We start from the raw sequence: 115,343 nt of genomic DNA, 5'->3' as shown, positions 1-115,343 counted from the left end.
CAGATCTTCTCCGGTTAATGCCAGATAGGCCTGACCACCGCCAAATACCCGGGGGAACAGTTCCTGAAGACCAGCATTGACCTTGTCGAAGGTCATTCTGAACCGCTGCCGGGTCTCCTTGTCAATCTTACGAATGGCATTCTCCAGCGTATTCAGGGCAGACTCCAGATCATCGTTCTGGGCATCCAGATACTGTTTGCGCTCGGACTGGCTTTCGTACTCTTCAATAGCTGCCAGGTTAATCGCTCCCAAACGGTCAATTCGTGCAGCGATCCGTTCCAGTTCCTGCTCCCACTGCTGCTCAGAAGCCTCATCCGGAAGGTTCTCAAGTACGGTTGCCAGGTCAAAATGATCTTCTTTCAGCTGCTCGGCCAGTGTCGTTCGACGAACCTGCATCCCCTGCCAGTCCATCCTCAGCTTTTCCAATTGTTCCCGGATTTTCTGTGCCTGCTGCTCAGCACTATGGCGAACCTTCTCTCCCGCCCGGATTCGCTGCTCCACTTCTTCCAGCGCCATCCGGGCCTGCTGCATCGCCTCTTCTTCTGCAAGGCGTCTGGCCAGCATTTCTTCCAGCTGTTCCCGCAGATCCCCCTCAGGCGAGTTGGATTCAGACATGGACTCCCTGAGAAACTCACGTCGCTCCCGGAGCTTGGTAGCCTGCTGACTTAAACGCTCAATGGCAGCCTGCAAAGAGCCTATCTGGGTATTAATGGATTGCTGCCGAAGAGCCAGCTGATGAGCCCGTTCTTTATCAAAACGGGCCTGATGACGCACCTCTTCAAGACGGGCCTGAAGTTTCTCACGCTGTTCCTGCATTGCTTCACGACGACCAATGTCTTCTTCCATATGGTCGAGTGCTTCCTGCAGGCGCATCCGGGATTCACTAATCACCTCCTGTTCCAGTCCATACTGCTCCCTGACTTCCTGAAGCTCCTGATCAAGGCGTTGACGGCGCTCAGAGAACTGTTCCAGCCTGACCTTTCGGGCACCAAGATCAGCCCGAACCTCACCCTGACTCCGGTTAAGATCGGAAAGTTGCCTTTGCAGTTGCTCCCTCCGGGACTCGTGCTGCTCCAACTGTGACCTTGCGCCTTCAAGCTGCTCTTTCAATAGCAGACTGCTTTCTTCAAGCGTTGCCAGCTTTTCACCCAGTGCATCCATCTCTTTCTGGCGTTCCAGAACCCCGGCATTATTATCACCCCCCCGGCTCACCCGCAGCCAACCGGAAGAGAGCCAGATGCCATCCGCCGTAATGATCGATTCACCTGACTGGAGTTTAGTGCGAAGGGAGAGTGCAGTATCCAGTGCATCAGCCGCATAGATGCCGGCCAATAGGGGCAGAGCTTCCTGACCACTGACCACTTTCTCTGCCAGCAGTGGCAGCTCACTCAACGAGGGAGAGTGGCGATGGTTGGTTCCTGCCTCCAACAGTACCAGTGATCCCTGTTCCAGGGTGCCCAGCGCGTCAGCCACCGGATCAAGACTGTCCAGACAGACTGCCTGCAAGCTGTCGCCCAGCACGGTTTCAACAGAACGTTCCCAGCCGGCGTCCACCTGAAGCTTGTCCATTAGACGGGAGCAGCTATTGAGCTGATGCTGCTCAAGCCACTCAATCGTTCCCGTATCCTGGTGCAGTGATGCCTGATGCAACGCTTCCAGCGATGCGTGTCGACCACGCACCATACTGAGCTCATCCCGGTTATTTTCCAGTTCAGCCGTCAAGTTCTGCACCTGATCACGCTGCTGCTCAACCGCTTCAATACATTCTTCAATGCGTAGCTCAACAGTTTCTGCCGTCAACTCAAGCTCAGTCAGTTTTTCCGACAGGAGAGTCATCTCCTCCTGATCTTCAGTCCCCCCAAGAGCCGCTGACTCTTCTTTCAGACGCTCTTTCCGTTCCTGCAAACGTCCCATCACCTGCTCTGCATGATGAATACGGGACTGCTCAACTTCAGCGGTCCGCTTTGGCTCATGGGAACGCTGATTAAAATGATCCCACTCCTGCTGCCATCGCTGCATAGCCTCTTCGGCCCGGGTCAGGGTATCACCAGAGTCCGCTTCCTGATCCTGCAACATGGCCAGCTCCGGCTCCAGCTCTATCAACTCTTCCTGAAAAGCCTCCAGTTGCTGCTGATCATCCGCCAGCTGTTCACGAGCTTCTTCCCAGTTGTTTTCAACCTGTTCAAGGTCACGACTCAACTCTCTGGAACGCTCTTCCCGATGCTGCAAGGTCTGTTCAATACGGGTGACTTCGTTGCCCGTGCCATAGTAGCTGGATTGAGCCTGATGGAATTGATCACTCAACTCCATCTGCTGGACACGATCATCTTCCATCGCGGCATCCACAGAACGTTGCTGACTGATGGCTGCCTCCAGCTGCACCTCAAACTCACGGATAGCCTGCTCCTGGGACTGTGCTCCGGCATTGATAGCCTGCCATTTCAGGGCCTGCAGCTGGGCTTTTTTCAGCCGCTCCTCAGCTTTGTAATCTTTGTACTTTTCCGCCGCCTGAGCCTGTCGTTGCAGATGGCCAAGCTGTCGCCCCAGCTCTTCCCGCAGGTCTGTAAGCCGCTCAAGGTTTTCATTGGTTCGGCGGATACGGTTTTCCGTCTCACGACGGCGTTCCTTATAACGGGAGATACCGGCAGCTTCTTCAATAAAGACCCGAAGCTCTTCCGGTTTCGACTCAATCAGGTTGGAGATAATGCCCTGGCTGATAATGGCATAACTTCTGGGTCCAAGACCGGTGCCCAGAAAGATATCCATAATGTCTTTACGGCGACACTTACTGCCGTTCAGAAAATAAATGTTCTTGGCGTCCGAGTTAACAGTACGTTTAACGGAGATTTCACGGTAAGCAGCAAACTCCCCGGTGACCCGCCCTTCGTTATTATCAAAGATCAGCTCGACCGAAGCCTGATTGGCAGGCTTACGACTGTTGGACCCTTTGAAAATAACGTCTGTCATGGACTCGCCACGCAGGTGCTTGGCGGACGATTCCCCCATTACCCAGCGAACCGCATCAATAATATTTGACTTGCCACAACCATTGGGACCAACAACGCCACACATATTGGAAGGAAAGTGGACCGTTGTGGGGTCCACAAACGATTTGAATCCGGCCAGTTTGATGGATTTTAAACGCATCGTTTCCTTTAGCTCTTCACTGTCGGGCCCCAGCTCTGTATAAGACACAAGAGCCTGAATACTGACCAATAATTCACGCTATGGGGCTTTATGCGCCGGTAAAACCACCATTCATAGCATGTCGCTTTGGGCTCCGGTTCCTTGTCATAGCGAATCGTTTATTTGGGAAAGTGGATAAGCAGCCCGAAAAAAACCGACTTCATCGGGTTAGCTACTGATCTCTTCCAATCCAGATCTTACACATTACCACAGTCAATAGAAAAGTCGCCTTTTCCGAAATGAAAAAGACGACTTCTTCTATTAAGGGGAACTTTTCGGCTGTTCCCAGTTCTCAAGATCAATCGCGGACTGGTTAGCCTGCCGGCGTGAAGATGAGCCTGACAGGTTCAGATGCCGTGGTTTTCACCCCTTTTGCCTGAACCTGATAATCCGGGGACATCACATTGCCCGTGAGGCTGATCCGTGCCGTGATATCAAGACTGTCGATTGATGACAACAGCTGTCCACCCATGATCATGGCACTGTTGTCATCCAGCACGATTTCCCTTGGCAGATCACCAACGTTCAAGGGAACCGCAACCACCGGGGGCTGCTTGACATCACCGGCCGGACGGGCAAAGACCACCACGCGTGCATCATCAGGCAGCTCATCCATCCCGGGGGCCAGATCAATCATGACCCGAAGGGCAACCACGGCATCTCCAAGCATTGAACGAGCCTGATTAATGCCTGAACTTAGCGACTGCCGGGCTGCCGGATCTACTTCATGGGTCAGCGCCCGCTGCCAGGCAGCAACAGCTTCCCGGTAGAAACCATTGGCAAAAGCATCAATCCCTTGCAATCCCAAAGCCGTGGTGTTCTGACTATCTTTCTGCAGCGTCTGCTGATAAAGCTCTCGAACTTCAGGTGTTACCACATTATTGCTGCTCAAAAACAACACCTGGGCCAGCTCTGCAGTTACCTGGGGATGCCCGTTACTGATACCGGCGAGGTGGCGATAGGTGTTAACCGCTTCATCCAGCTTGCCCGCTCTCAGGTAATGACTGCCCAGCATGAACAGAGCCTGATTGTTCTCCGGCCGCTTTGCCACCCAGTCTTTAAGGACGGTTTCCACCTGCTCGCTGTTGAGCTGGCCATTCTTCATGGCGTTGACGACAGCAATCTCAGTGGTTGCACCCAACTTGAAATAAAGCAGTACAGCGAACACAGGCACAACCAATGCAATCAGCAGTGCAAACCCCGGCTTTTTCAGCACCGAGTATGCGCCTGCATGCTGTTCATCCCCTAACTCATCAGCCAGTTTTTTTTTCAGCTCCAGTGTCAGCTTTTCCGCTTCTTCTATTGAAACCAAGCCCTCTTGAAGCTGCCAGTCCAGATCTGCCAGCTGATCTCGGAAGCTGGCGACGTTTACTGACTCCTCAGACTCACTCTCATCCGGTACCGACACCGATGGCTTTAGCAATGGCCAGACAGAAATCAGCACAGCAATGGCAATCAGCAATGTGGCTACGAACCAGAACTCCATCATTACGCCTTACCATCCGTTATTTTATTTTCCGGTGACCGCTGGCTCAAAGAGTCCGCCAGAAATCTACTCAGCTTTTGATCCAACACATCGCCCTCGTCTGCATTCTGCCCATCGGGCGCAGCTTGTGCCGATTCTGCAGCGGCCGCTTTATGCTTGCGAACCACAACAACAAGCACGATCATTCCTGCCAACAGCAGCAACAAAGGCCCAAGCCAAAGCACGAGGTTCACTCCGGCAATACGGGGTTTGTAAAGTACAAAGTCACCGTAGCGGGCGAGCATAAAGTCAACAACGATCTGGTTATCGGCACCTTCATTTAACAGCCGGTGCACTTCTCGCCGAAGATCCTGAGCAATGGGCGCATTGGAGTCAGCGATCGACTGGTTTTGACACTTCGGACAGCGCAGCTCATTGGTCAATTCGAAAAAACGCTGCTCCTGTTCAGGCGTCGAAAATTCATAGGAGTCGATGACACCAAAAGCCGTACCCATAAACAAAACGGTCAACAGCATGATGATCAGCCGGGAGGTTAGGCGCTTCATTATTTGACCTCTCCTTCATGATTCGTTATCTGCTCCTTGAGTGCCTTTTCCTGCAAATGCCTGAACCTGGGCTCAAGGTCATTTTTCCATACATTGGCATCAACAATACCGACATGCTTATAGCGAATAACGCCTTGATGGTCGATTAAATAGGTTTCCGGAGCACCATAAACGCCCAGATCGATGCCCAGTGAACCACTCTTATCATTAATACTGAAGCGATAGGGGTCATGCAGCGTCTTCAGCCAGTTTCTGGCTTCAGGCTGATCATCCTTGTAGTTCACACCATAAATAGGTATCCCTTTATTAGCCAGACCAACGAGATATGGGTGCTCGACACGACAGGCTGGGCACCAGGTAGCCCAGACATTGATCAAGGCAACTTCACCCAGCAGGTTCTCTCCGGTTACCTTTCTGTCAGGGTTCTTGACCGTTGGCAGTTCAAACGTTGGTAGAGGCTGATCCAGCAGGGCAGACGGCAGCTCTCCGGGATTATCACGGAACAGTGCCACATAAAACATCAGGCAAAGCCCGAGAAAGAGTGCCAGCGGCAAAAACAGTTGCAAACGTCGCTTCATGCGCTGGCCACTCCCTCATTTCCAATCGGCCCCAATGCGCTCACTTTCTGACGAACTTTCATCCTGTATCGCCGGTCTGAGATCGCCACAACGCCTCCAAGCGCCATCAATATGGAGCCCAGCCAAATCCAGCGGACAAAGGGCTTGATATGAATACGTAATGCCCAACTGCCGTCATCACCCAATGGCTCACCCAACGCCACGTAAATATCCCGGGTTAATCCAGGGTCAATAGAAGCCTCAGTCATAGGCATTTGTTGGGCGGTATAAACACGCTTCTCAGGATGTAACACCGCTATCTGACGATCATGTTCATATACAGTCACAAACCCATAATGGGAGGTGTAGTTAGGGCCAGACTGCAATCTGACGCCATCAAAGCGGAACTGATATTCACCAAGGGTCACCCGATCACCGGGAGCCATTCGCAAATCACGCTGGCTGCTATAGCCACTGGTGATGGCAATACCAACGATGGTGACGGCCAGCCCCAGATGCGCCAGATGCATCCCGTAATAGGCAGGCTTCAAACGCTTTAATGCATGCACTAGCCCGTTTTTTGTCCGGCCGTTTCGGGTTTTGTTGAGAATATCCCGGACCATAGTCAATACGATCCACAACACCAGGGCCATGGCCAAGGCTTCGCTGATCAAGAAACTTGCACCGTAGAACAGGCTGAACCCTATACCCCCAATAATGGATACCAGCAAAATCCAGCGCGTCTGACCAATTAACCATTGAACGGAACCACTCTTCCAATTGAGCAGTACACCAAAACCCAAGGCAAAAGCCAGCAACAGGGCCATCGGGACAAACACAAAATTGAAGTAAGGAGGGCCCACTGAAATCATGCCCATATCAAGGGATTCCAGCAGCAGCGGAAATAAGGTTCCAAGAAGCACCGTCGCCGCACTGCTGGTCAGCAAAATATTGTTCACCAGCAGCAGCGTTTCCCTGGAGGCCATGGCAAAACTGATACGACTGCGCACCTCAGGCGCCCTGAGGGCAAACAGCGTCAAGGATGCACCAACAACAATCATCAGATATAAGAGGATAAAGACCCCTCTTTCCGGATCATTGGCAAACGCGTGGACCGACGTGAGCACTCCGGAGCGAACCAGGAATGTACCCAGCAGACTCAACGAGAAGGTAAAGATAGCCAGTAGCAACGTCCAACTCTTGAACAAACCACGTTTTTCTGTCGCTGCCAGCGAGTGCATCAATGCCGTTCCCACCAGCCAGGGCAGCAGAGAAGCATTTTCCACCGGATCCCAGAACCACCAGCCACCCCAGCCAAGCTCGTAGTACGCCCACCAGCTACCCAGTGCAATCCCCAGGGTCAGAAAAACCCAGGCCACTGTTGTCCAGGGTCTGGCCCATCGGGCCCAGGCAGTGTCAAGCTGACCACCCAGTAGTGCGGCAATGGCAAAGGCAAAAGCAACGGCAAAGCCAACGTATCCCATATAAAGCATGGGAGGGTGAACGATCAGGCCAAAATCCTGAAGCAGCGGGTTCAGGTCGGCGCCATCTTCCGGTGGAAACGGCAGAATTCGGTTAAACGGGTTTGACGTCAGCAAAGTAAACAACAAAAAGCCAACGGTTATCATGCCCATGACAGAGAGCACTCTGGCGGATAACTCAGGCGGTAGTCGGTAGCTTTTCAATGCGACCATCGCAATCCAACCAACAAGGATCAGCACCCACATCAGAAGCGATCCTTCATGCCCTCCCCAGGTGGCACTGACTTTATACGGCACAGGCAGCAGGCTGTTTGAATGCCTGGCCACGTAATCCACAGAGAAGTCGTCAGTAATAAAAGCCCAGACCAGGCATAAGAAAGAAAAGCTTACAAAGGCAAACACCCCCCAGGACAGAGAACGGGCCTGATTCATCAGCCGGATATTACCGGTGTAACTGCCCACCAGCGGGAAAATACTGAGCAGAACGCTCAAACACAGTGCAATAATCAGAGCCAGCAGGCCCGCTTCAGCTACCATCTTGCAGACTCCTCAGCTCAGTTTGAGCTGTGGTTTGCACAGCCGACTTGTCACCGGATCTTGGGTGCGCTTCATCAATGGCTTTCTGCACTTCCGGCGGCATGTAGTTTTCATCGTGCTTGGCCAACACTTCCGACGCGTCAAAAACACCGTCATTGCCAAGAGTTCCAAGGGCAACAACACCCGAGCCTTCAACAAAAAGGTCAGGCAGAATACCTTCATAACGGACAGTCACTTCGCCAGCACCATCACTTATACGAAAGCTGACTTTCAGGCTTTCGGTATCACGCTCAACTGAACCCGGAACCACCAGACCACCACCGCGCATCTGCTGCCCCACCGGGGCTTCACCAGCAGCCATCTGAGCGGGAGAAAAGTAGTGATTAATGTTCTCACGAAGCGCAAACAACATCAGAGTTACAGCCAACCCAACCCCTGCCAGCAGCAGTAATACGAGTATTAATCTCTGTTTGCGAACTGCATTCATTGGGCACTCCTCTCTCCAGATCTGACTGACTCAGGGCCTTCTTCCTGTTGCTCAGCGCAATGTTTTGGTTGTGTGCGTCCAGAACTGGTAAAACATTGTTCTGCGTCAGCACCACTGTCTGCGATGACCTTGAAGTCGTTCACCACCTTTTTTCTTTCAACCACGCGTTCCTGCCGTCTCACTTGTGCGGCTATCTGAGCGAGAATCTGCCGCCTTGCCACAAATGGCGCAATCAGATTGTAAGCAATCACTACCACAGCGATGGCATAGGCACTCCAGACGAAGAGACCATGCCCATCCATGACCAGAAAACCGCTCCAACTGTCAAAATACATAGACATCATGTCACCAGCTCTTTTACCCAGCGGGTTTTTCTTTCACGGCTGAGAATTTCTATACGCAAACGAAGTACCATGACCAACGCAAAAAACAGGTAAAATCCCAGAATGGCTAACAATAAGGGCCATAGCATTTCAGGGGCCATGGATGGCTTTTCAGTCAGCTTCAGTGTGACTCCCTGATGGAGGGTGTTCCACCACACCACAGAAAACTTAATGATCGGGATATTCACAGCGCCGACCAGGCTAAGAATGGCACAGGCTTTAGCAGCTGCTTCTGTTGTATGGACAGCACCGCGCAGAGCAATAATGCCGATATACAGGAAGAGCAGAATTAACATGGAAGTCAAACGTGCATCCCATACCCACCAGGTTCCCCAGGTTGGCTGCCCCCAGATTGCTCCAGTGGCCAGAGAAAGTACGCAGAAAGAAGCCCCAATGGGTGCCATGACCTTTAATGCCATATCGGCGAGCTTGATTTTCCAGATCAGGATCACCGCTGCCGCTGTTGCCATCATCATATAAACGGCCTGAGCAAGAAACGAGGCAGGTACATGAATAAAGATGATTCGGTAACTATTACCCTGCAGATAATCCGGAGGAGTAAACGCCAGCCCCCAGACAAGAGCAACCAATATCAGCACCAGGGATGACACCTGAAGCCAGGGCAGCCAATTCCCGCTGATATCATAAAACCATTTGGGAGAACCCAACTTATGAAAAAACGTCCAGTTCATAATCTTGTTCTACCTTCCAATTGGGAACCTGAAGTCGCCACCAATGCGATCTGGTTTTGCAGGGATTCTTTGTAGGCAGAGATTGCTGGAAATCTCGAAATCTTTCAAGAGATTACCTGAATAATGACAATTCGCCTTACCCAAACCCTGAAAAAATTCATTACTCATTAATTACCCTTAATGCCCCGGCAATCGCCAGCGGAGCCAGACATACCCCAAGTATCAGAAAAACAGACAACCAGAGAATATGCCCTGTATACGGCATATTTTGCACGGCGGCATTAACGGCCCCCGTGGCAAAAATCAGTACCGGTATGTAAAGCGGAAGGGAAAGCAGTGTCAGCAACACGCCACCACGTTTTACTCTTACCGTTAAAGCTGCACCGATAGCACCCGCCAGACTGAGTACCGGTGTACCCAGTAAAAGGGTAATCATCAGAGCAGAAAAAGCGTCTGATGGCAGGTGTAACATGATGGCCAGCAGCGGCGCCATGAGTGTCAAACAAAAACCACTGGTCAACCAGTGACTGAATACCTTTGCCAATACCAGCAAGGGAAGCGGATGTGGCGACATTAACAATTGGTCTAAAGCCCCATCATCCTGATCACTTTTGAACAATGAGTCCAGCGATAGCAAAACAGCTAATAAAGCTCCAATCCAGATAACTCCGGCGGCCAGTTCAGATAACACTGCCCGACCTGGCGTAATACCAAGGGGAAATAAAGTGGCCACCATCAAAAAGAACGCCATGGGGTTAATGGCCTGACCCGGAGTACGAAAAGTGAGCGTCAGATCCCTGCGAATCAGAGCAAGGCAGGCTGAAAAACCATGCATGGATTGCTTATCAACGCTCGACATTCAACATCCCCGGATCATCAGCAAGCTTTTCGTCTGCATCGCCTTGTTCTGCAAAGTGCTCCAAATTCAACTTGCGCAGTTTCTTCCGCCGATCATTCAATGGTTGATGACTGGTAACTAACACCATCCCTGCCTGATGGAGGTGCTCATCAAAGAGGCTCTCCAGCCAGGAGACGCCTTCAATATCAATCGCAGTAAATGGCTCGTCAAGAATCCAAAGCCGTGACTTACTGGCAATCAGGCCAGCAAAAGCCACCCGCCTTAACTGTCCGGCAGAGAGATTACTACAGGGAATATCTTCATAATCAGCAAGCTGCACTCGCTCAAGAGCAGAGAGTAACCCCTCTCGATTGACCATGGTATTGGCCAGTTTGGCTCGCCAGATAAGGTTTTCAAGGGGCGTCAGATCAAGTTTCAGCCCTGGCGTATGGCCAAGAAAAAAACAGTTATGACGAAAATCAGCGTAAACTTTCGATAAAAGCTGGCCATTCCAGAAAACATCTCCGCTCAGGCTGGATGAAAAGCCAGCAATAATACGCAGCAGCGATGTTTTGCCTGCACCATTTCGCCCCTCAATCTGAAGTATTTCTCCACTACCAAGCTGAAAAGAAACGTTACTGAACAACAGCCTGTCGTCCCGCTCACAGCTTAACTGAACCACATTCAGCAAAGTGAACTCCTGAATCTTCTAACAATCACCAAAAGCGTGTATCGCAGAGACCCGAATTCACAAAGCAGCATGGTCATCGGCCGTAATCAGCCATGAGCAATAAAAAGCCCTGTTTTCTCTGATGTCCCTAAATAGCATCGACCGGTGATTATATCAGGAAATTTTGCTGACTGCGGGGATAAATGTGGTTCTTCGAACGGATTAAATAATGCTTGTTAAAGTATCAGGGCATACCAATCTTCACTCCCTCAGAGAAAGTGAAGGTATATGGCTTTTAGAAAACCAATACGGCAGGAAAGTCTTCAGGGGAGAAGCAATAGTTTTTAGTGCTCCAAAACACCTGTTGTATAGGACTCTTCGGCCACTGAATCAGACTTTAGTGTTACCGGATAATCAAGCGCCAACCAAGAATAATAGCCATCACGTAAGAAAAACACGCGTTCATAACCCCATAATGCCGCCAGATAGCTGCCGATAGCCCCTCTCATATGGTAAGTACTGTTACCATAAATCACGATAGGGGTCTCTTTTTTCAGCACCCCGGGAACCAGCAACTGACGAAACCCACTTCTCAGGTCAAGGCTATGCGACCCATCCACATGTCCATACTGCCATTGCAAATAAGGACGCACATCGATAAAAAGTGCACCTATATCATGAAGGCGCTTTGCCTGATGGGTATTAATGGTGATAACACCATTTATTTCCTCTGGTGCTTCTTCCTGAGCTGGAAGAATAAATGAAAGTGCTGACAGCAAGATAGCAGCCGTGATAGAAGTCCATTTCATATAATGCAGGTCCGTTATTAAACAACTTTATAAAAGAAGTATATGGAGCTAAGACCTACCTACTTGGAACAATAAGAAACTAAAAATAAAATGTTCAAAGTAATAAAGCATATAACCAGCATATATTTCTGAAACTGATCAACACAACTGAACTTTGTCAAAGTTTTAAAAAAACCTGATTACCACCGACCCTACGTCGTGAGCCAGCTGCTATAATAAACGTCGATAGTCATGTGTTTTGGAGGTAAAACTGATGTGTAAAAACACCATTCAGTTCCAAAAAGGCCTTGGCATTATGCAATTTCTGGCTAATTACGGCAGTGAAGAGCAGTGTGAGAACGCGCTGTCCTCTTGGCGCTGGCCAGATGGCTTCCAATGCCCGAAGTGTGGCTCCCGCAGTTTCTGCAAGCTTCACCGGAAAGCTGAATTCCAGTGCAATTGCTGCCGTTGCCAAACCTCGCTTACCAGTAACACTATCTTTGACTCAACAAAGCTGCCTCTAGCTACCTGGTTTCTGGGTATCTATCTCGTCACCCAGAATAAAGCGGGGATTTCTTGCCTGACGCTTCATCGACAACTTGGCATTTCCTACAATGCCGCATTGCGCATGAAACACAAACTCATGCAGGTCATGATGGAAAGAGATAACAGCTGGCAGTTGAGTGTTTTGTTCAGATTGATGACGCCTATTGGGGCGGAGAGCGCCACGGAGGCCGCCGGGGCAGAGGCTCAGAGAACAAAGCCCCCTTCGTGGCCGCAGTTCAGACAGATGCTGATAACCACCCTATCTAGTTCTCGTCCAAAAACACAACCAATTGAAAACTGTAGATTTTATCCTGAAAAATTAAGTGGAGCCCTACTGCTATCTGGCGACTAAACTTCCCAAGAGCAAGAAACATAAGGGATTGCCAAAAACAGAGGACTCCAAATGCGCAAAAAACGCAACCCGCAGTGTAGTATGGAACTCCATTACGTACCTCATGAAATCTGCTCCCAGCTTTCCGGTATCTCGCAATGGCTTGACGCCCATCCACAGTTCAATGACTGGATTTATGAGGACTTAAGTTCTGGTGATAAACAGAACACTGGGCGGAACGGACTATCAGCAGAATCCGTTCTTCGTGCGGCACTCCTGAAACAGTATTTGAATTGTGATTATGACTACTTGTCGTTTGTTTTGATGGACTCCATGCTCTTTCGAGACTTTTGTCGCCTCGAACCAAACCAGCGCCCCAGTCGCTCCAGTTTGCATGGGCTCATCAGCCTTCTTACTGCATCTACATGGGAACGGATTAATAACTGTCAGCTAATGACCGCTAAAGATCAGGGTATTGAAAAAGGGCGCACTGTGGCTATTGACAGCACAGTCACCGAATCGGATATCAAACCTCCTTGCGACAGTGATCTTTTAGCCAGTTCCGTTAAAGAAATTTGTCGGCTGCTGGAACGGGGACAAACACTGACAGCGACACCGCTTTATGAATATACCCATCACAACCGAGCCGTAAAAGATGCGGCCAGAAAATGCATCTACGCTGGCAAAGAAGAGCGGCATCAGCATTATAAAAAACTGCTGCAGTTGACCCGAAAATCCCGGAAGGTACTTATCGAAGCTACTGTCACGCTAGCAAACGCCCGTCAGCAGGGGCAGTGTCTCCTGGCTGATGATGCCGACAAGTGGCAGGCCGATGTGGATCACCTGTTACCCCTGGTGGATGCAATAGTCTCCCAGACAGAGCGCAGGGTCTTTAAGGGTGAAAAGGTGCCAGCCCAGGAAAAAGTGGTTAGCCTGTATGAACCCCATACGGATATCATCGTAAAAGACAGGCGGCAAGTACAGTATGGCCATAAACTGAACCTGGTTCAGGGAAAAAGTCGATTGATCCTGGACCTGGTTATTGAGGAAGGTAACCCAGCGGATTCGGACCAATTCATTCCGATGATGGAAAGACAAAAAGAAATTTATGGTCGTGTACCTCGCCAGACAAGCGGTGACGGCGGATACGCGTGTCGCGCTAATTTGGAAAAAGCCAAGGCCATGGGAATCAGCGATGTAGCTTTTAATAAGAAGCGCGGACTTGAAGTCGAAGAGATGACTAAAAGTCAGTATGTGTATAAAACGCTCTTTCGCTTCCGGGCAGGTATTGAAGCGGGAATTTCGTGGCTAAAGAGATGTTTTGGGCTATCACGTTGCCACTGCAAGGGTTCTGAGCGTTTTGATTCTCATTGCTGGTTATCGGTGGTCTGTTACAACCTGGTGATTCTGGCCAGACACCCGGCACCATCCTGATAGCCACCTCCACGCTACATGAAAGTACCTTTCCAGCATGGTGGGAGGATGTTTTCTGCCTGCTTTTCGCGTTTTTCTCCAATATCCGTCCCAGATTAGAGAAAAAAAGGGAAGAGTTTTTGCGGCTCTCTGGAATTTCAGGAAATATCAAAACGCACGTACAATCTAATTATGATTGCCTGATGCGTTTTTGGACGAGAACTATCTACATGAAGTTCAATGCCGTTGATAACTTCCGGCGAAAAACCATTCAGGAGTGGGCAGAACATGCCCTGAAAAAGGGTGTCCGGGCCGTCAGCGATGGCTTGTCCTGTTTCCGGGGTGTAACTATTCAGCACTGAGCAAAGGCATATTACAGTAATTCCGAACAGCTCTATGAAGTGATTGATATATGTCCATTCCCTGTTTTCTGGCAGACGACAAATAGCTGCGAATCCGTGCAAACATAGAACCACCGTCTGCACTCCTGAAGCAGCCTGAGATTTTCTGCTTTAACTTGGCCATTCGAACATCCCGCTCACTGCCATTGTTATCGAAGGGAATGGTAAAATCTGACATGAAGCGCAGTGTCTCAGCCTTGAACTCAGTGAGTCGTTTGAAGAGATTGTAAGCTTTAGTATTCTTGACTTTCTTGCGCTTAAGCTCCTCTCGTTGCTTCTCCATATAGACGACTTCTTTCATTAGAGCCCGCTGAAGCAACCGGTCATAATCTTCTCGATTCGTTCACAGACAACACTTGGCATCTGTAGCATACCTATGGTCTTAAAGCCCTTGCAGTAATGCCAGGAAAGCCTCAGTAGCTTCATCAATCGCAACGCCAGTTGATTGCTGTCCCTATCAACAACACCCAAAAGCTCCCTCAGGTGATGGGCATTGCAAAGTACGTGAGTTGCCGCATATGCAAAATAGGATTTCCAATGATCATGAACCAGAACGCCTGCAAATGTTAGCAGTATGCCCATCGTGTCCATGGCCTCACGACCTCGCTTTTCAGACAAGTAGTAGAGCGTCCATTGTTCATCCCGCATAACGTGTAGCCAGTGCAAAGAGCCCTCGGCCCGCATACTCGTTTCATCGGCTCCGGCAACAGACGATTCCCGCAAGGCGTCACGAATAACCTCTTCATAGAAGCCAATTTTTCATAGGTTCTGGCCACAAAATTGGCGACAGTGCCTGCACTTACACTCATTTTATAGAGAGTATTAAAATACTCTGACACGCGCTTAAAAGGCAGGAAATGGTATTGGTTAAGATAGACGGCCATAGCCTGTGTGGCTGAGCCATATTGTGCGGCAGCGGTAACCCTTCCGGGAATTCAGCCTGATTCCGACAACCACAAGTGCAGATTTTTACTTCAGCTCTATGGGCCGTTACTTCAAATTCACCCGGTCTCCCTGGTTCAAACACCTGTCGTTCAATATATTTGACCGGCTCACTATCAAGAAGAGACGCCTGACATTTATTGCATTCTTTAACCGGAAGGTACTCAATATAGTCAGGGATATCGACCTGTTTAAGACAAGTGCCCTGATGCCCTTTCTTTCCACCGGCTTTATTACCAGAAGACTGTCTCAGACTTTTAGGATTGGGTTTTTCATCCGATGGATCGGTATCTTTATCTGCGGAAAGGTCGTCAGAATGATCTGGAGAATTACTGTTTTTACAAGGTTTTTGATAACCATCAGACGATGGCGGCTTGCTGCTGTTTTGACTGTTCTTGCCAACCTTTTCTTCCAATTCTCGACATCGCTCTTCCAGACAGGCAACTCTCATCCGCAGCTCTGCATTCTCTTTCAAGAGAATCTCAGCCGACATAGTTGCGGGTAGTTCTGGAATCATGCTGGCGAATATTGTGGAAAAATGGTGCTTAAGAGGATGGTATAAAAATCAGAAAATTCCAGATTTATGTGGGGGTGCTGAACAGTTACTCCGGGGTATTGAAGATGCCGGATGCCAGCACACAGCCATCATTACCGGTGGTGGGCATGCATCCATGGAGAATGAGTTGTTCACCTGGGTAAATACCATGCTGGGAAACGTGAAAACAGCGATTACCGGTACTTACCATAAGCTCGACCCCAAGCATCTGGGCCGTTATCTATCAGAGTTCAACTATCGGTTTAACCGGCGTTTTGATATGCCTTCAATGATCTCAAGGCTAGGTCGGGCTGCAGTCAATACAGCACCGATGCCGGATCGACTTCTCAAACTGCCAGACGTCCAGTGGAAACCGGGTTAGCCATCAACCGATAATTGAAAGTCAGTTGACGTATTAATATCATTATTTCGAATGATGATGTGGGTCTTTGCTTGTTCGGAGCGGTTATGAAACCGAATTTAGTTGATAATCTGGAGAACAAGCCGTCATGATGCCTGCTCCACCGGTAATACTGGAGAGGTTCTATTATTTCTTTACCGGGTTATAGACATAAAGAATGAAAAGCTGCACGTATATTCTTAAATTATCTTTCCCTGTGTCATGACGTACGATCAGTGGTAATCAGGTAAAAAAAAGAGCAGCTCCTCGATGCTTGACAATAATTCATCAATGCCCGTTTAAATGAAATGGCTGAGACGTTAACTCAGCCAACTTTGCAACCGTGATCTTAAACGCAATGCAGCCTGAGAGTGAATCTGGCTTACTCTTGATTCACTAACTCCTAACACTTTACCAATCTCTTTCAAATTCATCTCTTCATCGTAATAAAGCATCAGAACCAGTTTTTCTCTTTCAGGCAACTTGTCGATGGCTTCGATCAGCGCTGTTTTAAATTTTTCCTCCTGAATATCTGCAGATGGTCCTCTGTCGCCAGACCGAGCCTGCATTCTTGATTCTTCACTGTCAAAAAGCTCTTCATAACTGAAAAGACGACACCCTCTCAAGTCACTGAGAATGGTGTAATATTCATCTATTTTCACATCAAGTTCTTTTGCCACCTCAACATCCCGGGCATCTCTTCCCAATTTTGCTTCCACAACCTGAACCGCTTCAGTAATACGGCGACTGTTTCTATAGACCGATCTGGGCCCCCAGTCTCCTTTGCGAATTTCATCCAGCATTGCGCCACGAATTCGAATACCGGCAAACGTTTCGAAACTGGCACCCTTTGATGCATCATATTTTGAGGCAGCTTCAAGCAATCCAATCATCCCTGATTGAACCAGATCATCAATTTGAACACTGGCGGGCATTCTTGCTGCAAGATGGTTAGCAATTCTTTTTACCAATGAGCGATGTTTCACCACCATTTCTTCCATGCTCAATGTCTTTTTCTGCGCCGTCTTCGTTTGCGACGTCTTCGTTTGCGCCGTCTTCGTTTGTACTGTCTTCGTTTGTACTGTCTTCGTCTGCACGTCCTGTGCTGTCTCTGTCATGACTAGATCCTCTCCTTGATCCTGCCGGGCAAAAAGAATTCTATACGACCTTTTGGCTCAGGCACCGGTAATTTTGATAACTTATGTCCAATCCTGTGAAACGCTCTCGCCGCTCGACTGTCATCACTTACAGACAATACTGCCGACTGCTTTAATACTGATTCACTGACAGTCTTATCATATGGAATGGCACCCAGATAACGTAAAACTATCTGTTTGTCGTCTTTAAGATACTGCTGCAGCTTCTCAAACTGCTTAGCTCCGCCTCTTCTGCCACTGACCAGATTAACAACTATATAAAACTGATGGACATTGAAAACCCGATACAAAAGTTCTATCTGCCGAACAGCATCCACTACAGATAAATCTTCCTGGCTGATGACAACTAATACTTCTGTAGCTGCCTGAATAAGAGTTACATTATCCGGAGCTAACCCCGGGGCTGTATCAATAATCAAAGTATCCAGATCCGATGCAAGATCATCCATACCCTGTATCAGCTCTACTGCCTGAACAATTTGAATATTATCTTTCCATTCTTCTTGAGCTGCTGGCGTAAATACCTTTACACCCAAGGGGCCATCCAGCAGCCCCTCTTGCTGAGGATTAATTATCTCATTAACAACCGTATCATCCCCGATAGAAGAAAAATTTTTACTTGACGACAAATGACCCTTAAAACCATTTTTATTCATGCCAAGGGTGAACTCAACATCTGGTACAGAAAGATTACCGTCCATTAAAACGACACGCTGCCCGAGCTTTGTAAGAGCCAGAGCCAGGTTTACTGAAACCACGGTTTTACCTACACCTCCTTTACATCCTGAAACCGCAATTACTCTTTTTTTTGCTTGCGCCATCGTTCTCACTTTAATTTTTCAATTGCTCAAGAATTTTGTACAGAAAAACGACAAAATATATGTATCAATGAACGTACCAACTTTTACTTAAAAATAAAAACAACTGGCAAATCTCAAAAAGGAAAAATAAAAAAATATAACCTTATGTTTTTACGCGATTTTTTTAAAAATAAATCACTCAAAGCCTGCTATTTTTTTGACATAGAATAATTTTCGGTCGATTTAAAAATATCTTGAACACTTTTTTGAACCATCCAAAGAGATAGTTATTTGACAGTGTCACTTTATAGTGACACAAAAATGGCGTCATTTAATGAAAAACAAGGAAGGTAAATGATTAAGACCAAGATTATATTGTCATACTGATAGTGTATTTATTGGACAAAAATTCAGAAACTCAGCCTGCAACTGTTCAAAGACAAACCATATAAACAGACGAATATAGAACGGAAGCCAAGCGACAATATTGATATATTATTCTATTCGTCAGTTTTATTGGTTAATTGTAACTATTCAGCACTGAGCAAAGGCATATTACAGTAATTCCGAACAGCTCTATGAAGTGATTGATATATGTCCATTCCCTGTTTTCTGGCAGACGACAAATAGCTGCGAATCCGTGCAAACATAGAACCACCGTCTGCACTCCTGAAGCAGCCTGAGATTTTCTGCTTTAACTTGGCCATTCGAACATCCCGCTCACTGCCATTGTTATCGAAGGGAATGGTAAAATCTGACATGAAGCGCAGTGTCTCAGCCTTGAACTCAGTGAGTCGTTTGAAGAGATTGTAAGCTTTAGTATTCTTGACTTTCTTGCGCTTAAGCTCCTCTCGTTGCTTCTCCATATAGACGACTTCTTTCATTAGAGCCCGCTGAAGCAACCGGTCATAAATCTTCTCGATTCGTTCACAGACAACACTTGGCATCTGTAGCATACCTATGGTCTTAAAGCCCTTGCAGTAATGCCAGGAAAGCCTCAGTAGCTTCATCAATCGCAACGCCAGTTGATTGCTGTCCCTATCAACAACACCCAAAAGCTCCCTCAGGTGATGGGCATTGCAAAGTACGTGAGTTGCCGCATATGCAAAATAGGATTTCCAATGATCATGAACCAGAACGCCTGCAAATGTTAGCAGTATGCCCATCGTGTCCATGGCCTCACGACCTCGCTTTTCAGAATCGGGTAAGGGCCGGTCTTTCTCCAGCCCTCCCCACAGCACCCGGCATGCGGGTCCGCACCGGGCGGTTCAACGATGATGGTGAAACCTGATCCATAAGTCTTTCAATGAAACAAGCCCAATTTTCGCGAGGTAACTGTTATTCAGTGCCTGTTGTACCGCATAGGTTTTACTCAGACGGTAATACCCTTTGCTGCTGGCTGCGATCTTGGCGGCGTTAATTTTATCAACGCCTAACCTGACCAGATTCTTAAAACGGGTTTTCGGCTTGCGCCATTGCTTCAGAAAGCAGCAACGGATTCGCCGACGTATCCATTGATCCAGCAGGGGAATTGGTCGGTGATATTCCGATAACCGGAAATACCCCATCCAACCCCGGATATATTGTGCCAATTTGCGTAACCGATGTTGCATTGAGACACCCCAGCGACGACTGGTCAACTTGAGTATCCGGTATTTGAATCGGTCCAGACACTTCTGGGCCCAGCGAACTTTCTTCCCTGTGAAGGTGAAACTCAGGAATTCGCTTTCTGTTGCTTTCACAACTTTACTTTTCCGGGAGTTAATCTTCAGTTTCAATTTGCGTTCAATGAATTGGGTAATGCTGTGCATCACCCGATCCCCTGCACGCTGACTTTTGACGAGAATCACAAAATCATCACAGTATCTTGCAAAGCAATGACCCCGATATTCAAGCTCCTTGTCGAGTTCGTCGAGGACCACATTAGACAGCAAGGGTGATAAAGGCCCACCCTGTGGCATGCCAACCCTGGTCGGGTAGACATTGCCCTCAATCATGACACCGGAGCGCAGGTAGCTACCAATCAGTTTCAGAAGGCGTTTGTCGCGGACCTTACGGGAGACCCTCGACATCAAAACGTCGTGATTAACCGTATCAAAGAATTTACTCAGATCAACGTCAACAGCGTAATGAAGCCCCCGGTTGATCAACTGCTTAACCTGACGGACTCCGTCGTGTGCTGACCGTCCCGGTCGGTAGCCGAAGCTGTTTGGAGAGAAACCCGGATCAAAGACAGGGGTCAGCACCTGCACAATGGCCTGCTGTATGACCCTATCCATCACGGTAGGGATTCCCAGCAAACGCTCACCGCCGTCCGGCTTTTCTATAACATGTCGGCGCACGGGTGATGGCTGGTAGGTTCCGTCCAATAAGGCTTGACGCACTGAAGGCCAATGCTGTTTGGCAAAGTCTGGATAAGCTTCAATAGTGACTCCATCAATACCCGGAGCACCCTTGTTGCTTTTGACCTGTTTCCATGCACTTGCCAGATTAGCCGGTTCAAGTACGCAATTTAGTAGATCATGGTTCAAAGCTGGTTAAAGATTCTGTCGCCAAGTACGGTGAGTCGCCGGACGGCTGCATCGCCTTGAGGGAATCAGTCTCCTCTTTGTCGTCGATGTTCGGCCCTTCGCTAACGACTTCCCATCCGTTAATGGCTTCTGTCGTACAGCTACTATGGCCTCTGCTGACTTCTGTCCAATCACCACGCGGAGTTACCTCTGCTGGCGCTATTGGTTGCCATCGGGTTTGCTCGAACAGGATGATGAGACCTGTTCGCCGAGCCTGTTGTAACCAGTGGCTGAGAACTGGGAATTACCAATCGCATGTTGAACAGATCTCCCCGGATAAGGACATGAACTTTCAGTGCACAACCGCCGCATTTACCGTGTCTCACGAACCATAGGGCTTTGTGATCCTTGGCTCACTCGCCCAGAGACTCAGCCTTATATGCGATTTCTGTACGTCGGCTCGCACCTTTGCACTCAGACTGCCTCCGCACAGCCCCTCGCGGGACTGCACTTGCCTTAAGCTAGTGGTTGTCATCAGCAGGCGTCTTTACCGCCAGTCAGATGTAGGTTCTCCCACAGGGGACTTTCACCCCATCAGTTCATGCCCATGCCGGGCGTACCAAGTAGTAGAGCGTCCATTGTTCATCCCGCATAACGTGTAGCCAGTGCAAAGAGCCCTCGGCCCGCATACCCGTTTCATCGGCTCCGGCAACAGACGATTCCCGCAAGGCGTCACGAATAACCTCTTCAGTAGAAGCCAGATTTTCATAGGTTCTGGCCACAAAATTGGCGACAGTGCCTGCACTTACACTCATTTTATAGAGAGTATTAAAATACTCTGACACGCGCTTAAAAGGCAGGAAATGGTATTGGTTAAGATAGACGGCCATAGCCTGTGTGGCTGAGCCATATTGTGCGGCAGCGGTAACACCTTCCGGGAATTCAGCCTGATTCCGACAACCACAAGTGCAGATTTTTACTTCAGCTCTATGGGCCGTTACTTCAAATTCACCCGGTCTCCCTGGTTCAAACACCTGTCGTTCAATATATTTGACCGGCTCACTATCAAGAAGAGACGCCTGACATTTATTGCATTCTTTAACCGGAAGGTACTCAATATAGTCAGGGATATCGACCTGTTTAAGACAAGTGCCCTGATGCCCTTTCTTTCCACCGGCTTTATTACCAGAAGACTGTCTCAGACTTTTAGGATTGGGTTTTTCATCCGATGGATCGGTACCTTTATCTGCGGAAAGGTCGTCAGAATGATCTGGAGAATTACTGTTTTTACAAGGTTTTTGATAACCATCAGACGATGGCGGCTTGCTGCTGTTTTGACTGTTCTTGCCAACCTTTTCTTCCAATTCTCGACATCGCTCTTCCAGACAGGCAACTCTCATCCGCAGCTCTGCATTCTCTTTCAAGAGAATCTCAGCCGACATAGTTGCGGGTAGTTCTGGAATCATGCTGGCGAATATTGTGGAAAAATGGTGCTTAAGAGGATGGTATAAAAATCAGAAAATTCCAGATTTATGTGGGGGTGCTGAACAGTTACGGTTAATTTTATAGATGCCATCAAGGCACAAAGACAGGATCACACAACAACAAATCAATAAAAATTGAGGCTCTTTTCCAATTCCAGACTGCTATGTAACCAGCAAGTTGACTAAGGGCTGAAGAAGACTTTTGCCTCTTCGGCCAATATTATGCAAAAACTCAAAAAAGCCAAGGTAAAGGGGTAAAGCCTCTTGGGATATTCCCCTGTGAGGCCTTAGCCACGAGCGTAGAAGTGACCAAAACCCCTCCATAGTATTAACATGCACCTCGTAAATACCGTCTTTGTCATCATCACGAGCATACTCACCTTTGCCGTGACAGACCGTTTTATGTCTGAAGCCCCAGCTTTCAAGGTCATCATAGATGTTGTATTCATCGGTATACGTTCGACAGCATGTTGATAATGACCTGACCTCCCCTTTGAATCATTCCCAATACCGGCGGTTTGTCTTTTTCAAGAGTCCCACGGCCCGGAGCGCCTTTAAGCCTTCTTTTTCTCGGTGGACGATCCAGATTTTTTTAATGCTTCAGGGTGTCCCTTGTGACCAGCTACAATGTAGACCTCGTCGAATTCAACTTCGCCATCAAGAATCACTTCTGGCTTTCGGTCAACAACACCATTTCGTAAGACTGTGGTCATATGGTGTGCATCACTGACACACAGATCAAGTTCCTGAGCTATCTGGCTGTTGGAGACGTTCAGCCCCATTAAATAGAGACAGGCAATCCAGACTTTGAGTGGTCGGTGGTGTCCTGCGAAAACCGTATTTGTCAGGTCATCGAAGTAGCGCTTACAGGACTTACAGTAATAGTGCTGGCACTCTACCTGCACATTGTCGTGTCCATTCTTTTTGACATTCTCAGAATCACAGTGCGGACAGAGAACAGTGCCATCTGGCCAGCGGTTCTCACGGATCATCTCAAAGCAGGTGTCATTACTGATGAGATCTGAGATTCGGCCTATATTCATGGTCAATGCCCCCCTGTGTCAGCATAGTTGTCGCCTCTCCTGAAATTAGAAATCTCAACAGGGGGCGGTCTATGAGTAATCAATGGCCCGCTATTCAGAAGAGTTCAAAGAGTCCATCATTCAGAAGATGATGCCACCCAATAATGTGCCAGTTTCGCAGTTGGTACGTGAGACTGGTATCTCTGATGTGACCCTGTACACTTGGCGAAAGAAAGCAGTATCTAAAGGAGTGCCTGTGCCGGGCGACGGAAAGAATCCAGATCAATGGACAACTGAAAACAAGTTAGCCGTAATCATTGAAACGGCTGCGTTAAATGAAGCAGAAATGGCTGAATACTGTCGTAAAAAAGGTCTGTTTGCTGAACAAATTCAGCAGTGGAAGGCTGCCTTTATTAACAGTGTTTCTGTCCAGCCTGAAAGTCAGTCAAAACAGCGTAAGGCGCTGTCTGACGAACACAAAAAAGATAAGAAAACCATCAAAAAGCTTGAGCGTGAACTCAATCGCAAGGACAAGGCGTTAGCAGAAACTGCTGCCTTGCTGGTACTCACAAAAAAGGCCCAAGAGATCTGGGGGGCGCCAGAGGACGATTAGTCTCTCTCCCGGATCGACAAAATGCTGTTAGCCTGATTAAACAGGCAGTTAAAGATGGGGCTCGTCAGTCAAAAGCCTGCAAAGCCCTTGGTCTTACAGAAAGAACTGTACAACGCTGGATGCAGGGTGATGACGTGCGCGCAGATAATCGCAAAAATGCTGACAGGCCAGAACCGGTTAACAAGTTTTCTGAAGCTGAGCGACAGGCGATTGTTGACGTCTGTAACAGCGAGCGGTTCAAAAGCCTTCCGCCCAGCCAGATTGTGCCCACATTGTTAGATGAAGGTCTCTATATGGGGTCTGAAAGGACATTTTACCGGGTGTTGGAGGAAACAGGGCAACAGCATCATCGGGGCAGTGCTGCCAAGCCAAACAGGTATAAGCCAACGTCCTGGTGTGCTACCGGACCCAACCAGGTCTGGTCCTGGGATATTACCTAGTTCTCGTCCAAAAACACAACCAATTGAAAACTGTAGATTTTATCCTGAAAAATTAAGTGGAGCCCTACTGCTATCTGGCGACTAAACTTCCCAAGAGCAAGAAACATAAGGGATTGCCAAAAACAGAGGACTCCAAATGCGCAAAAAACGCAACCCGCAGTGTAGTATGGAACTCCATTACGTACCTCATGAAATCTGCTCCCAGCTTTCCGGTATCTCGCAATGGCTTGACGCCCATCCACAGTTCAATGACTGGATTTATGAGGACTTAAGTTCTGGTGATAAACAGAACACTGGGCGGAACGGACTATCAGCAGAATCCGTTCTTCGTGCGGCACTCCTGAAACAGTATTTGAATTGTGATTATGACTACTTGTCGTTTGTTTTGATGGACTCCATGCTCTTTCGAGACTTTTGTCGCCTCGAACCAAACCAGCGCCCCAGTCGCTCCAGTTTGCATGGGCTCATCAGCCTTCTTACTGCATCTACATGGGAACGGATTAATAACTGTCAGCTAATGACCGCTACTCGACTTTAGAGTTTTAAGAGCACAATAGTTCCGGCGCATAATCTGCTAAAAGCAACCATCCCCAATGACGAAATTCGAGATGGTTGCCATGCTCACTTCAGATCATCAAGTAATCCTCAGGGAGCTCGCTTCATATACAACCTTTCTTGCTGGAGCGCTATCATCAACTGCAGTACCAACGTTCTGCGAACTGCTGTTCGGTTGCATGCTTTCAGCCGACGGCTTTGTTACACAGGCGTTGTTAACAATTGATTTTCATTGTGTGTGGAGCAGCTACCACCACTGGCTATCTCAGGGCAAGTGGCAATGGAAGAACTTGGCACGCCACTTGATCCGTCTGGTCTGCTCCAAAGCTCCTGAGAATCAACCTGTGGTCCTGGGGCTTGATGACTGGGTAATCGAACGGTTTTCCGACAAAGCCCCTGCTTGTCGTACACATCATCAACACAGCAAGAAACGCAATCGGCCGACGTACATCTGGGGGCAGTGTTGGGTTTCCCTGGCCATCATATTTGAGCGGGCTGCAGATGAAGTATTTACCGCCATACCGGTGATCTCATTTCCGACACCAGCTTCAGGTAACACCAGCAAACTGAAAATTGCCGTGGCCATGCTCAGGGTGGTACGCAATGAAGTGAAGGATCGAGTGCTACGCCTGCTAACCGATTGCTGGTATATGAACTGGACACTGATAAAGCCAGCTCTGGAAATGAACATAGAAGTTGTTGGTCAGATACCTTCAAATCGGGCCCTCTATGCTTTGCCGCCAGCACCCACCGTAAAGAAGCGAGGGCGCCCAAAAAAGTACGGCATCAAGATGACGACAGAACAGGTTAAGAAACTGCCGGAAGAAAAAGCAACAGTATGGATGTACGGCAAATTTCGCAAAATACGTTATCGTACCCTGATCTGTCGCGCCAGATTCCTTAAAGGTCGTGAAGTACGCGTCGTCTGGAGTCGCTTTGAAAATGACAAAGGTCTGACCGAAAGCAGAATATTCATCTCGACCAATCCGGAACTTGAGGGACTGGAGGTGCTTCGTGCCTATTCCCGGAGATGGCCGGTAGAGCCAATGTTTCACCAACTCAAACATGCTTTTGGCTGTTGCCATTTATGGCAGCAGAAATTGCGAACACTGCTTCGATGGATGCATTTGAAAATGGCAGGCTATGCATTATTGCAGTTATTAACCGTTTGTAAAAATCAGGCATGTCTGAATATTTCTCGGATACCCTGGAGAAGCCCGGATACAACCACTGCAGGCATGATGAAAATTGCTCTTTCAGGAATTATTCCGAGGTTCTCTATTCGCAAGGGCTGGAACAGATATAAGCAAAAATATGAGTTCAATTTTCGCGATCTGATCGACCAGTTAATACCGGATAATTCAGAAGCAGCATAACTAAAGGCTTTTAGGCAAAAAACGGAAGTAATAACGAACTTGGAAAAACAGTTCACTGATTTCGGCTTGCTTCACTATAAAAAGCTGACCGAATTATCGTTTTATACAGACTCTAAAGTCGAGGACCGCTAAAGATCAGGGTATTGAAAAAGGGCGCACTGTGGCTATTGACAGCACAGTCACCGAATCGGATATCAAACCTCCTTGCGACAGTGATCTTTTAGCCAGTTCCGTTAAAGAAATTTGTCGGCTGCTGGAACGGGGACAAACACTGACAGCGACACCGCTTTATGAATATACCCATCACAACCGAGCCGTAAAAGATGCGGCCAGAAAATGCATCTACGCTGGCAAAGAAGAGCGGCATCAGCATTATAAAAAACTGCTGCAGTTGACCCGAAAATCCCGGAAGGTACTTATCGAAGCTACTGTCACGCTAGCAAACGCCCGTCAGCAGGGGCAGTGTCTCCTGGCTGATGATGCCGACAAGTGGCAGGCAGATGTGGATCACCTGTTACCCCTGGTGGATGCAATAGTCTCCCAGACAGAGCGCAGGGTCTTTAAGGGTGAAAAGGTGCCAGCCCAGGAAAAAGTGGTTAGCCTGTATGAACCCCATACGGATATCATCGTAAAAGACAGGCGGCAAGTACAGTATGGCCATAAACTGAACCTGGTTCAGGGAAAAAGTCGATTGATCCTGGACCTGGTTATTGAGGAAGGTAACCCAGCGGATTCGGACCAATTCATTCCGATGATGGAAAGACAAAAAGAAATTTATGGTCGTGTACCTCGCCAGACAAGCGGTGACGGCGGATACGCGTGTCGCGCTAATTTGGAAAAAGCCAAGGCCATGGGAATCAGCGATGTAGCTTTTAATAAGAAGCGCGGACTTGAAGTCGAAGAGATGACTAAAAGTCAGTATGTGTATAAAACGCTCTTTCGCTTCCGGGCAGGTATTGAAGCGGGAATTTCGTGGCTAAAGAGATGTTTTGGGCTATCACGTTGCCACTGCAAGGGTTCTGAGCGTTTTGATTCTCATTGCTGGTTATCGGTGGTCTGTTACAACCTGGTGATTCTGGCCAGACACCCGGCACCATCCTGATAGCCACCTCCACGCTACATGAAAGTACCTTTCCAGCATGGTGGGAGGATGTTTTCTGCCTGCTTTTCGCGTTTTTCTCCAATATCCGTCCCAGATTAGAGAAAAAAAGGGAAGAGTTTTTGCGGCTCTCTGGAATTTCAGGAAATATAAAAACGAACGTACAATCTAATTATGATTGCCTGATGCGTTTTTGGACGAGAACTACCTATCTGCGCTCTCCGATACGGGGGCAGTTTTATTACCTGTACCTGGTAATAGACATCTTTAGTCGTATGATTGTTACATGGGAAATTCATGAAACCGAATCAGCTGAGCATGCATCAGAAATGATCACTAAAGCCTGTATCAAACAGGGAATTGCAGCCTTGGAGTGGCCACTGGTTCTGCACTCAGATAATGGTAGTCCCATGAAGGGTGGCACTATGCTGTCAACACTGCAGCGTCTTGGGGTCGTGAGCTCATTCAGTCGTCCCCGGGTCAGTGATGATAACCCCTTTTCCGAGGCCATATTCAGAACCCTGAAATACCGCCCTGGTTATCCGCGCACGCCATTTGCTGATCTTGAAGCAGCACGTAGCTGGGTGCATGGTTTTGCCCAATGGTACAACGAAGAGCACAAGCACAGTGGGCTGAAATTTCTGACACCCGGGCAAAGGCATCGTGGTGAAACCAAGGTGCTTATGGCTAACCGCAGAAAGGTTTATGAACAAGCCAAAGAACGTCACCCAGAGCGCTGGGGAAAGAGGTCAACAAGGAACTGGGATCTGGCTGATGAAGTCTGGTTGAATCCCGACAGACCTGCTGATGATCAACTAAGCAAAGCCGCTTAAGTTGAGGCGACAACTATGTTGACAAACACCGATGCTGGCGATGGCTAATTATATCCACCAAGGATAGTTCAGCAGTTCGGAATTCGAAAAGAGCCTCCGATGATTGCGACGCTTCATCTCCTGATCAAAGGCATCAAGATACACATTACTGATCAGAGGACTGATAACCCCACCCTGTGGGCTGCCTACTTCTGTGGCATCCAGTTGGTCACCAATAATCACACCGCTTTTCAGGAACATCCTGATCAGGTTCAGAATGCTCCCGTCGGCCACTTTCTGTCGGAAGGCTTTGATGATGATCTCATGGTCGAGCCGGTCAAAACACTTCGACAGATCCATATCCACTACCCAGTGCCTGCCATACTCCCGTATGAACATCGTCGCCTTGGTAACGGCTTGCTGGCCACTTCTCTTTGGCCGGTATCCATAGCTGGATGGATGAAAGTCCGGATCAAAGATCGGGGTCAGGATATCCAGTAGAGCCTGCTGGACTATCCGGTCTCTCACTGCGGGAATCCCCAGAAGACGCATTCCGCCGTCTTCCTTCTCAATCTCCACTCGTTTCACCGGCAGAGGCTGATAGCGTTTTTCCCTCGGTTCAAGTAACAGCTGCTTGAGATTACCACCCAGATTCAGGGCAAAGTCGCTCAGACTTTGCCGGTCAATGCCAGCCGCGCCATTCGCTCTCTTCACCTTTTTAAACCCGTTGTACAGTGCCTCCATTGAGAGCAGGCGACCATACAGGCTGCAGTAAACTCTCACAACTTACCGTCCCGCGTCGTACAGATGACGTATTCCTTTCTCTGTGGTCAGGTTATTCCCAGACTTTCACCGCCGTTCTAGGAGGCTGTCCGAGAATAGCCTGATTAAGTATAATCAGGCATCTTCTGCCCACTTTGTTGTTGCCGAAACGGATGTCATCAATCAAATTCAAAGATAACCCTGCTGATTTTGACCAGCACCTGATGTTCCCATCGAACATCTTCGACCTGCTGCCACCAGATCATGATTGCTTCGTTTTTGAAGATATCTTCAAGCATATCGACACCTCTGAAGTGGAAAAGCAGTATCACCATCTTGGCCAGAATGCCTACCACCCACGACTGATTATATCGATCCTGATCTATGCCTATAGCCATGGTGTGTTCAGCTCCAGGGAGATTGAACGGCGCTGCAATCAGGACTTGGCTTTCATGTATATCGCCAAACAGCACTGCCCAAATTTCCGGGTGCTCAGTGACTTTCGTAAAAACCAGGCCACCTTTTTTAAAAGCAGTTTCAAACAGAGCGTGCTGCTCGCCCGGGAACTACAGATGGCCTCGCTGGGCCACATCGCTCTTGATGGTTCCAAATTCAAAGCCGACTCATCAAAGCATAAGGCCATGAGCTACGCACGACTTAAGGCCAAAGAAGCTGAATTAATGGCTGAAGTTGAGGCCCTGATTAAAAAAGCCGAAACCAGTGACAGTGAAGAGGACGATGCTTATCAGCAGGAGACTGGCTACAGCATTCCTGAAGACTTGCAATTCAAGCAGGAACGGTTAGAGAAAATCCAGGAGGCCAAAAAAGCGCTTGAAGAACGGGAACAGGCCCTGAATCCCGATAAGCCGATAGACGACAAAAAGCAAATCAGCTTTGCTGATCATGATGCCAGGATCATGGGTAAAAAAGGCAGTGGCTATCAGTACAGTTATAACGCCCAGATCAGCGTCGACAGCGATAATGGTATCATTGTTGGCCAGCACATCAGCCAGCATGCCAATGACAAGCAGGAAGTAAAGCCTGCACTTGAAGCCATTGCAGAAGCAACAGATAACGCGTCCATTGGCAAAATGAGTGAGGATAATGGCTATTACTCAGGGCCCAACCTGCAAGCGTTTGATGATGCGAACATTGACGCTTACATGGCTACGGATCGACAGGAGAAGCCTGCAACAGAGGGACTGGAAGACTCTGACAGAAAGTTTGTCAAAGCGGATTTTATTTACCATGAAGCAGACGACAGCTTTACCTGCCCTGCCGGTGAGAAGCTGATTTATAACACGGCTAGCAAAGCAAAACACAAAAGCTACCGCGTCAGTAAAGATATCTGCCGGGATTGCCCGTTACGTAAAAGGTGCAGTGGTGACAACAAAGACCCGGGGAAAGTGATTCGCACAGACCGCCACGAGCCATACGCCAGGCGATGAACCGCAAAATGGAAACCAAAGAGGCCAAAGCGGTTTATGAGCGTCGCAAGGTGATTGCGGAACCGCCTTTTGGCCAAATCAAGAACTCAGGATTCAGAGGGTTCAGTGTCCGGGGTAAGGAAAAAGTGGCTGGAGAATTTTCACTGGTCTGCAGTGCTTATAATTTCAAAAAAATTGTCAAATCGGTTTCAACGGGATCAATCCGTCTTGAAGAAGCAAAAAGGCTTAAAATGGCAGCATAAAGGCAAGCAAAAGGGTAAAAAACGCAATTTTTACCCCAAAACAGGCTAAATTTAGGTCAATATTTGATCAGCCAAGAAAATGCTGAAGCTTTCGTTTTTTCAATAGCTAGTTCTCGGACAGCCTCCTAGCTCAAGGCAATCTACCGGCTACCTGTCTGGTACTCCTTTATACAGTTCTGTCAGACAGCATGGTCGTTCCCGACCCCACCGGCTGAAGATACCCTGCTTCGTCAAGCAGCTTGTGCATCCACAAAGTCATTCCTGCGCTCTGGACGTTCTTAAAGAATGCTTCACCCCTTCGCAACATCTGCCACTTTTGACGACACATGCCCCACAGATACCAGACTGTGGTCACTCCGGTTTTGTGCTCCAGACGGTTACCCGCTTTCACAGGCCGGAGTTTCAACACTACTACGGGCTCATCTGCCACCTCACACCACTGCTATCCTTGAGTTTCCTCTTGTGATAGCAGCCCCTGATGGTTCAGGGATTGATGCCAGGCTTCCCCAGTTACTGAACGGATCCCTGCCAGAAATTCCACCCTCTAACACTTGTCGGGACTGACTGAGTATTGGGCGTCGCGCTATTTCGCACGCTTGCCGCTCCCGACCTGCCGAATCAGGTTCGCTTACGCTGTGTACCTCTGACTTCCTATGGCTTCCTTCAGACGGGGTCGCCCAGACCCTGCCGTTGGCCAGCAACGCCCTTGCCATTTGGATTACCTTCCCCTCAGTCGGGGTGGTTCAGGCTTCTTTCAGCCTGACGGGTTTGTCCGCTTCGCTGGGCAAACAAAAGATGGCTGCAAGAAACTTGCAGCCATCTTTTTACACCACCATAAATCCAAAAATCAGATCTTCACAGAATCCTCATATCTCTGAAGACCATACTTTCGCATTTTTTCCACCAACGTCGTGCGCCTTATCTGCAACTTATCTGCTGCCCTGGCAACAACACTGTTACAGTCACTGAGTGCCTGCTGAATCAAACTCTTTTCCAGTCGAGTCATGTACTCCTTAAGGTTCAGCCCCCCTACAGGCAATACCGCAAGGTCTTCAGAAGTGGCGGTACCTGCTGGCTGAATGCTATCCGGAAACAAATCAGCAACACCATCATCCTCCTGAGTGATCAAATCGAGGTGGCAGAAACTTTCTGGCAGATCCTGAACACCAATAACCCCATAGGGATACATAATCGCAAGACGCTCGAGAAGATTTGCCATTTCCCGGACATTTCCCGGCCAGTCATGCCGGCAAAGAGACAATATTGCTGCTGAGCTGAGTCGAATTGACCCCCTACCCTGCTTCTCCATATTATGGGTTAGCTCATTAATCATCAACGGGATATCTTCAGGCCGCTCTTTAAGAGAAGGCATCTCAATGGGGAATACATTTAAACGGTAATAAAGATCTTCCCTGAAGCTTCCCTCAGTGATCATAACTTCAAGATTCTTGTGTGTTGCGGCAATAATTCGAACATCCACCTCAATAGGTTCTGTTCCACCGACCCGTTCGAAGGTTCTTTCCTGCAACACCCTGAGCAACTTAACTTGCATGTGCAGAGGCATATCGCCTATTTCGTCAAGAAACAGTGTACCTCCCTGCGCAAGCTCAAACCGCCCCTTTCGACTGGCCACAGCCCCGGTGAAAGCCCCCTTTTCATGACCAAAGAGCTCGCTTTCTAAAAGATCTGTAGGGATAGCACCGCAATTTACCGGAACAAAGGGTGCGCTTCTGCGATAGGAGTGCTCATGAAGATTACGGGCAACCACCTCTTTGCCCGTGCCAGACTCACCAGTAATCAAAACATTGACATCCCGGTCCGCAACCTGAGCCATGGCTGCCCGCACTTTACGGATACGTTCACTTTTACCAACCAGTCCACGGAACAGATGTACCTGCTGGTTATAGCCAATCTGATGAGCCTGACGCCACTGCTCACGATACACCTGTCCGTAATGAAGACCAGATAAAAGCTGAGGCTTACTACACGGCCAGTCAATCCGAGCAATAATCTGTCTTGCAAGCGCTACCGGCAGATTATCTGGCAGTGATTCAGAAATACGAATAATAGGCACACCACCACACCAGCCCTGAACTCTGGAGAGCATTCCCTGCAGGGAACTTTCTGCCTGTAAAAAATCACCTAGAAATAAACCACTGAAGGTTTCCGGAGGAAAAGCACTAACGGTATCTTCCCAATAGGCTGCACCGATAGCTACTGGGTGATAGCCCATGAACTGCAAAATTGTGCTTAAGTCATGGCGACGCTGCTCTGCGTCTTCAATAATGAGTACCTGCTCAGCTGTTTCCATATGACGACGATCCCTGTCATCTGGTTAATTTTTACAGCTTAGATAAAATTTTCTGAAATTAAATTTCATTTTCTTATTTCAGTAAAGAACCAAAAGATGGATTAGTCAAATTTTTGTTTATTTTTTATTTCAATTAGTAGTATATGGAAGCTAAAAAAGCACTAAATAGCATAAAAGTTGAGCGGTTTTTTTTTAACGGAACGTTATCTCTGTGATCAATCAAATACGGCTTTAATCAGCTGGTGCAACTTTCTTGGAAAACACCCTTGGAAAACACCGTTGCTGAACGCCACACAGTGCAAACACTTTTCCAATATCGAGGTTCTCTTCGAGAGCATCCGCCATGCGGTTAATACCCTCTTCCCGCAACAGGTGATAATCAATTCTTGATGACTCCTGTAAGCCTGCCCACTTCAAAATGGCAGTAATGGCGTCAGGCTGTTCAAACACACCATGAAGATAGGTTCCAAATATCTGACCATCGTCAGACATTACCCCATCAACTTTCTGATCCAGCTGGATTAGCGATTTTTCCAAGGCTTCTCCTGTAGTCACCCCGGCATGAATCTCATAACCAGTAACAGGAACCGGCTCTTGACCAGGCAACTGCATGGTTCCACTAACTCGAGTGAGTGTCTTCTGACGAATCATGGTGGTTTCCAGATCCAGAAGACCCAACGCATCTGAGCTTCCGGCAGCACCTTCAATACCATCAGGATCATGCACCGCTTTGCCCAGCATCTGGTAACCACCGCAGATTCCCATCAATTTGCCACCATAGCGCAGGTGTCTGAGAATATCCTGATCCCAGCCACTTTCTTTGAGAAACGCAAGATCGGTCCGGGTGTTTTTAGTGCCTGGAATAATGACCAGATCACAGTCCGGAATAGACTGACCTTTTCCGACAAAGTGAATATCCACTTCAGGATGAAGACGCAAAGAGTCAAAGTCTGTGTGATTACTGGTGCGGGTCAGAATCGGCACTGCTACTTTCAATACTCTTTTCTGCTCTTCATGTTGCTGAACGATATACTGATGAGAAATAACAGCATCTTCTGCCTCAAGGTGCAAGCCATGAAGATAAGGCAAAACGCCCAGCACCGGCTTACCGGTCTTATCTTCCAGCCAGTGAAGGCCAGGCTCAAGCAGTTTTACGTCACCTCGAAAGCGGTTAATCACAAAACCTTTTACCCGCTCCTGCTCTGACTCCGAGAGCAGTGCCAGCGTACCGTAGAGATGAGCAAAGACTCCTCCCTTATCGATATCTGCAATAATAATCACCGGGCAGTCCGCTGCTTCAGCAAACCCCATATTGGCAACGTCACCTTCCCGCAAGTTAATTTCTGCCGGGCTGCCAGCACCTTCCACCAGTATGATTTGATAGTGGTTTTGCAGCCGATGCCAGGAACGCATAATGGCAGCCATTACTTTTGGTTTGTAGGCATGATACTCAGCCGCATTCATTTCACCCACCGCTTTGCCGTTCACTATCACCTGGGCACCGATATCACTGTTCGGTTTCAGCAGTACGGGATTCATGTCCGTATGAGGTTCAAGTCCTGCAGCAGCGGCCTGGAGCGCCTGAGCCCGACCGATCTCGCCACCATCCTCGGTAACCGCACTGTTCAGTGCCATATTCTGGGGTTTGAAAGGTGCTACCGAGATACCATAACGTCTGAACACCCGGCAAAGTCCTGCGACCAGAGCACTTTTACCAGCGTCACTGGTCGTACCCTGTACCATCAGCGTATGTGTTGAGTTGCTGCCCATCACGGGAATTCCAGTCTGTTACAAATTAATGAACGGATTATAAGGGTAGAAAAATTCAAGGGTACAAACTCACAAGGTTCGATGATAGAGAGCAGAGAGAAATTAACAGGCTGGGTGTTATTATTACGAACCGCTGATTATCTGGGGAGATGATCAGCGGTTTTTGCCATTTGGACGCCTCTTTAATTGAGCTGATAATAATCACCAGGAAGTTCTGCTACTGAGATATTCGATGATGTGTCATGCCCGTCTCGTAATTTACCTACTAAACTAGGTGCAAATAAGTGAATTCCGTTGGGTAGAGGGTCAACTTTATCTGAAAATTTTTCCCTGGACGGTCTATTATTACGCTTCCCTAAATCATCACCCTCTATCTGCAAGGATTAACCTTGGACGCAACCATCACTCTGGATCTTGTACTTTTCCTTTTTGCTGTGGCCTCGGTGGCTGGATTTGTTGATTCCATTGCTGGTGGAGGGGGGTTGATATCAATGCCCGCACTTCTGGCTGCGGGGCTTTCGCCGGTTCAGGCGCTGGCAACCAATAAGCTTCAGGGGGCTGCTGGTACGCTGTCCGCCAGTGCTTATTTTATCTCCAAAGGTGCGGTTAATCTCCGTGAAATCCGCCTGGCAATCGTGATGACCTTTATTGGCAGTATGATGGGGACACTCCTGGTGCAGAGAATTGATGCCGGAGTATTGGATCAGGTCATTCCATTCCTGTTGATAGGTATTGTTGTTTACTTTCTGCTTTCTCCACGACTGAGCAGTGATCAGTCACCGCAGTTGATCTCTCTGTCGGTGTTTTCGTTTACCGTGGCGGTGCTGATTGGTTTTTATGATGGTTTCTTTGGACCCGGTACCGGTTCGTTTTTTACCATGGCGTTTGCCGGCTTACTGGGTTATTCCATCACCAGTGCTACCGCTCATACCAAAGTTCTGAATTGCACCAGCAATTTGGCAGCCCTGCTATTTTTCATTATTGGTGGCCATGTGGTCTGGGCAGTCGGTCTGGTCATGATCCTGGGCCAGGTGATTGGTGCCAGGCTGGGCTCGCATGTAGTACTTAACCGTGGTGAGGCATTGATTCGGCCCATGATTGTTTGCGTGTCTTTGGTGATGACGGCCAAACTGCTTTGGGAAGATTATGGACATTTGCTCCAATAATAGGCATCTTGTTTAAAACCATTGTCGCTTTTTACCTCTTAAGGTTATCCGCTAAGGGGTAGCCTTTCAGGTAATACCTGTTGTGTTTCCAGAACTCGATATATTCCGGTCAATTCGTCAGAATAATACGCTAAAGGCTTTGTATTGATTCATAGCCGGAGCTGTGGCGAAATCCATTAGCAAAGTATCTCTAACCAGATCACCCGGACAGTCAGGGAATTCAGCAGGCGTAATTTCGGAACTATTGTTCATGGAAACAACCTGGTATAGCTGGCTGTTTGGTGCTGCCTATTTAAGTGCCATTATTGCGTTTGCGGTAGTGGTGATCATGACCCGAAGATCGGTGGGGGTGTCACTGGCCTGGCTGGTGCTGCTGTTTGCCCTGCCGGTAGCGGGGTTCGTCCTGTATCTTTTATTTGGATCTCCCCGCCTTGGTACCCGCCGTTTAAAGCGCATGCATGCACTTTATCCGGATTATGCTCAGTGGTATCAACACTTATCACGGATTATCTCAGGCGGTGAGCCATCCCACTGTCCGGTGACCAGTCATCATGGTATTTTCTCATTGGTAGAAAAAAGCATGAGTATCCCCTTACTGCCAGGTAACCATCTGCAACTCTTCTCGGATTTTGAGAACATCATCGAATCGCTGCTGCGTGATATAGAAAATGCCCAACAAAGCGTTGTGATTGAGTTCTACATATGGGAGCCCGTCGGTCGGGCCGCAGAGGTGGCAGATGCAGTTATCCGTGCGTCGAGGCGGGGGGTTGATTGCCTGGTTGTGCTGGATAATGTTGGCAGCCGGGGTTTTTTGAATGGTTTGTGGGCTCGTCGTTTTCGCCTTGAAGGGATCAGTGTTACTGCATCCATGTCAGCTGGCCCTTTGCGAATGCTGGTGGAGCGCATTGATATTCGTAACCATCGGAAGATTCTGGTGGTTGATGATCAAGTGGCCTGGACCGGCAGCTTTAACCTGGTCGATCCTTCCCTGTTTAAGCAGGAAGCTCAGGTCGGGCAGTGGGTAGATGCCATGGTCAGGATTGATGGTGTTGCAGCTCATGTACTCGGAGCCATTGTGCAATGGGATATAGCACTGGAAACCGGGCAGGGACACCCATCGTTCAATAGACAGTATGAATACCCTTCGGCTGAGCACAATGGCAGGGACGGCGCATTTGTGCATGTTCTGCCGTCCGGGCCTGATGTAGACCGGGAAATGCTGCAGCAGGTCCTGCTGACGGCTATTTATGAAAGTCGTCAAGAACTCCTGATCAGTACACCGTATTTTGTACCCGATGAGTCTTTGCTGACAGCATTGAAGTCGGCAGCAATGCGTGGTGTTGATGTCCAATTGCTGGTTCCTGAGAAAAATGACTCGAAAATGGTTCATCATGCCAGTCGCTCCTATTATCAGGAGTTGCTGCAAGCTGGTGTCACTATTCAGCAGTTCAGAGGGGGGTTACTGCATACCAAGTGTGTTCTGGTCGACCGTGAAACCGCTCTATTTGGTACTGTTAACCTGGATATGCGCAGCGTCTGGCTGAATTATGAAGTGACGTTGATTGTTTATGATGATGGCTTTGGTCAGCAGATATTCCATGTGCTCCAGTCATATATAAATCAGGCCGTTGAGGTGGATATCAATCGTTGGTCAAAAAGACCTTTCCGACGAAAATTACTGGAAAATACCCTGCAGTTGCTAAGCCCACTGCTTTAATCGGATAGAATCACTGGTCTGGTCGGTAGTGATTGCTGTTGATGTTGGCCAACTTATGCAGTAAGTGCCCTTTATTATCGTTTTATTCCCAATAATTCCTGTCTTATTACCATTTTTAGGTGAAAACACTAATACGGTGAAGGACTCATCTGTGAAATAAAGGTTACCCTCAGGAGGCATTGGTTGTGCCTCTATACGCTCACTTCTAACAATATTCTTTCTGGTTACAGGCTCAACCAACGCTGTATGGTCAGCTGGTAACCTCTCGGAAAGAATCGGTACAGGATACAGGTTTTGCCGAAGACGTTAAAAGCCACAGACATCATGGCCACAGGCCTGATGACATTTGCTCTCTTTCTGGGAGCAGGAAATATTATCTTTCCTCCATTTCTGGGGCACATGGCTGGCACTGAGCTGATGGTCGCAATGCTGGGATTCCTTCTGACCGGTGTTGGTCTGCCGCTGCTGGGTGTGATCGCCTGCGCCCGTGCCGGTGGTGGACTGGAAAAGCTGACGGATATTTTTCCGCCAAAAATTGCCTTAACTTTCGCGGTTGTTCTCTTTCTTGCCATTGGCCCCCTGTTTGCTTCACCAAGAACCGCTGTCGTCTCTTATGAACTGGGTTTGCTGCCATTTATCGGTGAGTCCGGTACTGTTTCGCTGGCACTGTTTTCTTTGTTATTTTTTGCTGTTGCGCTTTATCTTGCACTGTTTCCGGGTCGGCTGGTTGAAACAGTTGGCAAGCTGATTACGCCATTGCTGGTGGTGGTTCTGACGATTATTGCGGTTGGTGCTTTTCTTTACCCACAGGGAGAAGCAGGGGCTGCCACTGAGTCCATGATCAGTCAGGGGTTCTTTAATGGTTTCCGTGAAGGTTACCAGACGATGGACACCCTGGGTGCCTTGGTATTTGGCGTGGTCATTATCAATGCTATTCAAAATAAAGGGGTAACAGACACACAGCAGGTTGCGCGCTATACATTTATTGCTGGTCTGATCGCTTCTGTTGGTCTCTCACTGGTGTATCTGGTGCTGGGTTACATTGGTTCCACCAGCCATCAGCTGGTGGCTGCACCACAAAATGGTGCTGAAATTATCAGCCTGTTTGTGAACGCGGTATTCGGTTCCTGGGGCAAGGTAGTACTGGCTATCACCGTTATTCTGGCTTGTTTGACCACAGCGATTGGTTTGCTCAGTGCCTGCGGTGAATATTTCTCCCGTGTATTTCCTGCGCTGGGTTATCGCAACTGGGTGATTCTTTGTGCCCTGGCCAGCGCGCTGATTGCCAATGTTGGATTGAATACGCTACTGAAGGTTACTATTCCAGCGTTGCTGATTATCTATCCGGTAGCCATCGCATTGATTATTGTGACACTGCTGAAGTCGTGGTTGGCGAAACCAGAGCGAGTAATGACGTTTGTTCTTATTCCGGTAGGCCTGATCAGTCTTATAGAAGGACTGCATGCGGCTGGCCTGTCTTTTGTTGAGCCGGCTAATACGTTGCTTGCGTATTTGCCTTTGCAGAAAGAAGGTCTGGTCTGGCTGTTACCGGGTATGCTCTGTCTCTTGATCACAAATAGCTACCTTGTTCTATCATTTCTCACTGATAAAACAGGTCATGCTTCCACTTTCTCCTAAACCATGGTCAGAACTAACTTTTGGATGTGCTGATTTGGGCGATACTCGACGTACAAAACGACTTGTCAAAGTTGCTGCCGAGCTTTCAGCTCATACCGGTAATTCTTTGTCATCTTCATGCGAAGGTTATACCGCACTGGTAACTGGAGCTTACCGGCTGATTGAGAATGAGGCCGTAAAGCCTGAAGCAATAGCTGAGGCAGGCTTTCAGGCAACTGCCAAAATAGCGAGACAGTCTCGCCTACTTCTGGCTCTCGAAGATACAACAACCCTGGGTTATAAACATGCTGTCAGATCCGAGCTTGGTGATCTTGGAGGTCCTGAAGGCTCTAAAACCAGAGGATTCCACGTCCACTCTGTCTTCTTGGTTGATGCGGATACAGAGCGAAGCATTGGGCTTATTGATCAAGAACGATGGGTTAGAGAGGACGTTCAGCGGGGGAAAAAGAACCAACGTCGTCAGCTACCTTACGAGGGAAAGGAAAGCTTTAAGTGGCAAAGAGCCTCTGAAAACACAGAACAAAGGATGGGGGGTAAAATGCCTGACATCATCAGTGTTTGCGACCGGGAGGCGGATATATACGAATATATGCACTACAAACTGGATAACCGACAGCGGTTTGTTGTAAGAGCTACACAAAACAGAATCCTGGTGGATGGCGAACTCTTATTATTTGATTCCTTAGCTCAGACTGAAGTGTTGGGGAAATATACGATAGTGGTTCCTCAAAAAGGAGGTAGAAAGAAGCGAAAGGCAACGCTGCAGGTCAAAAGAAAGAAGATGACAATACAGGCGCCGCAAAGGCCAGGCGGCAGGCCGGAACCGGTAACTATGAATATTGTGTCGGCTGAAGAGATTGGCAATGACTCCGAAGACCGTTTGCACTGGGTACTATTGACAACTGAAGATATTGAAACATTCGAAGACTGTCGCTCTATCATTCGATTTTACGAGCTCCGATGGCGAATAGAAGAGTTCCACAAGGCTTGGAAATCGGGAGCAGGAGTAGAAAGGCTTCGTCTGCAATCTCCGGATAACATTGAACGACTTGCGGTCATATTAATGTTTGTCGCTGTCAGACTAATGCAAATCCGTGAAGCATTAATGTTACCGAATGACAGGCAGCACAAAGACAGAAAGCTTTGGAGTGAAAAAACACTCGCGAATGAGGTGGTCAGTGATGATGAATGGCAGGTTCTCTGGCTAACCTATGAAAAAAAAGCGTTGCCCGATAAGCCGCCAACAGTCACTTGGCTGCTTCAAACGATTGCTCGGCTTGGTGGTTGGGGTGATTCAAAGCATACAGGGCAGCCCGGCTGGTTAGTGGTATGGGAAGGCTGGGCGAAATTGCAGGATCGGGTAAAAACCTGGCAGATAGCCCGGCAGTTCAGCGCTGGAGAGATGTGATCAAGAGTCAGGGTATGCTGGGGGGTGTTTTCGGTATGATGACATCAGTTCGTTCCTCAGAATCAACCACGCCTGTTCAGGGATAAAAGGCTAACACAACTTATCAGCTCGACTTTAGAGTTTTAAGAGCACAATAGTTCCGGCGCATAATCTGCTAAAAGCAACCATCCCCAATGACGAAATTCGAGATGGTTGCCATGCTCACTTCAGATCATCAAGTAATCCTCAGGGAGCTCGCTTCATATACAACCTTTCTTGCTGGAGCGCTATCATCAACTGCAGTACCAACGTTCTGCGAACTGCTGTTCGGTTGCATGCTTTCAGCCGACGGCTTTGTTACACAGGCGTTGTTAACAATTGATTTTCATTGTGTGTGGAGCAGCTACCACCACTGGCTATCTCAGGGCAAGTGGCAATGGAAGAACTTGGCACGCCACTTGATCCGTCTGGTCTGCTCCAAAGCTCCTGAGAATCAACCTGTGGTCCTGGGGCTTGATGACTGGGTAATCGAACGGTTTTCCGACAAAGCCCCTGCTTGTCGTACACATCATCAACACAGCAAGAAACGCAATCGGCCGACGTACATCTGGGGGCAGTGTTGGGTTTCCCTGGCCATCATATTTGAGCGGGCTGCAGATGAAGTATTTACCGCCATACCGGTGATCTCATTTCCGACACCAGCTTCAGGTAACACCAGCAAACTGAAAATTGCCGTGGCCATGCTCAGGGTGGTACGCAATGAAGTGAAGGATCGAGTGCTACGCCTGCTAACCGATTGCTGGTATATGAACTGGACACTGATAAAGCCAGCTCTGGAAATGAACATAGAAGTTGTTGGTCAGATACCTTCAAATCGGGCCCTCTATGCTTTGCCGCCAGCACCCACCGTAAAGAAGCGAGGGCGCCCAAAAAAGTACGGCATCAAGATGACGACAGAACAGGTTAAGAAACTGCCGGAAGAAAAAGCAACAGTATGGATGTACGGCAAATTTCGCAAAATACGTTATCGTACCCTGATCTGTCGCGCCAGATTCCTTAAAGGTCGTGAAGTACGCGTCGTCTGGAGTCGCTTTGAAAATGACAAAGGTCTGACCGAAAGCAGAATATTCATCTCGACCAATCCGGAACTTGAGGGACTGGAGGTGCTTCGTGCCTATTCCCGGAGATGGCCGGTAGAGCCAATGTTTCACCAACTCAAACATGCTTTTGGCTGTTGCCATTTATGGCAGCAGAAATTGCGAACACTGCTTCGATGGATGCATTTGAAAATGGCAGGCTATGCATTATTGCAGTTATTCTTAAGGTAGACATTAAGCCCCACCCACCGCACAAAGGCCTAATCTTGTACGCCCTGAACAACCATCCCGTGCAGGGTGTTCTCGTTTCGCATTATTTCCCCAGAAGTCCAGTAGCTTTTTAATGCATGAGACCAATGACTTTCCTGCATTCATCAACGATGAAATCACATTACCAAACAGGTGAGTCCCACTTTTCATCACCTTGTGCGTCGAGATTTCCTCAATGCTCCCACTTTCACAGAGGTTCGCCTGTGCAGCATGGGCAAGGTACCTTTTCAACGTCACAACCACAAAGGACATCAGAATCAGGCTAAACACCAGTGTCGCTGATTTGGTGTTAAAACGATGCCACCCTGAATAGGATTTGATCTCTTTGAAAATCAGCTCTATCTGCCACCGTAGACGATAGGCCTGGAGCACATCACTCAAGGTGAACTCCACCCGGTTCAGGTTGGTCACAACGAAAACCCACTTCTGTTTTTTGTCATTCCAGCGGACAACCAAGCGGAATGGCCAGGCTTTGAATCCCGGCCATTCTACATCCAGGTCGAGGCACTGGTCTTTGGGGAAGCCAGACAGTACATCCTTCAGTTTTTGTCCTTTGTAGCGATTGAGATTCTTGCCATCCTCCCGTACCGCGCTGAGTATCGTCGGGTTGATACTCTGAGGTGCCTTGCAGATAAAAGAACCCTCCCTGTCATCAATAGCGGCAAAGAGTTCCAGCTCAAAATAACCGGCATCCATTAGCATCAGGATATAGGCCATGGATGTTGGCAGTGGTGGCAGACAGTCTCTTTCTGAACGGGTATCTTCAGTCAGCTGCACCCGCACCAGGTTGTTGGTGAGAAGATCCATTGTCGTATGAAGCTCGACGGCAGCAGGACTGACCGTTGAGAACCTGCCGGGAAATGCTTCTTTCAGGGCATCATAGACAGCTTGTGACGAACCGTCCTGAATCAGAATGTGCTCAAACTCTGAAAATGGACTGTCTTCATCAAACGCCATGACTTTGCGGGAAAATATTTCCAGACACTGCACCCATAGCCACAGGATAAGAGTAGGCAGCGCGTCCTTTTTAGCTTGATTTGCCCAAGAACGATAAGAGACATTCAGCCCCGTCAACTCGTTAAATTTACGGTGTAGATCCGCCTGGGTATCGCAGTTTCCATCACCAGCGAGGGCATCGATCAGTGAGAGGATAAAATCCAAAGGACGGATATCTCGCTGTCGTATAGTAAAACCAAGCTGTTCCGCCATACTTAGGAGTTCTGACCGGTCGAAACAGGTCAACAGTTTTTTTCAACTAATCTACTATTTGCAGTACTCATCTTGTTCAGCCATTGATAATGGTTTCGAAGCTTTATTGTGGCTGTTCAAGGTGGGTTCTGCCGCCGGAAACGAACCTTTTTTGAGCTTAATGTCTACCCTAAGTGCAGTTATTAACCGTTTGTAAAAATCAGGCATGTCTGAATATTTCTCGGATACCCTGGAGAAGCCCGGATACAACCACTGCAGGCATGATGAAAATTGCTCTTTCAGGAATTATTCCGAGGTTCTCTATTCGCAAGGGCTGGAACAGATATAAGCAAAAATATGAGTTCAATTTTCGCGATCTGATCGACCAGTTAATACCGGATAATTCAGAAGCAGCATAACTAAAGGCTTTTAGGCAAAAAACGGAAGTAATAACGAACTTGGAAAAACAGTTCACTGATTTCGGCTTGCTTCACTATAAAAAGCTGACCGAATTATCGTTTTATACAGACTCTAAAGTCGAGAACTTATCAGGCTACCCGGGAAAAACACCGGGCAGCCTTTGCTATTTTAATGCCTGGCTCCGCCAGCAAGGGCTTTAAGATACGGTTTACCGTGGTGATGCTGCGTGATGGTTTCAGCCAGTGTTTTCCCATCCGGATTCCGGGCGTTCAGGTCCAGGCCAGCTTCCAGAAAAAATGGAATAAAACGGGCAAAATCGTCTGCTCGCAGGTAGCGGTAGGCTCTTAACAATATGTGATAGTCTCGACTGCCGCCAGCTGCCGACTGCAGTGTCAGCAAGGCTTTCAAACGCTCATCACTTAACTTCTCTCCAATGACTTTCTGCTTATCTTTCTTCATGGCTGATTCACGCTTATGAGGTAAGTTTGCCTGGCGACATCGACAAGCAGATTGATATTTTACTGAGTTGGAAAGAAATATATATAACCTGAATAGGATATTTTGAGATTAGGTTAATCGTAAAAAGAATAAGAGAAAATAGAAGAGCCACTTACATTTTGTGCATCGTTTTTTGGTAAAACCAGGTTCTTCAGACAAAAACACATACAACTCATCCCCTCGTATTCATTTTTTTACAGCTAACAAGGAATTCTTGACAGTTATTGCATTCCTGGTAATTGCCAGTCGATTCTTTACCTGATGCCGGCTTATGCTTTTCCGATTTAACTTGCTGAAATATTTTCCGGTTTGAATTATGGCTACAACCGGCTTTTTATTCAGATACAGCTACTATTAATTGAGTGATCAAAGGAATGTTTGAGGACAGGTTATGGAAGGTACATCTGGTGCTGGTTCAGTTAGTTTACAACAACAACAATTGATTCAAGACCTTACTGATAAGGGGAATAAGTGTAAGATTACATTTGGAGTTAATGGTGAGGTTTCTATAGAAGTAATGAAAGATGTGCAGCCGACACCGGGCCTAAAGTTATCAGGCCAGCCGTCGGATGCATCGGTACCCAGAAAAATCCCTCTAAAACAGAGAAAAGCTGAGATAGCTGCCGAAAAGGACACGGTAACTGTAAGGGAATTTATATTCAACAAACTGAAGTCTGCCAAAAACCACATTCAAACTGCATTCACGAAGAAGTTTCCTAAGGCTGCTGAACGGAACAGCAGTTTTAAAGAGTCAATTAGTAAGACGTTCAGTGATTTCAAAAAAGCTATCAAACATGAAAACTGGGAAATAATTCCGGAAGATTCATTAAAGAATGGATCTGAACAGCTGATACTTGAAGCTCAAGTACATAACGACTCCATCAATCAACTTGAGAGTCTTGAAGGTCAACAGACTGAAAAGCAAACAGAACTGGATACACTGAACCGGGTCTACAAGAATACCCGTAAGGTGTGTGAAGACCCTGAGGGAGTGATCCATAGCAAAAAGAGAATTACTGTCCCAATTCCAATTGAAGGTGCTGATCCTGTTATTATTGAATCATCAGACCCACTGGTTCGAAGAGATCAGGTTAATGAAGTCATGTCGCAGGTTAGAGAGTCAGGATTTGTCGATAGAATCAAACAACTTGATTCAGAAATAAAATTTGCGAAGTCTGAGCAAAAGCAGTTGAAATCATCAATTAAGGAGAGTGGCAATAAAATTCTCGAACTTTTCAAGGCAGAACAACATACATTGGATCAGGCCAAGGATAGAAATACCAATCTATCCAAATTACAAGATAAATTGAGTGATGAGCGTATAAAAGAGGATACTGAGGCTGAACAGTTGCAAGATGAAATCCTAGGCCTAAAAAATGAGAAGCAACAAACAAAGCAATACATTACTGAAGAAAAGAAAAGTCTGTCAAAATTAAATAAAGATCTCAACTCACTCAGCAAGCTTAAAATAAATAATCCTGATATCATAAAAGTATGTGATAGCATGAAGGCGTCAATTCAGGAAAAAGAAGAGTTGATTGAACATGGCAACGCCAGGCTGAAAGCAATTCCAAATGAGATAAAGAAGAAAAAAGCAGCGCTTGACGATAAGATGAAAGCTATTGACAGTTTGCAACAAGGCAAAAAATTGAAAGAACAGGAAAAAGCTGACAAGCGAGAAATTAATGATGAACAAAATAAGCTAAAACAGCAATTAGGTAAAAATCTTCGGAAAAAATAATCTTTTTTATCCTATCTCATAAAAAAAGCTTCCTCTGGAAGCTTTTTTTATGGGTGATGAGCATCATTTATGGTGTATTAATGACCTTTCAGTGCATAAATGCCATTGGCATTACGCCAGTAACCCTGATAGTCCAAACCATAGCCAAAAATATAGCGATCTTCGATGTCGAGGCCGGTGAAGTCTGCTTCCAGACCCGGGCGGGCTTTACGATCATGCTTTTTATCCACCAGAACAGCAGTCAGAACGCTGGCTGCACCTTCTTCCTTACAGAATTCAGCAATAGCATCCAGGGTATGACCTTCATCAAGAATATCGTCGATGATCAGGACGGTGCGACCTTTGATGATCTGGGTTGGGCGAACTTTCCACTCCAGGCGGCCACCGGTTAACTGGTCCCGGTAACGGGTTGCATGCACGTAGGAAGCTTCCAGAGGGAACTGCATATGAGTCAGCAGCTTACCGGTAATCACCAGACCACCATTCATTACGCAGAATACCAGCGGGTTGCTGTCCGCCAATTTGTTAGTGATGTTGCGTCCCATGGTGGCGATGGCGTCTTCAATCTGCTGCTCGTTATAGAGGCAGTCGGCTTCATCCATCACTTGCCGGATATGGTCGAGATCAACAGACATTGTTGTGTAAACCCTGATCGAATGATTAAGCGGGAAAAAATACCGCTGTTGTCTGCAATGGGCAAGTGAAAACTGCCCGATCATTATGGTTGTAAAAACCTATGGGCAGCTCATGCATATTCTGGTAACTCTTGAACACTCATTCTGGTAACACTTGAACACCCATTCTGGTAACACTTGAACACCTATTCTGGTTTCTTTTGAACACTTTTTGATGATTTCCAGAATCACCGTTCAAGCTTCCAGAAACGCTGTTCAACAGACCATAAACCGGTCTAATACAGCTAACAAATATCTTCTTATGCATTGATTTTCCATAACTTTGGCCGTTCTTATCTGTACCAAGAGAGGGAACCGGCCATGACAGAAAACAGGATTACCATGCGTAAGCTACTAGGAGGCTGTCCGAGAATAGCCTGATTAAGTATAATCAGGCATCTTCTGCCCACTTTATTGTTGCCGAAACGGATGTCATCAATCAAATTCAAAGATAACCCTGCTGATTTTGACCAGCACCTGATGTTCCCATCGAACATCTTCGACCTGCTGCCACCAGATCATGATTGCTTCGTTTTTGAAGATATCTTCAAGCATATCGACACCTCTGAAGTGGAAAAGCAGTATCACCATCTTGGCCAGAATGCCTACCACCCACGACTGATTATATCGATCCTGATCTATGCCTATAGCCATGGTGTGTTCAGCTCCAGGGAGATTGAACGGCGCTGCAATCAGGACTTGGCTTTCATGTATATCGCCAAACAGCACTGCCCAAATTTCCGGGTGCTCAGTGACTTTCGTAAAAACCAGGCCACCTTTTTTAAAAGCAGTTTCAAACAGAGCGTGCTGCTCGCCCGGGAACTACAGATGGCCTCGCTGGGCCACATCGCTCTTGATGGTTCCAAATTCAAAGCCGACTCATCAAAGCATAAGGCCATGAGCTACGCACGACTTAAGGCCAAAGAAGCTGAATTAATGGCTGAAGTTGAGGCCCTGATTAAAAAAGCCGAAACCAGTGACAGTGAAGAGGACGATGCTTATCAGCAGGAGACTGGCTACAGCATTCCTGAAGACTTGCAATTCAAGCAGGAACGGTTAGAGAAAATCCAGGAGGCCAAAAAAGCGCTTGAAGAACGGGAACAGGCCCTGAATCCCGATAAGCCGATAGACGACAAAAAGCAAATCAGCTTTGCTGATCATGATGCCAGGATCATGGGTAAAAAAGGCAGTGGCTATCAGTACAGTTATAACGCCCAGATCAGCGTCGACAGCGATAATGGTATCATTGTTGGCCAGCACATCAGCCAGCATGCCAATGACAAGCAGGAAGTAAAGCCTGCACTTGAAGCCATTGCAGAAGCAACAGATAACGCGTCCATTGGCAAAATGAGTGAGGATAATGGCTATTACTCAGGGCCCAACCTGCAAGCGTTTGATGATGCGAACATTGACGCTTACATGGCTACGGATCGACAGGAGAAGCCTGCAACAGAGGGACTGGAAGACTCTGACAGAAAGTTTGTCAAAGCGGATTTTATTTACCATGAAGCAGACGACAGCTTTACCTGCCCTGCCGGTGAGAAGCTGATTTATAACACGGCTAGCAAAGCAAAACACAAAAGCTACCGCGTCAGTAAAGATATCTGCCGGGATTGCCCGTTACGTAAAAGGTGCAGTGGTGACGACAACAAAGACCCGGGGAAAGTGATTCGCACAGACCGCCACGAAGCCATACGCCAGGCGATGAACCGCAAAATGGAAACCAAAGAGGCCAAAGCGGTTTATGAGCGTCGCAAGGTGATTGCGGAACCGCCTTTTGGCCAAATCAAGAACTCAGGATTCAGAGGGTTCAGTGTCCGGGGTAAGGAAAAAGTGGCTGGAGAATTTTCACTGGTCTGCAGTGCTTATAATTTCAAAAAAATTGTCAAATTGGTTTCAACGGGATCAATCCGTCTTGAAGAAGCAAAAAGGCTTAAAATGGCAGCATAAAGGCAAGCAAAAGGGTAAAAAACGCAATTTTTACCCAAAACAGGCTAAATTTAGGTCAATATTTGATCAGCCAAGAAAATGCTGAAGCTTTCGTTTTTTCAATAGCTAGTTCTCGGACAGCCTCCTAGAAATACTCCGGATGCGGTTTGGCAGCCAACTCAGCTTCCGACAAATTTCCCGCAGTGTACGGGTCAGTGTGGGGACGGTATCCAACTACGTTAAGGCCTTTCAGGAATCGGAATTAAGCTGGCCCCTGGCAGAGGATATATCTGAGCCTGAGCTTATTCAGGCGCTGTTTCCCGATGCCTCGATAGCCAATCGAAAAGGGTTGATTGATCCTGACTGGGCTGAGGTGCATCAGGAACTGAAGCGCAAGGAAGTGACCAAACAACGACTCTGGGAAGAATACTGTCAGGCCCACCCCCTCAATGCCTACAGCTATGCCCAGTACTGTCACCGTTACAATCAGTGGCGTGGTTGTCAAAAGCGATCTATGCGACAGCTGCACAATGCAGGTGAAAAGTTATTTGTTGATTATGCCGGGCCAACCATGCCAATCATCAACCCGGACACCGGCGAAATTGCCCACAATGCCCAGATATTTGTGGCAGTGCTGGGAGCGTCCAACTATACCTACGCTGAAGCGACTCTGTCACAAAAAACAGAGGACTGGCTGGGGTCTCATGAACGGGCCTTTGAGTTCTTTGGTGGGGTGCCAGAAATTGTTGTGCCAGACAACCCAAAGTGCGCAGTTATCAAAGCCTGTCGGTACGAGCCGGATCTCAACCCATCATACCAGCACCTGGCTTGTCACTACCAGGTGGCAGTCATTCCGGCACGCCCCTACAAACCCAAAGACAAGGCCAAAGCAGAAGTCGGTGTACAGGTAGTGGAGCGGTGGATACTGGCCAGGCTTCGTCATGAAATGTTCTTTACCCTGGCAGAGCTGAACCTGCGGATACGTGAGCTGTTAATCGAACTGAACCTGAAGCCCTTTAAGCAGTTGCCAGGAACGCGACGTAGTGCGTTTGAACAACTGGATGAACCAGCCCTCAAGCCACTGCCGAAGCAATCTTTTGTGTTCGCTGAGTTTATCAAGGCCCGGGTGAATGTGGATTATCATATTATCTGCAAGGGGCACGCCTACTCGGTTCCCCATCAGCTTGCCAGGCAGGAAGTAGAAGTACAGGCGACTGAGCACTGCGTCACGATCTACGCTAACGGTAAAGTGGTGGCCAGCCACGCTCGCAAGCACACACGTGGATTTACGACGTTAGCAGTTCATATGCCGGAACGACATCGTCACCATCAGGATTGGACGCCTGAGCGTTTACTTAACTGGGCTAACGACATTGGTCAGGAAGTCTATTGTTTTATTCAATCACTGCTGGATAGCAAGGAGCATCCTGAACAAGCCTATCGAGCTTCATTGGGGCTGCTAAACCTGCAGCGGGAATATGGAACTGAACGACTCAACAACGCCTGCGCCCATGCCAGGAACATCGGGGGTTATCGGTTAAAAAATGTCCGATCAATCCTCCAGTCAGGCAAAGACCTGATGCCATTGGAGCCACAGTTAAAACAAACGACAGGTCCCTTGCATGATGATCACGAAAATATTCGTGGCGCTATTTGCTATCAATAACCGGAGGCGAACATGATCAATGAAACACTGGCTCGCCTTAGGTCACTGCGACTGACCGGAATGGCAGATGCCCTCAATCAACAGCTGGACCAGCCGGGCACCTACAGTAGCCTTAGCTTTGAAGAACGACTGTCGTTGCTTACTGAGCAGGAAGAAACAGAGCGAAACAATAAACGTCTGGCTCGGCTGCTCAGAAGCGCCCGGTTTAAACTGGCTGCCCGGATACACGACATTGACTATGAACACCCCAGAGGTCTCAAACAGAACCAGATGGCCAGCCTGTCTGGAGGAGGCTGGCTTGACCGGTACAGGAACCTGTTGATCACCGGACCTTGTGGTTCCGGTAAGAGCTACCTGGCCTGCGCCCTTGGGCACATGGCTTGTCTGAAAGGCTACAGTGTCCGGTACTATCGGATGTCCAGGCTACTGGATGAACTGATCCTTGCCCACGGTGATGGCAGCTACAGCAGGCAGTTGAAACAACTGGCAAAAGTAGACTTGCTGATTCTGGACGACTGGGGCCTGGAACCACTGACGCAGCAACAAAGGAACGATCTGCTGGAAGTCATGGATGACAGGCACGAGCAAGGTTCCACGTTGGTTACCAGTCAATTGCCCACCCGGAAGTGGCATGCCAGCATTGGTGATGAAACTCTGGCCGACGCCATTCTTGACCGGCTTATGCACAATGCCCACCGGATTGAACTCAAAGGCGAATCCATGCGCAAAAAGCTTGGAAAATTGGACGCAGTTGAACACCTGGTCTAAAAATCACACTGGGCAATGTGTAAGGAGTTCAGGGTGTTCAAATGAAACAGAATAGGTGTTCAAGTTAACCAGAATACGCAGCTCAAACATCCTGTGGGAAAATAAGAAGGTTTAGGTGTTGGGAGCTTTTGAATGGTCCTTTTCTCAATGAGTGCTTCTCCAGTGCCATAGCCCGAATAATCGTTTTATTTCAACCATTCACTTTTTCATTAATTGTCCACCTTTCTCCAACCAGACAGTTGAGGTCATGCATGAGCATACAGGAAATCAAGCATCCGCTGGTACAACACAAGCTGGGACTGATGCGTTCCCACGATATCAGTACCAAGGGATTCCGGACCCTGGCCAGTGAGGTTGGCAGCCTGCTGACGTATGAAGCGACCAAAGATCTGGAGCTGGAAGATACCGTGATTGACGGCTGGAATGGCCAGGTGACCGTTCAGCAGATCAAGGGCAAGAAAATTACTATTGTACCCATTCTGCGTGCAGGCATTGGTATGATGAATGGGGTTCTGGATATGATCCCGAATGCCAAGGTCAGTGTGGTAGGCCTCTACCGTGATGAAGAAACACTGGAGCCAGTACCCTACTTTGAAAAGCTGGTCAGTAATATTGATGAGCGTATTGCCCTGATTCTGGATCCAATGCTGGCCACTGGCGGCTCCATGCTGGCGACTATCGATATGTTGAAGAAGGCGGGTTGTAAAGAAATCCGCTGCCTGGTTCTGGTGGCGGCACCGGAAGGGATTGATAAGATCCAGTCAGCGCATCCTGACGTGAAAATTTTTACGGCGTCTATTGATCAAAGACTTAATGAAAACGGTTATATCATCCCGGGCCTGGGTGATGCCGGTGACAAGATTTTTGGTACAAAATAGGTAACTATTCAGCACTGAGCAAAGGCATATTACAGTAATTCCGAACAGCTCTATGAAGTGATTGATATATGTCCATTCCCTGTTTTCTGGCAGACGACAAATAGCTGCGAATCCGTGCAAACATAGAACCACCGTCTGCACTCCTGAAGCAGCCTGAGATTTTCTGCTTTAACTTGGCCATTCGAACATCCCGCTCACTGCCATTGTTATCGAAGGGAATGGTAAAATCTGACATGAAGCGCAGTGTCTCAGCCTTGAACTCAGTGAGTCGTTTGAAGAGATTGTAAGCTTTAGTATTCTTGACTTTCTTGCGCTTAAGCTCCTCTCGTTGCTTCTCCATATAGACGACTTCTTTCATTAGAGCCCGCTGAAGCAACCGGTCATAAATCTTCTCGATTCGTTCACAGACAACACTTGGCATCTGTAGCATACCTATGGTCTTAAAGCCCTTGCAGTAATGCCAGGAAAGCCTCAGTAGCTTCATCAATCGCAACGCCAGTTGATTGCTGTCCCTATCAACAACACCCAAAAGCTCCCTCAGGTGATGGGCATTGCAAAGTACGTGAGTTGCCGCATATGCAAAATAGGATTTCCAATGATCATGAACCAGAACGCCTGCAAATGTTAGCAGTATGCCCATCGTGTCCATGGCCTCACGACCTCGCTTTTCAGACAAGTAGTAGAGCGTCCATTGTTCATCCCGCATAACGTGTAGCCAGTGCAAAGAGCCCTCGGCCCGCATACCCGTTTCATCGGCTCCGGCAACAGACGATTCCCGCAAGGCGTCACGAATAACCTCTTCAGTAGAAGCCAGATTTTCATAGGTTCTGGCCACAAAATTGGCGACAGTGCCTGCACTTACACTCATTTTATAGAGAGTATTAAAATACTCTGACACGCGCTTAAAAGGCAGGAAATGGTATTGGTTAAGATAGACGGCCATAGCCTGTGTGGCTGAGCCATATTGTGCGGCAGCGGTAACACCTTCCGGGAATTCAGCCTGATTCCGACAACCACAAGTGCAGATTTTTACTTCAGCTCTATGGGCCGTTACTTCAAATTCACCCGGTCTCCCTGGTTCAAACACCTGTCGTTCAATATATTTGACCGGCTCACTATCAAGAAGAGACGCCTGACATTTATTGCATTCTTTAACCGGAAGGTACTCAATATAGTCAGGGATATCGACCTGTTTAAGACAAGTGCCCTGATGCCCTTTCTTTCCACCGGCTTTATTACCAGAAGACTGTCTCAGACTTTTAGGATTGGGTTTTTCATCCGATGGATCGGTACCTTTATCTGCGGAAAGGTCGTCAGAATGATCTGGAGAATTACTGTTTTTACAAGGTTTTTGATAACCATCAGACGATGGCGGCTTGCTGCTGTTTTGACTGTTCTTGCCAACCTTTTCTTCCAATTCTCGACATCGCTCTTCCAGACAGGCAACTCTCATCCGCAGCTCTGCATTCTCTTTCAAGAGAATCTCAGCCGACATAGTTGCGGGTAGTTCTGGAATCATGCTGGCGAATATTGTGGAAAAATGGTGCTTAAGAGGACGGTATAAAAATCAGAAAATTCCAGATTTATGTGCTGTCTCTTGATCACAAATAGCTAGTTCTCGTCCAAAAACGCATCAGGCAATCATAATTAGATTGTACGTTCGTTTTGATATTTCCTGAAATTCCAGAGAGCCGCAAAAACTCTTCCCTTTTTTTCTCTAATCTGGGACGGATATTGGAGAAAAACGCGAAAAGCAGGCAGAAAACATCCTCCCACCATGCTGGAAAGGTACTTTCATGTAGCGTGGAGGTGGCTATCAGGATGGTGCCGGGTGTCTGGCCAGAATCACCAGGTTGTAACAGACCACCGATAACCAGCAATGAGAATCAAAACGCTCAGAACCCTTGCAGTGGCAACGTGATAGCCCAAAACATCTCTTTAGCCACGAAATTCCCGCTTCAATACCTGCCCGGAAGCGAAAGAGCGTTTTATACACATACTGACTTTTAGTCATCTCTTCGACTTCAAGTCCGCGCTTCTTATTAAAAGCTACATCGCTGATTCCCATGGCCTTGGCTTTTTCCAAATTAGCGCGACACGCGTATCCGCCGTCACCGCTTGTCTGGCGAGGTACACGACCATAAATTTCTTTTTGTCTTTCCATCATCGGAATGAATTGGTCCGAATCCGCTGGGTTACCTTCCTCAATAACCAGGTCCAGGATCAATCGACTTTTTCCCTGAACCAGGTTCAGTTTATGGCCATACTGTACTTGCCGCCTGTCTTTTACGATGATATCCGTATGGGGTTCATACAGGCTAACCACTTTTTCCTGGGCTGGCACCTTTTCACCCTTAAAGACCCTGCGCTCTGTCTGGGAGACTATTGCATCCACCAGGGGTAACAGGTGATCCACATCGGCCTGCCACTTGTCGGCATCATCAGCCAGGAGACACTGCCCCTGCTGACGGGCGTTTGCTAGCGTGACAGTAGCTTCGATAAGTACCTTCCGGGATTTTCGGGTCAACTGCAGCAGTTTTTTATAATGCTGATGCCGCTCTTCTTTGCCAGCGTAGATGCATTTTCTGGCCGCATCTTTTACGGCTCGGTTGTGATGGGTATATTCATAAAGCGGTGTCGCTGTCAGTGTTTGTCCCCGTTCCAGCAGCCGACAAATTTCTTTAACGGAACTGGCTAAAAGATCACTGTCGCAAGGAGGTTTGATATCCGATTCGGTGACTGTGCTGTCAATAGCCACAGTGCGCCCTTTTTCAATACCCTGATCTTTAGCGGTCATTAGCTGACAGTTATTAATCCGTTCCCATGTAGATGCAGTAAGAAGGCTGATGAGCCCATGCAAACTGGAGCGACTGGGGCGCTGGTTTGGTTCGAGGCGACAAAAGTCTCGAAAGAGCATGGAGTCCATCAAAACAAACGACAAGTAGTCATAATCACAATTCAAATACTGTTTCAGGAGTGCCGCACGAAGAACGGATTCTGCTGATAGTCCGTTCCGCCCAGTGTTCTGTTTATCACCAGAACTTAAGTCCTCATAAATCCAGTCATTGAACTGTGGATGGGCGTCAAGCCATTGCGAGATACCGGAAAGCTGGGAGCAGATTTCATGAGGTACGTAATGGAGTTCCATACTACACTGCGGGTTGCGTTTTTTGCGCATTTGGAGTCCTCTGTTTTTGGCAATCCCTTATGTTTCTTGCTCTTGGGAAGTTTAGTCGCCAGATAGCAGTAGGGCTCCACTTAATTTTTCAGGATAAAATCTACAGTTTTCAATTGGTTGTGTTTTTGGACGAGAACTAGCTACCTTGTTCTATCATTTCTCACTGATAAAACAGGTCATGCTTCCACTTTCTCCTAAACCATGGTCAGAACTAACTTTTGGATGTGCTGATTTGGGCGATACTCGACGTACAAAACGACTTGTCAAAGTTGCTGCCGAGCTTTCAGCTCATACCGGTAATTCTTTGTCATCTTCATGCGAAGGTTATACCGCACTGGTAACTGGAGCTTACCGGCTGATTGAGAATGAGGCCGTAAAGCCTGAAGCAATAGCTGAGGCAGGCTTTCAGGCAACTGCCAAAATAGCGAGACAGTCTCGCCTACTTCTGGCTCTCGAAGATACAACAACCCTGGGTTATAAACATGCTGTCAGATCCGAGCTTGGTGATCTTGGAGGTCCTGAAGGCTCTAAAACCAGAGGATTCCACGTCCACTCTGTCTTCTTGGTTGATGCGGATACAGAGCGAAGCATTGGGCTTATTGATCAAGAACGATGGGTTAGAGAGGACGTTCAGCGGGGGAAAAAGAACCAACGTCGTCAGCTACCTTACGAGGGAAAGGAAAGCTTTAAGTGGCAAAGAGCCTCTGAAAACACAGAACAAAGGATGGGGGGTAAAATGCCTGACATCATCAGTGTTTGCGACCGGGAGGCGGATATATACGAATATATGCACTACAAACTGGATAACCGACAGCGGTTTGTTGTAAGAGCTACACAAAACAGAATCCTGGTGGATGGCGAACTCTTATTATTTGATTCCTTAGCTCAGACTGAAGTGTTGGGGAAATATACGATAGTGGTTCCTCAAAAAGGAGGTAGAAAGAAGCGAAAGGCAACGCTGCAGGTCAAAAGAAAGAAGATGACAATACAGGCGCCGCAAAGGCCAGGCGGCAGGCCGGAACCGGTAACTATGAATATTGTGTCGGCTGAAGAGATTGGCAATGACTCCGAAGACCGTTTGCACTGGGTACTATTGACAACTGAAGATATTGAAACATTCGAAGACTGTCGCTCTATCATTCGATTTTACGAGCTCCGATGGCGAATAGAAGAGTTCCATAAGGCTTGGAAATCGGGAGCAGGAGTAGAAAGGCTTCGTCTGCAATCTCCGGATAACATTGAACGACTTGCGGTCATATTAATGTTTGTCGCTGTCAGACTAATGCAAATCCGTGAAGCATTAATGTTACCGAATGACAGGCAGCACAAAGACAGAAAGCTTTGGAGTGAAAAAACACTCGCGAATGAGGTGGTCAGTGATGATGAATGGCAGGTTCTCTGGCTAACCTATGAAAAAAAAGCGTTGCCCGATAAGCCGCCAACAGTCACTTGGCTGCTTCAAACGATTGCTCGGCTTGGTGGTTGGGGTGATTCAAAGCATACAGGGCAGCCCGGCTGGTTAGTGGTATGGGAAGGCTGGGCGAAATTGCAGGATCGGGTAAAAACCTGGCAGATAGCCCGGCAGTTCAGCGCTGGAGAGATGTGATCAAGAGTCAGATTTATGTGGGGGTGCTGAACAGTTACCAAAATAGATAAGAAATAAGGATATCCAAAATGAATCATTCTGCACAGCCGGGGGAAACCCTCCATTCAGAGCTGTCACTCTGGCGGCAGGCACTGATGGGAGGGCAGATGCTGTTTGTTGCCTTTGGTGCTCTGGTACTGGTGCCGTTACTGACCGGGTTGGACGCCAATGTGGCGTTCTTTACGGCTGGTATTGGTACCCTGATTTTCCAGCTGATCACTCGTCGGCAAGTACCGGTCTTCCTGGCATCTTCTTTTGCTTTCATTGCGCCGATTACGTTCAGTATTCAATCCTGGGGATTGGCTGCCACCATGGGCGGTATCATGGCAGCCGGTGTGCTGTATGCCGCATTGAGTGTGCTGGTCAGGTTACGCGGATCAGGCATACTTTACCGACTGTTTCCACCGGTCGTGGTTGGGCCGGTGATTATGGTTATCGGCCTTGGTCTTGCTCCTGCTGCAGTTGGGATGGCAACATCACCGATTGAAGGGCTACTCTCCGCAGATCAAGCTCTGTTTCTTGCGGCTATCTCGCTGCTAGCAACCCTGTTGGTGGCGACCATGGCTGGCGGGATTCTTCGACTGATTCCAATTATCTGTGGTATTGGAACCGGGTATATTGCAGCGGTGATCATGGATGTTGTGAACTTTCAGCCTTTACTTGACCGCCCCTGGTTTGCTATTCCGAACTTTACCACTCCGGAGTTCAATTGGAATGCGGTGCTTTATATGATTCCGGTAGCGATTGCACCTGCTATTGAGCACATTGGTGATATGCTGGCGATCAGCTCAGTGACCGGGAAGAAGTATCTGGATAAACCAGGGCTGAAAAATACCCTGTTAGGTGATGGCCTGGCAACGACGGCCGCCGGCCTGTTTGGTGGGCCACCTAATACCACCTACTCAGAAGTCACTGGTGCGGTGATGCTGACCAAAGCCTACAACCCCGTTATTATGACCTGGGCTGCAGTTATTGCTATTGGCGTAGCCTTTATCGGTAAAATTGGTGGGTTCCTGTCAACCATTCCGGTGCCGGTGATGGGCGGTATTATGATGCTGCTATTCGGCTCCATTGCCGTCGTTGGCCTTAATACGCTTATTAAGGCAAGGGTTGACCTGGGCCAACCCCGAAATCTGGTGATTGTATCTCTCGTACTGGTATTTGGTATCGGCAATATGGGAATCTCACTGGGTGAATTTTCACTGAAGGGCGTCAGTCTTTGTGCGCTGACAGCAGTCATTCTGAATTTACTGCTACCTCATCGCCCCGGGGAAGATCGATACCAGTCTTCTGAAGTTGGTAAAGAAAAAGTCGTATAGGACGTACACCCGAATAAAAGCTGAAAAAGCAGGCGGTATTAGTTTTTAATACCGCTTTTTTTATGGATCAGGCTGATGCTGACTGTTTCTGCTGATTCTGTTCATGTGTATTCATCTGGATAAAATACGTAATCCCACTTAACTCCATTAATGAAGCAACATCGTTGGGTACGTTATAGAGCGATAGGTAGAAATGCCCTGCCAGTTGTACCTGACAATGGAGGAGTAGTTTCAATCCATCACTACTAATGCTGTTAAGCTGCGAGCAATCCAGCACAATATGGCTAGTGTCGATTCTTGTTGCGTTCTCTAAAGCATTCTCCAGTAAATGGATGGTACTGCAATTAATATCGCCATCCAAAATCATTAGCGTGTAGTTTTGATAGCTTTCGAGATTAATGGTTAATTCCATACTCCTTCTCCCGACTTGATCCCTTAATGAAAAGAAATATTAAGGGCTGGGGCTGTGTTTGTGCATAACACTCTGGTTACAGGGTCTGACAATATTCCGGAGCCATAGTTCATTCCCAATATTTTTGGATGACAGATTTTTTAACCAGTTGAAATATAGTTAATTTTTTTGTTTTTTGTTGCCAGTACTGACGGTGTTGTTATTGGTAATAAAGCTAAGTTCCAATAACTTTATCAGTATCGTATTCCATGTAATGAAAGGATGTCATTATGTTAAGAAGAATCCGAACCAGCGCCCAGATTATGATTACCGTGGTCAGCTTTCTGGGATGCTACCAGTCAGGGAATGCATCAGAGTCTGTTTTGGCTGCCCAATATCGCTGCATGAGCCATCGCTATGAAACCCGAAAAAAAGATCAGGTTATCCTCAGTTAACAGAGGCGTATCCTTAAATTGCAGAAACCGGCTTCGCATATCTTTCAGATCAATAACAGTGGTAAAAGATAGCAGGTGCTTATAACTGGCTATTTGCCCATCATAAGGGTTTAAGTAATATTGCCCGTTAATAATATCGATTAGCAGGCAGGATAAAAGCTCCATGACACGATTTTTTACCAGTGATAACACTTCCGGGGTTTGTCCCGAAGTCATGAACGCGTTGATAGAAGCAAATGCTGGTCACATGGGAGCCTATGGCAATGATGCCCTGACCGGGGAGGCCATAAACATGGTTAAGCAGGCTTTGGGCAGGCCTGCTGACATATTCTTCGTATACAACGGTACGGCCGCCAACACTCTGGCCTGCAAAGCAGCTCTGCGCAGTATTGATAGTATTATCTGTCCAGATACAGCCCATATTGTGAGCAATGAAAGCGGGGCTCCGGTTAATGCCACCGGTAGTCGGATGATTACCGTTGAGTCCTCTCATGGAAAAATCACACCTGAACAGATTCGCAAAGCCTGCCAGAATGAAAGCTGGTGGGGAATGCATGCAACCCGCCCAAGACTGGTCAGTATATCCCAGTCAACCGAATGGGGAACGGTTTACTCTCTGGATGAGCTGGGGGAAATTAAAGCGGCCTGTATTGAACTGGGTATGTTGCTGCATGTGGATGGTTGCCGTATCTACAATGCCGCAGTGGCACTTGATTGCTCTCTGGCTGAAATATGTGAACACATAGACATTCTGTCACTTGGAGGTACTAAAAACGGATGTAACTGTTCAGCACCCCCACATAAATCTGGAATTTTCTGATTTTTATACCATCCTCTTAAGCACCATTTTTCCACAATATTCGCCAGCATGATTCCAGAACTACCCGCAACTATGTCGGCTGAGATTCTCTTGAAAGAGAATGCAGAGCTGCGGATGAGAGTTGCCTGTCTGGAAGAGCGATGTCGAGAATTGGAAGAAAAGGTTGGCAAGAACAGTCAAAACAGCAGCAAGCCGCCATCGTCTGATGGTTATCAAAAACCTTGTAAAAACAGTAATTCTCCAGATCATTCTGACGACCTTTCCGCAGATAAAGGTACCGATCCATCGGATGAAAAACCCAATCCTAAAAGTCTGAGACAGTCTTCTGGTAATAAAGCCGGTGGAAAGAAAGGGCATCAGGGCACTTGTCTTAAACAGGTCGATATCCCTGACTATATTGAGTACCTTCCGGTTAAAGAATGCAATAAATGTCAGGCGTCTCTTCTTGATAGTGAGCCGGTCAAATATATTGAACGACAGGTGTTTGAACCAGGGAGACCGGGTGAATTTGAAGTAACGGCCCATAGAGCTGAAGTAAAAATCTGCACTTGTGGTTGTCGGAATCAGGCTGAATTCCCGGAAGGTGTTACCGCTGCCGCACAATATGGCTCAGCCACACAGGCTATGGCCGTCTATCTTAACCAATACCATTTCCTGCCTTTTAAGCGCGTGTCAGAGTATTTTAATACTCTCTATAAAATGAGTGTAAGTGCAGGCACTGTCGCCAATTTTGTGGCCAGAACCTATGAAAATCTGGCTTCTACTGAAGAGGTTATTCGTGACGCCTTGCGGGAATCGTCTGTTGCCGGAGCCGATGAAACGGGTATGCGGGCCGAGGGCTCTTTGCACTGGCTACACGTTATGCGGGATGAACAATGGACGCTCTACTACTTGTCTGAAAAGCGAGGTCGTGAGGCCATGGACACGATGGGCATACTGCTAACATTTGCAGGCGTTCTGGTTCATGATCATTGGAAATCCTATTTTGCATATGCGGCAACTCACGTACTTTGCAATGCCCATCACCTGAGGGAGCTTTTGGGTGTTGTTGATAGGGACAGCAATCAACTGGCGTTGCGATTGATGAAGCTACTGAGGCTTTCCTGGCATTACTGCAAGGGCTTTAAGACCATAGGTATGCTACAGATGCCAAGTGTTGTCTGTGAACGAATCGAGAAGATTTATGACCGGTTGCTTCAGCGGGCTCTAATGAAAGAAGTCGTCTATATGGAGAAGCAACGAGAGGAGCTTAAGCGCAAGAAAGTCAAGAATACTAAAGCTTACAATCTCTTCAAACGACTCACTGAGTTCAAGGCTGAGACACTGCGCTTCATGTCAGATTTTACCATTCCCTTCGATAACAATGGCAGTGAGCGGGATGTTCGAATGGCCAAGTTAAAGCAGAAAATCTCAGGCTGCTTCAGGAGTGCAGACGGTGGTTCTATGTTTGCACGGATTCGCAGCTATTTGTCGTCTGCCAGAAAACAGGGAATGGACATATATCAATCACTTCATAGAGCTGTTCGGAATTACTGTAATATGCCTTTGCTCAGTGCTGAATAGTTACTGTTCATTTAGTGTTCACTACAAAGTACAGACGCAAGCTGTTTGATGGGTACATGATTCAACAATTACGTGATGCGTTCGAGAGTGCCTGCGTGAAATTGGAGTGTGATTTGCTGGAAATGGATGGAGAGAAAGACCATGTCCATTTACTGATTGCCTACCCACCGAAACTGGCTGTCAGTGTCATGGTAAACAACCTGAAATCAACATCATCAAGGCAATTGCGAATATTGAATACCCACCTTACGACTCAAAGTAAATCAGGCCGGTTATGGTCAAGGGCGTACTTTGCTTGCAGTGCAGGAGGGGCGACTATCGAAACTCTCAAAGAGTACGTGAATAGTCAGAGTACGCCTGATTGATAGTGCAAACCTGCTGGCGGAAGGCTCTACGCCTGCGCGGCCCGGCCTTCCCATCTTATATCCCCGCCCGATTGGGCGAGGGTTTACGACGATTTTGCTAATGTCTAAACAAATTCTGATCATTATGGCCATGGCAGCGGAAGCCCGTCCGGTCATTGACCAGCTCGGACTGCGGGAACTGCCCGCCAATCCGCAATTGAAAAATCACTTCCCCCGCTTTCAGGGTGCGTTTGCCGGTAAGGACATCGTTATCTCTCTGAATGGCAAATCCAGTGAGTATGGTGTCGACAGAATAGGCACCGAGTTTGCCGCGCTGAATACCCAGTCTGCCATTCTTGAGTATGCTCCGGAGCTGATCATTAACGCGGGAACCTGTGGTGCTTTTTCAGCCGATGCGGACATTGCTGATATCATCACTTCCGACCAGCCGGTGGTTTATCATGATCACCGGGTGCCCCTGGAGGGCTTTGACCGTTTTGCCATGGGCGCTTATCCAACCGCCTATTGCCCCGAATACTTTCAGGGTATTGAGCATAAGCTTGGGGTGGTCACCACAGGCAACTCCCTCGACATGCCGGATATCGACAGGCAGTGGATTATGCAAAACCAGGGAATGGCCAAAGAGATGGAGTGTGCCGCCGTTGCTGCAACCGCTCATCTTTACGGTATCGACTTCCTGCCGATCAAATCCGTTACCGATCATATTGATATCGAACTGGGTAATGTCGAACAGTTCCTGAACAACCTGAGCAAGGCCAGCCAAAAGCTGAGCGAAACCTTGATCAGGGTATTAACCAATATCAAGTAAAATCCGATTATGCTCCTACACCAAGACAAACGTATTTGATTTCAAGATAGTCTTCGATGCCATATTTTGAGCCTTCCCGCCCGATGCCGGACTCTTTGATGCCGCCAAATGGTGCTACCTCGGTGGAAAGGATACCTTCATTAACAGCGACCATGCCATACTCCAATGCTTCGCTGACCCGCCAGACTCGTGACAGGTCACGGGAATAAAAATAGGCAGCCAACCCAAACGGCGTATTATTTGCCCGATGGATGACGTCCGCTTCTGACTTGAACCGGAACACCGTAGTAACCGGTCCGAACAGTTCCTGGTGAGCCACATCCATGCTTTCATCAACACTTGTCAATATGGTGGGTTCAAAATACAGGTCTCCGACATCGGATCGGGACCCGCCCATATGCACGGTAGCCCCCTGTTCTTTTGCCAGGTTAACGACGTACGCAATTTTTTCTATTGCGCGGCTATTTATCATAGGGCCTATGTCTGTCTCTTTATCAAGGCCATTACCCACCTTAAGTGCCGCAACAGCTGCAGTATACTTCTCCAGGAACTCATCGTAGACACCATCCTGTACGTAAAGGCGGTTTGTACATACACAGGTCTGGCCAGCATTCCTGTATTTTGAGATCAACGCCCCTTGCACTGCCTTGTCGATGTCTGCGTCGTCAAAGACGATAAATGGTGCATTTCCGCCCAACTCCATGGAAACTTTTTTTACCGTATCGGCACTCTGACGTATAAGATGCTTACCAACCGGCGTTGACCCCGTAAAGGAAACCTTTCGAACCAAAGGGTGCGTGGTTAGCACCGGACCAGTCTCTGCAGCGGACGACGACGTAATTACATTAATCACACCCGCAGGAATCCCGGCCTGCTGCGCAAGCCTGGCCATCGCAAACGCACATAATGGGGTGTCTTCAGCCGGCTTGATAACAATAGTACAGCCAGCTGCCAGTGCCGGTGCTGCTTTTCGGGCAATCATGGCAATGGGAAAATTCCATGGTGTTATGGCACTGACCACCCCCACCGGTTGCTTCATCGTTAAATAGCGGGCAGTTGCCATCGTAGAGGGGATGATATCACCATAGGTTCTCTTGCCTTCTTCGGCGAACCATTCGATAAAGGATGCGCCATACAATACTTCACCGTATGCCTCCTTATAGGGCTTTCCCTGCTCAAGGGTTAACAGTTGAGCAAGATCCTCCGCATACGAAGTCATGAGCTGGAACCATTTATTCAAAAGCCCTGCCCGCTCTTTGGCTGTGGTTCTTTTCCATGAATTAAAGGCCTCACTGGCCGCTTCAACAGCCTGTTCAGCATCTGCTGCCCCCATATCCGGTACTTCTGCAATCTGTTGTCCGGTAGCGGGATTGGTTACCCAATAGGTGCGGCCACTTTGTGCACTAACCCACTGACCGTTAATCAATGCCTCGTTACTCTCAAAGAGAAATGGGTTCATCAGCCTGCCTCATTTTTTTTGAATCGGTTTATTCTCATTCTTTGATCTGGATGCTATCAAAGTGATCAACTGCCGATATATATTATCCGGCAAAAGTCATGGACCAGTGAGCCATCCTTAAGAACAGCCTGGGCACGAATACCTGCAGGATAAGGTTCAAGATCATCAATTGTGATTTTGTCGCAGTACTTATTAACCCGTTTCAAGTAACCGGACTTCCGCCAGGATTCCCAGGTTTCTTTCAGCCCGGTGCCCAGGTGTTTCAGAGTAACTTTCCAGAAACCAGGGAAAGTCACCATGTCCCTGACGTCTTTCAGGTCAACATTAAAACGGCCATAGCCCTCCCGCTTCCAGCCCTGAACCGCATTAGGGCCTACTGTGACCGAGCCATCAATCATTCGGGTCAGATGAACCCCCAGAAAAGGTAAATCCGGATCCGGTATCGGATAAATAAGGTGATTGATGACCTCGTTGTGCCGCTTCGACAAACGATAATATTCACCACGATATGGGATAATTTGGAAGTCTGTGGGTATATCAAGCATTTTTGTCATGCGATCAGCCAGAAGACCGGAGCAGGTAATCAGGTATTTACTCTCATAACAGACCCGCTCACCATTATGGCAACATTCGGCAGTGATCGTCTGGCTGGTTTCGGCCAACCCGGTTACGGTGGTATTCAGCTGAATCTCCCCTCCCAGATCAGTAAACTCTTTTGCCATCGTAACTGTTCAGCACCCCCACATAAATCTGGAATTTTCTGATTTTTATACCATCCTCTTAAGCACCATTTTTCCACAATATTCGCCAGCATGATTCCAGAACTACCCGCAACTATGTCGGCTGAGATTCTCTTGAAAGAGAATGCAGAGCTGCGGATGAGAGTTGCCTGTCTGGAAGAGCGATGTCGAGAATTGGAAGAAAAGGTTGGCAAGAACAGTCAAAACAGCAGCAAGCCGCCATCGTCTGATGGTTATCAAAAACCTTGTAAAAACAGTAATTCTCCAGATCATTCTGACGACCTTTCCGCAGATAAAGGTACCGATCCATCGGATGAAAAACCCAATCCTAAAAGTCTGAGACAGTCTTCTGGTAATAAAGCCGGTGGAAAGAAAGGGCATCAGGGCACTTGTCTTAAACAGGTCGATATCCCTGACTATATTGAGTACCTTCCGGTTAAAGAATGCAATAAATGTCAGGCGTCTCTTCTTGATAGTGAGCCGGTCAAATATATTGAACGACAGGTGTTTGAACCAGGGAGACCGGGTGAATTTGAAGTAACGGCCCATAGAGCTGAAGTAAAAATCTGCACTTGTGGTTGTCGGAATCAGGCTGAATTCCCGGAAGGTGTTACCGCTGCCGCACAATATGGCTCAGCCACACAGGCTATGGCCGTCTATCTTAACCAATACCATTTCCTGCCTTTTAAGCGCGTGTCAGAGTATTTTAATACTCTCTATAAAATGAGTGTAAGTGCAGGCACTGTCGCCAATTTTGTGGCCAGAACCTATGAAAATCTGGCTTCTACTGAAGAGGTTATTCGTGACGCCTTGCGGGAATCGTCTGTTGCCGGAGCCGATGAAACGGGTATGCGGGCCGAGGGCTCTTTGCACTGGCTACACGTTATGCGGGATGAACAATGGACGCTCTACTACTTGTCTGAAAAGCGAGGTCGTGAGGCCATGGACACGATGGGCATACTGCTAACATTTGCAGGCGTTCTGGTTCATGATCATTGGAAATCCTATTTTGCATATGCGGCAACTCACGTACTTTGCAATGCCCATCACCTGAGGGAGCTTTTGGGTGTTGTTGATAGGGACAGCAATCAACTGGCGTTGCGATTGATGAAGCTACTGAGGCTTTCCTGGCATTACTGCAAGGGCTTTAAGACCATAGGTATGCTACAGATGCCAAGTGTTGTCTGTGAACGAATCGAGAAGATTTATGACCGGTTGCTTCAGCGGGCTCTAATGAAAGAAGTCGTCTATATGGAGAAGCAACGAGAGGAGCTTAAGCGCAAGAAAGTCAAGAATACTAAAGCTTACAATCTCTTCAAACGACTCACTGAGTTCAAGGCTGAGACACTGCGCTTCATGTCAGATTTTACCATTCCCTTCGATAACAATGGCAGTGAGCGGGATGTTCGAATGGCCAAGTTAAAGCAGAAAATCTCAGGCTGCTTCAGGAGTGCAGACGGTGGTTCTATGTTTGCACGGATTCGCAGCTATTTGTCGTCTGCCAGAAAACAGGGAATGGACATATATCAATCACTTCATAGAGCTGTTCGGAATTACTGTAATATGCCTTTGCTCAGTGCTGAATAGTTACTTGCCATCTTTTCGGTGACCAGCCGGTAATCAACAATACTTGTGCAAAAACGGGCTTTTAGACTACCTGGCTGGTAATAAACCCCTGCATGGATAACACCACTGTTGTGGCCCGTTTGGTGTTGAGCCAGCCCGGATTCTTTTTCGATCAAGAGAATACGCTTCCCGGGGTGGCGCTGTTGCATTTGCCATGCAGTTGAAACACCGACGATACCACTGCCGATAACAATATAGTCGAACAGGGTATTGCTCATAATGGCTCCAAAAATAACAGTCGACTGTCACAACTTTTTATACTGAATTTTCTATACTGAATTCTGGTAAAAGCCAACGAAAGACACCCGCAGTCCAATAAGGGATGCGGGTGATAAGTGTTAACCGGATTTGAGTTTAACCCGGGCACTTAACGGGAAAAATGACCACGCTGACGCAGCAACTCCCGCTTCAGCCCCGGATGTGCGACAAACTTGTCCCGCCCATGCAGCCAGCAGTGGTTTTGCACCACCAGCATAGAGCCAACATTCACACGAATATTGCTGCAGTTAGTATCTGCCTCAAGGGATTTTCCCATTTCATACAGGTATAAACCCTGTTCCATGTTTCGAGGCTGGGCAAATTGATCAATAAACAGCATATGCGGTTTACCATCGGCGTCTTGCTCAAAGAAGATCGGGTGATCAACGGTATAACCTATATTTTTACTGGGTGGAGATGACCAGCGAATATTCTCCCGAGCCAATGAGTGATTATAGAATTTACCTAAATCCTGCCAGTCATCAATGTGGAGCAGTAGCGAGTCGCCGCCTTCCATGTTTTTCTCGTCCATCTTCATCATCAGAACGAAATCAGTGCGCTCATTGACGTAGGTTCCGTCGTTATGTAATTCCATACGACGATGGGCCTGACGCAGGTAACTGTCACTGTCGTCTTCATTGCGGACAGTAAATCGCGCATAATACTTGCCGTACATCGCATCAAAGTTCGGCAGGCCAATAAGATGAGAGATCGCCGTAGAAAGCTTTACAAACTCATCACGCTGCTCTTCTGTGTCCGTGAATAATGCTTGAACCGAGGCTTCTGGCTCCAGAAGAAATGCGCCTGTTTTTCGATCATTCACCGTATTACGCAGGAAACTGCCGAGCTGAAATTGGCAGGCACGATCCAGTTCATTGGCCAGGGCAAAGCGATTAAATGGCTTATACTCCAACGCCTGTACTGACCACTCCTGGCTGGCAGCCTGAAAACGTTCCAACGCAGACTTATCCAGTGTAACCACCTGGACTCTGACATTCCGGGGGTGGTTGTGAACGGAGAATCCTTCAAACCGGGTTATGGTGTCTGGGTTTATCATTGTTCAATTCCCAGCCTTAGTGGCTTAATTTCAGTTTTTTTGTTGTGAATTGCCGTTATGAGAAGACTATAAAGCAGGCCTCCGGGCTCTAAAAATATATTGATAATATACTTTCCATATATTTTATTGATACAGATCAAATAACCCTGAAGAACATTAACGGCCATGGATATTAAACGACTTCGTTACTTTTCTGTTCTTGCTGAAACCGCTAACTACACCAAAGCGGCAGAAAAGCTGGGGATTGCACAATCGGCACTCAGTCTCTGCTGAAAATGCTGCAGGATAATAGTCTGGATATTGCCTTGATCCGGACCGACAACGATCCCGACCAGGTCAGATATTCCACGCTTTTAACGGAAGAGATAGTTGCTCTACTTCCTGAAGATCACCATCTTGCTCAACACCAGTCAGTTTCGCTGGAGATGTTTTGCCAACAGCCGCTGGTCCTGTTTCGTGAAGGCTATTTCCTGCGGGATGTCATCAGTCAGTATGAAAAAAAACACAAACTGAAGATTAACCTGCAGTTTGAAACCAACCTGATCGAACTGCTAAAAAAGATGGTGGTTAAAGAAGTGGGAATCAGTACCTGCCTGCCCTGTGCCCTCGATGGCAGTGAATCACTGATAACACGATCCTTCTTACCGCCAATCACACTGTCTCTTGGTATCGGATGGAAATCCAACCACTACCTTTCCACTGCATCCCGTGCCTTCATTGACTTTATGCAGCAGGAGATTGGCAAGGTTTGATCAGCATAAAACTGCACATTGAAACCGGCAAGCTTTTTGCCACAGAATACCTGGGAATTGAACCAGATATGATGGCCATGGCAAAAGGTATTGCCGGAGGATTCCCGATTGCGGCGCTGGTGGGTAAGGCAGACATTATGGATGCAGCACCTGTCGGCGGTCTTGGTGGCACTTATGCAGGTTCACCTTTAGGCTGTGTTGCCGCACTGGAAGTGTTGAAACTGATTGATGAACAGGATCTCTGCAAAAAGGCTCTTGATATCGGAGAAGTAATGACCGGGCACCTGCAGCGTCTGCAGAGCATTTATCCGGTGATTGCCGATATTCGAACCCTGGGTGCTATGGTGGCAATAGAACTGGTAGACGATACCGGTTCGCCCATGCCTGAGCTAACCCGTGCACTGGTCGCCAGGGCTAAAGAAAAAGGGTTGATATTGCTCTCCTGTGGTGTTCTTGGAAACGTTATTCGTTTTCTCCCGGCGCTTACCATTGAGCATGATTTACTTGAAGAAGGCTTAAAAGTACTGGAGCAATGCTTTAAAGACTGTGTAAAACAGTAGCTTCCATTAAACCCATCTGTTCCTTGTCGAATCAGATGGGTTTACTGCGAGAAACAGCGCTTATCTCATTTAAATCAGCGCATCCTGAACCCTTTTTTTTCCAGAAACGCTTTCATATGAGGTCTGGATTCTTTACCCAGCAAGGCTGACATCTCCCGGGACCAGGTCCGGTCCAGTTTACCTCCGGTCCGCCGCTGGTAATAAGCTCTCATGGTTTCATCGTATTGGGCTATCAGTACCTTATTCACCGGCTGGTAATGTTCTTCCATCAGTACAGCTTCCAGCGGCAGTCTGGGTTTACACTCCGGGTCCTGATCCGGGTATCCAAGGCAGAGGCCAAAAACGGGGTAGACATGTTCCGGCAACGCCAGCAAATCACTGACCTGCTGCGGGTCATTGCGCAGGCCTCCGATATAACAAATACCCAGCCCTTCAGACTCAGCAGCAACCACCACGTTCTGGGCAAACAGCGCAACATCAACCGTTGCAATAATGAAATGCTCGGTCATCCCGTCTGCCATGGTGTTGCCAGACTGTTCACAGCACCAGCCAGACCGGTTCAGGTCGGCACAGAACACCAGAAACTCAGCCGCATCCTCCACATAGGTCTGCCCACCCGCCAGCTCTGCCATGGCTTTGCGGGTTTCAGGGTTTCTGACCCGAATAACACTGACACCCTGCAGATTACTGGAAGTGGCAGCACTTTGGCCTGCAGTAATCACGTCTCTCAGCAAGCGCTCTTCGATCGGTTGTTCAGTAAATTTGCGAATAGAACGGTGTAGCTTGAGCTGTTCAGTTATGGTCCGGGTCATGGCTGTAATCCAGAGATTATAGGTGTCACTTGCTGGTGCAGGAGAAGGTGACTTTTCTTTGAGTCATTCATCATGTTATCAAAAACTGTGTGCAGCCGCTTTTAAAATATATTCTTTCAATAGCCAGTTAGTTCTTCAGGTTTCAAGATATTAAAATCAGCCTTCTGTTATATTGTCTTGATCAGCAATTACTTAAATTCATTGAAAACACGTTTTGTTTATCAATCTTTTTGTTTATCAATCTTTTTGTTTATCAAGAGTGTGTATCAAGATAACGGTCGGTGGCGTAAAGGGTTTACTCGTACTATTTAATACCAGCCATTTAACAGCTCCTATGATTATTGGATTTGATAGTGAATGAAGTACATTTTTCAAGTTTAATTCCACGCCCTGACTCAGTAAATCCAATTGCCGATAATCCTGTTAGTCATTGCTCATTTCGCAAGGTAAGTATCAATGATCATGTTGCTTTGAGAATCAAATCAGTTTTGTCCGGCATTATTGACATCAGTATTAAGGAAAGACAGGCGTCGGCACTGCTGGTCAAGTGTTCCAAAAAGCTAAACCATGATGACGTTGAGACAGCTTTTTGGGTAGAGTTTGGACTTTCTGATCATGATAAAGACTTGAATAAGCATCAATGTCTCAGCCTTGTTAACACTGGCTCAACCTGGAAAGTAGAATTATGGGAAAGTGATATCATTGTAAAAAATATTTCCAGTGACGAGTGTTCAACTGTACTGGGCAAAATAATCCTGAAGTCACTCCCCCCGTCAGATGGTCCTGATAATTGCCTTCATGTGCTCATGGATAGCTTTGCAATAGCTTCTGAGAATGATGGTATTCGCTATCTGATAACTGCCAATATCAAAAACTGCTATGGCATCATATTATGGGACGTAACCAGCAAAACTGGCAGCATGATGCATATGGTCGATGACAGGGTTTGCAATGAAGTAATGCGTGCCACTTAGGGTAGACATTAAGCTCAAAAAAGGTTCGTTTCCGGCGGCAGAACCCACCTTGAACAGCCACAATAAAGCTTCGAAACCATTATCAATGGCTGAACAAGATGAGTACTGCAAATAGTAGATTAGTTGAAAAAAACTGTTGACCTGTTTCGACCGGTCAGAACTCCTAAGTATGGCGGAACAGCTTGGTTTTACTATACGACAGCGAGATATCCGTCCTTTGGATTTTATCCTCTCACTGATCGATGCCCTCGCTGGTGATGGAAACTGCGATACCCAGGCGGATCTACACCGTAAATTTAACGAGTTGACGGGGCTGAATGTCTCTTATCGTTCTTGGGCAAATCAAGCTAAAAAGGACGCGCTGCCTACTCTTATCCTGTGGCTATGGGTGCAGTGTCTGGAAATATTTTCCCGCAAAGTCATGGCGTTTGATGAAGACAGTCCATTTTCAGAGTTTGAGCACATTCTGATTCAGGACGGTTCGTCACAAGCTGTCTATGATGCCCTGAAAGAAGCATTTCCCGGCAGGTTCTCAACGGTCAGTCCTGCTGCCGTCGAGCTTCATACGACAATGGATCTTCTCACCAACAACCTGGTGCGGGTGCAGCTGACTGAAGATACCCGTTCAGAAAGAGACTGTCTGCCACCACTGCCAACATCCATGGCCTATATCCTGATGCTAATGGATGCCGGTTATTTTGAGCTGGAACTCTTTGCCGCTATTGATGACAGGGAGGGTTCTTTTATCTGCAAGGCACCTCAGAGTATCAACCCGACGATACTCAGCGCGGTACGGGAGGATGGCAAGAATCTCAATCGCTACAAAGGACAAAAACTGAAGGATGTACTGTCTGGCTTCCCCAAAGACCAGTGCCTCGACCTGGATGTAGAATGGCCGGGATTCAAAGCCTGGCCATTCCGCTTGGTTGTCCGCTGGAATGACAAAAAACAGAAGTGGGTTTTCGTTGTGACCAACCTGAACCGGGTGGAGTTCACCTTGAGTGATGTGCTCCAGGCCTATCGTCTACGGTGGCAGATAGAGCTGATTTTCAAAGAGATCAAATCCTATTCAGGGTGGCATCGTTTTAACACCAAATCAGCGACACTGGTGTTTAGCCTGATTCTGATGTCCTTTGTGGTTGTGACGTTGAAAAGGTACCTTGCCCATGCTGCACAGGCGAACCTCTGTGAAAGTGGGAGCATTGAGGAAATCTCGACGCACAAGGTGATGAAAAGTGGGACTCACCTGTTTGGTAATGTGATTTCATCGTTGATGAATGCAGGAAAGTCATTGGTCTCATGCATTAAAAAGCTACTGGACTTCTGGGGAAATAATGCGAAACGAGAACACCCTGCACGGGATGGTTGTTCAGGGCGTACAAGATTAGGCTTCTGTGCAGTGGGTGGAGCTTAATGTCTACCTTAAGATGCGTGCCATGCTTGGCACATTAATTGAGAAAGGAGCTCATCGGCATCACCTTCAGGCAATGGTAATTGGTGGGTGGACCCCACTGCTTTCCAGAATGTCTGGCTATTTTAAGTGTATAGAACCCTTTCTGGCACAACAGGGGATAACCATAGTACAGACGGTACTGGGAGGAACAATGAATAGGAAAGGCTGGAATGTGATCTTCGATGTCGTTACTGGAGCTTTGAGTGAATATGAAGTCTGCAATAATTCCACTGAATATGATTTATTAAGTTGCCACAGCAAAGGCAACAAAGAGTCTCAACCAGAGGGCAATGAAATTTTGGCAGTTAACGCAAGTTTCAGACGTCATCAGTTCTGGAGAGCCTGCTGCTCCTGTGTTGGTAATAATAGAAGAGGACGTGCGAATGAATTAAGGTATGAAGGCCCATCTGAAGAAAAGATAGTTTTTACAGATCTATATGGAAAGAAACGGGTATGTACTATTGATGGATTCAAAAAAACAAACCGTGCACTCAAAATTGGCATAATCACTGAAAACGCCTTCACACCTCATGAGAATGACCCGGTTAATGAGCGTGAAGCCCCCCTTCAGAGTGATGCTGATAACCAGAATCACGGATCGGTTTTTCAATAGTGACCGGCTCTGCTAAAATCCCTTGTCTTTATTTAGCTCCGGATTTACGTTCCGGGCAGCTGACAAAGGACAATAAAGACAATGACTCGCTCTTCAAAAGGCTCACTCACTGTAGTGTGTGTCCTCTATAAATTCGTCACCCTGAAGAACTTCTGCAACCTGCGGGAACCTCTGCTCAGGATCATGGAAGCACACCATGTCAGGGGGACATTGCTACTGGCTCAGGAAGGCATCAACGGTACTGTGGCAAGCACCCGGGGAGGAATCGATGCACTGCTGGCCTGGCTTAATCAGGACATCCGCCTGAACCCCATTGAATCCAAAGAGTCCCTGAGTGAATCCATGCCTTTCAAAAGAACCCGGGTCAAACTCAAGAAAGAGATTGTCACCATGGGAGTAGAAGGCATTGATCCCAAGCAAGTCGTGGGCACCTATGTGGAACCTAAAGATTGGAATAGACTGGTCAGCGATCCGGATGTCATTGTCGTGGACACCCGGAATAATTACGAAGTTCAGGTGGGAACCTTCCGGCATGCCATCAATCCGGGAACAGACACTTTCCGACAGTTTCCGGAATACGTCGATGCCCACCTGAATCCGGAAATTCATAAAAAGGTGGCCATGTTCTGCACTGGCGGCATTCGCTGCGAGAAATCCACCGCTCTACTGAAAGCAAAAGGGTTTGAGGAGGTTTACCACCTGAAAGGCGGCATCCTGAAATATCTGGAAGAAGTACCGGAAGCGCAATCACTCTGGGAAGGTGAATGCTTTGTCTTTGATGACCGGGTCACGGTGAATCATAACCTTGAGTCAGGCTCCTACGACCAGTGCAATGCCTGCCGGTTACCGATTACTGAAGCCGACAAGCAAAGTGATAAGTACCAGCAGGGTGTCAGCTGCCCTCACTGTTTTGACAAGCTGACTGACCAGCAGAAAGCGCGGTTTACCGAGCGTGAAAAACAGATGCAGCTGGCCAGATCACGGGGTGAAGCTCATATTGGCGCAGAGGTTGCCAGGACCGTTGCTCACCGTCGACAAGTGAAGGAAGACGAACGCAGACAACAGAAACTGAGAACCCGGGCAGGCAAAGTTAAATAGCTCAGCTATGTTTTAAGTACAGTCATGAGCCAATAGTACTACCCTTCGCTTAGTCATCAAGGGGAGTATTTTAATCAGTGGCTGACCTGAATAGTCAGCAGCTGACTTAAATAGTCAGTAGCTGATATGAACGGAGAGTCACCATGGAACTCGAACATCCTGAACATCTCAATCCCTTTATTCTTCTGGGTATTGTCAACGAAAAGCTGAGGCTTACCTGTAATTCGCTGGACCAGCTGGCCGATGAGATGGACATGAGCAAACTGGACATCGAAAGCCAGCTTCATAAAATCCGTTTTCACTACCAACCGGTCAATAATCAGTTCGTTCATGACTGACCGTTATTTGAGGGCCTGGTGAACCTGCAATGAAACGTCAACAGGCCCTAAGCAAAATACTGCCACACCAGCTTTACCGATAACGTCCCGCCGCGTATCGCATGAACCAGCAAAATAGCAAACCCCAGGGTTATCAACGGTAACAGTGGGCGTTTTTCTACCTGGAGAAAGTACCAGCCTGCTCCCAGTAAACAGAGCGCCAGTATCATCTGCCGGGCATCCACAGGTTCGCCGGAAGCCACTTCCATAAAGATTGCCAGACAACCAATCACATTGGCGACCAACCAGATCGGTGACAGCATCCCGATACTGCCCAGGACAGGAAACTTTATCAGTGCACCGCCTGTCCAGGACTTGGGCTGAAGATCCGATGACAGATGGAAGGCAATCCCCAGAGCCAGACCCGCGGCAACCGGCGAAACCCCCAAAGCCCAGATAACCAGTGCAGGAAGACAAGAGTGCGTTATGGCTGAACGGTGGGACAGCCCTGGTGTCAATAAATCCAGATCCGGCAATCGAATGCCCGCAATCAGGCCGGCAAGAAACAGTAGAATATCTTCCATGAAGGCCATGGTGGACCAGAATGGGCAAAATTCTTTGGCTGCCAGAACCAAACCCGCTAAAAGAGAGGCCATCAGCGGAGCACCATACAACTTCATAGATCACAAAATAGGCTGATAAAACAGGGAGGTGAACTATAGCCGCTTTAAACAGGTCAAAGCCAGTCAGAACTGGTGGATAACCATTGAGGATTATCAACCATTAAATCAGGCAAAAGTAAACTTTAAATCAGAGCATCATGAAAGAAGTGTCGGTGCGTTATTTTCTCAACCGTCTCTCTTTGAGTTGTCCATCTCTATGATTCAGCGGATATTCAGTATTCAGAAGACCATTTGCTTTCAATCCCATGCAGGTAATACACTCCCTTCATTATTTACGGCACTAGCGTTGATGACTAATGACTTATCGACTCAATGACAAACAGTTTGAATCCATTCAGAAGCTGGCTGACCATGAGCGTTATGACTACTTTCTGAAAAAAGTGGCGGACTGGGAGGAGATTTGGAGCCTCCATAGCCCGGAGGGTTGGGTAGAGCTGTCATCCAGTGATGGCGAAGAGTGCCTGCCGGTCTGGCCTCATCCTGATTTCGCCAAAGCCTGGGCAGTGGATGACTGGTCGGACTGCCAGCCCAAAGCCATCAACCTGGAAGTATGGCTGGAGCGCTGGACTCCGGGCCTGGAGAAGGATGACACCATGCTGGCTGTGTTTCCGGTTGATGAAGAAGAAGGACTTGTTGTGACCCCTTCTGAATTGCAGGAAGCCATTCTTGGTGAGCTGGAGCAAGGGTAAACCTGTTCCAAGCGGTACACTGTCATTAACCACCAAGACACAAAGGCATACAGACACAAGGGGTGAAGAGCTTATATCCGTGCCTTTGCAGTGTTCGACAAAGAATTGGGAACGCTTTTGCCGACAGCACTCAGTGCGCCATATGCTGTCCTTTGATTTCATCCGTTGCATGAGCAACCACTGTCTTTTTATCACCATTACTGAAGGTAATGGTCACTGGCACTTCACTGTTAGTGGCTATGGGCTTCTTAAGGCCCATCAGCATCACATGATAGCCACCCGGCTTTAGCTCCAGCTTGTCGCCCGGCTTGATGGTCAAGTTGTCCACACGGCGCATTTTCATCATGCCATTGTTCATTTCTGTGGTGTGAAGCTCTGTTTTCGCGGCAACCGGGCTGCTCAATGAGCGAATCTGTATGGCCTCATGAGTACCATTGTAGATGGTCATATAAGCAGCTGATGAGGACATACCTGGCTTGGTAGCACGGGCACTGGCATTCAGTAACTGCACCTCTGGTTTAGATTGCTCTTTTGAGTGAGCGTGCGAATAAATGTGCCCGTTTTGTGCAGCCGTTGCACTGTGCGCAGTTAATAGCACCATCAGAACCATCATAGTATTGATGATTGTTCGCTTAATACTGGAATACCAAATCATTCCACCTTCCATTACTCAACTCCACTGGTCATTAGAAGTATCATGGGAGAATAGCAATCTACTGTGAGTTTGCTTTTATTAACTTGCAGATACGCATTATAGGCTTTTTACTTATTAATTATAGAAAAAAGAAGTGCGTTCTCATGAAATCTCTTTTTACAGGAAGCTTGAGTCGTGGTGCAAGCGAACGTTCAGCTGCCCCTATTTGACAGTCATTGCCATCTTAATTTTTCGGATTTTGATGGTGACCGGGCACAGGTACTGAACCGGGCAAAAAAGTCAGGCATCAGTCACATTTGTATTCCTGCCACAAAACAACAGGAATGGCTCCCACTAATCCATGAATCAGAAGTGCCTTCTAAAGAGAACCCGGTGGATATCGTGATGGCCCTTGGTCTTCATCCCTGGTTTATTTCAGAACACAAGCCCGAGTATCTGGAAGTCTTGGATAAGTTGCTTGAACAACGTTCTGCCAGGGTGGTTGCCATAGGTGAAACCGGGCTGGATTTTTTTGACCATAACACCGCTGCTCAGGTAAGGGATAAACAATTGGCGCTGTTTACTGGTCATGTCGAGCTGGCCTGCCTGCATAAAATGCCGCTGATTATTCATAGCCGGAAAAGCCACGATGATATTTTGCAAGTACTTCGACGATGGAAACCAGAGAGAGCCGGGATAATTCATGCCTTTTCAGGCAGTGAGCAACAAGCTATGGAGTATCTGAAACTGGACTTTAAACTGGGATTTGGTGGCGGTATTACCTACCCAAGGGCCAGTAAAACACGACACTTGGCAGCTACTCTACCAATTAACAGCATTGTGCTTGAGACAGACGCTCCGGATATGCCATTGAACGGTTATCAGGGACAAAGGAATGAACCGGGAAGGGTGAAGCTCGTTGCTGAGTGTCTGGCAGAACTGAGAGGTATCTCTTTTATGGAGGTGGCACAAGCCACCTCTCATAACTGTCGTTCGCTATTTAGAATTTGATCTTTATGCGCCTTTCTATATTCCAGCTATTTCCAGCCCATCTTTTATTTTTTCAACCAATTTCCAGGTGGTGATCCAGCATTCGGTCTCCATCGAACAGATAGTGTCCTTTAAACCTGTTCCCCTTCAACATCTCTGGTATCCAGATAATGTCGTCTGCCCACATCTCATCATAGGGTATCTGGTCAAGGGCAAACCATAACGGTATGGCCTCATCAGTCTCTTCCGGTGTGCCGATGAAATCTCTTGCCACATAGGTGTGGACATGCATGGAGTAGCCATCCGTGAACTGGAAAAGACTCTCTCCACAGAACTCCGGATTCACCGGAGTGATGCACAGTTCCTCCTGGACTTCGCGGATTGCACACTCCAGCAGGGTTTCACCCGGCTCAAGTCGCCCACCGGGTCCATTGATTTTCCCGGCCCCCAGTCCACGCTTTTTACGAATCAGCAGCACTTGCCCATCGTTGATAATAAACGTCAGCGTGGCAGGGTCTTTGGCCTGCCAGGAGCTCCAGTCAATATCCTGCAATGTTTGCATGAATTAATTCCTGCCTGCTTAAATATAATTCAATACTGTCTATCATTTTTATGCTTTCTTCCTATTTTATCCTGATATCAATAGAATGTAGTCTTTGACTACTGTTGTATAGGGTCTGAGCAATGAACACTGCCCTGCGTAAACAAATTCTGGACGCTTTTAACTTCCGCCACGCCTGCAAAAGCTTTGATGCAAGCCGAAAAATACCCGATGAGGATTTCGATTTTATTCTGGATGCCGGACGTCTCTCTCCCAGTTCATTTGGCTTTGAACCCTGGAAGTTTCTGGTGATCCAGAACCCGGATCTTAGGGAAAAGATCAAAACCGTCAGCTGGGGAGCCCAGGGACAGTTACCAACTGCCAGTCATTTTGTCATCATTCTGGCCCGCAAGGAAAACAGCATGCATTATGAGTCTGAGTATATCCTGGACCATATGCGTAATGTGAAACAGCTGCCCGAAGATGTCGTGGATATGATCAGTGAATTCTACCGTGACTTTCAGAACAGCGACTTCCGGTTGACCGAATCCCCCAGGGCCATGTTTGACTGGGCCTGTAAACAGACGTATATCGCCCTCGGCAATATGATGAGCGTAGCCGCCCAGATTGGCATTGACTCCTGCCCGATTGAAGGTTTCAACCGTGACAAGCTGGAGCCAGTGATGGAACAGGAAGGCCTGCTGGATAGCAGTGAGTTTGGTGTCAGCGTGATGGTCGCCTTTGGTTACCGGGAAAACGAGCCTTACCCAAAAACCCGCCATCGGCAGAAATCTGTTGTCGAATGGCACTAAAATCACCCGCTCACTCAGCAAGGTCGCTGAGGCATATCAGCGTCAGACGGTTGCTCTCAAATCCGCCCGTATCAATAAAGTGCGTATTTCCCAGAGTGACTGTCTGATCAACAATGGTATGACCACAGAAGATGTGATCAATGCCTGCAACTACTGACTGATCACCACTTTGAATCCTGGACCTGGACCACTGCATCGCCCATATCAGATTCGGGTCAGATGCAATTTTCCCCGGATTCCAAACCGGCAACGGGTACTCTGCATGGCAAATGGCCACCTGCCTGTCGCCAGAAAGATCAACCGAGATCAAAACCGGCTGCTCAGAGGCTTTGGCGGCATATCGGTTCATTCTTTCTGATGAAACCTGCAAATGCCAATCACCGCCACAAAGTATCCATTTAGCCATCTCATGAGAGGATGGGTGCCTTACCGTATCAATCATGCACTGCTCATGATTGCCACGAACACAGTGGAACCATGGTTCATCCATGAGAGAGAGGCACTTTTCTGAATCCGGCCCACGATCAATCAGATCGCCACAACTGAAACAACGATCCTTTTTCCTGTCAAAGTCGGCGTTGGCCAGTAAGGACATCAGGAGATCGTACATTCCATGCAAATCGCCAATAACAAAATCACGGCCAACTTCATTCTGACGGAAATGCTGGTAAAACATAAATCCTCCCTGGATTTCATTAACGCTCAGGTTTGTCCGTCCAAGTCTATGGTTCGACCCTGATTACCAGTTTAGTCGCTCCATCATCCGATTCGCTTCTTCATAAACCCTGAACATCACCAAGGGCACCAGACTAACCTTTTGCGACAGTCGGCAACAGCTCAGCAAAATGGGGCTATTCTTAGTCGGTATGCCAAACCCGATTCAGGTCTTCTTTTCTGGAACGTTGATGATCACACCATTACGTCTATAGACCCGTTAGCCAATGCTATGAAGAACTGCGCGTTTCTCCAACCCACTTTCTATCTGACTGATGACTCAAACAACGCCCAAACCATCCAAACGGTGCATTACAGCATCTTCCAGCCAATACAAGTTGGCATCTTCCGTATCACTGGGGGGAATGCTGGAGATTTATGATTTCCTGATATATGGCTTGATGGCCAGCTATATTGCCGAGAACTTTTTTCCTGCAGAAGACCCTGTCACTTCATTACTCAATGCGTTGGCTTCGTTTGCCATTGGTTATCTGACTCGTCCTCTGGGTGGTTTTGTTTTTGGGCACTTTGGGGACCGCTATGGCCGTAAGAAGACGTTTACCTTTTCCATCTTTTTGATGGCGGTAACCACCGCATTGATGGGGTGTCTTCCCGGATGGAACAGTATCGGTGCAGCAGCACCCATCACTCTGATCACCTTACGGCTACTCCAGGGATTCTCCCTGGGTGGAGAAATTCCGGGAGCGATCACCTATCTGAGTGAAACTACGCCGGAAAGGCGTGGGTTGGTGATCGGCATTCTGTTTCTGGCTATGATGATTGGCATATCGTTCGGAACATTCGTTCACGGCATGCTTGAAATGCACCTGTCGGCAGAAGATATGAAGGACTGGGGCTGGCGAGTCCCTTTCTGGATCGGAGGATTTCTGGGAATCATCAGCTATCACATCCGCAAACACTTCTCGGAATCTGGCTTATTTGAAGCACTTGACCAGACCAAGGCGCAGGCCTCCATACCAATTGTTCTCCTTTTCAAACAACATACCCGGGGAGTTATCTGCGGATTCATGACCATTGGTCTGTGTGGAGCAACCGTGACTATCTACAGCATTTACATGCCGGGTTATCTTTATTCACTGCTTGGTTTTCCCCGGGAAGCGGTCGCCTGGCAAACCGCCCTGGCATTTCTGATGTTATCGCCACTTTGTCTGATATTCGGGATGCTATCCGATCTGATGAATCACAAACTGATTTTTGGCATTATGGCGGTTGTTATTGCTACTGTCTCCTGGCCAGCGTTTCATTATTTCTCTTCACCAGCCGCCGAGCTCAATAAGATCCTGTTGATCTGTGGCCTTCTGGCAGCTGCCGCATCGGGGGCGCTTCCGCCACTGTTGATCAGTTTTTTTCCCACGGAAGTTCGTTATACAGGCGTTGCTACCTGTTACAACATAGGATTTGCAATTTTTGGGGGCATTGCCCCTTTTATATCAACACTAATGGCTAAATACTCAAATAATACGTCGGGTCCGGCTATTTATCTTTCACTCATTGCAGCCGTCAGCTTGATCGCCCTGTTTATTAACTGGCCAAATGTTCATTTAAAAAGAGATAGTGAAACTTTTTAATTAGGAGCAGGTCAAAAGTAATAAATACTTTAATGTTAGGGTGGTAGCATGCAAACTAATGGTATTTCAGGTCATAATCCAGTGCAAATTGCTAATTCTGCAGGCATACAGGATGTTCAGCAGGAAAGCAGCATTAGCAGCAAATTGCAAAAATTATTTTATTACTACGATCCGGAAAGTGGTACGCGTTACAAACTTGGCAACACCGCAATGACCATCGCAGGATTTTCTGCTGCCGGTGCTGTCGCCATGCTGAATTTAGCACCACAATTGTCCACGATTGCTGACCGTGGAACATCCCTCATTGAGCGCGTTGTACAACATGCAGACAGTTTTTTTCTGAACAACCCAATAGCTCCGGTAGCAATTGGTGCTGCTGTTGGGGCTGCCGGGGGCTTAGCCCTGGTTAATTTATTTTATCAAGAAGGATTGAAACCCCGGACAGAAGGAGCTATTAGACCCATCATGCACGGGCTTATTTTTAAGATGGAGAGTAACTATAAAGCTATTCAGTACTACAAAAGGGCAATAGAAAATAACAATGCATTGTTGAAGGCCAAAAAGAGATCCATGCTTCTTGAAAAGGAAGAAAGCCAGAGAAAAGCAGAGACAGTGTTTAAGCAAAACATGGAAGCTTATAATCGCACAGCAAGTAACGTGGCGGGTGAGCTGGATGGTTATCTGAATGCGGTGTTTGATCAACTGAAAGATCCTGACAGGTTGCCCTCTTATGAAGAGGCGGTGAGCGGTTTAAGACGCCAGGGTGACTTTCAGTTAGGTAGGGATGTCAGCAGTTTTATTCGTAATGGTAACTATTCTCTGCGAGCCCAAAATAATTTGATAAAAAAGTTAATTCCCCATCTTACCGAAAGGGAACTGAATAATGTAAAGTCTATTCTTCGCAAATTCCCCTGGAAGCCTGTTCTATTGCCCTTGCCAGGGCCTATCGAGCAGGAGTACGAAAATATAGCCACAGAAAAGGTATCAAACACCCACAAAATGGGAGCAATTGAAAGGGAGGTTCGGAAGCTGACTGAGCTTTACCCTATATTATCAGTTAATGCTGAGGGTGAGGTAAAAATACCGTCAATAGCCGAATTCAGTAACTATCTTCCGAAATAATTCTGATATATAAATAAGGGAAGTGATAACAGAGGTGATGTTCATCCGGAATCGTCATTCCAATTAACACTTCCCTTATAGCATCAAACAGCCGGACTGGTTTGTTGAAGATTTTGATCTTTGCCGAACAGGCCAAAGCCCATAACGGCAAATACCATAGCAAAAACCGGACTGAGCCAGTTTAAAAGGGCCCAGGGCGCATAATCAATCACTGCAACGCCCAAGGTCGAGGCAAAAAATGCTCCTCCGGTAGTCCATGGAATGAGTGCTGTTGTAAGCGTAGCCCCTTCTTCCAGAGAGCGTGAAAGCACACGGCTATCTACGCCCTTTTGATCATAGGCGTCACTAAATAGCTGACCACCCAATATGATTGACATGTAAGCTTCCCCCATAGTCATATTCCCTGTAAAGCAGGCAATAATGGTAGTGGTAACCAGAGTCGATGTTCTTTTTATTCTTGTAACAACCGTATGAATGAGCACCCGCAAAAAACGGCATCGCTCCAGGATACCCCCCAATGCCAATGCCATGAGAGATAATGAAAGCGTCCACATCATCGAGGTAATACCACCTCGTCCAAGCAATGAATCCATACTTTCCAGGCCGGTACGGACACTGCCGCCGCCATAAAGACTGCCAAGAACTGTTGTCAGACTCTGATCCTGAATAAAGATAGCAATCACCACAGCAACAGAAGATGCCATCATCATGCTTGGTTCTGCTGCAACACGGGCCGTACTGAGAGCCAACATAATGATCAGCGGTAACAGAGTCAGTGCATTGATTGTAAATGTGTCCTGTAAAGCCACCTGCATGGCTGACAGTTGTTCAGTGGGTAACTGATTTTCAGCATAATCCAACCCCATCAGCGAGAATACCACCAAGGCAAGAATATAGGCGGGCCCGGTAGTAAACAGCATGCCCCGAATATGAGCATAGAGATCAACTTTTGAGGTCATGGAGGCAAGGTTGGTGGTATCCGAAACCGGAGACATTTTGTCGCCAAAGCAGGCACCGGAGATAACCATACCGGCAACCAGAGGAGCCGGTATCCCCATGGTTGTGCCGATCCCCATCAGAACCACCCCAATGGTGCCAACCGTCCCCCAGCTGGTACCGGTGGCAAGGGACATCAGGCTACAGAGAATGAGCCCGGCAGGGAGAAAAATCGCAGGACTGACAAATTCAATGCCATAGTAAATCAATGTTGCCAACGTACCACTTTGAATAAAGGCCGCAATCAGTACACCGATCAGAATAAAAATATAAATTGCAGTCAGCGCTCCGGTAATTCCGGAATTCATGGCATCCCGAACGGCACGGAAATCGTAGCCAAGGGAAAAGGCGCTGACGGAAGCAATCATCAGAGAAACCAGAATCAAACTGTGCAGACTGGTTTCCAGAATAAAAAGACCAGTGCTAATGACGGCAATAATTGCAGCAAGTGTAATAAACGCATGGAGAAAACCGGGCTCTTTCCATGATGTTTCTGGCTGTGTCGATACAGTCAAAGCAAAACTCCTTCGGATGCGGGGGCAACAACCCTGAGAAACAGGCAGGACAATGATAGCGGTTTGTACGCATCACTGCACCTGCTGGAGTATGTCATTTATCAGGTTATTCGATACTGTTTATTTGACACGGTTTATTCAGTGCTTTGGCTTCCTGAACAAAAGAGTCAACATCTTCTTCAGTGGTATCAAATGACGTGACCATTCGATACACACCGGGCTGCGGTCCATTTTGGTAAAAATCTTTGACGGCTTGCAACTGGCTGGCCAGCTCTGTTGGGATTGAGAAAAAGGCCTGGTTCGTTTGCACGGGACAAACCAGCTCAATATCCGGACACTCATTTAACCCTGCAACCAACAGACTCATCATGCGATTGGCCTGAGCCGCATTTTTCTTCCATAGCTCATTAGTAAACAGTGCTTTAAACTGGGCGCTGAGAAAACGCATTTTGGAATGGAGTTGAAGTCCCTGTTTTCGTAAATGCAGAAAACCGTCTGCAGCCTCAGTAGTAAAAAAAGACCAGGGCTTCACCAAACATTAATCCGTTTGTAACTATTCAGCACTGAGCAAAGGCATATTACAGTAATTCCGAACAGCTCTATGAAGTGATTGATATATGTCCATTCCCTGTTTTCTGGCAGACGACAAATAGCTGCGAATCCGTGCAAACATAGAACCACCGTCTGCACTCCTGAAGCAGCCTGAGATTTTCTGCTTTAACTTGGCCATTCGAACATCCCGCTCACTGCCATTGTTATCGAAGGGAATGGTAAAATCTGACATGAAGCGCAGTGTCTCAGCCTTGAACTCAGTGAGTCGTTTGAAGAGATTGTAAGCTTTAGTATTCTTGACTTTCTTGCGCTTAAGCTCCTCTCGTTGCTTCTCCATATAGACGACTTCTTTCATTAGAGCCCGCTGAAGCAACCGGTCATAAATCTTCTCGATTCGTTCACAGACAACACTTGGCATCTGTAGCATACCTATGGTCTTAAAGCCCTTGCAGTAATGCCAGGAAAGCCTCAGTAGCTTCATCAATCGCAACGCCAGTTGATTGCTGTCCCTATCAACAACACCCAAAAGCTCCCTCAGGTGATGGGCATTGCAAAGTACGTGAGTTGCCGCATATGCAAAATAGGATTTCCAATGATCATGAACCAGAACGCCTGCAAATGTTAGCAGTATGCCCATCGTGTCCATGGCCTCACGACCTCGCTTTTCAGACAAGTAGTAGAGCGTCCATTGTTCATCCCGCATAACGTGTAGCCAGTGCAAAGAGCCCTCGGCCCGCATACCCGTTTCATCGGCTCCGGCAACAGACGATTCCCGCAAGGCGTCACGAATAACCTCTTCAGTAGAAGCCAGATTTTCATAGGTTCTGGCCACAAAATTGGCGACAGTGCCTGCACTTACACTCATTTTATAGAGAGTATTGTAACTGTTCAGCACCCCCACATAAATCTGGAATTGTAACTGTTCAGCACCCCCACATAAATCTGGAATTTTCTGATTTTTATACCATCCTCTTAAGCACCATTTTTCCACAATATTCGCCAGCATGATTCCAGAACTACCCGCAACTATGTCGGCTGAGATTCTCTTGAAAGAGAATGCAGAGCTGCGGATGAGAGTTGCCTGTCTGGAAGAGCGATGTCGAGAATTGGAAGAAAAGGTTGGCAAGAACAGTCAAAACAGCAGCAAGCCGCCATCGTCTGATGGTTATCAAAAACCTTGTAAAAACAGTAATTCTCCAGATCATTCTGACGACCTTTCCGCAGATAAAGGTACCGATCCATCGGATGAAAAACCCAATCCTAGAAAGTCTGAGACAGTCTTCTGGTAATAAAGCCGGTGGAAAGAAAGGGCATCAGGGCACTTGTCTTAAACAGGTCGATATCCCTGACTATATTGAGTACCTTCCGGTTAAAGAATGCAATAAATGTCAGGCGTCTCTTCTTGATAGTGAGCCGGTCAAATATATTGAACGACAGGTGTTTGAACCAGGGAGACCGGGTGAATTTGAAGTAACGGCCCATAGAGCTGAAGTAAAAATCTGCACTTGTGGTTGTCGGAATCAGGCTGAATTCCCGGAAGGTGTTACCGCTGCCGCACAATATGGCTCAGCCACACAGGCTATGGCCGTCTATCTTAACCAATACCATTTCCTGCCTTTTAAGCGCGTGTCGCACTGGCTACACGTTATGCGGGATGAACAATGGACGCTCTACTACTTGTCTGAAAAGCGAGGTCGTGAGGCCATGGACACGATGGGCATACTGCTAACATTTGCAGGCGTTCTGGTTCATGATCATTGGAAATCCTATTTTGCATATGCGGCAACTCACGTACTTTGCAATGCCCATCACCTGAGGGAGCTTTTGGGTGTTGTTGATAGGGACAGCAATCAACTGGCGTTGCGATTGATGAAGCTACTGAGGCTTTCCTGGCATTACTGCAAGGGCTTTAAGACCATAGGTATGCTACAGATGCCAAGTGTTGTCTGTGAACGAATCGAGAAGATTTATGACCGGTTGCTTCAGCGGGCTCTAATGAAAGAAGTCGTCTATATGGAGAAGCAACGAGAGGAGCTTAAGCGCAAGAAAGTCAAGAATACTAAAGCTTACAATCTCTTCAAACGACTCACTGAGTTCAAGGCTGAGACACTGCGCTTCATGTCAGATTTTACCATTCCCTTCGATAACAATGGCAGTGAGCGGGATGTTCGAATGGCCAAGTTAAAGCAGAAAATCTCAGGCTGCTTCAGGAGTGCAGACGGTGGTTCTATGTTTGCACGGATTCGCAGCTATTTGTCGTCTGCCAGAAAACAGGGAATGGACATATATCAATCACTTCATAGAGCTGTTCGGAATTACTGTAATATGCCTTTGCTCAGTGCTGAATAGTTACCATATAGTTATGTGGCCAACCAGGGGCAAGAACAGGTGGCGGAACTTCTGCAGGCTTTCCCCATCCTGAGTGCTGCCCGGAACGGGCAAACCGATATTGTCGACCGGATAGTGAAAATTCTGGCGACCTGGCCTGAATCTAAACGGTGTCAGGCCGTCACCACGGTAATGACTCTCTCCGGCAACGACGGGGGAACAGCGCTTCATGTGGCTGCTGGCTCTGGCCAGAGCAAAGTTGTTGAGCAAATCCTGAATAAGTTAGCAAGCTTCCCGGAAGCAGAACAAGTTGCTGTCTTTGGAGCACTGGTAGGCGAAGTCGATACACGCAATAGATCGCCACTAAACGTAGCTATGGCTAAGGGCTACGGGAAAATTGTCAATCAGCTGATTCAGGCCCTCCCACTCCTGAGTGCGGTAGCAGGCGGGCATAACAAAAGCGTGGGGCAGTTCATGCGGGCGTTGCAAGCATTACCAGCAGCGAAAGGGTGTTCTGCCATTACAGCGGTACTCAAGAAAGCCCGGCCAGAGGGAGCAACACCGTTGTATATTGCAGCCAAGCTGGGAAATATTGAGGTAATAAAGCTGTTGTTGGGCGCGGTGGATACGCTCCTGACCGATGGAAAGCGCAAAGAAGCGAGAGAAGTGCTGTACTCTGCCTGCCGGGTTGAAGAAGAGGGTGGGGCCATTGGGAAAACCCCGCTTATGATCGCTGCTGAAAAACTGCATGATGAAGCTGTGCCGTTGCTACTGGAGGCGATACGGAAGTTATTCAGTATTTTATAAATGTCGTTTAAGTCATTAAAAAAATGGCTATCAACCTCCCCCGGCAATAATTAAATCGTCTAATCCAGTGTTGGAACTTTGTCTTGTGGCAAAACTCTGAACTCTAATATTGAACCTTGGAGTCGGGAAGAAACTGGCCATGCATATGCCATCAATGCCTGCCGAAAGAAGGCCTGCCCAAAGCACAGCTGTGTCCCAACCCCAATTTCATGGCGGTCATAAGGGCGGAAGTGCCAGCACAGCCCCGGTAAAGTTTGATCGCTGGACTATCGGTCTAAGCACCATTGACAGTTTCTTACGAGGTATGGGGCGTGAGGCGGTTGAGAATATGGCCGGGCGTATGTGCCGAAGGGCAGAGCGCCAGCAAGGTGCGAAGTCCTTCAATTTGAGTAACCTGAAAAAAGACTTTGATGCCTGTGGGCTGCCGGTGGATGATAGTCAGGGGCGCAGCCAGGAGCAAAAGGTCAGGATCGTGACTGGCCTGATCCTCAGGCTTCAGACTGAAGCAAACAGTGGTATTGCGGATCGGCCCCTGGGGCACGGTTTTTGCGCGCTGATGAAAAAATCAGAAAGCTCTATCGCGGAAGGGATGCAGCAGTTGCTTGATGAAGTCAACGGTCCTGTTGCCAGTGAGCCGATTACCGGGGCCAGGGAGGGATTCCATGCAGGTGATGGCAAAATCGTGGCGGAAGGCGATGACTCGCGGGCATGCAGCGGGCTCCCTGTCGGTCAACCCGATCCGGCATCTGCCAAACGATCGCTATTGTCTTCTGTGACGACTAATCAGGCGACAGTGGCGGTCGCTCCACCGTCTTCTTATGATGCTTTTCCATCTGCCGGAACAAGATTGGCCCATTTGAATGCTCATATTGGACGACTGATTGTTGACCAGTGGGCAGATGATAAGATAACGGATGTTCGAAATCAGATGCAGTTGATCAAAGCAGAGCTGGACAATTTAGAATCATTGGTGCGTAAACAAGATTCCGAAAAATTCAGAGCGGTCAGCAAGCAATTTGAGGAGCTTCAGGTTAAGGATTTTCATCATCGTCTGGATCAGCTGGAAGATTCTAATATAAGCAGCAGCAGGGATATACAGTCGATTGAGCGGGACATTGCCCGGTTATCCAGAGCCTTCGGTGAATTGGCGCTTGCCGGCGAGGAACAGCGCCTGCAACTGGTGGAGCGTCTGGAATCATTCAGTCACCAGCTGGGCGATATGAAAACGTATTTCGGTATTCTCAATGATATTGAAGCGTTGACCACCGACCTTAATGATTTCAAATACAGCAAGCAGCTGCCCAATACTGACCAGATTATGGATTTTTTTAACCGTAAAGAAGTGAGGTTAAGTCAGATAAGTACCTTGATTTATAGCCAGCCTGCGGGATCACAGCGGACCGAATTGCTTGAGCAGCAGAGACAGCTCAGGGATTTATTCAATACCAGCAAAAAAACAGTATTGTCAAACTCTGGCCCTGTAAGCGCCATTATCGAAAACCTGGATGCCGCTGAAGCGTTGATTACCACTTCAGAAAGTGACCCATACGGCTTTAATGAACATCGTGCAGCACAAGCCAGGGGGTATCTTGATGAGGCAGCAGCCCGGTGCGAAACAATACGTGACAGGGCGCAACGTTATGAATTATTGGGTAGACACCGGAATATGGGCTTCAGGCTGCAGAAAATAGCAGAACAGAAAGGAGAGATTGTTCAGAAAAAAGTCAAAGAACTCTTCGATAAAGCGAGCACTACCATGGACCTTTTTCCCGGTCACCAGGGACAAGACGAGGTAGCAGAAGTGGAAGCGCTGTTAGAGCAGGCAAGAATAGAGCTTAAAGCATTGAGCGGCAGTCATTATGACACTGTGAGAATAGGGCTACGTTGCCAATTCCATGAGTTGAATAAAAGACTGCAACCCTATAAGGAGAGTATCAGCGATAGCCAACAAACTGCGGCTACAAGCAGTGACGTTAGTAATAGGATAGATCCTCTGAAAAAAGCGTTTGATGATTACTGGAAAGAGTATGGGCGCAAGTCTAAAGATCTGGAGGAATCGGTTTTGAAATGTTACGAACCGGACCATCATGGAGAACAGCGTAAGGGTAGAATAAAGCTCGACTTTAGAGTCTGTATAAAACGATAATTCGGTCAGCTTTTTATAGTGAAGCAAGCCGAAATCAGTGAACTGTTTTTCCAAGTTCGTTATTACTTCCGTTTTTTGCCTAAAAGCCTTTAGTTATGCTGCTTCTGAATTATCCGGTATTAACTGGTCGATCAGATCGCGAAAATTGAACTCATATTTTTGCTTATATCTGTTCCAGCCCTTGCGAATAGAGAACCTCGGAATAATTCCTGAAAGAGCAATTTTCATCATGCCTGCAGTGGTTGTATCCGGGCTTCTCCAGGGTATCCGAGAAATATTCAGACATGCCTGATTTTTACAAACGGTTAATAACTGCAATAATGCATAGCCTGCCATTTTCAAATGCATCCATCGAAGCAGTGTTCGCAATTTCTGCTGCCATAAATGGCAACAGCCAAAAGCATGTTTGAGTTGGTGAAACATTGGCTCTACCGGCCATCTCCGGGAATAGGCACGAAGCACCTCCAGTCCCTCAAGTTCCGGATTGGTCGAGATGAATATTCTGCTTTCGGTCAGACCTTTGTCATTTTCAAAGCGACTCCAGACGACGCGTACTTCACGACCTTTAAGGAATCTGGCGCGACAGATCAGGGTACGATAACGTATTTTGCGAAATTTGCCGTACATCCATACTGTTGCTTTTTCTTCCGGCAGTTTCTTAACCTGTTCTGTCGTCATCTTGATGCCGTACTTTTTTGGGCGCCCTCGCTTCTTTACGGTGGGTGCTGGCGGCAAAGCATAGAGGGCCCGATTTGAAGGTATCTGACCAACAACTTCTATGTTCATTTCCAGAGCTGGCTTTATCAGTGTCCAGTTCATATACCAGCAATCGGTTAGCAGGCGTAGCACTCGATCCTTCACTTCATTGCGTACCACCCTGAGCATGGCCACGGCAATTTTCAGTTTGCTGGTGTTACCTGAAGCTGGTGTCGGAAATGAGATCACCGGTATGGCGGTAAATACTTCATCTGCAGCCCGCTCAAATATGATGGCCAGGGAAACCCAACACTGCCCCCAGATGTACGTCGGCCGATTGCGTTTCTTGCTGTGTTGATGATGTGTACGACAAGCAGGGGCTTTGTCGGAAAACCGTTCGATTACCCAGTCATCAAGCCCCAGGACCACAGGTTGATTCTCAGGAGCTTTGGAGCAGACCAGACGGATCAAGTGGCGTGCCAAGTTCTTCCATTGCCACTTGCCCTGAGATAGCCAGTGGTGGTAGCTGCTCCACACACAATGAAAATCAATTGTTAACAACGCCTGTGTAACAAAGCCGTCGGCTGAAAGCATGCAACCGAACAGCAGTTCGCAGAACGTTGGTACTGCAGTTGATGATAGCGCTCCAGCAAGAAAGGTTGTATATGAAGCGAGCTCCCTGAGGATTACTTGATGATCTGAAGTGAGCATGGCAACCATCTCGAATTTCGTCATTGGGGATGGTTGCTTTTAGCAGATTATGCGCCGGAACTATTGTGCTCTTAAAACTCTAAAGTCGAGGAATAAAGGATCTCAGGGATTTTTATAATAAATCATTAGAAAACGCAAAAGCACTGAGACTCGAACAATTCGCCGGTAAATCCGATTACAAGAAGGAATATCAGATTCTTAGTGATAATATTAACCATATGGATACGCAGATCGACGTTCTGAATAAACAGATCAATCGGCTGGAGCAAGAGGAGGCAGACCAGGAGCACGGGGGAAAACGATCCGGTTGTATGCAATCCTGAATTCCCCTCCCCGGGACACTTCGCTGTGAGATTGACTTTGTGGTGCAAAAAAAACGGCTCTGTTTCCATTGGGTTTTGATGGGGCAGAGATTGTTGAATATTGGTCGTATATTGGCAATAAATCAAATATCCAACAGTTATGGGTTGAACTAAATTATTCATGGCTTGTCAAGCTACCTATGAATATTCCACCTTACACTTCCCATCGAGCCAGCTTGTCCGGTGCAGGCTATACCGCTTCAACCGGCGACGGAAGTCCTTTAAGGCCAGTAACCATCCCTGTCATAAGCGGGGCTGTTGAATGGGGTAATTACGATGCCGGCCAATCGATCTTGACCAGAAATGTACAAAGGGTTACCGCACCAGAGGCTTTTGGCCGGGAAATACCGCAACATGTGAACACTGAAAGTGCCATTTTCTCAGTGGATAACAGGAACAAAATGACATCCATCTGCCAGCACCCAAAAACGGAAAGTCTTCTGCCAGCACTCCCTGTTTTTGACACCGGTAACCGTGATGACTGGTCAGCCCCGCTGAATGCATTTCAGCCCACTGGTCTGGTTAATCCAACAGCACCGCCAAAAGCAACAGGCGAGCCCGGATACCCATTGCACTGGGCCATCACGAACCACGAGATCGAGTCGCTGTCGCGTCTGATCGCTATCGGGGAAATGGATATCAATGGTACCGATATGGATGGCCTGTCGCCCCTGCATCTGGCTGCGCTACAGGGCAATATTGAGTGCCTGGAACTGTTGTTAATGAATGCCCCCGGTGTTTTGGTGAATGCGAAGGTTGTCAATGGCATTTCACCCTTGTGCCTCGCTGCCTGTAACGGCCACTCCGGGTGCGTCGAGGTGTTATTGAACGCTCCCGGCATTATGGTCAATGACAAGGCCGACAGTGGGTGGACGCCCTTGAGCTTTGCTGCAAATAACGGCCATAGCGATTGCGTCAGGGCATTACTGAGAGTTCCCGGTATTATGGTTAATGAGAAGGATGCCGATGGCTGGACACCGTTGAGTCTGGCTGCCCATAACGGCCACGACGGGTGCCTCGTGGCGATACTGAATGCTCTCGACGTCAGGGTCAATGAAAAGATTAACGCTGGCATGACGCCCCTGTGCATCGCTGCCCTTAACGGCTACAACAGGTGCATCGAGGCGTTACTGAGTGCTGTCGGCATTAGGGTTAATGAGACGGATGATAATGGCTGGACGCCATTGAGTCTCGCTGCCCATAACGGCCACGATGAGTGCGTCAAAGCACTGCTGAGAGCTCACGGCATTCTGGTTAATAAGAAGAATCATGATGGCTGGACGCCTCTTTGCCTTGCGGCCGCACGTGGATATGAAGAGATCGTCAAGGCGCTGCTGAGCGCTCCCGGTATTCTGATTAATGAAAAAAATATTGATGGTTTGACGCCCTTGCATTGCGCAACCGGAAACGGCCATGAAGTGTGCATGTGGCTGTTGATTGCCAGTCAGGAAATGAAAATAATGCTCCTGAACGCGGCGTATGAAGGGCAACCCGGGGTTCTGGCGGAGGTACTGGGCATCCTGAATATACTGGAGGAGCCCACAAAGTCCGAGGCCGTCATGCTGGTCCTGAATTTGGCCGACCGGGACGGTAAAACCCTGACCTTCCTGGCTGCACAATCCGGATGCGACGAAGTTGTAGCCTTATGCCTGAATGCCCTGAAGGCGCTATCGGAGTGGAAAAATCCGATGGTTATCAGGGCGGCGCTGAGTGTGGCAGACAGATTTGGCAGAACGCCTCTCTATATTGCCGCTTTTTTGGGTCACGATAACATTGTTACCCGGTTACTGTCTGCTTTCACAGAGTATCACGACGTTGTGAGGCAATTAATGAATGTGGTGAATGGCCTCCCGAAAGCTGAAAAAGTTGCTGTATTCGGAACATTGGCAGGCGCGGTCGACCAGTTCAAAAGAAAGCCACTGTCAGTACCTGTCGATAACAGCTGTGGGGAAGTCGTGGATCAGCTGATTCAGGCCTTCCCCCTCTTGAGTGCTGTTCTGGGCAAGCATAAGAACAGTGTGAAACAGTTAATGCAAGCGTTGCAAGCATTACCAGGGGACAAAAGGAGTTATGCCATTATGACGACACTGAAGAAAACCCGGGCGGAAGATGGAGCAACACCGTTGTATATTGCAGTCAGTCTGGGAAGTATTAAAATAATCAAGTCGCTGTTGGGCTCTGTGTTTACGCTCCTGACTGATGGAAAGCGCAAAGAAGCCCGGGAAGTACTGTACTGTGCTTGTCGGGTTGAAAAAGAGGATAGGGCCATGGAAGGGATAACCCCGCTCAGGATCGCTGTCATAAACCGGCATGGTGAGGCTGTGAAGTTGTTGCTGGATGCGAAGCGGAAGTTATTCAGCATTATATAATAAATGTCGTTTAAAAATTGGCTATCTGAATTCTTTGAAAATAATCAAATCGTCTAATCCAATGTTGGAACTTTCTCATATGGCAAAACTCTGAATTCTGATATTGAACTTTGGAGTCGAGGGTCAATTTGCTATGAATGTGCCATCCATTCCCGCCCGGAGCGCAGCGGTGCCCCAGTCTCGACGCCAAGGCGGTCATAAGGGTGAACATGCCAGCGCAGCTCCGGTAAAGTTTGATCACTGGACTGTCAGTTCAAATGCAATTGACGGGTTGAAGATGGAAGAGCAACAGGGTGCGATGTTAAAAGAGCTGAAAAGCAGGCTGACAACGTTAAATCTGACTAATCAGCGAGCAGATGAGCAGGCTTCTGTATCAAAAGCAAACGCCTCAAATTCTGGTCCTGTAAACGACAATAACGAAAACCCGGATAACGCTGAAGCATTGAATACCATTTCAGAAGGTGATCCCTGCTGCGTTAATGAACAACCATCACAAGGCGGGAGTTATCTTGATCAGGCATCAGGCCAATGCAAAAAAGTACCTGACAGGGTGCAACGACATGAATTATTGGGTAGACACCGGAATATGGGTTTAAGGCTGCAGAGAATAGACGAACAGAAAGTAGAGATTGTTCAGAAAAAAGTCAGAGGACTCCTGGATAGAGCAAGCACTGCTATTGACCTTTTTTCCGGCCGACCAGGGCAAGAAGAGGTAGAAGCAGCGGAGAGTCTGTTGGAGCAAGCAAGACTGGAGCTAAAACTATTGAGTGGTAGTCATTGTTACCCTGTACGAGCAAGGCTTCGTTCCCAAATCAATGAATTGCAGGAAAAACTGCAACATTACAGAGATAATACCAGTGATAGTCAACAAACGACTGCTGCCAACAGTCAGTTTAATCAGAAGATAGATATTCTTGTCAAAAAAGAGTTTGATGATTACTGGAAAGAATACGTACTTAAGTCTGAAGATCTGGAGGAACGGGCTCTGGAATGTTTTGAACTGGGCCACCCTGCAGAACAGCGTAAAGGTAAAATGTAACTATTCAGCACTGAGCAAAGGCATATTACAGTAATTCCGAACAGCTCTATGAAGTGATTGATATATGTCCATTCCCTGTTTTCTGGCAGACGACAAATAGCTGCGAATCCGTGCAAACATAGAACCACCGTCTGCACTCCTGAAGCAGCCTGAGATTTTCTGCTTTAACTTGGCCATTCGAACATCCCGCTCACTGCCATTGTTATCGAAGGGAATGGTAAAATCTGACATGAAGCGCAGTGTCTCAGCCTTGAACTCAGTGAGTCGTTTGAAGAGATTGTAAGCTTTAGTATTCTTGACTTTCTTGCGCTTAAGCTCCTCTCGTTGCTTCTCCATATAGACGACTTCTTTCATTAGAGCCCGCTGAAGCAACCGGTCATAAATCTTCTCGATTCGTTCACAGACAACACTTGGCATCTGTAGCATACCTATGGTCTTAAAGCCCTTGCAGTAATGCCAGGAAAGCCTCAGTAGCTTCATCAATCGCAACGCCAGTTGATTGCTGTCCCTATCAACAACACCCAAAAGCTCCCTCAGGTGATGGGCATTGCAAAGTACGTGAGTTGCCGCATATGCAAAATAGGATTTCCAATGATCATGAACCAGAACGCCTGCAAATGTTAGCAGTATGCCCATCGTGTCCATGGCCTCACGACCTCGCTTTTCAGACAAGTAGTAGAGCGTCCATTGTTCATCCCGCATAACGTGTAGCCAGTGCAAAGAGCCCTCGGCCCGCATACCCGTTTCATCGGCTCCGGCAACAGACGATTCCCGCAAGGCGTCACGAATAACCTCTTCAGTAGAAGCCAGATTTTCATAGGTTCTGGCCACAAAATTGGCGACAGTGCCTGCACTTACACTCATTTTATAGAGAGTATTAAAATACTCTGACACGCGCTTAAAAGGCAGGAAATGGTATTGGTTAAGATAGACGGCCATAGCCTGTGTGGCTGAGCCATATTGTGCGGCAGCGGTAACACCTTCCGGGAATTCAGCCTGATTCCGACAACCACAAGTGCAGATTTTTACTTCAGCTCTATGGGCCGTTACTTCAAATTCACCCGGTCTCCCTGGTTCAAACACCTGTCGTTCAATATATTTGACCGGCTCACTATCAAGAAGAGACGCCTGACATTTATTGCATTCTTTAACCGGAAGGTACTCAATATAGTCAGGGATATCGACCTGTTTAAGACAAGTGCCCTGATGCCCTTTCTTTCCACCGGCTTTATTACCAGAAGACTGTCTCAGACTTTTAGGATTGGGTTTTTCATCCGATGGATCGGTACCTTTATCTGCGGAAAGGTCGTCAGAATGATCTGGAGAATTACTGTTTTTACAAGGTTTTTGATAACCATCAGACGATGGCGGCTTGCTGCTGTTTTGACTGTTCTTGCCAACCTTTTCTTCCAATTCTCGACATCGCTCTTCCAGACAGGCAACTCTCATCCGCAGCTCTGCATTCTCTTTCAAGAGAATCTCAGCCGACATAGTTGCGGGTAGTTCTGGAATCATGCTGGCGAATATTGTGGAAAAATGGTGCTTAAGAGGATGGTATAAAAATCAGAAAATTCCAGATTTATGTGGGGGTGCTGAACAGTTACGGTAAAATAAAGGATCTCAGGGATTTTTATATTAAGTCATTAAGAACAGCAAAAGCACTGAAACTGGAAAAATTCGCTGGTATACCCGCTTATGAAAAGGAGCATCAGATACTTAATTATAATATTGACTATATGATTGCGCAGATCGAAGTTCTGAATAAACTGATCGATCGTCAGCACCTCGAAGAGTCGGACCAGCAGCACCGGGGAGAACGTCCTGGTTGTAAGCAATCCTGAATTCAGCTCCTTAGCCCGGATATTTCATAAACGTATTCCCATTCTCGCTTATCCGTTTTATGGGAGTTTTGCTCAGTCGACCGTACTTCCCGGTACGGCGCTCCTTCACAAAATGCCTTAGAGCAACAAAGTCCCCGGCTTTGGAATCCTGCGTCGCCCTACCTCCCACATCCATGTGGCCGGGCGCGAGATTCGGGGCAGTTTATGAAATATCCGGGTTAACTCAGGTCGACAATATGTCCAGACATTCCATGCAGCCACTAAGATTTACTTCTCTTTGGGCAGAGTATGTTCATATTGCACGATATTTTTTTCGTCCACACACTCCAGTTTTACATCAAACCCCCACAGGCGATGAATGTGTTTGATGATTTCACTGGTGCTGCCGTTATCCAGTGGCCTTCCCCTGTGCATGTAATGACGAAGGGTCAGTGATCGGTCACCACGGACATCCACGTTGTAGACTTGAATATTCGGCTCCCTGTTCCCCAGGTTGTATTGTGCGGCCAGATTTTCCCTCAGCTGACGATAGCCCGGGTCATCATGGATGGCATCCACCTCAAGATAAGGGTTAACTTCATTATCATCAATACTGAACAGCCTCATATCCCGCATGACCTTAGGCGACAGGTATTGAAGAATAAAGCCTTCATCCTTGAAGTTCTGCATGGCGAAGTGAACTGCATCCAGCCAGTCAGTGCCTGCCAGGTCCGGGAACCACTCCCGGTCTTCATCGGTCGGATGTTCACAGATTCGGCGGATATCCCGGAAGATATTGAAGCCGAGAGTGTAGGGATTGATGCCACTGTAGCGTGGATCATCAAAATCCGGCTGGTATACGACACTGGAGTGAGAGTGCAGGAACTCCATGATAAAACCTTCGGTAATCAGGCCTTCGTCGTACATCTCATGCATCAGATGGTAGTGCCAGAAGGTTGCCCAACCCTCATTCATCACCTGGGTCTGTCGCTGCGGGTAGAAGTATTGCGCCACCTTACGCACAATACGGATGATTTCCCGCTGCCAGGTTTCCAGCAGCGGTGCATTTTTTTCAATGAAGTAAAGCAGGTTCTCTTCCGGGTCTTTGGGAAAGCGAACGGTTTTCTTTTCCTGCTCACTCTCGCGGACAGGAATGGTCCGCCAGAGGTCATTCAGATTGCGCTGAATGTACTCCTCCCGCTCCTGTGAGAGCGCCTTTTCCTGTTCCGCCGACATGGGCGTTGGTCGAACATAGCGATTGACTCCCTGGTTCATCAGGGCGTGGCAGGCATCCAGTACGTCCTCGACGGCGCTGATGCCGTACTTCTCCTCACATTTGGCAAGATAGCTCTTGGCAAACAGCAGGTAGTCAATAATGGCACTGGCATCCGTCCACTGCCTGAACAAGTAGTTACCCTTAAAGAACGAGTTATGACCATAGCAGGCATGGGCAATCACCAGTGCCTGCATGGGCATGGTGTTTTCTTCCATCAGATAGGCTATGCAGGGGTTGGAGTTGATCACTATCTCATAGGCCAGCCCCATTCTTCCTTGCTGGTAGTTCTGCTGGTTACTCAGAAAGGTCTTGCCATAACTCCAGTGGTTATACATTAACGGCATGCCCACAGAGGAATAGGCATCCAGCATCTGTTCAGAGCTGATCACCTCTATCTGATTGGGATAAGTGTCCAGCCTGAACTTGTCGGCCAGCCGGGCAAACTCACGGTCGTAGGTCTCCAGGAGTTCGAATGTCCAGTCAGAGCCGGTAGAGAGCGGCTCCTTTCTTTTTTTCGGTGTTCTTACCGGTGCTTCAGCTTCCAGCATGACTTCCCTCCTTTTTCTCGAATAAGCGGCGGAAGGTTGGGTAAATATCCGCATAACTGCGGATCTGCTGCATGGCAAAATGTCCCTGATGTGCCTGCTCTATGGATTTGTATTCATACCAGAGGTTCTGGTGATGGCGATCGGTGATTTCTACATAGGCGTAGTACTGGCAAACCGGCAGCAGCTTGTCCAGAATGATGTCATGACATTTACTGGAATCAGCTTCCCAGTTATCACCATCAGAAGCCTGGGCGATGTAGATGTTCCACTCATTCGGGGAATAGCGATCCGTGATGATTTCGTCAGCTAATCGCAAGGCGGTGGATACCACGGTGCCTCCAGTCTCTCTGGCATAGAAAAAATCCTGCTCATCGCACTCCCGCGCTTCGCTGTGATGACGAATAAAGACCACCTCTACCGCTTCATAGTTTCTCTCCAGGAACAGATAGAGAAGCAGGAAGAAGCGCTTGGCCATGTCTTTGATTTCCCGGGTCATGGAACCGGAAACATCCATCACACAGAACATGACTGCCTTGCTGGAAGGCTGTGGCACCTTGGCCATGTTATTGAAACGCAGGTCAAAGTCGTCTATGAACGGCAGACGCTTCAGTTTTTTGTTAAGTACATTGATCTCTTCCCGGATTCGGCGAGCCTGAAGCTGGTCAACTTCATCCGGACTGACTTCCATTTCACGAAGTTCCCGCTTCAGTGTTCTGATCACTTTCCGGTCTTTGCCGGAGAGTGCTATCCGTCGCGCATGGGCAGCACGCAGTGATCGGACCACATTCAGTCGGTCAGGTGACCCGGCCGTGGTAAAACCGGCGCGCTTCAATTTGTAGTCAGTGCTGTCTTTCAGCTCTTTCCTGACCAGGTTCGGTAGCTCCAGGTCATCAAACAGATATTCAAGAAACTCGTCACGATTGATCTGGAAGGCAAAGTCATCAGCGCCTTCACCACCGTCACTGGCTTTGCCATCACCGCTGCCCTGACCGCCACCACCGGGTGGCCGCTGAATACGATCGCCCTGATTGAACTCTTTATTGCCCGGGTGGACATGACCATGATGACCGCCTTGGCCATGATGGAAAAACGGTTCATTCAGATCTTTTTTTGGAATGGTAATGTTGCTGCCGCTTTCAACGTCGGTGATTGAGCGTTGATCAACAGCATCCTGTACAGCCTCTTTGACAAGGCTGCGGTAACGCCTCAGAAAACGCTGTCGGTTGACAGTACTCTTCTTTTTTCCGTTGAGGCGTCGGTCGATTATGATGCTCATAAAGACGCTCTCCCGATAGTTACTAATGTTCGCTTTATAAAGATTTGCCCCGGGTATGCAGGGCATGGGCGTGATGCCCGCCTTGTCAAATGACAGGCGGGAGTCGTTTTTATTGAGACTTGCGAACCCGGATATACCATTCGGATAACAGGCGTACCTGTTTCTCGGTATAGCCATGGGTAACCATTCGTGAGACGAAATCAGCATGCTTGCGCTGAGCTTCCTGAGACCCCTTGGCATTGAATGAGATGACCGGCAGCAGGTCTTCCGTATTGGAGAACATCTTCTTCTCAATCACGGTGCGCATCTTCTCATAGCTCAACCAGCTGGGGTTCTTGCCGTCGTTATTGGCGCGAGCTCTCAGAACAAAGTTCACCACTTCATTCCGGAAGTCTTTGGGATTGGCAATACCGGCAGGTTTCTCGATTTTCTCCAGCTCTTCGCTGAGGGCAGAGCGGTCAAGAATATGGCCGGTATCCGGATCACGGTACTCCTGATCCTGAATCCAGAAATCAGCGTAGGTGATGTAGCGATCAAAAATATTCTGACCGTATTCAGAGTAAGACTCCAGGTAGGCAGTCTGAATTTCCTTGCCCAGGAACTCGATGTACTTGGGCGTCAGGTACTCTTTGATAAACGACAGATAGCGATCCTGTATCTCTTCCGGGAACTGGTGCTGTTCAATCTGCTGTTCCAGAACGTACAGAAGGTGTACCGGGTTGGCAGCGACCTCTGAAGGGTCAAAGTTGAAGACCTTGGACAGAATCTTGAAGGCAAATCGGGTTGACAAACCGTTCATGCCTTCATCAACCCCGGCTATGTCCTTGTATTCCTGCAAAGGCTTGGCATTCGGGTCGGTATCTTTCAGGTTTTCACCATCGTACACCTTCATCTTGGAGTAGATAGAGGAGTTTTCGGGGTCTTTGATGCGGGACAGTGTGGTGAACTGTGCCAACATTTTCAGCGTATCCGGTGCGCAGGGAGCATCCTTGAGGGAGCTGTGTTCCAGCAACTTCTCATAGATATGGATCTCTTCACTGACTCTTACGCAGTAAGGCACCTTGACGATATTGACCCGGTCAATGAAGGCTTCATTGGTTTTGTTGTTGCGGAAAGTCTGCCACTCGGATTCGTTCGAGTGAGCCAGCAGAATGCCCTCATAAGGGATGGCACCAAGGCCTTCGGTACTGTTGTAGTTACCTTCCTGGGTTGCGGTCAGCAGTGGGTGCAATACCTTGATGGGCGCCTTGAACATCTCAACGAATTCCATGATGCCCTGGTTTGCCCGGCACAGCGCGCCGGAGAAGCTGTAGGCATCCGGATCATCCTGGGAATATTCTTCCAGCTGACGAATATCGACTTTACCGACGAGGCTGGAAATATCCTGGTTGTTTTCGTCGCCTGGTTCGGTTTTGGCGATGGCAACCTGATTCAAACGACTTGGGTAGAGTTTAACCACCCTGAATTTGGAAATATCACCGCCGTACTCATTCAGTCGTTTAACGGCCCAGGGAGACATGATGTACTTAAGATACCGGCTTGGTATCCCGAACTCTTCTTTGAGAATGTCGGCATCTTCATCCGGGTTGAATAAGCCCAGGGGCGATTCAAAAACCGGAGAGCCTTTGATGGCATAGAACGGTACTCTTTCCATCAACTGCTTTAATTTTTCCGCAAGGGATGACTTACCGCCACCCACCGGTCCCAGTAAGTAGAGAATCTGTTTTTTCTCTTCCAGGCCCTGGGCAGCATGTTTGAAATAAGAGACGATCTGTTCAATGGCTTCTTCCATGCCATAGAACTCTTTGAACGCCGGGTACTGTTTAATCAGTTTATTGGAAAAGATCCTGCTTGAGCGTGGATCCCGGGAAGTGTCAATCACCTGAGGCTCACCAATCGCTTTCAGCATACGTTCAGCTGCGTTGGCATAAGCCCAGGGATCTTTTTTGCAGAGTTCCAGGTACTCTGTGAGACTCATCTCTTCCTGTTGGACGGACTCGTATCTCTGCTGGTATTGAGCAAATATGGACATCTGTTTCCCCCTCGCCTGATCGTTGTGAGTCTTGTAAGGCGTACTGCTTAATTATGATTTTTCAGGAGTCTTACTATCCTTATGAACGACACATTTTTAATAATAAAAAACGTACGTACATTTACGTTATAGAACTAATGGATAAGAATGTCTATATCTTTTGCGGTTTGAATATTCAGAAACTGGTTGTCGTATAATTACCAATCTGATTTTTTGTAAGGGATAAAAATGCTCTTTCTCCTCTACCTGGGCCTGGGTGCTTGTGCCGGAGTAATGGCTGGTTTGTTCGGTATCGGTGGGGGGCTGATTATTGTTCCTGTACTGATCTTCAGCTTCAAAATCCAGGGTATGTCACCTGAGATCCTGACTCATATGGCCGTAGGCACCTCTCTGGCAACCATGGTGGTCACATCGCTTAGCTCAATCAAGGCCCATCAGGAAGAAGGTGCTGTTAATTGGTCGGTATTTATCACATTAAGTATCGGTATTCTTGTTGGTGCGTTTCTCGGTGTTTATACCGCCGTGAATCTGAGCGGGCACGTGTTGCAGAAGCTGCTTGGGGTATTTGCGATCCTGGTGTCGGCCAAAATGTGGTTCGGATTCAAGGTTAATGAAGGTGCCAAAGTGCCAGGGAATCCAATACTGATGAGTGCCGGTGTTGTGATTGGAGCTGTTTCCGGCATGTTTGGTATTGGTGGCGGGACTCTGTCAGTCCCATATTTGAGAAGAATCAGCCTGACAATGAAACAAGCGGTGGGTACTTCTGCAGCCTGTGGCTTCCCCATTGCTGTGATGGGGGCAATATCAAACATGTTACTGGGTGAAAAGAGCATGGGCCTGCCAGCTCTGAGTACAGGGTATGTGTATTGGCCTGCTTTTCTGGGGATTGTCTTGACCAGCATGCTGTTTGCACGAATTGGAGCCCGCATGGCTCATGTACTTGCAGCAGAAAAGTTACAGAAGATGTTTGCCCTGTTTTTATTTATTGTTGGCGTGCAGTTTTTGGCTTAATCCAGCTGATGAACGTCATCCGGAAATCCGGCAAATTCCGGGCTTTGTCTGAAACATTTTTCTGAACACAGAGCAATAAAAGGAATCAAAGGTATTTTTAGTAAAAGAAAACAAAAAAATATAAATTTCAGGATAAAAACCTGTGAAAATTAATGTTAAATATTGTTATAAACCACATTTTTATGATCATGGAGTTAAATATGCGGATAGGTATTCCCAAGGAAATCAAGAATCACGAGTACCGCGTAGGCCTCACGCCGGCTGTTGTTAAAGAGCTGGTTCAAAACGGACACGAGGTTTTTGTTGAGACCCATGCTGGTAATGGCGTCGGTTTTTTCAATGAAGATTATTTGGCCTCAGGCGCTACCGTCCTGGAAACTGGCGAAACTGTTTTCAAAGCGGCTGAACTGATTGTTAAAGTAAAAGAGCCTCAGGCGATGGAACGTGCAAGGCTGAAACCTCATCATACACTATTCACTTATCTGCATCTGGCACCCGATGTGCCACAAACCACAGACCTGATCAAGAGCGGAGCCACCTGTATCGCCTACGAAACCGTGACCGATGCCCGGGGCCGACTGCCACTGCTGGCGCCAATGTCTGAAGTTGCCGGGCGTATGTCTATTCAGGCCGGTGCGCGTTGTCTGGAAAAATCCATGGCTGGACGCGGTATGTTACTCGGTGGCGTTCCGGGGGTTGAACCTGCCAAAGTCGTCATCATCGGTGCCGGCGTTGTTGGTCAGAATGCCACGGCAATGGCCGTTGGCATGGGTGCAGAGGTCGTGGTCATTGATCGATCAGTGGATGCCCTGCGCCGGCTGGATGCCCAATATGGCAACCGTGTTCGTACCGTATACTCAACTTTCCAGTCGATCGAACAGCATGTGCTATCCGCTGACCTGGTTATTGGTGGTGTTTTGCTGCCCGGTGCTGCCGCCCCCAAGCTGATCACCCGGGAGATGGTCATCAAGATGAAACCAGGCTCTGTTATTGTCGATGTGGCTATCGATCAGGGGGGGTGTGCGGAAACTTCCGTGGCGACTACCCATGCTGAGCCGACTTTTATCATTGATGAAGTGGTTCATTACTGTGTTGCCAACATGCCCGGCGCCGTCGCTCGCACCTCTACTCTGGCATTGAACAATGCAACTTTGCCTTACGTTCTTCAGATTGCCAACAAAGGTCCCCGTAAGGCCATGGAAGAAAACCCATACCTGTTGGAAGGCCTGAATATTTGCCAGGGTGTTGTGACCTGTGAGAGTGTTGCCCGGGCACAAAACCTGCCTTATCAATCAGCAGCTCAGATGCTGACCAGGATTTAATCTGTTTGATACCTCTTTGCAGATAAAAAGGTACCCATCAGGCGGCACCTTTTTTATCTATAGCGGGTATCTACAGCGGGGGACTGTATCCGGGAAGTAACTGTTCAGCACCCCCACATAAATCTGGAATTTTCTGATTTTTATACCATCCTCTTAAGCACCATTTTTCCACAATATTCGCCAGCATGATTCCAGAACTACCCGCAACTATGTCGGCTGAGATTCTCTTGAAAGAGAATGCAGAGCTGCGGATGAGAGTTGCCTGTCTGGAAGAGCGATGTCGAGAATTGGAAGAAAAGGTTGGCAAGAACAGTCAAAACAGCAGCAAGCCGCCATCGTCTGATGGTTATCAAAAACCTTGTAAAAACAGTAATTCTCCAGATCATTCTGACGACCTTTCCGCAGATAAAGGTACCGATCCATCGGATGAAAAACCCAATCCTAAAAGTCTGAGACAGTCTTCTGGTAATAAAGCCGGTGGAAAGAAAGGGCATCAGGGCACTTGTCTTAAACAGGTCGATATCCCTGACTATATTGAGTACCTTCCGGTTAAAAATGCAATAAATGTCAGGCGTCTCTTCTTGATAGTGAGCCGGTCAAATATATTGAACGACAGGTGTTTGAACCAGGGAGACCGGGTGAATTTGAAGTAACGGCCCATAGAGCTGAAGTAAAAATCTGCACTTGTGGTTGTCGGAATCAGGCTGAATTCCCGGAAGGTGTTACCGCTGCCGCACAATATGGCTCAGCCACACAGGCTATGGCCGTCTATCTTAACCAATACCATTTCCTGCCTTTTAAGCGCGTGTCAGAGTATTTTAATACTCTCTATAAAATGAGTGTAAGTGCAGGCACTGTCGCCAATTTTGTGGCCAGAACCTATGAAAATCTGGCTTCTACTGAAGAGGTTATTCGTGACGCCTTGCGGGAATCGTCTGTTGCCGGAGCCGATGAAACGGGTATGCGGGCCGAGGGCTCTTTGCACTGGCTACACGTTATGCGGGATGAACAATGGACGCTCTACTACTTGTCTGAAAAGCGAGGTCGTGAGGCCATGGACACGATGGGCATACTGCTAACATTTGCAGGCGTTCTGGTTCATGATCATTGGAAATCCTATTTTGCATATGCGGCAACTCACGTACTTTGCAATGCCCATCACCTGAGGGAGCTTTTGGGTGTTGTTGATAGGGACAGCAATCAACTGGCGTTGCGATTGATGAAGCTACTGAGGCTTTCCTGGCATTACTGCAAGGGCTTTAAGACCATAGGTATGCTACAGATGCCAAGTGTTGTCTGTGAACGAATCGAGAAGATTTATGACCGGTTGCTTCAGCGGGCTCTAATGAAAGAAGTCGTCTATATGGAGAAGCAACGAGAGGAGCTTAAGCGCAAGAAAGTCAAGAATACTAAAGCTTACAATCTCTTCAAACGACTCACTGAGTTCAAGGCTGAGACACTGCGCTTCATGTCAGATTTTACCATTCCCTTCGATAACAATGGCAGTGAGCGGGATGTTCGAATGGCCAAGTTAAAGCAGAAAATCTCAGGCTGCTTCAGGAGTGCAGACGGTGGTTCTATGTTTGCACGGATTCGCAGCTATTTGTCGTCTGCCAGAAAACAGGGAATGGACATATATCAATCACTTCATAGAGCTGTTCGGAATTACTGTAATATGCCTTTGCTCAGTGCTGAATAGTTACTCCGGGAAATCTAAAGCGTCATCACCTTCAATAGGTCCAACGCACTGATCACGCCCTTCAGTGAGCGATCTTTAGTAACCATAACCCTGTGAATGCGCCCTTTAACCATTGCTTCAGCAACGCTGATCAGCGGTGTCTCCGGAGATACCTCAAACACCATCGGTGTCATAATATCATTGACCAGGACGGACTGATCCAGCAGGTCATGAAAAGAGCGCTGATCTTCTGGGGACAACGTCTCATCCATCATAGTGCTGTAAAAATGATCATCCCGCTTGGCGAGATCAACCAGACCACTGCCTGCCTGACGGACAATATCAGAATATGAAACAACACCAATCAACTGCCCGGCATTATTCACCACCGGTGCACCGGAGATGGCTTTATCCGTCAGAAATCGCGCCAGTCGCTCCACTGACCAGTCAAAAGGTACCGTAATCACCTTCTGGCACATGATTTGTTCAGCCGTCATGCTAATTAGTTCTCGTCCAAAAACACAACCAATTGAAAACTGTAGATTTTATCCTGAAAAATTAAGTGGAGCCCTACTGCTATCTGGCGACTAAACTTCCCAAGAGCAAGAAACATAAGGGATTGCCAAAAACAGAGGACTCCAAATGCGCAAAAAACGCAACCCGCAGTGTAGTATGGAACTCCATTACGTACCTCATGAAATCTGCTCCCAGCTTTCCGGTATCTCGCAATGGCTTGACGCCCATCCACAGTTCAATGACTGGATTTATGAGGACTTAAGTTCTTGTGATAAACAGAACACTGGGCGGAACGGACTATCAGCAGAATCCGTTCTTCGTGCGGCACTCCTGAAACAGTATTTGAATTGTGATTATGACTACTTGTCGTTTGTTTTGATGGACTCCATGCTCTTTCGAGACTTTTGTCGCCTCGAACCAAACCAGCGCCCCAGTCGCTCCAGTTTGCATGGGCTCATCAGCCTTCTTACTGCATCTACATGGGAACGGATTAATAACTGTCAGCTAATGACCGCTAAAGATCAGGGTATTGAAAAAGGGCGCACTGTGGCTATTGACAGCACAGTCACCGAATCGGATATCAAACCTCCTTGCGACAGTGATCTTTTAGCCAGTTCCGTTAAAGAAATTTGTCGGCTGCTGGAACGGGGACAAACACTGACAGCGACACCGCTTTATGAATATACCCATCACAACCGAGCCGTAAAAGATGCGGCCAGAAAATGCATCTACGCTGGCAAAGAAGAGCGGCATCAGCATTATAAAAAACTGCTGCAGTTGACCCGAAAATCCCGGAAGGTACTTATCGAAGCTACTGTCACGCTAGCAAACGCCCGTCAGCAGGGGCAGTGTCTCCTGGCTGATGATGCCGACAAGTGGCAGGCCGATGTGGATCACCTGTTACCCCTGGTGGATGCAATAGTCTCCCAGACAGAGCGCAGGGTCTTTAAGGGTGAAAAGGTGCCAGCCCAGGAAAAAGTGGTTAGCCTGTATGAACCCCATACGGATATCATCGTAAAAGACAGGCGGCAAGTACAGTATGGCCATAAACTGAACCTGGTTCAGGGAAAAAGTCGATTGATCCTGGACCTGGTTATTGAGGAAGGTAACCCAGCGGATTCGGACCAATTCATTCCGATGATGGAAAGACAAAAAGAAATTTATGGTCGTGTACCTCGCCAGACAAGCGGTGACGGCGGATACGCGTGTCGCGCTAATTTGGAAAAAGCCAAGGCCATGGGAATCAGCGATGTAGCTTTTAATAAGAAGCGCGGACTTGAAGTCGAAGAGATGACTAAAAGTCAGTATGTGTATAAAACGCTCTTTCGCTTCCGGGCAGGTATTGAAGCGGGAATTTCGTGGCTAAAGAGATGTTTTGGGCTATCACGTTGCCACTGCAAGGGTTCTGAGCGTTTTGATTCTCATTGCTGGTTATCGGTGGTCTGTTACAACCTGGTGATTCTGGCCAGACACCCGGCACCATCCTGATAGCCACCTCCACGCTACATGAAAGTACCTTTCCAGCATGGTGGGAGGATGTTTTCTGCCTGCTTTTCGCGTTTTTCTCCAATATCCGTCCCAGATTAGAGAAAAAAAGGGAAGAGTTTTTGCGGCTCTCTGGAATTTCAGGAAATATCAAAACGCACGTACAATCTAATTATGATTGCCTGATGCGTTTTTGGACGAGAACTAATTAAGGGGTTGTCATTGCTCATATCCCTGGCTCCCGAAAGTATCGCTTTTGGGATCAGTATGACCTATTGCGGCAAACCACTATTTTGATCTGAGTCAAAGATCAGGGTTATCCGGACCTTGCAGCATCAGCTATATCTGCCTGAGCAAATCGTCAGCGAGACGCTTGTGCTCCCTGTAGCCTTGGGTTACAACCGTTCGATAGGTTTGACACTGGTGAAAGACATTGTCCATTCGGTTAGGGTGAATAATTGAACAAGCGTAGGCAATGGCATAGAAGCTGCGACTTACACACCGTTCAATAAGCGCTACAATCGGCCCGTACCAATAACGATTTGGCATGGAGTGAATGCTTGAATGAAAACTCTGGTTGTCTTTGCCCATCCAGCTCCCGAAAGCTACAACGCCAGCATTTTAAAAGTGGTGTCTGATGAACTGGCAGCAAAATCATTCGAGCTACAAACGCTGGATCTCTATCAACACGGTTTTGAGCCCAGGATGAGTACAGCTGAACGAAGAACCTACATGGACCGGGACAGCAACACCTCTGCCATAGAGAAATATGTACAGCAGCTGCAATGGGCTGAAGCCCTGATCATGATCTACCCCACCTGGTGGATGGGGCCGCCGGCAATCCTTAAGGGTTGGCTGGATCGAGTCTGGCTTCCCTCTGTCGTAGCTGATTTTGGCCCGAATGGTATGGAGCCAAAACTGACCAACCTGAAGAAAATCCTGATCATCACCACCCAGGGAGCATCACGCTGGCGGATGGCCCTGATCGGTAACCCACCCCGCAAAATGATGAGACTGAGCTTAAAGGCTGTCACCAAATGCAGTGCCATTGACTGGCTGGCTCTTTACAGTATGGATAAGCTTTCCAAATTTCAGTTAAGCCAGTTCCTCGACAAAGTTCGCCAGAAAATCAAACAGTTTTAGTCATCGACCACGGACAGAGAGGGCACTGCGGGAGCCTGCTGATGACGTAGCCACAGTTTTGCCGCCATATGTCGGGCCATATCCCGATAGACCATGGCAATCTGTGATTCCGGTTCAGAAACCACGGTTGGTGTACCCTGGTCTGCCTGCTCACGAATCATCATGGAGAGAGGCAAGGAGCCCAACAGGTCGATATCAAACTGCTCTGCAATACGGCTACCGCCCCCTTCGCCAAACAGATGCTCTGCATGGCCACAGTTTGAGCAGATATGAACGGCCATATTTTCCACCACACCCAGAACAGGAACACCGACCTTGCGGAACATCTCAATGCCTTTTTTGGCATCAATCAGTGCCAGATCCTGAGGCGTCGTAACCACGACACTGCCAGAAACCGGGATCTTCTGAGCCAGGGTTAATTGAATGTCACCAGTGCCTGGTGGCAGGTCGATCACCAGATAATCCAGGTCGTTCCACAGGGTCTGGGTCAATAATTGAATCAGCGCACCGCTGACCATGGGGCCGCGCCACACCACCGGGGTGTCTTCAGTGACCAGAAACGCCATGGACATCACCTGAATACCATGGGCTTCAATCGGCATGAAAAACCTGTCGTTCTTCACATCCGGCCGGGTACCATCAGGAATACCAAACATCTGCCCCATACTCGGACCATAAATATCAGCATCCAGAACGCCTGCCCGCGCACCTTCTGCTGCCAGTGCCAGGGCGAGGTTAGCTGCGGTTGTGGACTTCCCCACCCCACCTTTACCGGAAGCAACGGCAATAATGTTCTTCACACCGGCCATGGTTTCCAGCTCACCCTGAACCGGCGCCGGAGCAACATTCCAGTTAACCGAAACATCGACCGATTCAACACCGTCAATATTGTCGATTTTATTTGCCAGCATCTGGGCAACACCATCACACAGACCCTTGGCCGGGTAACCCAGCATCAGGGATGCGCTGACCTTGCCGTTATTTATGTCAAGGGATTCAAGACAGCCAGTATCCAGCAAATTGTTGTTCAGGTAAGGGTCCTGATAGCTGCGAATAGCCGCTTCAATAGCGGCTCGGCTTGGATTCATGGCTACACTCCAGTCGGTGGGAAAATAACACGCAACTCAATGAGGGTTTAAAGCGATAAAATCAAGAGGTAAACCCGGGTCTTCCCCGTATTGTTATGAGCAAGACTCAGTAAATGAGGTAATCAGGAGCAACCCTGATCAAATATTTTTTTCAATCGGTCACGAGCGGATGCGCTATTATCCGGATCAATTCCCTGGGCAATCATCGTCTCACGTTGCTGCTGTTGCGCAGCCTCTGCTGCAAGACGAGTCACTTCTTTACTACGACTATCCTCAATCCCTTTCAGGATACTGGCCTCCAGGTCTTCACCTTCCAGCACCCGGTTACAGAGTATTTCGTAGTTCCGCTCAAATAGCGGCAAAGCAACCCGTTGTTCCTCACTACGCAGCATCATCCAGCCCGTTTCACGGGCGGCAAGGTAGACAGCAATATGCGACCATGGGTAATCTCTGTTCTGCCGGGGGGCATAACAGGCTTCATAATAGGCCTGCAGCGGTTCTTTTAATCCCACTTCATCATAGCGCAGCTTGCACAACTCACGGATATCGCTGAGGTCCGGGAAAAATTTGGCAGTATCCAGTGCTTTTTTTGCCGCCAGTAAAATACGACGGGGGCTGAATTCCTGTAGAGAGTTTTTCCAGACCCGCTTGGCACGGATAATATCTTCATGGGTCTGGAAAGCCCGCTTGAACTTCAGGGGGTAGGCGTCTTCAAGTAGCGTGAACACCGCATTGATGGCATCTACATGATCCGCACCAGAACGTGCCTGCTGTGAAGTATCGCCGGAATCCGACTGATCATAGGCAGCTGGTGACTGGCGAGCGATGGAATGCTGATCACTCGTCGCCGTCGTCGAACCGGAAGTCATCATCCCAGCTCCGGTCTGTAAGCTTTTCAGCTGTTGATCGATGAGGTCGTTGCCCTGTTTCACTTTGATTCCGCTTCCACTGGTAGATAACGTGGGATTTGAACTTGTTTTGCCAGGCCTTTCGTGCCTCACCGGTTTCGTGCCAGTACAACTTAAAATCAATCAGTTGGGTGGCAATGAAGTCCAGCGGTATTCCCTGGTGCGCCTGGAGGTATTCAAGAATCCCCCGGGACGGTGCAAAATCTTCCGGCAAAGGCTGAACCCGGGCACCTTCAAGGGACACTTGCTTTACCTGCTGCTGGACAAAAACAGGATGCTCTTCCAGTTCCCGGGTTTCCGGCTCAATCTCCCAGGGTAATGCGCCCGCATTGCGCTGGCGAATATAATGCTTGTTCTCGTCAGTCATGTAGTCAACAATACCTGCCTTCCCGCTTTTGGTCTAGCTTGATCAATGATATCCCCCTGCTTTCTATCCGGGCTCAATTAACACAGATGAAGCAACACGTTCAGAAAGCTACACAGGAATAACCGTCGTCAGCCCGAACAGGGAAGTTTGCTGCCATAGCCGTTACATGGCAATGAGTAAAGGACACAAGAACCAGCAGACCACCTGGTACAGAAAAGCGCTAATACCCATACAGTCAGCCCCCTCGTTCCCATGCTCTGGAGGTTGTCGCAAAACCCTCCGGACACCTCGTTCCCATGCTCCGCGTGGGAATGCATACCGATCCCACCACAAATACCATACTCGCATGGAGCCCCCGAAAACCCTACCAGGCAGTGGCTCTTTCTCATGCTGCCAGATCCGTATGCATTCCCACGGGGGACCATGGGAACGAGGTGCTTGTGAAACCAACAGGTCTCCGGTTCAATGCCAGCACATGTTCTGTTTACAGGAGATTTATTTTATCAACGATTACTTCAAAACATAATTACAATTCATTATTAAAAATCACCAATATGTACCCGGCTGGCGCATGCAAATATCTGTCCATCGAGATATCTCTTACAGCTACCTGTCGTCTATTAATAGTTGCTAATATTTTCACCTGCCGGGCTCAGTCAGAGCCGTGGAATGCTATTCGATGGACACCCAAAGCTTTTATAAAAATTGCGTGCCCACGGCAAAAATTTATTAAAAAACCAGGGAAACTTTCCAGCGGTCTCAAGATCTTATGAGGAGGCATTTTTATCAGGAGAGTTAGAATGAACCTACCACCTTCAGGTTCAGGTTACGATCAAGCGGTTCATAGCCCCCGCCAGCAGGGCCTTCCCTACACTGGCACTGAGTCTTTCCCTGAAGAAGCGAGAGCCCTTTATAGCGGTATGAGGACCACTAAATTCTCTCCTGATTCTGATGCACTTCAACTCACTCCTCACCTGAAGCCTTCCACTGAAGAAAAACCTAAAGAGCTTCCAGCCAGAAAGCAAGGTATCTCAGAGCCTCAATATCGAATAAACACAAGCACAAGCGATAAAAGGCAGGCATTATCAGACAGTGTGCCAGTGTTTGATGAAGGAGCCTTGCATTTGGGCAGTGGACGAGGCTCCGGGTCTGGACAGCATGCCTCCCGGTTTATGTCGGGGGCATCGTCAACACTACCGACACAGCCCGATGACCAGTCAGTAACCGACAAATATGAACAACAGATCCGGGAACTCTATGAGATTCTGGGTGGCAGCCACTCATCAGCAAAAGTAAGTGGCACAGCGGCGTCTCGCTCGATTGCTATGGATGTGTCGTATAATTCCAGCATAAGGGAAACCGCTACGCCCTCACTACCTTCCGATATCGTCAGAGCTGAAGAAGGGGTTGAAAGTTTAAGGGCCCTGTTACTGGAAACAAGTGATACACAACCACTGATTACAGAGCGAGAGCGGTCAGCTTCTGACGAGCAGGCAATAATAATCAGAGAGCAAGTCATTGAACGGATATCACCGGAAAAACGAGAGGAGAGGACTGTTCAGTATGTGCCTATTGATTCACTTTTCGAAGAGCCTGATGCTGGCGCTGTGGAAACAGCTACTATAACGTCAGAAAGCTCAACGGACAGTGATTCTGAAAGTTTTGACTTACAACACGACCCAAATCGCGCCAGTAGTCATCCAGCCCGCTTGTCTGAAGGCGACGATCCATCGGGATTGCATCACCAGCAACTGGATGTTGGCACCGAGTCACTGGTCATAGATCGCACTATTTCTCCTGAAGCCGTCGGGGATCACTCTCTTGAAGCATCAGAGCATACAACATCGCTGACAAAAAGAGGCTCAGAATCATTAGTTGACAGTGAGACACCAGAAGCAGAAGCAGCAAATATTGACTGGTCTGAACAAGACCTTCCAGCAGCGGTTGAAGCCCAAAGCGAAACATGTCTTGTTTCCGGTGATGCAGTTAAGGACCAACTAATAGACGATGAACAACTGGAAGTTGGCAGGCAACCGTCAGGAACAAGGCTCGGCTTCTCTGGAGACAGAGGTATCGAGAGCTCGATAAGCGATACGGCATTACACGCGCCAGGTGGTGGGGATCCGGGTGCTGCTGCCTCAGCTCCGGCGGCAGTCAGCCAGCTGTTGGCGCAGGAAGACCACAGGTTGGTAACCGATGAGGATTCTGTCATAAATCTTGAGCCTGAGGCCCACGTTGTATCGCCCATAACTGAGGGTATCGCCGGTCGGGTTTACCAGCGCCTTGGTTCTCTATCTTCATCCTCTACAGAAGAAGAGTTCTATGAAGTTGAACCACTAGCCGATATGGAAACAAGCCAGAGAGCGCCATCTATTATCCAGCAGCTTATGCCAGGGCATATGGATGAAGAGCTGCATCAATCAAGGTATGAAGCAATCAGCAGTGATACGGAGCAGGAATGCCGTCAGGCAGCAACGGCAACTGGATCTTCAGGCAATGTGCAGTTACCTTTGACAGGAGTGATGGACGATTTAGAAGAGTCCGTGCTTCGCCAACAGATGGATAACGACGACATAGATCATCTATCGTCATCAATGAGAAAGGAATCCCGCAGACCTAAATATACGACAACAATCTCTATATATATGATGCAAAGTAAAAGAGATAATGCCGAGGAAAAGACCAGCGTCACATCAGACAGAGCGCCTGAAAAAACAGATTCAGAGCATAGCGACCGTTCTGAGGGCGCAGTAGTATCAACAGCCCGGAAGAAGCAGGTGAGATGGGCTGAATCAGTCAATTCAACTCACCCCTCCTCCGTTCACCAGGAAACACGCAAGCAAGAAGAGTCAATGAGAACAGAATCTGTTTCCGACACCCCTTTGGCAGAGTCAGTTATCGGTGCAGAGAAAGCGGCAAGAGTCGGTACACCGTCCGCGTCATCTGACGATCTTCGAACTCGCACTGTGAAAGTAAGCTATAAAAAGTCTGGTAATTTACAGAGACAGTACAAAGAGAAAACCTTCCCGGAAGGTAGTGCAATTGAGGAGCTGCAGCAATGGCTAAATGACACAAGAGTACTGTTCGAAAAAAGCTATTTGAAAGGTAGCCCTATGCAAGTCGAGATCACTTCTAAAATAAAAGGTTTTCCTGATAGCAAGCTGCAAGTTGCATTTGATGAAGGTAAATCAACAAAGGTGGAAGCCAGGGAGGACGGTACTGCCTGTGCTTCTGTTGACAGTCCCACGTTTGAACTCTGTGCAGCATCACTTTTTGCTGACTTGGAAAATGCGGAAGCGAAGTCGTATGCAGATACAGCCCCGGGAAATGAACAGTAGACCGGAGCTAAAGCGGGGCCGTTCCGAATAGGCTTTCCCATAGACAGTTTGTATAATAACGTATTCCCGTTTTTTATCCGACCGTTAAGACCGAATCGAATGAGCCAACGCAAAATACTTGTCACCAGTGCCCTGCCTTATGCCAATGGCCCGCTGCATATGGGGCACCTGGTGGAATATATCCAGACTGATATCTGGGTTCGTTTTCAGAAGCTGTCTGGAAACCTGTGTACCTATGTCTGCGCTGATGATGCCCATGGCACTGCCATCAGTCTCCATGCCGAGAAGCAGGGCATCTCACCGGAAGAGTCCGTGGCTCGTATCAATGTGGAACGGGTTCGTGATTTTGGTGAGTTCCATGTGGCGTTCGATAATTACTACTCCACCCACTCCGAGGAGAACCGCAAACTCTCAGAAGCGATTTATCTTGCTCTGAAGGAAAAGGGGCATATTGTCAGTCGAAACATCATTCAGGCCTATGACCCGGAGAAAGCGATGTTTCTTGCCGACCGTTACATCAAGGGTGACTGCCCGAAATGCGGTGCTTCGGATCAGTATGGTGATAACTGTGAAGTGTGTGGTGCCACCTACTCACCGGCGGAACTGAAAAACGCCCGTTCAGCCATTTCCGGGGCTGCCCCCGTTGAGAAAGAGAGCGAGCATTTCTTCTTCAAACTGTCTGATTTTGATGCCTTCCTGAAGCAGTGGACCCGTTCTGGTACTATCTCTGAAGAAATTGCCAACAAATTGGCCGAGTGGCTGGATGCAGGTCTGCAAGACTGGGATATCTCTCGTGATGCCCCTTACTTCGGTTTTGAAATCCCCGGTGAACCCGGCAAATATTTCTATGTATGGCTGGATGCGCCCATTGGCTATATGGCGGCATTTGAAAACCTCTGCCAGCGTCGTGATGACCTGAGCTTTGATGAGTACTGGAAGAAAGACAGTCAGTGCGAAGTGCACCACTTTATTGGCAAGGACATCGTTAACTTCCACTGCCTGTTCTGGCCAGCCATGCTCCACGGTGCCAACTATCGCACCCCAACCCGTGTGAACGTGCATGGTTATCTGACCGTGAACGGTGAAAAGATGTCCAAGTCACGGGGTACGTTTATTACCGCCCGTACCTACCTGGAACACCTTGATCCTGAGTACCTGCGTTATTACTACGCTGCCAAACTGTCCAGCCGTATTGATGACCTGGACCTGAACACCGATGACTTTATCCAGCGGGTAAACTCGGATCTGGTTGGTAAAGTGGTCAATATCGCCAGCCGTAACGCCGGTTTTATCAACAAGCGTTTTGATGGCAGGCTGTCAG

Annotated in this window: 111 protein-coding genes and 3 pseudogenes (2 of these 114 cut by a window edge); 60 read left to right on the top strand and 54 right to left on the bottom strand. The window is 47.9% G+C overall.

Annotated features, from left to right (window positions below; all coding sequences use genetic code 11):
- From smc to MJO57_RS10850, 11 genes are all read right to left on the bottom strand, one after another.
- Window positions 1-3,147 carry the 5' portion of a chromosome segregation protein SMC gene (smc, locus tag MJO57_RS10900; RefSeq protein WP_252027008.1) on the bottom strand. The gene continues 363 nt to the left of window position 1, outside the view, so the window shows 3,147 of its 3,510 coding nt (coding positions 1-3,147); its start codon is at window positions 3,145-3,147; its stop codon lies off the left edge, out of view.
- 352 nt (window positions 3,148-3,499) lie between these two features.
- Window positions 3,500-4,675: a c-type cytochrome biogenesis protein CcmI gene (ccmI, locus tag MJO57_RS10895; protein ID WP_252025275.1), complete on the bottom strand. Its 1,176-nt coding sequence runs from the start codon at window positions 4,673-4,675 to the stop codon at window positions 3,500-3,502.
- On the bottom strand, window positions 4,675-5,217 hold the full coding sequence (locus MJO57_RS10890) for a cytochrome c-type biogenesis protein (RefSeq protein WP_252025272.1): 543 nt from the start codon (window positions 5,215-5,217) through the stop codon (window positions 4,675-4,677). The genes ccmI and MJO57_RS10890 overlap by 1 nt, the downstream gene beginning before the upstream one ends.
- Window positions 5,217-5,783, bottom strand: a complete 567-nt coding sequence (locus tag MJO57_RS10885; RefSeq protein ID WP_371924815.1) for a DsbE family thiol:disulfide interchange protein — start codon at window positions 5,781-5,783, stop codon at window positions 5,217-5,219. The genes MJO57_RS10890 and MJO57_RS10885 overlap by 1 nt, the downstream gene beginning before the upstream one ends.
- 8 nt (window positions 5,784-5,791) lie before the next feature.
- Window positions 5,792-7,792: a heme lyase CcmF/NrfE family subunit gene (locus MJO57_RS10880; protein WP_252025268.1), complete on the bottom strand. Its 2,001-nt coding sequence runs from the start codon at window positions 7,790-7,792 to the stop codon at window positions 5,792-5,794.
- Window positions 7,782-8,279 (bottom strand): cytochrome c maturation protein CcmE, encoded by a 498-nt coding sequence (ccmE, locus tag MJO57_RS10875; protein ID WP_252025266.1) that lies wholly within the window; start codon window positions 8,277-8,279, stop codon window positions 7,782-7,784. The genes MJO57_RS10880 and ccmE overlap by 11 nt, the downstream gene beginning before the upstream one ends.
- Window positions 8,276-8,614, bottom strand: a complete 339-nt coding sequence (gene ccmD / locus MJO57_RS10870; RefSeq protein ID WP_252025264.1) for a heme exporter protein CcmD — start codon at window positions 8,612-8,614, stop codon at window positions 8,276-8,278. Before ccmD ends, ccmE begins: the two co-directional genes overlap by 4 nt.
- Before the next feature lie 5 nt (window positions 8,615-8,619).
- Window positions 8,620-9,354 carry a heme ABC transporter permease gene (locus MJO57_RS10865; protein ID WP_252025262.1) on the bottom strand — a complete coding sequence of 245 codons (735 nt, stop codon included), beginning with the start codon at window positions 9,352-9,354 and terminating at the stop codon, window positions 8,620-8,622.
- Between the two features lie 160 nt (window positions 9,355-9,514).
- Window positions 9,515-10,213, bottom strand: a complete 699-nt coding sequence (gene ccmB, locus MJO57_RS10860) for a heme exporter protein CcmB (protein WP_252025260.1) — start codon at window positions 10,211-10,213, stop codon at window positions 9,515-9,517.
- On the bottom strand, window positions 10,200-10,874 hold the full coding sequence (ccmA, locus tag MJO57_RS10855; RefSeq protein ID WP_252027007.1) for a cytochrome c biogenesis heme-transporting ATPase CcmA: 675 nt from the start codon (window positions 10,872-10,874) through the stop codon (window positions 10,200-10,202). Before ccmA ends, ccmB begins: the two co-directional genes overlap by 14 nt.
- 332 nt (window positions 10,875-11,206) lie before the next feature.
- The gene (locus MJO57_RS10850; protein ID WP_252025258.1) at window positions 11,207-11,671 is read right to left on the bottom strand and encodes a rhodanese-like domain-containing protein; all 465 of its coding nucleotides are present in this window, start codon (window positions 11,669-11,671) and stop codon (window positions 11,207-11,209) included.
- 253 nt (window positions 11,672-11,924) lie between these two features.
- Between MJO57_RS10850 and MJO57_RS10845 the strand changes: the two genes are divergently transcribed.
- The 3 genes from MJO57_RS10845 to MJO57_RS10835 all read left to right on the top strand — a co-directional run bounded on the left by MJO57_RS10845 (window position 11,925) and on the right by MJO57_RS10835 (window position 14,302).
- On the top strand, window positions 11,925-12,548 hold the full coding sequence (locus MJO57_RS10845; protein ID WP_371924814.1) for a transposase: 624 nt from the start codon (window positions 11,925-11,927) through the stop codon (window positions 12,546-12,548).
- A gap of 51 nt (window positions 12,549-12,599) precedes the next feature.
- The gene (locus MJO57_RS10840) at window positions 12,600-13,961 is read left to right on the top strand and encodes an ISNCY family transposase (protein ID WP_252017318.1); all 1,362 of its coding nucleotides are present in this window, start codon (window positions 12,600-12,602) and stop codon (window positions 13,959-13,961) included.
- Between the two features lie 182 nt (window positions 13,962-14,143).
- The gene (locus tag MJO57_RS10835) at window positions 14,144-14,302 is read left to right on the top strand and encodes a hypothetical protein (RefSeq protein ID WP_252025256.1); all 159 of its coding nucleotides are present in this window, start codon (window positions 14,144-14,146) and stop codon (window positions 14,300-14,302) included.
- On the opposite strand, the gene MJO57_RS10830 is transcribed toward MJO57_RS10835, so the two are convergent.
- The 3 genes from MJO57_RS10830 to MJO57_RS10820 all read right to left on the bottom strand — a co-directional run bounded on the left by MJO57_RS10830 (window position 14,289) and on the right by MJO57_RS10820 (window position 15,800).
- On the bottom strand, window positions 14,289-14,660 hold the full coding sequence (locus MJO57_RS10830) for a transposase (protein WP_252019477.1): 372 nt from the start codon (window positions 14,658-14,660) through the stop codon (window positions 14,289-14,291). The two genes, MJO57_RS10835 and MJO57_RS10830, sit on opposite strands and share 14 nt — an antisense overlap.
- On the bottom strand, window positions 14,642-15,076 hold the full coding sequence (locus MJO57_RS10825; protein ID WP_256493339.1) for a transposase: 435 nt from the start codon (window positions 15,074-15,076) through the stop codon (window positions 14,642-14,644). The genes MJO57_RS10830 and MJO57_RS10825 overlap by 19 nt, the downstream gene beginning before the upstream one ends.
- 70 nt (window positions 15,077-15,146) lie before the next feature.
- Window positions 15,147-15,800, bottom strand: coding sequence for a DUF6444 domain-containing protein (locus MJO57_RS10820; protein WP_252025252.1), 654 nt, complete (start codon window positions 15,798-15,800; stop codon window positions 15,147-15,149).
- Window positions 15,801-15,903: 103 nt separating this feature from the next.
- Here MJO57_RS10820 and MJO57_RS10815 point away from each other — a divergent pair.
- A pseudogene (locus MJO57_RS10815) lies at window positions 15,904-16,200 on the top strand (transposase); the annotation flags it as partial.
- Between the two features lie 338 nt (window positions 16,201-16,538).
- On the opposite strand, the gene MJO57_RS10810 reads toward MJO57_RS10815, so the two are convergent.
- Together MJO57_RS10810 and MJO57_RS10805 are read right to left on the bottom strand one after the other, a co-directional pair.
- Window positions 16,539-17,219 carry an RNA polymerase sigma factor FliA gene (locus MJO57_RS10810; RefSeq protein WP_252027006.1) on the bottom strand — a complete coding sequence of 227 codons (681 nt, stop codon included), beginning with the start codon at window positions 17,217-17,219 and terminating at the stop codon, window positions 16,539-16,541.
- 119 nt (window positions 17,220-17,338) lie between these two features.
- The gene (locus MJO57_RS10805; protein ID WP_252025250.1) at window positions 17,339-18,196 is read right to left on the bottom strand and encodes a P-loop NTPase; all 858 of its coding nucleotides are present in this window, start codon (window positions 18,194-18,196) and stop codon (window positions 17,339-17,341) included.
- Between MJO57_RS10805 and MJO57_RS10800 the strand changes: the two genes are divergently transcribed.
- Window positions 18,188-18,406 carry a hypothetical protein gene (locus tag MJO57_RS10800; protein ID WP_252025248.1) on the top strand — a complete coding sequence of 73 codons (219 nt, stop codon included), beginning with the start codon at window positions 18,188-18,190 and terminating at the stop codon, window positions 18,404-18,406. The genes MJO57_RS10805 and MJO57_RS10800 overlap by 9 nt on opposite strands.
- 299 nt (window positions 18,407-18,705) lie before the next feature.
- Here MJO57_RS10800 and MJO57_RS10795 read toward each other — a convergent pair whose 3' ends face one another.
- The 5 genes and pseudogenes from MJO57_RS10795 to MJO57_RS10780 form a co-directional block, all read right to left on the bottom strand.
- Window positions 18,706-19,416 (bottom strand): transposase, encoded by a 711-nt coding sequence (locus MJO57_RS10795; protein WP_252019805.1) that lies wholly within the window; start codon window positions 19,414-19,416, stop codon window positions 18,706-18,708.
- A 27-nt stretch (window positions 19,417-19,443) separates the two neighbouring features.
- Entirely contained in the window at window positions 19,444-20,706 is a 1,263-nt protein-coding gene (ltrA, locus tag MJO57_RS10790; protein ID WP_252017357.1) for a group II intron reverse transcriptase/maturase, read from the bottom strand.
- Between the two features lie 578 nt (window positions 20,707-21,284).
- The gene (locus MJO57_RS10785; RefSeq protein ID WP_252017442.1) at window positions 21,285-22,151 is read right to left on the bottom strand and encodes a transposase; all 867 of its coding nucleotides are present in this window, start codon (window positions 22,149-22,151) and stop codon (window positions 21,285-21,287) included.
- Window positions 22,152-22,331: 180 nt separating this feature from the next.
- A pseudogene (locus tag MJO57_RS33235) lies at window positions 22,332-22,622 on the bottom strand (transposase); the annotation flags it as partial.
- A 101-nt stretch (window positions 22,623-22,723) separates the two neighbouring features.
- Window positions 22,724-23,212, bottom strand: a complete 489-nt coding sequence (locus tag MJO57_RS10780; RefSeq protein WP_252018121.1) for a transposase — start codon at window positions 23,210-23,212, stop codon at window positions 22,724-22,726.
- Between the two features lie 82 nt (window positions 23,213-23,294).
- On the opposite strand from MJO57_RS10780, the gene MJO57_RS10775 reads away from it, so the two are divergent.
- From MJO57_RS10775 to MJO57_RS10750, 6 genes are all read left to right on the top strand, one after another.
- A complete protein-coding gene (locus MJO57_RS10775; protein ID WP_252025246.1) occupies window positions 23,295-23,804 on the top strand; it encodes a transposase in 510 nt (169 codons plus the stop codon).
- A 134-nt stretch (window positions 23,805-23,938) separates the two neighbouring features.
- On the top strand, window positions 23,939-24,244 hold the full coding sequence (locus tag MJO57_RS10770) for a hypothetical protein (RefSeq protein WP_252025244.1): 306 nt from the start codon (window positions 23,939-23,941) through the stop codon (window positions 24,242-24,244).
- 136 nt (window positions 24,245-24,380) lie between these two features.
- The gene (locus MJO57_RS10765; RefSeq protein WP_252025242.1) at window positions 24,381-24,782 is read left to right on the top strand and encodes a transposase; all 402 of its coding nucleotides are present in this window, start codon (window positions 24,381-24,383) and stop codon (window positions 24,780-24,782) included.
- A 55-nt stretch (window positions 24,783-24,837) separates the two neighbouring features.
- Window positions 24,838-26,175, top strand: coding sequence for a transposase (locus MJO57_RS10760; RefSeq protein WP_252017304.1), 1,338 nt, complete (start codon window positions 24,838-24,840; stop codon window positions 26,173-26,175).
- 160 nt (window positions 26,176-26,335) lie between these two features.
- A complete protein-coding gene (locus MJO57_RS10755) occupies window positions 26,336-27,277 on the top strand; it encodes a transposase (RefSeq protein WP_252021295.1) in 942 nt (313 codons plus the stop codon).
- Window positions 27,278-27,459: 182 nt separating this feature from the next.
- Window positions 27,460-28,107, top strand: a complete 648-nt coding sequence (locus MJO57_RS10750; RefSeq protein WP_252025232.1) for a DDE-type integrase/transposase/recombinase — start codon at window positions 27,460-27,462, stop codon at window positions 28,105-28,107.
- A gap of 48 nt (window positions 28,108-28,155) precedes the next feature.
- On the opposite strand, the gene MJO57_RS10745 is transcribed toward MJO57_RS10750, so the two are convergent.
- Window positions 28,156-28,869, bottom strand: coding sequence for a reverse transcriptase domain-containing protein (locus MJO57_RS10745; RefSeq protein WP_252025230.1), 714 nt, complete (start codon window positions 28,867-28,869; stop codon window positions 28,156-28,158).
- Between the two features lie 152 nt (window positions 28,870-29,021).
- Between MJO57_RS10745 and MJO57_RS10740 the strand changes: the two genes are divergently transcribed.
- A complete protein-coding gene (locus MJO57_RS10740; protein ID WP_252025228.1) occupies window positions 29,022-30,296 on the top strand; it encodes an IS1182 family transposase in 1,275 nt (424 codons plus the stop codon).
- Window positions 30,293-30,538 (top strand): transposase, encoded by a 246-nt coding sequence (locus MJO57_RS10735; protein WP_252025226.1) that lies wholly within the window; start codon window positions 30,293-30,295, stop codon window positions 30,536-30,538. Before MJO57_RS10740 ends, MJO57_RS10735 begins: the two co-directional genes overlap by 4 nt.
- 166 nt (window positions 30,539-30,704) lie before the next feature.
- Here MJO57_RS10735 and MJO57_RS10730 read toward each other — a convergent pair whose 3' ends face one another.
- The 3 genes from MJO57_RS10730 to MJO57_RS10720 all read right to left on the bottom strand — a co-directional run bounded on the left by MJO57_RS10730 (window position 30,705) and on the right by MJO57_RS10720 (window position 34,619).
- Window positions 30,705-30,968 (bottom strand): hypothetical protein, encoded by a 264-nt coding sequence (locus MJO57_RS10730; protein WP_252025224.1) that lies wholly within the window; start codon window positions 30,966-30,968, stop codon window positions 30,705-30,707.
- A gap of 417 nt (window positions 30,969-31,385) precedes the next feature.
- Entirely contained in the window at window positions 31,386-32,849 is a 1,464-nt protein-coding gene (locus MJO57_RS10725; RefSeq protein WP_252025222.1) for a sigma-54 dependent transcriptional regulator, read from the bottom strand.
- Window positions 32,850-33,080: 231 nt separating this feature from the next.
- Window positions 33,081-34,619 (bottom strand): cobyric acid synthase, encoded by a 1,539-nt coding sequence (locus MJO57_RS10720; protein ID WP_252025220.1) that lies wholly within the window; start codon window positions 34,617-34,619, stop codon window positions 33,081-33,083.
- Window positions 34,620-35,008: 389 nt separating this feature from the next.
- Here MJO57_RS10720 and MJO57_RS10715 point away from each other — a divergent pair, with 389 nt between their 5' ends.
- Window positions 35,009-35,785: a TSUP family transporter gene (locus tag MJO57_RS10715; protein WP_252025218.1), complete on the top strand. Its 777-nt coding sequence runs from the start codon at window positions 35,009-35,011 to the stop codon at window positions 35,783-35,785.
- A gap of 117 nt (window positions 35,786-35,902) precedes the next feature.
- Here the strand turns inward: MJO57_RS10715 and MJO57_RS32725 are convergent, their stop codons facing one another.
- Window positions 35,903-36,037: a hypothetical protein gene (locus MJO57_RS32725; protein WP_256493270.1), complete on the bottom strand. Its 135-nt coding sequence runs from the start codon at window positions 36,035-36,037 to the stop codon at window positions 35,903-35,905.
- Between MJO57_RS32725 and cls the strand changes: the two genes are divergently transcribed.
- From cls to MJO57_RS10695, 4 genes are all read left to right on the top strand, one after another.
- Window positions 36,036-37,502, top strand: coding sequence for a cardiolipin synthase (gene cls / locus MJO57_RS10710; protein ID WP_252025216.1), 1,467 nt, complete (start codon window positions 36,036-36,038; stop codon window positions 37,500-37,502). The two genes, MJO57_RS32725 and cls, sit on opposite strands and share 2 nt — an antisense overlap.
- A 324-nt stretch (window positions 37,503-37,826) precedes the next feature.
- Window positions 37,827-39,140, top strand: a complete 1,314-nt coding sequence (gene brnQ / locus MJO57_RS10705) for a branched-chain amino acid transport system II carrier protein (protein WP_252025214.1) — start codon at window positions 37,827-37,829, stop codon at window positions 39,138-39,140.
- On the top strand, window positions 39,121-40,548 hold the full coding sequence (locus MJO57_RS10700; RefSeq protein WP_252017676.1) for an IS4 family transposase: 1,428 nt from the start codon (window positions 39,121-39,123) through the stop codon (window positions 40,546-40,548). Before brnQ ends, MJO57_RS10700 begins: the two co-directional genes overlap by 20 nt.
- Window positions 40,549-40,721: 173 nt before the next feature.
- Complete coding sequence (locus MJO57_RS10695) at window positions 40,722-41,855, top strand: transposase (protein WP_252025212.1); 1,134 nt, start codon at window positions 40,722-40,724, stop codon at window positions 41,853-41,855.
- Window positions 41,856-41,858: 3 nt separating this feature from the next.
- Here the strand turns inward: MJO57_RS10695 and MJO57_RS10690 are convergent, their stop codons facing one another.
- Entirely contained in the window at window positions 41,859-43,136 is a 1,278-nt protein-coding gene (locus tag MJO57_RS10690) for an IS4 family transposase (protein WP_256491693.1), read from the bottom strand.
- A 140-nt stretch (window positions 43,137-43,276) separates the two neighbouring features.
- On the opposite strand from MJO57_RS10690, the gene MJO57_RS10685 reads away from it, so the two are divergent.
- The gene (locus MJO57_RS10685; RefSeq protein WP_252021552.1) at window positions 43,277-43,501 is read left to right on the top strand and encodes a hypothetical protein; all 225 of its coding nucleotides are present in this window, start codon (window positions 43,277-43,279) and stop codon (window positions 43,499-43,501) included.
- Between the two features lie 169 nt (window positions 43,502-43,670).
- Here the strand turns inward: MJO57_RS10685 and MJO57_RS10680 are convergent, their stop codons facing one another.
- Window positions 43,671-43,961: a PA4642 family protein gene (locus MJO57_RS10680; protein ID WP_252025210.1), complete on the bottom strand. Its 291-nt coding sequence runs from the start codon at window positions 43,959-43,961 to the stop codon at window positions 43,671-43,673.
- 430 nt (window positions 43,962-44,391) lie between these two features.
- Between MJO57_RS10680 and MJO57_RS10675 the strand changes: the two genes are divergently transcribed.
- The gene (locus MJO57_RS10675) at window positions 44,392-45,741 is read left to right on the top strand and encodes a hypothetical protein (protein WP_252025209.1); all 1,350 of its coding nucleotides are present in this window, start codon (window positions 44,392-44,394) and stop codon (window positions 45,739-45,741) included.
- 77 nt (window positions 45,742-45,818) lie between these two features.
- Here the strand turns inward: MJO57_RS10675 and MJO57_RS10670 are convergent, their stop codons facing one another.
- Window positions 45,819-46,376 (bottom strand): hypoxanthine-guanine phosphoribosyltransferase, encoded by a 558-nt coding sequence (locus MJO57_RS10670; protein WP_252025208.1) that lies wholly within the window; start codon window positions 46,374-46,376, stop codon window positions 45,819-45,821.
- 468 nt (window positions 46,377-46,844) lie between these two features.
- On the opposite strand from MJO57_RS10670, the gene MJO57_RS10665 reads away from it, so the two are divergent.
- The 4 genes from MJO57_RS10665 to upp all read left to right on the top strand — a co-directional run bounded on the left by MJO57_RS10665 (window position 46,845) and on the right by upp (window position 51,656).
- The gene (locus MJO57_RS10665; RefSeq protein WP_252025206.1) at window positions 46,845-48,365 is read left to right on the top strand and encodes an IS1182 family transposase; all 1,521 of its coding nucleotides are present in this window, start codon (window positions 46,845-46,847) and stop codon (window positions 48,363-48,365) included.
- Window positions 48,366-48,504: 139 nt separating this feature from the next.
- Window positions 48,505-50,010, top strand: a complete 1,506-nt coding sequence (istA, locus tag MJO57_RS10660; RefSeq protein WP_252022154.1) for an IS21 family transposase — start codon at window positions 48,505-48,507, stop codon at window positions 50,008-50,010.
- A 12-nt stretch (window positions 50,011-50,022) separates the two neighbouring features.
- Window positions 50,023-50,778: an IS21-like element helper ATPase IstB gene (gene istB / locus MJO57_RS10655; protein WP_252017309.1), complete on the top strand. Its 756-nt coding sequence runs from the start codon at window positions 50,023-50,025 to the stop codon at window positions 50,776-50,778.
- 251 nt (window positions 50,779-51,029) lie between these two features.
- Window positions 51,030-51,656 carry a uracil phosphoribosyltransferase gene (upp, locus tag MJO57_RS10650; RefSeq protein ID WP_252025204.1) on the top strand — a complete coding sequence of 209 codons (627 nt, stop codon included), beginning with the start codon at window positions 51,030-51,032 and terminating at the stop codon, window positions 51,654-51,656.
- Between the two features lie 4 nt (window positions 51,657-51,660).
- Here the strand turns inward: upp and MJO57_RS10645 are convergent, their stop codons facing one another.
- Entirely contained in the window at window positions 51,661-53,175 is a 1,515-nt protein-coding gene (locus tag MJO57_RS10645) for an IS66 family transposase (protein ID WP_252017330.1), read from the bottom strand.
- 297 nt (window positions 53,176-53,472) lie between these two features.
- Window positions 53,473-54,834: an ISNCY family transposase gene (locus MJO57_RS10640; protein WP_252017318.1), complete on the bottom strand. Its 1,362-nt coding sequence runs from the start codon at window positions 54,832-54,834 to the stop codon at window positions 53,473-53,475.
- Window positions 54,835-55,012: 178 nt separating this feature from the next.
- On the opposite strand from MJO57_RS10640, the gene MJO57_RS10635 reads away from it, so the two are divergent.
- Together MJO57_RS10635 and MJO57_RS10630 are read left to right on the top strand one after the other, a co-directional pair.
- A complete protein-coding gene (locus MJO57_RS10635) occupies window positions 55,013-56,440 on the top strand; it encodes an IS4 family transposase (RefSeq protein WP_252017676.1) in 1,428 nt (475 codons plus the stop codon).
- Window positions 56,441-56,508: 68 nt separating this feature from the next.
- Entirely contained in the window at window positions 56,509-57,798 is a 1,290-nt protein-coding gene (locus MJO57_RS10630) for a uracil-xanthine permease family protein (RefSeq protein ID WP_252025202.1), read from the top strand.
- 67 nt (window positions 57,799-57,865) lie between these two features.
- On the opposite strand, the gene MJO57_RS10625 is transcribed toward MJO57_RS10630, so the two are convergent.
- Window positions 57,866-58,210: an STAS domain-containing protein gene (locus MJO57_RS10625; protein ID WP_252025200.1), complete on the bottom strand. Its 345-nt coding sequence runs from the start codon at window positions 58,208-58,210 to the stop codon at window positions 57,866-57,868.
- Window positions 58,211-58,807: 597 nt separating this feature from the next.
- On the opposite strand from MJO57_RS10625, the gene MJO57_RS33230 reads away from it, so the two are divergent.
- From MJO57_RS33230 to MJO57_RS10605, 4 genes are all read left to right on the top strand, one after another.
- Window positions 58,808-59,464: a low specificity L-threonine aldolase gene (locus tag MJO57_RS33230; RefSeq protein WP_371924813.1), complete on the top strand. Its 657-nt coding sequence runs from the start codon at window positions 58,808-58,810 to the stop codon at window positions 59,462-59,464.
- A gap of 48 nt (window positions 59,465-59,512) precedes the next feature.
- Window positions 59,513-61,027 (top strand): IS66 family transposase, encoded by a 1,515-nt coding sequence (locus MJO57_RS10615; protein ID WP_252017330.1) that lies wholly within the window; start codon window positions 59,513-59,515, stop codon window positions 61,025-61,027.
- The gene (tnpA, locus tag MJO57_RS10610; RefSeq protein ID WP_252027005.1) at window positions 61,024-61,392 is read left to right on the top strand and encodes an IS200/IS605 family transposase; all 369 of its coding nucleotides are present in this window, start codon (window positions 61,024-61,026) and stop codon (window positions 61,390-61,392) included. The genes MJO57_RS10615 and tnpA overlap by 4 nt, the downstream gene beginning before the upstream one ends.
- Window positions 61,393-61,492: 100 nt before the next feature.
- Window positions 61,493-62,200, top strand: coding sequence for a hypothetical protein (locus tag MJO57_RS10605; protein ID WP_252018082.1), 708 nt, complete (start codon window positions 61,493-61,495; stop codon window positions 62,198-62,200).
- 7 nt (window positions 62,201-62,207) lie between these two features.
- Here the strand turns inward: MJO57_RS10605 and MJO57_RS10600 are convergent, their stop codons facing one another.
- The 3 genes from MJO57_RS10600 to MJO57_RS32720 form a co-directional block, all read right to left on the bottom strand.
- Entirely contained in the window at window positions 62,208-63,659 is a 1,452-nt protein-coding gene (locus MJO57_RS10600; RefSeq protein WP_252018081.1) for an NAD-dependent succinate-semialdehyde dehydrogenase, read from the bottom strand.
- Window positions 63,660-63,724: 65 nt separating this feature from the next.
- Window positions 63,725-64,381, bottom strand: a complete 657-nt coding sequence (locus MJO57_RS10595) for an FAD-dependent oxidoreductase (protein ID WP_371924648.1) — start codon at window positions 64,379-64,381, stop codon at window positions 63,725-63,727.
- Window positions 64,339-64,473: a hypothetical protein gene (locus MJO57_RS32720; protein WP_256491733.1), complete on the bottom strand. Its 135-nt coding sequence runs from the start codon at window positions 64,471-64,473 to the stop codon at window positions 64,339-64,341. The genes MJO57_RS10595 and MJO57_RS32720 overlap by 43 nt, the downstream gene beginning before the upstream one ends.
- Between MJO57_RS32720 and MJO57_RS10590 the strand changes: the two genes are divergently transcribed.
- On the top strand, window positions 64,472-65,986 hold the full coding sequence (locus tag MJO57_RS10590) for an IS66 family transposase (protein WP_252017330.1): 1,515 nt from the start codon (window positions 64,472-64,474) through the stop codon (window positions 65,984-65,986). The genes MJO57_RS32720 and MJO57_RS10590 overlap by 2 nt on opposite strands.
- Before the next feature lie 32 nt (window positions 65,987-66,018).
- Here the strand turns inward: MJO57_RS10590 and MJO57_RS10585 are convergent.
- Together MJO57_RS10585 and glaH are read right to left on the bottom strand one after the other, a co-directional pair.
- Window positions 66,019-66,243: pseudogene (locus MJO57_RS10585) on the bottom strand (FAD-dependent oxidoreductase); the annotation flags it as partial.
- 149 nt (window positions 66,244-66,392) lie between these two features.
- Complete coding sequence (glaH, locus tag MJO57_RS10580; protein WP_256493269.1) at window positions 66,393-67,340, bottom strand: glutarate dioxygenase GlaH; 948 nt, start codon at window positions 67,338-67,340, stop codon at window positions 66,393-66,395.
- 165 nt (window positions 67,341-67,505) lie between these two features.
- On the opposite strand from glaH, the gene MJO57_RS10575 reads away from it, so the two are divergent.
- From MJO57_RS10575 to MJO57_RS10565, 3 genes are read left to right on the top strand one after another with little or no spacing between them, the layout of a single operon-like run.
- Entirely contained in the window at window positions 67,506-67,613 is a 108-nt protein-coding gene (locus tag MJO57_RS10575; RefSeq protein WP_305881913.1) for a LysR family transcriptional regulator, read from the top strand.
- Between the two features lie 2 nt (window positions 67,614-67,615).
- Entirely contained in the window at window positions 67,616-68,092 is a 477-nt protein-coding gene (locus MJO57_RS10570; protein WP_252025194.1) for a LysR family transcriptional regulator substrate-binding protein, read from the top strand.
- The gene (locus tag MJO57_RS10565; protein ID WP_252025192.1) at window positions 68,089-68,652 is read left to right on the top strand and encodes an aminotransferase class III-fold pyridoxal phosphate-dependent enzyme; all 564 of its coding nucleotides are present in this window, start codon (window positions 68,089-68,091) and stop codon (window positions 68,650-68,652) included. Before MJO57_RS10570 ends, MJO57_RS10565 begins: the two co-directional genes overlap by 4 nt.
- Window positions 68,653-68,726: 74 nt before the next feature.
- Here the strand turns inward: MJO57_RS10565 and nfsA are convergent, their stop codons facing one another.
- Window positions 68,727-69,464, bottom strand: coding sequence for an oxygen-insensitive NADPH nitroreductase (gene nfsA, locus MJO57_RS10560; RefSeq protein ID WP_252025190.1), 738 nt, complete (start codon window positions 69,462-69,464; stop codon window positions 68,727-68,729).
- Between the two features lie 341 nt (window positions 69,465-69,805).
- On the opposite strand from nfsA, the gene MJO57_RS10555 reads away from it, so the two are divergent.
- The 5 genes from MJO57_RS10555 to MJO57_RS10535 all read left to right on the top strand — a co-directional run bounded on the left by MJO57_RS10555 (window position 69,806) and on the right by MJO57_RS10535 (window position 73,940).
- Window positions 69,806-70,438: a hypothetical protein gene (locus MJO57_RS10555; protein WP_252025188.1), complete on the top strand. Its 633-nt coding sequence runs from the start codon at window positions 69,806-69,808 to the stop codon at window positions 70,436-70,438.
- A gap of 136 nt (window positions 70,439-70,574) precedes the next feature.
- A complete protein-coding gene (locus MJO57_RS10550) occupies window positions 70,575-71,852 on the top strand; it encodes an IS4 family transposase (RefSeq protein ID WP_256491761.1) in 1,278 nt (425 codons plus the stop codon).
- On the top strand, window positions 71,833-72,504 hold the full coding sequence (locus MJO57_RS10545; protein WP_252025186.1) for a hypothetical protein: 672 nt from the start codon (window positions 71,833-71,835) through the stop codon (window positions 72,502-72,504). Before MJO57_RS10550 ends, MJO57_RS10545 begins: the two co-directional genes overlap by 20 nt.
- A gap of 81 nt (window positions 72,505-72,585) precedes the next feature.
- Entirely contained in the window at window positions 72,586-73,602 is a 1,017-nt protein-coding gene (locus tag MJO57_RS10540; protein WP_252025184.1) for a rhodanese-related sulfurtransferase, read from the top strand.
- A gap of 143 nt (window positions 73,603-73,745) precedes the next feature.
- Window positions 73,746-73,940, top strand: coding sequence for a DUF4250 domain-containing protein (locus MJO57_RS10535; protein ID WP_252025182.1), 195 nt, complete (start codon window positions 73,746-73,748; stop codon window positions 73,938-73,940).
- 47 nt (window positions 73,941-73,987) lie between these two features.
- On the opposite strand, the gene MJO57_RS10530 is transcribed toward MJO57_RS10535, so the two are convergent.
- Window positions 73,988-74,503, bottom strand: coding sequence for a hypothetical protein (locus MJO57_RS10530; RefSeq protein ID WP_252025180.1), 516 nt, complete (start codon window positions 74,501-74,503; stop codon window positions 73,988-73,990).
- Between the two features lie 127 nt (window positions 74,504-74,630).
- On the opposite strand from MJO57_RS10530, the gene MJO57_RS10525 reads away from it, so the two are divergent.
- Together MJO57_RS10525 and MJO57_RS10520 are read left to right on the top strand one after the other, a co-directional pair.
- Window positions 74,631-74,918: a hypothetical protein gene (locus tag MJO57_RS10525; protein ID WP_252025178.1), complete on the top strand. Its 288-nt coding sequence runs from the start codon at window positions 74,631-74,633 to the stop codon at window positions 74,916-74,918.
- Complete coding sequence (locus MJO57_RS10520; protein WP_252025176.1) at window positions 74,899-75,291, top strand: DUF2750 domain-containing protein; 393 nt, start codon at window positions 74,899-74,901, stop codon at window positions 75,289-75,291. Before MJO57_RS10525 ends, MJO57_RS10520 begins: the two co-directional genes overlap by 20 nt.
- A 130-nt stretch (window positions 75,292-75,421) precedes the next feature.
- On the opposite strand, the gene MJO57_RS10515 is transcribed toward MJO57_RS10520, so the two are convergent.
- On the bottom strand, window positions 75,422-75,958 hold the full coding sequence (locus MJO57_RS10515; RefSeq protein WP_252025175.1) for a copper chaperone PCu(A)C: 537 nt from the start codon (window positions 75,956-75,958) through the stop codon (window positions 75,422-75,424).
- A gap of 165 nt (window positions 75,959-76,123) precedes the next feature.
- Here MJO57_RS10515 and MJO57_RS10510 point away from each other — a divergent pair, with 165 nt between their 5' ends.
- Window positions 76,124-76,936, top strand: coding sequence for a TatD family hydrolase (locus MJO57_RS10510; RefSeq protein ID WP_252025173.1), 813 nt, complete (start codon window positions 76,124-76,126; stop codon window positions 76,934-76,936).
- Between the two features lie 52 nt (window positions 76,937-76,988).
- On the opposite strand, the gene MJO57_RS10505 is transcribed toward MJO57_RS10510, so the two are convergent.
- Complete coding sequence (locus MJO57_RS10505; protein ID WP_252025171.1) at window positions 76,989-77,477, bottom strand: 8-oxo-dGTP diphosphatase; 489 nt, start codon at window positions 77,475-77,477, stop codon at window positions 76,989-76,991.
- Between the two features lie 122 nt (window positions 77,478-77,599).
- On the opposite strand from MJO57_RS10505, the gene MJO57_RS10500 reads away from it, so the two are divergent.
- On the top strand, window positions 77,600-78,268 hold the full coding sequence (locus tag MJO57_RS10500; RefSeq protein WP_252025169.1) for an NAD(P)H-dependent oxidoreductase: 669 nt from the start codon (window positions 77,600-77,602) through the stop codon (window positions 78,266-78,268).
- A 10-nt stretch (window positions 78,269-78,278) separates the two neighbouring features.
- Here the strand turns inward: MJO57_RS10500 and MJO57_RS10495 are convergent, their stop codons facing one another.
- Window positions 78,279-78,944 carry a metallophosphoesterase gene (locus MJO57_RS10495; protein ID WP_252025167.1) on the bottom strand — a complete coding sequence of 222 codons (666 nt, stop codon included), beginning with the start codon at window positions 78,942-78,944 and terminating at the stop codon, window positions 78,279-78,281.
- 313 nt (window positions 78,945-79,257) lie between these two features.
- Here MJO57_RS10495 and MJO57_RS10490 point away from each other — a divergent pair, with 313 nt between their 5' ends.
- The gene (locus MJO57_RS10490) at window positions 79,258-80,571 is read left to right on the top strand and encodes an MFS transporter (protein WP_256493268.1); all 1,314 of its coding nucleotides are present in this window, start codon (window positions 79,258-79,260) and stop codon (window positions 80,569-80,571) included.
- Window positions 80,572-80,619: 48 nt separating this feature from the next.
- Window positions 80,620-81,693, top strand: a complete 1,074-nt coding sequence (locus tag MJO57_RS10485; RefSeq protein WP_252025163.1) for a hypothetical protein — start codon at window positions 80,620-80,622, stop codon at window positions 81,691-81,693.
- Window positions 81,694-81,776: 83 nt separating this feature from the next.
- Here MJO57_RS10485 and nhaC read toward each other — a convergent pair whose 3' ends face one another.
- The 3 genes from nhaC to MJO57_RS10470 form a co-directional block, all read right to left on the bottom strand.
- The gene (gene nhaC, locus MJO57_RS10480; RefSeq protein WP_252025161.1) at window positions 81,777-83,204 is read right to left on the bottom strand and encodes a Na+/H+ antiporter NhaC; all 1,428 of its coding nucleotides are present in this window, start codon (window positions 83,202-83,204) and stop codon (window positions 81,777-81,779) included.
- A 106-nt stretch (window positions 83,205-83,310) separates the two neighbouring features.
- The gene (locus MJO57_RS10475; protein WP_252025159.1) at window positions 83,311-83,739 is read right to left on the bottom strand and encodes a hypothetical protein; all 429 of its coding nucleotides are present in this window, start codon (window positions 83,737-83,739) and stop codon (window positions 83,311-83,313) included.
- Between the two features lie 18 nt (window positions 83,740-83,757).
- On the bottom strand, window positions 83,758-84,762 hold the full coding sequence (locus tag MJO57_RS10470) for an IS66 family transposase (protein ID WP_252025157.1): 1,005 nt from the start codon (window positions 84,760-84,762) through the stop codon (window positions 83,758-83,760).
- Between MJO57_RS10470 and MJO57_RS10465 the strand changes: the two genes are divergently transcribed.
- From MJO57_RS10465 to MJO57_RS10450, 4 genes are all read left to right on the top strand, one after another.
- Window positions 84,761-85,045 (top strand): DUF6444 domain-containing protein, encoded by a 285-nt coding sequence (locus tag MJO57_RS10465; protein ID WP_252021084.1) that lies wholly within the window; start codon window positions 84,761-84,763, stop codon window positions 85,043-85,045. The genes MJO57_RS10470 and MJO57_RS10465 overlap by 2 nt on opposite strands.
- On the top strand, window positions 85,002-86,105 hold the full coding sequence (locus tag MJO57_RS10460) for a transposase (protein WP_252025155.1): 1,104 nt from the start codon (window positions 85,002-85,004) through the stop codon (window positions 86,103-86,105). Before MJO57_RS10465 ends, MJO57_RS10460 begins: the two co-directional genes overlap by 44 nt.
- A gap of 15 nt (window positions 86,106-86,120) precedes the next feature.
- Window positions 86,121-86,891, top strand: coding sequence for an ankyrin repeat domain-containing protein (locus MJO57_RS10455; RefSeq protein ID WP_252025153.1), 771 nt, complete (start codon window positions 86,121-86,123; stop codon window positions 86,889-86,891).
- 139 nt (window positions 86,892-87,030) lie between these two features.
- Window positions 87,031-89,037, top strand: coding sequence for a hypothetical protein (locus MJO57_RS10450; protein WP_252025151.1), 2,007 nt, complete (start codon window positions 87,031-87,033; stop codon window positions 89,035-89,037).
- A 93-nt stretch (window positions 89,038-89,130) separates the two neighbouring features.
- On the opposite strand, the gene MJO57_RS10445 is transcribed toward MJO57_RS10450, so the two are convergent.
- Complete coding sequence (locus MJO57_RS10445; RefSeq protein ID WP_252017304.1) at window positions 89,131-90,468, bottom strand: transposase; 1,338 nt, start codon at window positions 90,466-90,468, stop codon at window positions 89,131-89,133.
- Between the two features lie 739 nt (window positions 90,469-91,207).
- Here MJO57_RS10445 and MJO57_RS10440 point away from each other — a divergent pair.
- The gene (locus tag MJO57_RS10440) at window positions 91,208-93,175 is read left to right on the top strand and encodes an ankyrin repeat domain-containing protein (protein WP_252025149.1); all 1,968 of its coding nucleotides are present in this window, start codon (window positions 91,208-91,210) and stop codon (window positions 93,173-93,175) included.
- 277 nt (window positions 93,176-93,452) lie between these two features.
- Window positions 93,453-94,214 (top strand): hypothetical protein, encoded by a 762-nt coding sequence (locus MJO57_RS10435; RefSeq protein ID WP_252025147.1) that lies wholly within the window; start codon window positions 93,453-93,455, stop codon window positions 94,212-94,214.
- Here the strand turns inward: MJO57_RS10435 and MJO57_RS10430 are convergent, their stop codons facing one another.
- Entirely contained in the window at window positions 94,215-95,729 is a 1,515-nt protein-coding gene (locus MJO57_RS10430) for an IS66 family transposase (protein WP_252017330.1), read from the bottom strand.
- 74 nt (window positions 95,730-95,803) lie between these two features.
- Here MJO57_RS10430 and MJO57_RS10425 point away from each other — a divergent pair, with 74 nt between their 5' ends.
- Window positions 95,804-96,055 (top strand): hypothetical protein, encoded by a 252-nt coding sequence (locus MJO57_RS10425; protein ID WP_252025145.1) that lies wholly within the window; start codon window positions 95,804-95,806, stop codon window positions 96,053-96,055.
- Window positions 96,056-96,322: 267 nt separating this feature from the next.
- Here the strand turns inward: MJO57_RS10425 and MJO57_RS10420 are convergent, their stop codons facing one another.
- The 3 genes from MJO57_RS10420 to MJO57_RS10410 all read right to left on the bottom strand — a co-directional run bounded on the left by MJO57_RS10420 (window position 96,323) and on the right by MJO57_RS10410 (window position 101,166).
- Entirely contained in the window at window positions 96,323-97,858 is a 1,536-nt protein-coding gene (locus MJO57_RS10420) for a SpoVR family protein (RefSeq protein WP_252025143.1), read from the bottom strand.
- Window positions 97,845-99,134, bottom strand: a complete 1,290-nt coding sequence (locus MJO57_RS10415) for a YeaH/YhbH family protein (RefSeq protein ID WP_252025141.1) — start codon at window positions 99,132-99,134, stop codon at window positions 97,845-97,847. Before MJO57_RS10415 ends, MJO57_RS10420 begins: the two co-directional genes overlap by 14 nt.
- A gap of 109 nt (window positions 99,135-99,243) precedes the next feature.
- Complete coding sequence (locus MJO57_RS10410) at window positions 99,244-101,166, bottom strand: PrkA family serine protein kinase (RefSeq protein WP_252025139.1); 1,923 nt, start codon at window positions 101,164-101,166, stop codon at window positions 99,244-99,246.
- A gap of 228 nt (window positions 101,167-101,394) precedes the next feature.
- Here MJO57_RS10410 and MJO57_RS10405 point away from each other — a divergent pair, with 228 nt between their 5' ends.
- The 4 genes from MJO57_RS10405 to MJO57_RS10390 all read left to right on the top strand — a co-directional run bounded on the left by MJO57_RS10405 (window position 101,395) and on the right by MJO57_RS10390 (window position 105,198).
- Entirely contained in the window at window positions 101,395-102,177 is a 783-nt protein-coding gene (locus MJO57_RS10405) for a sulfite exporter TauE/SafE family protein (RefSeq protein WP_252025137.1), read from the top strand.
- A gap of 200 nt (window positions 102,178-102,377) precedes the next feature.
- Entirely contained in the window at window positions 102,378-103,499 is a 1,122-nt protein-coding gene (gene ald, locus MJO57_RS10400) for an alanine dehydrogenase (protein WP_252027004.1), read from the top strand.
- 185 nt (window positions 103,500-103,684) lie between these two features.
- Complete coding sequence (locus MJO57_RS10395) at window positions 103,685-104,152, top strand: DUF6444 domain-containing protein (RefSeq protein ID WP_252025135.1); 468 nt, start codon at window positions 103,685-103,687, stop codon at window positions 104,150-104,152.
- Entirely contained in the window at window positions 104,116-105,198 is a 1,083-nt protein-coding gene (locus tag MJO57_RS10390) for an IS66 family transposase (RefSeq protein WP_252019955.1), read from the top strand. Before MJO57_RS10395 ends, MJO57_RS10390 begins: the two co-directional genes overlap by 37 nt.
- 14 nt (window positions 105,199-105,212) lie before the next feature.
- On the opposite strand, the gene MJO57_RS10385 is transcribed toward MJO57_RS10390, so the two are convergent.
- Entirely contained in the window at window positions 105,213-105,674 is a 462-nt protein-coding gene (locus MJO57_RS10385) for a CBS domain-containing protein (RefSeq protein WP_252025133.1), read from the bottom strand.
- A 145-nt stretch (window positions 105,675-105,819) separates the two neighbouring features.
- On the opposite strand from MJO57_RS10385, the gene MJO57_RS10380 reads away from it, so the two are divergent.
- Both MJO57_RS10380 and MJO57_RS10375 read left to right on the top strand, forming a co-directional pair.
- Window positions 105,820-107,181: an ISNCY family transposase gene (locus MJO57_RS10380; protein ID WP_252018151.1), complete on the top strand. Its 1,362-nt coding sequence runs from the start codon at window positions 105,820-105,822 to the stop codon at window positions 107,179-107,181.
- A 561-nt stretch (window positions 107,182-107,742) separates the two neighbouring features.
- Window positions 107,743-108,321, top strand: coding sequence for an NAD(P)H-dependent oxidoreductase (locus MJO57_RS10375; protein ID WP_252025124.1), 579 nt, complete (start codon window positions 107,743-107,745; stop codon window positions 108,319-108,321).
- On the opposite strand, the gene apbC is transcribed toward MJO57_RS10375, so the two are convergent.
- The 3 genes from apbC to MJO57_RS10360 all read right to left on the bottom strand — a co-directional run bounded on the left by apbC (window position 108,318) and on the right by MJO57_RS10360 (window position 110,684).
- The gene (apbC, locus tag MJO57_RS10370) at window positions 108,318-109,409 is read right to left on the bottom strand and encodes an iron-sulfur cluster carrier protein ApbC (RefSeq protein ID WP_252025122.1); all 1,092 of its coding nucleotides are present in this window, start codon (window positions 109,407-109,409) and stop codon (window positions 108,318-108,320) included. The two genes, MJO57_RS10375 and apbC, sit on opposite strands and share 4 nt — an antisense overlap.
- Before the next feature lie 122 nt (window positions 109,410-109,531).
- Window positions 109,532-110,341 carry a replication protein P gene (locus tag MJO57_RS10365; RefSeq protein WP_252025119.1) on the bottom strand — a complete coding sequence of 270 codons (810 nt, stop codon included), beginning with the start codon at window positions 110,339-110,341 and terminating at the stop codon, window positions 109,532-109,534.
- On the bottom strand, window positions 110,247-110,684 hold the full coding sequence (locus MJO57_RS10360; RefSeq protein WP_252025117.1) for a DnaT-like ssDNA-binding domain-containing protein: 438 nt from the start codon (window positions 110,682-110,684) through the stop codon (window positions 110,247-110,249). The genes MJO57_RS10365 and MJO57_RS10360 overlap by 95 nt, the downstream gene beginning before the upstream one ends.
- A gap of 800 nt (window positions 110,685-111,484) precedes the next feature.
- Between MJO57_RS10360 and MJO57_RS10355 the strand changes: the two genes are divergently transcribed.
- Both MJO57_RS10355 and metG read left to right on the top strand, forming a co-directional pair.
- The gene (locus MJO57_RS10355; RefSeq protein ID WP_252025115.1) at window positions 111,485-114,022 is read left to right on the top strand and encodes a hypothetical protein; all 2,538 of its coding nucleotides are present in this window, start codon (window positions 111,485-111,487) and stop codon (window positions 114,020-114,022) included.
- 99 nt (window positions 114,023-114,121) lie between these two features.
- Window positions 114,122-115,343: the 5' portion of a methionine--tRNA ligase gene (gene metG, locus MJO57_RS10350; protein ID WP_252025113.1), read on the top strand. The gene runs 872 nt beyond the window's last position; 1,222 of the gene's 2,094 nt are visible here — the first part of the coding sequence; the start codon lies at window positions 114,122-114,124; its stop codon lies off the right edge, out of view.

Origin of the sequence: Endozoicomonas sp. SCSIO W0465 (genome assembly GCF_023716865.1) — a bacterium.
Taxonomy (GTDB): Bacteria; Pseudomonadota; Gammaproteobacteria; order Pseudomonadales; family Endozoicomonadaceae; genus Endozoicomonas.
The sequence above is the reverse complement of the archived record's forward strand: the minus strand, read 5'-3'. Positions and strand labels throughout refer to the sequence as shown.

Bases quoted from the DNA above. Each gene is read 5' to 3' on its own strand.
- MJO57_RS10490 (WP_256493268.1), top strand. From the start codon at position 79,258: ATGACTCAAACAACGCCCAAACCATCCAAACGGTGCATTACAGCATCT.
- MJO57_RS10835 (WP_252025256.1), top strand. From the start codon at position 14,144: ATGCGTTTTTGGACGAGAACTATCTACATGAAGTTCAATGCCGTTGAT.
- istA (WP_252022154.1), top strand. From the start codon at position 48,505: ATGCGGTTTGGCAGCCAACTCAGCTTCCGACAAATTTCCCGCAGTGTA.
- MJO57_RS10495 (WP_252025167.1), bottom strand. From the start codon at position 78,944: ATGTTTTACCAGCATTTCCGTCAGAATGAAGTTGGCCGTGATTTTGTT.
- apbC (WP_252025122.1), bottom strand. From the start codon at position 109,409: ATGAATCCAAGCCGAGCCGCTATTGAAGCGGCTATTCGCAGCTATCAG.
- ccmI (WP_252025275.1), bottom strand. From the start codon at position 4,675: ATGATGGAGTTCTGGTTCGTAGCCACATTGCTGATTGCCATTGCTGTG.
- MJO57_RS10540 (WP_252025184.1), top strand. From the start codon at position 72,586: ATGACTCGCTCTTCAAAAGGCTCACTCACTGTAGTGTGTGTCCTCTAT.
- MJO57_RS10670 (WP_252025208.1), bottom strand. From the start codon at position 46,376: ATGTCTGTTGATCTCGACCATATCCGGCAAGTGATGGATGAAGCCGAC.
- MJO57_RS10430 (WP_252017330.1), bottom strand. From the start codon at position 95,729: ATGATTCCAGAACTACCCGCAACTATGTCGGCTGAGATTCTCTTGAAA.
- glaH (WP_256493269.1), bottom strand. From the start codon at position 67,340: ATGATAAACCCAGACACCATAACCCGGTTTGAAGGATTCTCCGTTCAC.
- MJO57_RS10505 (WP_252025171.1), bottom strand. From the start codon at position 77,477: ATGCAAACATTGCAGGATATTGACTGGAGCTCCTGGCAGGCCAAAGAC.
- MJO57_RS10405 (WP_252025137.1), top strand. From the start codon at position 101,395: ATGCTCTTTCTCCTCTACCTGGGCCTGGGTGCTTGTGCCGGAGTAATG.
- MJO57_RS10890 (WP_252025272.1), bottom strand. From the start codon at position 5,217: ATGAAGCGCCTAACCTCCCGGCTGATCATCATGCTGTTGACCGTTTTG.
- istB (WP_252017309.1), top strand. From the start codon at position 50,023: ATGATCAATGAAACACTGGCTCGCCTTAGGTCACTGCGACTGACCGGA.
- MJO57_RS10760 (WP_252017304.1), top strand. From the start codon at position 24,838: ATGACGAAATTCGAGATGGTTGCCATGCTCACTTCAGATCATCAAGTA.
- MJO57_RS10630 (WP_252025202.1), top strand. From the start codon at position 56,509: ATGAATCATTCTGCACAGCCGGGGGAAACCCTCCATTCAGAGCTGTCA.
- MJO57_RS10680 (WP_252025210.1), bottom strand. From the start codon at position 43,961: ATGAAGAAAGATAAGCAGAAAGTCATTGGAGAGAAGTTAAGTGATGAG.
- ccmB (WP_252025260.1), bottom strand. From the start codon at position 10,213: ATGTCGAGCGTTGATAAGCAATCCATGCATGGTTTTTCAGCCTGCCTT.
- MJO57_RS10385 (WP_252025133.1), bottom strand. From the start codon at position 105,674: ATGACGGCTGAACAAATCATGTGCCAGAAGGTGATTACGGTACCTTTT.
- MJO57_RS10695 (WP_252025212.1), top strand. From the start codon at position 40,722: ATGACGAAATTCGAGATGGTTGCCATGCTCACTTCAGATCATCAAGTA.
- MJO57_RS10375 (WP_252025124.1), top strand. From the start codon at position 107,743: ATGAAAACTCTGGTTGTCTTTGCCCATCCAGCTCCCGAAAGCTACAAC.
- ccmE (WP_252025266.1), bottom strand. From the start codon at position 8,279: ATGAATGCAGTTCGCAAACAGAGATTAATACTCGTATTACTGCTGCTG.
- MJO57_RS10845 (WP_371924814.1), top strand. From the start codon at position 11,925: ATGTGTAAAAACACCATTCAGTTCCAAAAAGGCCTTGGCATTATGCAA.
- MJO57_RS10450 (WP_252025151.1), top strand. From the start codon at position 87,031: ATGCATATGCCATCAATGCCTGCCGAAAGAAGGCCTGCCCAAAGCACA.
- MJO57_RS10420 (WP_252025143.1), bottom strand. From the start codon at position 97,858: ATGCTGGAAGCTGAAGCACCGGTAAGAACACCGAAAAAAAGAAAGGAG.
- MJO57_RS10415 (WP_252025141.1), bottom strand. From the start codon at position 99,134: ATGAGCATCATAATCGACCGACGCCTCAACGGAAAAAAGAAGAGTACT.
- MJO57_RS10590 (WP_252017330.1), top strand. From the start codon at position 64,472: ATGATTCCAGAACTACCCGCAACTATGTCGGCTGAGATTCTCTTGAAA.
- MJO57_RS10485 (WP_252025163.1), top strand. From the start codon at position 80,620: ATGCAAACTAATGGTATTTCAGGTCATAATCCAGTGCAAATTGCTAAT.
- MJO57_RS10750 (WP_252025232.1), top strand. From the start codon at position 27,460: ATGCGTTTTTGGACGAGAACTACCTATCTGCGCTCTCCGATACGGGGG.
- ccmD (WP_252025264.1), bottom strand. From the start codon at position 8,614: ATGTATTTTGACAGTTGGAGCGGTTTTCTGGTCATGGATGGGCATGGT.
- MJO57_RS32725 (WP_256493270.1), bottom strand. From the start codon at position 36,037: ATGAACAATAGTTCCGAAATTACGCCTGCTGAATTCCCTGACTGTCCG.
- MJO57_RS10840 (WP_252017318.1), top strand. From the start codon at position 12,600: ATGCGCAAAAAACGCAACCCGCAGTGTAGTATGGAACTCCATTACGTA.
- MJO57_RS10635 (WP_252017676.1), top strand. From the start codon at position 55,013: ATGCTTCCACTTTCTCCTAAACCATGGTCAGAACTAACTTTTGGATGT.
- MJO57_RS10700 (WP_252017676.1), top strand. From the start codon at position 39,121: ATGCTTCCACTTTCTCCTAAACCATGGTCAGAACTAACTTTTGGATGT.
- MJO57_RS10725 (WP_252025222.1), bottom strand. From the start codon at position 32,849: ATGGAAACAGCTGAGCAGGTACTCATTATTGAAGACGCAGAGCAGCGT.
- MJO57_RS10740 (WP_252025228.1), top strand. From the start codon at position 29,022: ATGTCATCAATCAAATTCAAAGATAACCCTGCTGATTTTGACCAGCAC.
- ald (WP_252027004.1), top strand. From the start codon at position 102,378: ATGCGGATAGGTATTCCCAAGGAAATCAAGAATCACGAGTACCGCGTA.
- MJO57_RS10380 (WP_252018151.1), top strand. From the start codon at position 105,820: ATGCGCAAAAAACGCAACCCGCAGTGTAGTATGGAACTCCATTACGTA.
- MJO57_RS10615 (WP_252017330.1), top strand. From the start codon at position 59,513: ATGATTCCAGAACTACCCGCAACTATGTCGGCTGAGATTCTCTTGAAA.
- brnQ (WP_252025214.1), top strand. From the start codon at position 37,827: ATGGCCACAGGCCTGATGACATTTGCTCTCTTTCTGGGAGCAGGAAAT.
- MJO57_RS10765 (WP_252025242.1), top strand. From the start codon at position 24,381: ATGCGCAAAAAACGCAACCCGCAGTGTAGTATGGAACTCCATTACGTA.
- MJO57_RS10810 (WP_252027006.1), bottom strand. From the start codon at position 17,219: ATGGAAGAAATGGTGGTGAAACATCGCTCATTGGTAAAAAGAATTGCT.
- MJO57_RS10460 (WP_252025155.1), top strand. From the start codon at position 85,002: ATGAAAAACCCAATCCTAGAAAGTCTGAGACAGTCTTCTGGTAATAAA.
- MJO57_RS10470 (WP_252025157.1), bottom strand. From the start codon at position 84,762: ATGCTGGCGAATATTGTGGAAAAATGGTGCTTAAGAGGATGGTATAAA.
- MJO57_RS10775 (WP_252025246.1), top strand. From the start codon at position 23,295: ATGGCCCGCTATTCAGAAGAGTTCAAAGAGTCCATCATTCAGAAGATG.
- MJO57_RS10535 (WP_252025182.1), top strand. From the start codon at position 73,746: ATGGAACTCGAACATCCTGAACATCTCAATCCCTTTATTCTTCTGGGT.
- MJO57_RS10625 (WP_252025200.1), bottom strand. From the start codon at position 58,210: ATGGAATTAACCATTAATCTCGAAAGCTATCAAAACTACACGCTAATG.
- MJO57_RS10605 (WP_252018082.1), top strand. From the start codon at position 61,493: ATGTCTAAACAAATTCTGATCATTATGGCCATGGCAGCGGAAGCCCGT.
- MJO57_RS10355 (WP_252025115.1), top strand. From the start codon at position 111,485: ATGAACCTACCACCTTCAGGTTCAGGTTACGATCAAGCGGTTCATAGC.
- MJO57_RS10445 (WP_252017304.1), bottom strand. From the start codon at position 90,468: ATGACGAAATTCGAGATGGTTGCCATGCTCACTTCAGATCATCAAGTA.
- MJO57_RS10500 (WP_252025169.1), top strand. From the start codon at position 77,600: ATGAACACTGCCCTGCGTAAACAAATTCTGGACGCTTTTAACTTCCGC.
- MJO57_RS10785 (WP_252017442.1), bottom strand. From the start codon at position 22,151: ATGATTCCAGAACTACCCGCAACTATGTCGGCTGAGATTCTCTTGAAA.
- MJO57_RS10530 (WP_252025180.1), bottom strand. From the start codon at position 74,503: ATGGAAGATATTCTACTGTTTCTTGCCGGCCTGATTGCGGGCATTCGA.
- MJO57_RS10880 (WP_252025268.1), bottom strand. From the start codon at position 7,792: ATGGTAGCTGAAGCGGGCCTGCTGGCTCTGATTATTGCACTGTGTTTG.
- MJO57_RS10360 (WP_252025117.1), bottom strand. From the start codon at position 110,684: ATGACTGACGAGAACAAGCATTATATTCGCCAGCGCAATGCGGGCGCA.
- MJO57_RS32720 (WP_256491733.1), bottom strand. From the start codon at position 64,473: ATGCTGGCGAATATTGTGGAAAAATGGTGCTTAAGAGGATGGTATAAA.
- MJO57_RS10600 (WP_252018081.1), bottom strand. From the start codon at position 63,659: ATGAACCCATTTCTCTTTGAGAGTAACGAGGCATTGATTAACGGTCAG.
- MJO57_RS10640 (WP_252017318.1), bottom strand. From the start codon at position 54,834: ATGCGCAAAAAACGCAACCCGCAGTGTAGTATGGAACTCCATTACGTA.
- MJO57_RS10665 (WP_252025206.1), top strand. From the start codon at position 46,845: ATGTCATCAATCAAATTCAAAGATAACCCTGCTGATTTTGACCAGCAC.
- MJO57_RS10720 (WP_252025220.1), bottom strand. From the start codon at position 34,619: ATGGGCAGCAACTCAACACATACGCTGATGGTACAGGGTACGACCAGT.
- MJO57_RS33230 (WP_371924813.1), top strand. From the start codon at position 58,808: ATGACACGATTTTTTACCAGTGATAACACTTCCGGGGTTTGTCCCGAA.
- MJO57_RS10595 (WP_371924648.1), bottom strand. From the start codon at position 64,381: ATGGCAAAAGAGTTTACTGATCTGGGAGGGGAGATTCAGCTGAATACC.
- MJO57_RS10410 (WP_252025139.1), bottom strand. From the start codon at position 101,166: ATGTCCATATTTGCTCAATACCAGCAGAGATACGAGTCCGTCCAACAG.
- MJO57_RS10520 (WP_252025176.1), top strand. From the start codon at position 74,899: ATGACTTATCGACTCAATGACAAACAGTTTGAATCCATTCAGAAGCTG.
- MJO57_RS10820 (WP_252025252.1), bottom strand. From the start codon at position 15,800: ATGATTCCAGAACTACCCGCAACTATGTCGGCTGAGATTCTCTTGAAA.
- MJO57_RS10645 (WP_252017330.1), bottom strand. From the start codon at position 53,175: ATGATTCCAGAACTACCCGCAACTATGTCGGCTGAGATTCTCTTGAAA.
- cls (WP_252025216.1), top strand. From the start codon at position 36,036: ATGGAAACAACCTGGTATAGCTGGCTGTTTGGTGCTGCCTATTTAAGT.
- MJO57_RS10865 (WP_252025262.1), bottom strand. From the start codon at position 9,354: ATGAACTGGACGTTTTTTCATAAGTTGGGTTCTCCCAAATGGTTTTAT.
- MJO57_RS10395 (WP_252025135.1), top strand. From the start codon at position 103,685: ATGATTCCAGAACTACCCGCAACTATGTCGGCTGAGATTCTCTTGAAA.
- MJO57_RS10675 (WP_252025209.1), top strand. From the start codon at position 44,392: ATGGAAGGTACATCTGGTGCTGGTTCAGTTAGTTTACAACAACAACAA.
- MJO57_RS10515 (WP_252025175.1), bottom strand. From the start codon at position 75,958: ATGGAAGGTGGAATGATTTGGTATTCCAGTATTAAGCGAACAATCATC.
- MJO57_RS10465 (WP_252021084.1), top strand. From the start codon at position 84,761: ATGATTCCAGAACTACCCGCAACTATGTCGGCTGAGATTCTCTTGAAA.
- MJO57_RS10735 (WP_252025226.1), top strand. From the start codon at position 30,293: ATGAACCGCAAAATGGAAACCAAAGAGGCCAAAGCGGTTTATGAGCGT.
- MJO57_RS10570 (WP_252025194.1), top strand. From the start codon at position 67,616: ATGCTGCAGGATAATAGTCTGGATATTGCCTTGATCCGGACCGACAAC.
- MJO57_RS10575 (WP_305881913.1), top strand. From the start codon at position 67,506: ATGGATATTAAACGACTTCGTTACTTTTCTGTTCTTGCTGAAACCGCT.
- MJO57_RS10850 (WP_252025258.1), bottom strand. From the start codon at position 11,671: ATGAAATGGACTTCTATCACGGCTGCTATCTTGCTGTCAGCACTTTCA.
- MJO57_RS10435 (WP_252025147.1), top strand. From the start codon at position 93,453: ATGGAAGAGCAACAGGGTGCGATGTTAAAAGAGCTGAAAAGCAGGCTG.
- nfsA (WP_252025190.1), bottom strand. From the start codon at position 69,464: ATGACCCGGACCATAACTGAACAGCTCAAGCTACACCGTTCTATTCGC.
- MJO57_RS10780 (WP_252018121.1), bottom strand. From the start codon at position 23,212: ATGAATATAGGCCGAATCTCAGATCTCATCAGTAATGACACCTGCTTT.
- MJO57_RS10440 (WP_252025149.1), top strand. From the start codon at position 91,208: ATGACATCCATCTGCCAGCACCCAAAAACGGAAAGTCTTCTGCCAGCA.
- upp (WP_252025204.1), top strand. From the start codon at position 51,030: ATGAGCATACAGGAAATCAAGCATCCGCTGGTACAACACAAGCTGGGA.
- MJO57_RS10805 (WP_252025250.1), bottom strand. From the start codon at position 18,196: ATGGCGCAAGCAAAAAAAAGAGTAATTGCGGTTTCAGGATGTAAAGGA.